Below are 82,128 nucleotides of genomic sequence, written 5' to 3' on the forward strand. Positions count from 1 at the left end.
TTTCAGTGCAAGTGGTCTGGGCGACTCAGAAAGTGGGGTCGCCGATGATGCCGGCGCGCTCCATCTTTCGGACCGCCGGCCAGTAGTCCTGGACTGCGTAGTGCTGGGTCGACCGGTTGTCCCAGATGGCGACGCTGTTAGGGGTCCATCGCCAGCGCACCTGGTACTCCGGGATCGAGGCCTGGCTGACCAGGTAGCGCAGCAGGTCGCCGGCGCCGGGGGCGTAGTCGATTCCGCAGCGCACGTTGTCGAGGGTGTGGAAGTTGGTGAGGTGGGTGGTGAAGACGTTGACGAACAGGATCTTCTCGCCCGTCTCCGGGTGGGTGCGGACCACCGGGTGCTCGGGGTCTGGGAACCGCTCCTTGAGCTCGAGACGCTTCTCGATCGGCATGCGGGCGCCGAACGTCGCCTCGATGCTGTGGCGCGCCCGCAGGTCCGCGATCTGCTCCTTGACGCGCTCGGGCAGCCGTTCGTAGGCCAGCGCCATGTTCACCCAGATGGTGTCGCCGCCGACCTTCGGTCCCTCGACGCACCGGAGCACGGATCCCATCGGCGGGTTCTCACGCCAGGTGGCGTCACAGTGGAATGAGTTCTCGAAACGCTCAGGGGGACTGTCGAGGTCCTTGTAGATCCGGACCAGACCTGCGTGCTCCGGGTCGCTGCCAACAACCGGGTGATCCTCGAGCGGGCCGAACCGCTCGGCCAATGCCACATGCTCGGCCCGACTCATGTCCTGATCGCGAAAGAAGAGCACCTTGTACTCGAGCAGCAGCGACTTCAGTTCGGCGAACAGATCGTCATCGCGAGAGACCTCGGCGAGATCGACCCCGCTCAGCTCCGCGCCGATGGAACAGGTGAGGGGCTCAACGGTGATAGACCGCGCCGAGGTGCGCTGATCGCCCTGTCGCACGAGATCACTGTCAATTGTGGTGTTCATGGCGTACTCCATTGCTGGCTGGGTCCGTTGGCAACCGGCCTGAAAGAACCTCGGCGAGCTACCACGTGTGAACGGACGAACTGGGAGAGACGATTAGAGGGTGAAGACCGAAGATCCGGTGGTGCGCCCGGACTCGAGGTCGGTGTGCGCACGCACCGCGTCGTCGAGCTCGTAGCGCTGGTTGATCTCGATCGAGATCCGGCCCGCCGCAACGTGTCCGAACAACTCGGCTGACAGCGCGGCCTTCTCTGCGGGGTCCGCGATGTAGTCCGCAAGCGCCGGCCGGGTCACGTAGATCGAACCGTTGAGGGCGAGCTGGTGCGCATCGATCGGCGGGATCGGGCCGGAGGCGGTGCCGAAGCACGCCAGCAGTCCACGCCGAGCAACCGACTTCAGAGAGCTTTCGAACGTGGCGGCCCCGATGCTGTCGAACACCACAGAGGCGCCCTTGCCATCCGTGAGATCGCGGACTCGACTGGCAACATCCTCGCGCGTGTAGATGATCACCTCGTCGCACCCGTGCGCTCGGGCAACCTCTGCCTTCTGGTCGCTCGACACCGACCCGATTACCCGCAGTCCGAGGATCTTGGCCCACTGCAGGAAGATCAGTCCGACCCCGCCCGCGGCCGCGTGCAACAGCACGGTCTGTCCGGCCTTCAGATCCCAGATTCGCGTCATGAGATACGACGTCGTCAGTCCGCGCATTGTCATCGCCGCGGCGGTCTCGAAAGGGATGGCGTCTGGCAGGGCGATCAGGTGCTTCGCCGGCATGACTCGCTCTGTGCTGTATGCGCCGAGGGGGCTGCCGGTGTATGTGACCCGGTCGCCCGGCTGGAAGCCGTCGACTCCCTCCCCGACCGCCTCGACGACTCCGGCCGCCTCGACACCCATTCCCGCCGGCAGCGCGGCCGGATAGAAGCCGGTGCGGTAGTAGATATCCGCGAAGTTCAGGCCCACCGCTCCGTGCCGCACGCGGACCTCGCCGGGGCCGGGATCGCCGACCTCGACGGATTCCAGCTTGAGGACCTCGGGTCCACCGATCTCGTAGTAGCGGATGGCCTTGGCCATGTGATTCTCCTTCGTGCTTCAGCCGTTGCCGACACAGGGCGCGGCGACGGTCGGTGTTGTTTCGCAATAGCCGGAATGTGCTCTGGTGCTGTGCGCCAGCCCCGTCAGGACTGAACGGTCGACTGCCCTGGACGCAGTGGCCGACCGATGTGAGAAGGCATGACCACATCGCGAGGAGTCACCCCACCGCGACCGCCTCGGCCGTCGGGCCAGATGAAGTTCGGAGGCAACGCGCGTCCGTCGCGGAGGGTCAGCCAGAGCCGGAACAAGTCCGTGGCCGTCCGGTCGTGTGGCCCGCGTCGGGTCTGCGCATGCAGTACCGCGTAGTTGTTGAACAGGTGGATGTCGCCGGGCCGGATCTCGACCTCGAACCGCAACCGTGCTGAGTCGAGTCGCTGGTCGATGAGGTCGAACAGCTCGAAGTCCTCGGGCTCGAGCTTCGGTATATCCGAAAACCGTTGTGCAGAAACAGTATCTTGTCGGGAGTAGCGGATACTTAGTTTGCCATCGAACCAGCATGCCAATGGTGCCGCGCGGTAAGGCAGCTCTTCGGGAAGGTGCTCTCCTCGGCGGTCCAGGTAGTAGGTTCCGAACATGCGCTCGGCGAGCTTTGGCCAGCCGGCGAGAATCTCATTGAAGACCTCGGTGGAACTGACCACGACGGACTGACCTCCTGACTGCAGGCCGAGCACCGCAGTGATATCGGATCCGTCGGACGTGAGTTGTGCCGTGCCCGCGGTAGTCGGCCGCACGCGGTCAACCATGTGGCCGTAGGCATCTTGTGATACCGCGATGCCGAGGTGCTGACCGATTCCCCACAGGATTGTCCGGAGGTCGGACTCGCTGTAACGCTCGGTCGGGAGACCCCGGATGACTCCGAACCCGTAGCCATCGTCGAGATCCGTCGCCAACTGGTGCAGTCGCGCGGCCAAGTGGGGGAGCGGAAAGTGCTCAGCCCGCAGTTTGAGGACGGGTAGACCGCACGACCTGGAATGATTCAGCGCGGAGTCAACTTCGGCGACATCCGATGACGTCAGCCGCAAACGCCAGCCAGTGGAGCCGGCGATGTCGCTGGCGCGCCAGGCAGGACGTTGCTGCAGAGCGCCGGGCGAGGAAGCACAGATCCCGAGTTGTCCATACATCGTTTTTCCTTCCTGGCGAGTGCAGTCTGTGATGTAAACGACACTAGGTAGGAGCTTCGGTTAGCGCTTACCCTGACGGGCGGATGACTTTACAATTTGGGCACCAGGGAGGGTGTTGACGTGAAACCCCTAGCTCGCTACGCAACGCTGAACGGCTACCTCGAGGTGTGTCGAACGGTGGGGATCGAGCCACGGCCGCTGATGACCAGCATGGGCATCGACGCCGCGGGCCTGGGGATGCAGGATCGATGGGTCTCCGCTGCGGCGATTGCAAGACTTCTCGAGCTGTCCGCTGTCAGGTCCGGGCACGATGACTTCGGGCTGTTACTGGCAGAACAACGCCAGTTCTCGAGTCTCGGTCCGCTCAGCCTGGTAGTCCGGGACGAACCAAATGTTCGAAGCGCGATGCGAATCCTTTCCCGCTACAACCACGTGTACAACGAGGCGCTGCGGGCGCAGGTCTTTGAGGCAAGTGACGTGACGACGGTGCGCATCGACGCGGATCTGGGGGAGCCCATCGAAGCCCGGCAATTCGTTGAACTCGCGGTGGCCGCGCTGTTCAGGTTGCTGCGTAGCTTCATCGGCGCACGCTGGCAGCCACTCGCAGTGTGCCTTCCCCACTCTGCTCCCGCGGACACGAGTACTCACCGGCGGATCTTCGGCGCGGTAGTCAACTTCGATCACGACTTTGCTGGAATCGTCATCGAGACACGCGATCTCGATTCGCCGAACCGGATGTCGAATCCGGCGCTTCGCCAGTACACGCATAGGGTCCTCGACTCGTTCGCAGATCCCCGAGACGTGAGCGTTGCTCATCGAGTCCGTGAATCAATCGAGATCCTGCTACCGACCGGGCGGTGCAGCGCTGAACTCGTCGCGCGCAGTCTGGGCACGGACCGGCGGTCGCTGCACCGGCGCCTGGCCGAAACCGGCCAGACCTACTCAACGATCCTGAACTCGGCACGTACCGAACTTGCTGAACGGATGGTCGGCCGGACCGGCGTCAGTCTCACCGAGATCGCCGATCTTCTTGCCTTTTCTGCACCGAGTAGCTTCTCGCGATGGTTCCACGAACAATTCGGGTGCAGTCCCACGCAATGGCGTATTCAAGCCGGGACTGCTTCAGGTTCGGTTGACACCTGACCTGCGGTCGGTACGATCGTCCACTGCGATCGCGGCAGCCAGTTCCGATTTAGGAGGTTCGTACTCGAACTGTCCCGCAACTGATTACAGGGTTCCATGGGGAGGTGCGGCGCGTGTATAGACATTGCTGCGGTGGAGTCCTTTTCGCGATCTCGCATAGGAACGTCCGGGATGGGCAAACCGGGCCACTCGGGAGCAACTGCGTCTGGCGATCGTGATCTGGATCGGGCAGACCTATCACCGCAGGCGCCGGCACCTCGGAATGCTCACGCCAGTCGAGCTTGAGACAATCAACCAAGCCGCACACGCGGTTTGAAGCACCCAACCTCACGAGTTGACCGAAGTGGGGGCACCACCTCGGTCGAGAACTAGGCGTCGTGAGCCAGGCCAACATCCGGTGAGGACTTCGGTTCGAGCGTGTTCGATTCGGCCCACCATTCCTCGGCCCGAGAACGGATCGCCGCCTTGATGTCGTCCTGTTCGAGCGGAACGAGGATTGTCGTCGTGGTGCGTCCGATGTTGCCCATCGAGCCGCCGATGAGGTGGACCTTGTCGGGCCCGATGACGTACCTATCGTGGATTGTCCGCTTTGGGGCCTGCCTCAGCTCAACATGCTGGTACCCAGGTGTCGATATCAGGACTCGCAACTCAATGACTTCTCGCGGCTTGAGATTTGGCCCGACCAGCACGCGGGCGGTCTGTGTGAACTCGACGATCTGCATAAGCTCGGGCGCGTGCAGGTATGGATCGATGATCAGGCACTCGCCCTGTTCCCCGATCGCACCGAGCAGCCTTCCCCATGCCAGCGCATCACCAGCATCAAGGACTAGCGGTTGGAGGTCATCGTTGCCGCTTACCTCCATCTCGTGAGCGCGGAGGAGCGCCAGGCCGAGCGGCGTGAGGGACATGCCTTTATCGGCCTTCTTGGTCAGCCAGCCGAGGCGGCGGAGTTGTTTCACCGTGTTTTCGGGTGGGCCATCAGGTGCATACAAGGCTGGCTTGCCTGGCGTAGACGGCGTGCTTACCACAGACGTGAAGACCGAATGAAAGCCCTCCAACGGCCTATTCATTCGAGCTATCGCCTCAGTCGCCGACATCATCTCAGGAAAGATGTTGCTGGCCATCGCGAATGCGCCGATGTTGTCCCGTGCCGAGCCGCCTAGGCCACCGAAGATGGCAGCTTCAGCTAACCCTGGAATTCCGGGATTCGCAGGGACTGCAGGGCGAATGAGCGCGCCCTTCTCGCCGGGAAGAGGACTCGGTCGATCGAGCCACTCAAGGACATTTCGAGCCGTTGGGTTGTGTCCTCCCAAGTTTGCGGCCCGAATAAACGTCAGCGCGCGGTGCTGCTTGTCGTCGATGATCACGAGGACAATGTCGCACAGACCTGGGCGGACTCCCTGGTACGGCTGTCAACGTCCATTGCGGAGCACGCTCAGGGGGCTGCCGCGCGACCCCGAAAACCGGCCTTCAATCACACCTGGAACGACAGGTTCGGACAGTCGTGCGTTCGCGAAGTCGATTATTGCCAGGGCTCTAAGAGATCATCCGTCGCCCCCGATATGTGCCGAGTCCCTGATCGGTTGACAGCGCAGCACTGTCGCAGTCGGTAAGCGGCGGGCTTTGTACGTAGACGTGCCTGGAGTTCGATGAGCCTCTGGCGTGGCGGGGCATCGAGTGTCGGGGGTCGCGATGGAAGGTCGACCATTGTCGGCCCGTGGTGCAACGTCGGCGGGTAGGGGGCACCGCCCCTGACTCGGCGCCCCGCTCTTCACCAAGCCCAACAACGTCGGTGGCCCTCCGCTGGCGTTGTGAACCGCGCCGTACCACCCCTGGCACCGCGCTTCGGGTAATCCGCAGCAGTAGTTCTTGCGGGCCCGCTCGATCAATTTTAGTCGCGAATCGATGTGGTGGGGAGCCCCGAAGATTGCCGTTGAACTGCCCTGGGTGGTCAGCTTGTGCACGCCGTTTGGCGGCTCGCCATCTGCCGCTCGTCGAGAAGGTCTACAACGCGAAATATCGACTACCGTAGGTGGTAACACCACCTGAATTCCACCCCCCTTGTTCTGCACCCACGCAGAACAAGGATCGTCGTGTGTTTACGCCAGGGTGGTGATCGATAGTCGCATCTGAAACCTCGAAGGACACCGAGGTCCATTCGGTGCCCTTGCGGAAATCGTCAGCCAGGATCCTGCGGGATCATCTGTGATTCATGAGGTTGTGACCACTCATGACAATACTCCTCTGCGCCCTGACCGGGCCAGAACGTTCACAGCGCACTATGCGTGGCGGTGATCGGTGATGGCTGCGTATCGGCGCCGCACCGACGATCCAGAGTCGATCGCGGCATGCATCCAAGATTTCGAACCACGCTCGGTCGACCCCGACTCGTGGTCGGCGGTCGAGCCGTGGGTGCGGGAGACGGTCGAACTGTCCAGCCCACGGCTGCACAGTGAGGCCGCCAGCTCGTTGCGGGCCCTGTCACGGTTCGCGGCGTGGGTAGTCGACGTGGGCCTCACCCTCGACCGCGAGGCCGTCCTGACACCGGAGGTGCTCGAGCGATATCGGCTGTCCGGGATACGCCAGTTGGCGCCGACGTCGAGGTCGACGGAGGTGTCGCGGTTACGGCGGATCGCCCGGGAGGTGACCCGTCGGGCGCCGTGGCCGGCGGACGACCAGCGTGCGCCGCGGCAGGGACTGTCGCCGCCGTACACAGACGAGCAGGTCGACGCCTACTGGGCGGCCGCGAGCGCACAGAACGGGCCGTTCCGGGTGCAGGCAATGAGAGCCACGCTGGCGCTGACCCTCGGGGTCGGGGCCCGGGCAAGGGAACTGTTCTCGATCACGAGAGCCGACATAGTCGAGGTCGGGGGAGTGCGGGCGGTGCGTCTCGGGGCCGGGCCGGAGGGAAGGGTCGTTCCGGTTCGGGCCCAGTGGGTGGAAGGACTTGACGAGGTGGCTGCCGGTGCGGGGTCGGGGCCGTTGGTGGCTTCGCGCCGCACGGGCCGTGATCAGGCGGCTGCGTTGCTCGCGTCGTTCGAGTATCCGGTGGGGGTTCCGAGGTTGATGGTGCCTCGCCTGCGGTCGACGTGGCTGACCGGGGTGTTGTCCGATTGTGGTGTCGCGGAGATCTTCTCGGCCGCAGGGATCGTGAGTGGGAAGGCCTTCTCGGACCTTCTTCCGTATCTGCCTGCGCCGCAGGTCGGTTCGCTGAGCTGGCGGCGGTTGGGAGGGCAGCAATGATGGCGCCTCGGACTCCGGAGGAGATAATCGAGCTGTACACCCCGCACATGCCGGAACACGAGTGGGAGGAGATCGGGCCGTTCGTGCGGGACGTCGTCCGGCGGGGATTCGCGCCGACGCAGGTGGCTCAGGTCGCGACGGGCCGAATCGGGATCGTGACGTCGCTGGTGCGGTGGGCGCTCGAACAAGGTCTGCCGCTCGACGTCGAGCAGATCTTTCATCCGGCGACGGTGAACAGGTATGCCGTCACCATCGGCGGGTTGTCGGACGCGACGCGCTGTACGCGGCGTTCCACTTTGACGACACTGTCGCGGCGCATCACTCGGACGGCTCCGTGGGAGCCACCCCGTGAAGTGTTGCGTTATCCCCGCTCGACGGTGCCGTACTCGGGAACACAAGTCTCGCAACTGTTGTGGTGGGCGCCGCGGCAGCGGAGCACGGTGCGCCAGCAGGGTCTTGCCGCGGCTGTGGCGCTCGGCGTCGGTGCGGGGTTGCGTGGCACCGAGATGTTGGGTGTCCGAGCCTCGGACGTCCGGCGGCGTGGTGAGCATGTGATCGTCGCCGTACGGGGACCGAGAGCGCGGCAGGTTCCGGTCCGGCCAGAGTATGCCGCCGCGGTGCTCGACGCGGCCGAGCAGGCGGGTGGCGGTCACCTGTTCCGGGACCCGGTGCCCCGCGTCGAGTTCGTGGGGCTCCTCCTGGGGAGGTGCGAGGTCCCTGCCGGGCTGGAACCGGTGACGGCGTCGCGGCTGCGGTTGACGTGGGAGGTTGCCATGGTGCAGGCCCTTCCGCTGCCGGTGTTCATGAGGATGTCGGGGCTGACGAATACCAACAGGCTCAGCGACATTCTTGATGGCATCACGCAGAGGAAGCGGCGGTGGTGGACGAGCGCAGAGCTCGATGCCCTCGCGGAGGCGGTGCCGTGGTGACGAAGCAGTCGCGCCCGTGCCACCGCCGGCCAGCAGCGGATGCCGGCCGCGTGCGGCGTCTGCACGAGGTGAGCACCGCGGTGTACCGCACCGAGCCGTGGCAGTTTAGGCGCGTCATGGCCATGATCGAACACTGCGCGGCACGCGATTTCGTGCGCGAGGTATTCGAGCACCACCGCGGTGCACACCGGGTGTTCTCGGCCGACGCATTCCTGGCCGCCTACGTCGTCACTCCGATGCTCGGTATCCCGATGCATCAGACGAACGTGACCGCGGTGGTCCGCGGGTGGACCAACGGGCAGCGCCGGGCCCTGGGGCTGCCTCCGCACGCCGACATCAAATACAAGTCGGTCAATGACGCGTTGCGCCGTCTGATGTGGGCGTGCCTGTCGCCTCGGTATCCGGAATGGGACGAGCGGTCCTTCGCCCAGGCACTGCTCGATGCGTCCCTGTGGTGCCATCCGCCGACCGGTGCCGTCGCTCTGGACTCGACCGACGTCTCGACCTGGGCGCGGGTCCGGTATCGCAAGCCGCTCGTCGACGCCGACCCCGACGGGTTGCCGCCGCCTGATCATCCGCTTGCCCCACTGGACCCGAAGCACCCCCACGCCCGCAGACGCGGGCACCACCTTCCCGACGCACCTGTCGGGGCGGACATCCGCTACATCTACACGGTCGATGTTACCGCTCGGATGGGCTGGCGCAGCGCAGAGTTCGAGGAGACCTGCTACTTCTGCGGCTTCGATCTGCACGTCATTACCGACGTCCCGCCAGCTCCCGGAAGAGGCCCCGTAGTGCACGTCGCACGGGCGATGAACCTGTCGCCGGCGGGGTCGAACAAGGGAGTCGGTGGCCTGCCGGCCGTGCGTGCACTGGGGGCCACAATTCCCAAGCCGCGCCAGCTCATCGCCGACCGTGCATACAACTACGTCACCAACGCCCGCTTTGCGCTGCCAGTCTGGCGACTCGGCTACACCACCATCTACGACCTGCACCCGAACCAGCACGGCACGCATCCTGGCCCCAAAGACACTCACACCCAGTGGATCGACGGCACCCTCTATCCGGAGAGCCTGCCGGAGGGGCTCGAGGACCTCGACCCGATCGACATCGAGATGAGCGCCGCCGTGCGGGCCCGGACCGAGTTGCGACACCAGGCACGCCAGGCCTACGCCTTCGTCCCGCACGGGGCCCGTCGAGCCGACGGGTCACGTCGCTACCGCGGGCCCGCCGTCGAGCCGGCCCGGGTCCGCTGCCCGAACAACCCCGTCTCGATGCGTGCGTCGCAGAGCCTGCCGACGACCGCCTGCACGCCGGGAAAGGCCTGCGGTTGTGGCCGAACCCTCACCTTGTACGACACGGACTTTCCCGACCTGCGGATGCCGTTCCAACACGGCACGCTCGCGTGGGAGGCGTCGTATCACCGCAGGGTCGGCATCGAGAGCATCTTCGCCGACCTGAAGCAGAACCGGCTGGCGGTGCACCGCGGCTTCTTCCGTGGCTTCGGGATCCGCCGCTACACATTGCTAGTCGGATTCACCCTCGCCGCGCTCAATCTTCTCAACCTGCACGACTGGTACTCCAAGCGTGAGTGCCTCGATCCGTGGGGCCGGTTCCTCGGTGAACCGGAACCAGAGCACACACCACACTGGCGGCGGCGTTACCTCGTCTCCGTGCGACACGAGGAGTCGTCGGCGGCTGCCCGCTCCGGCAGATAGCTACCCCGCCCCGGCAGCGAAATCCACTGGATTCCGTGGCTCGACCTCGACCGCATCGCGGAAGCGGCCGTCCGTAGCTGCTTCGGGATCGATATTCGGCCCAGCCTGGATGCGAATCGCGCCGTAATCGGGTCGGAGGTCCGCTGAATCGGGCCAGCTGGGTCCAGTTGAGGGGAATCTGTCTCGGAAACCAGGCAGCGGGTCCAATTGGTGAACGCAACGGGCGTTGATGGGTGAACACCCCGTGGAGGGGTGTTCACCTATCGCGGAGCGTGGTGGGCTGCATGCGGATTGGATAGGTCTACCGGGCGGTAATCACACTTAAGGATGGCTCCAGATCACACAGATCTGGAAGAGTTCTAGGTCTTGTCAGTCCGGGGACGTGCAGCCTGCCGGCCTCGGCTCGGCCCGCTGAGCTTATCGAGCCCGAGTCAACGTCGCGGGGTGTCGCTCCGGAGCGCGAGCGGTGCGTATGTGGAAGCCCCAACAATCGCGGCTGCAAAGAGGATCGACAGCGGGGCGACCGCATCAGCCACCGTCGAACTACCACCCATCAGGAAGGGAAGGGTAGCGACCGAGGTGACCGCGACGGCTGTGGTCAGGGCGAAGAGCAGGATCCTCTCAACGGTGCTGTCGCGCAGAAGTCCTCTCCGGATCACCGCGAGCGCGGCATTCCCGGCAGCGATGGCGATCCCGCCGAGAAACAACCCGGCCGGCAGCGCTAGAAGGAGGCCGATCGGAATCGCCGTTGCGCGACCGTTGGAGAAACCGGACGTCACAACTGCCCCGAAAAGCATGGCGCACACCACCGGCCAGATGACTGCGTAAGTTGTCCAGCTGTGCCTCGGCAACGGGTAGCTCCTCTGCTTGCACACTCGTATCAGTGAAACTGAATCCGTGCCGGATCCGTGCCGAGAGATGAACCCCACCACGGTCGTACCTCGACTGCACGGTCGTGGGATCGGCTGCTTGGCTGGATCTGGAACCTGGACTAGTAGGGAGTAGCGGTGGGATCAAGAGCACGAGTGATCGAGGCCGACCTCGAGGTGCAGCCTGGGTCTATGCTTCCGTTCCAGCAGGAAGATTCGCCGCTTCCGGGCCATTTTCCTGGCCGGGTTGGTGACATGCTTACGTGGGATGAGAGCCAGTTTTTACTGGTGGTTACCACCGGGACGCCATTGGGTGCGGTCGGCTTTCGAGCTGAAGAACACTCCGCACAGCCGCCGATGCAAGCGGCCGGGTGGGAGCAGTGTCAAGAGGTCTCGACACGGTTCGAGTCCGGAGAAGTCATATTTCGTGACCTCGACGCAAACGAGATGCTCCTCGCCGACAGTTTAATTTCGCGTCCCGGGTGGTACCGGATTCGGCTGTATGCAACAGGGCGGGATTCGGGTGTCGAATTGCAGGAGGTAGGGGACGATCTGGTCGAGCGATACCTGATGCAACTGTGGCCGGAGGGCCAGGAGAGATCAGCGATGCCACTGCACCAACTCGACTGACAGGTGTGGGGTCGAGAATCCGTCGAATCCGACCGTTCGGGCGGAGCTGCGTTGGAAACAGAGGTCCGATTTCGGCCGTGGTCCCAATCGGTGAACTCAACCGGCCTCAGTGGGTGAACACCTCGAGTACATGGAGGGGTGTTCACCAAAGGCGGTTCGTTCTGGGCTGCATGCGGATTGGATTGACCTACCGGTCGGTAGTCACACTTAAGGAGGGCTCCGGATCACGCAAGTCTGGAAGAGTTCCAAGTCTTGTCGGTCCGGTGCGCTCGAGTCTGGGATAAGCCAGCTCTCCCGGATAGGGATGCAGGACGGGGTTCCGGGACGCCTGCGCCGCCCTCTGGTCGAGGTTGGGTTTGCTACCAGATGTCAGATGGCCGTCCGCCGTGGCGTTCGTCAAACAGGACACCTTCCATCACTGGTTTGCGTGCACAACTGAAAGCGACATGCCCGCAGCGCCCCGCTGTCGCCACCGAGCGCCCAGCCTGCACTCGCATACCGTCCAGCAGCTTTCGTTACCTAAACGTGACCTTTGTTGCCTATGTCCAGTCCTCGCCGACCGTAGGTTTCGGCATCACCAACCCGCTCCAGACTCTAACTAGATAGGAGGTGAATCGAAATGAATGCTATTGGCGAGGCCATCACCAACTTCCTCATCGCGGCGGCATCAAGCATAGAAGGAATCTCTTCTATCTCAGCTGGAGCTGAGCCAACCCTCCCACCCGTCTGAGAACGAGTACCAGCGAGCGCTTGAATATCAGAAGATTCTCGGATCGCTCGGCTTGTACGAACATAAGCTCCCTTTCCTGGTAAGGAAAGGGAGCTTATGTTCGTACAAGCCTCATGAACCTGGGAGTAGATCGCTCACTATCGCCAGCACAGGAGGGCCTCACGTTTCTAACGGAGTGGCCTTCTGTGCATAGTTCGCTTTTCGACCGGATGCGTCCTGAACACAGGCGGCCGACATCGTTCGCCGCCACCTGAGGATGCGAGAACACCGCCATCCGTCAGCGCGAGTCACACCCTCGCCGCGCTCAATCTTCTCAACCTGCATGACTGGTACTGCAAGCGTGAGCGTCTCGATCCGTGGGGCCGGTTCCTCGGTGAACCGGAACCAGCGCACACGCCACGCCGGCGGCGTCACCTCGTCTCCATGCACCCTGACGAGTCGTCGGCGGCAGCCGAATTCGGCAGATAGCTACCCCGCCCCGGTAGCGAAATCCATGGATTCCGCGGCTCGACCTCGACCACATCACGGAAGCGGCCGTCCGTAGCTGCTTCGGGGGCGACATTCGGCCCAGTCTGGATGCGAATCGCGCCGCAATCGGGTCGGAGGTCCGATGAATCGGGCCCGCAAGGTCCAGTTGAGGGGAATCGGTCTCGGAAACCCGGCAGCGGGTCCAATTGGTGAACGCAACGGGCGTTGATGGGTGAACACCCTCCACATACACGCCAGGGGTGTTCACCAATGGCGGTTCGGTCTGGGCTGCAGCCGGACTGGATAGGTTGACTAGTCGGTAATCACACCTAAGGACGGGTCCTGATCACACAAATCTGGATGAGTTCCAATTTCTTGTGGCGGTGGGTGTGCGTTCAGGTGTCCATCGGATGGAACTAAGCGGAATCACGGCGTCGGAGGAACATGGCCAGTGCGGCTCCGACATTCTCGCGCACGAAGCCCTCTTGCTCCGCTGCGATCATGGAGCGCATCGTCTCGAGTTCACGCTCGGCGCCAGGCAGGTCGAACACCGCGCAACCAGCAGCGTTGCGGACATCCCAATCGTCGTCTGTCCGGGCCAGGTGGATCAGCGCTCCGCGGCATCTCTCGGCTAGGGAATCGTCATCGATCCGAAGGATCGCGAAGACCCTCACAGCTTCGATCCTCACCAAGTCGTCTTCTGTCGTATCGGCTGCAACCGCGAGCAGAAACGAGGCCAGCAGCGGTCCGTCGCCATCCTCGGGAATCAGCGATCGTAGTGCGGAGAAACGCCCATCCGCGCTCCACTGCGCGAAGTTTGCGATCACCTCGCATGCAGCTGATTCGGAACTCATGAGGCATCACGCTACGGAGTCCGAGAGTTCGACGCCACCTCTGAGACAAGCATCGCCGATGCGTGCGGACTTCCTGTGGTCGTTCAGTAGTTGGCGTCGGTTGCCCGTAGCGTGACGAGCTGGGAGGACATCGAAGGATGGATGGAGGAGGGGTGTTCACCAATGTAGTCGGATGAGGTGGCGAACGCTGAGCTGCCGCGATGGTGTGAACTGCCACCCTTGTTGGCAAGTTGCCAACGCGTTTGGTCGGCGTGGCGGGAGGGGCAGGCCGGAGGCACGTTCCTTCAGCTTCGTCGCCCCAGAGCCGACGACTCGCCGCCGGTTGAACGATTTGTCGGGCCTCGGATCTGTCCGACGACGGTCCGAACGACACCGGGATCGAGGCCGGTCAACGCTTTCGCGTGCCGTAGTCTTCTCGAGTGATGAGACGGCTTCGCAGAGCACTGATTCCGGCGACCCTAGCGGCATCGGCGCTGGTCCTATCGGCTCCCACTGCCTCCGCCCACCACCAGGAGTGGACACCCCTGCCGACGGCACACACCCTCGGCCGAGGCAACTCGGTCCCGTGCAGCGGTCAGATCACCGGCACTGTGCAGACGCCACACGATCGGCCGGGAATCGCGCTGGTCACGCTGTCCTGGACACCGTTGTTCACCAGTCCCTGCGAGATCACGGCCTACGTGAACTTCTGGAACTCTGCCACCCACCAGGGCGGCACGATGCTGGCGAACCTGACCAATGAATCCAGTGGCCTCGCCACACCCCGCGGGAACTGGACTCAGCAGATCAGCATCCCGATCGGCTCCGGCCCCGCCGGTCTGACCGTGACCACCGAGGCGTTCAGCACCGGCAGCTTCGACCCGAATCGGGTGATGACCCGGTTCGTGGTGGCCTGAGACGAGGTCAGCACCGCGGCAACTCCGGGTTGCGGCAGTAACGGCCGAGGAATGGGCGGATTGCCAGATCATGACGTACGGAAGCCGGCCGACGGAGGCTCACCCTACGCTGGTCCGACCTGCATATATGCACATTTTCTGTGCCGCTACTAAGGGTACCGGTAGTAATCGCCGAGAATCCAACGAAGTTCCGACCTTCTGCCTGATGAAGGACGTGATCGAGGAAGTCGGTCCTACGTCTTGGGGGCGGTGCCGCTGACGATGCGGTGGATGGTGGAGTGGCCGACGCTGTACTCGTCGGCCAGATCGGCCAGGCTGGAGTCGTCGTCGGGGTCGTGTATCGGCGGTGGATGGTTTTGCGCGGCCAGGGACAATTTCGGTTGTCGGCCCTTGAGTTGGCCCCTGGCGCGGGCCTTCGCCATCCCCTCCCGAGTGCGGAGGTGGTTCAGGTTGGCCTCGAATTCGGCGACCATGGCCAGGGTTTGCAGGAACAGCTTGCCGAACGGGTCGTTCCAGTCGTAGATCGAATTGCCGAGCCCGAACAGCACGTCGCGTTCACGCAAGCCGGTCAGGATCTCGCCGGCCTCGGCCATGTTGCGGGCAAACCGGTCGAACTTCGTAGTGGTCAGCACCACCTGCCGCCCGTCGACGGCCGCCGCGGCGGAGGTGACCGCGGCGAGGGCGTTGTCCAGTCCGGTCCGGTTCTTGCGCCTGAATCAAAAGCCGGACGGTTGGGATGTTTAGGCACTACCCTCCCTGAGATGTTGCAGGCATTGAGCTACCAAGCAACGGTGCCCCGGCAGTTCGTCCACCGCCAGTCCGTGTCCGAGGTATTCCTAACGGACAGCGTCCCGGCTGGGGGTATAGGTCGATTCCGTCTCGGCGCTCAGTGGCCACGCCTACATCCGTTCTACCGCACATGCACCCGGCGTCACGACACCATGATCCTTGCCGAAACCGCCCGGCAGAGCGCGATCTACCTCGCCCACCGCTACTACAAGGTTCCGCTGGATCGAAAGTTCACGATGCAGTCCATGACAGTGGACGCACACCTCGACCGGCTGACGATCGGCTCCGCCGTGGGGGAGGTCGTCCTCGACGCACAGGTGACCGAATTCGACCGCCGCCGTGGGCAGCTGACCGGCTTCGCCGTCGACCTGGTCTACCACCTCGGCAATGCCCTGGCCGGAACCGCACGCGCCACTGCCTCCGTCCTCACCAGGGACGAGTACGAGATCGCCCGATGGCCCGGTGACCGGGACAGGTCCATGGGCCCGATTCCGCAACCGGACGCGGTGGCAAGGTCCGAAGTCTGCGCCCCGGATGACGGCGCAGTCACCCTCGGCCGGCACGCGGCCGGGTCCGGCGACGGCCGATGGCGCCTGCGAGTGGACCTGAGCCACCCCGTGCTGTTCGACCACCCCTGCGACCATGTCCCCGGGGCCCTGGTTCTCGAGGCAGCCCGGCAGGCGTCCCGACTACGGCTGGGATGGCCGTGCGCCGAAGTCGAGTCCATCACGATGCGATTCCGCCAATTCCTCGAACTGGACGAGCCGACCACCGTCACCGCAGTACCCAGCCACGACCTCGGGTGCGTCGCCGTCTCCTTCGACCAATGGGGGGTTGAGAAGGCGTCGGGATCGGTCCGGCTGTCGATCACGCCGGCATCGACGGATCAGCCCTGTGTGGGGACCCAGCGGGCATGTCGATAGCTGTCGATTCTGCGTCGTCGCCGGGGAGCCATGATCGAGGGAAGAAAGATCTCGAGCATCTGCTCGATCCGCGACTCGAGGTCCTGGCGCTGTGTCAGGACGTTCGACACCAGTTGCACCCCGGTGAACGCCGACACGAAGTAGCGCGCGAGATGCGCCGCGTCCATGGTGTCCGCAAGGTCCCCCTCCGCGGCTGCGTCGCGGAAGAGTTGATCGAGCCCGGAGATCCAGTCCACGTAGGGCTTCGGCGGTCCCTCCGCCGCGCTGAGCTCGAGCGTGAGCCGGATGCCGGCCCGCACGACAGGGTCTTCGATGACTTGCCGGCCCATCTCGTACGCGAGCATTACCAACTGCTCGAGTGCGGGGGCGCCCGTGGCGTGGATCTCGGCTGCCGCAGCCATCGAAATCGCATGCTGTTCCTCGATGACGACGGCTCCGAGCTCGTCCTTCGACTTGAAATGGAAGTACAAAGCACCCTTCGTCACCCCGGACCCGTCGACGATGTCGGACAGAGTCGTGCGCTCGTACCCCGTCACGTCGAAGGACTCCGCGGCCGCGCGAATGATCTGCTGCCGGGTCACGAACGCTCGCTCCTGCTTGGCCACCGCCCCAAACTCCTCTCCGCACAATCCAACCGACATCTTGCACCACCATGCACCCGACTGAGCACCCCTCAAGCGGAGGACCTGTGATGTCCGTATTCCAGCTCGGCCGCCGCAGCTCGCAGGGCCAGCGGATCGCAGTAATCGGGGCAACCGGTTTCATTGGCTCCGCTACCCTACGTGCTCTCGCCGCGCGGGGTGCGGCGGTGACCGCGATCGCCCGGCAGCCACCTGCGCAACCTGACGCGGCGAAACGCTGGACGCAGGCCGACATCACCGACGTCGACACCCTGACGACCGCACTGGAGGGCGTAGATGTCGTCATCCACGCCGGCAGCTACACCGGATCCGATCCGAACCTGTGCGAAGTCATCAACCACCAGGGAACCCGGAATGTTCTCCTCGCAGCCGATCGATCCGGCATAGAGTCGGTCATCACCCTCAGCACGATCGGCGTCTACGGACCTGGCCCCTTCACCGGGATCGTCGAGGACAAGCGAGAACCGAACCCCATCACCGCCCTCAGCGCCAGCCGGGTAGCAGCTGACCACGACGTCCGCGCCCAGGGCGGCACCGTCGTCCGACCCGGATTCATCCACGGCCCCGGCGACCGGTGGTTCACCCCCGGGCTGTGGTACATCCTCAGCCAACTCGGCGGTTGGATCGACCACGGCGCCCCGACGCAGTCCACCATCGAGGTCGACCTCCTCGCCAGCCAGCTCGCAGACCTCGCACTGACCCCCACAGTTGGTGACCGAGGAGCGCTCTTCCATGCGTCAGCGCCCGAGCCTTCCTCGGTCCGCTCCATCGCTGCCGCGACCGTCGGCCAGGGTCGAGATCTCCCAGCAAACAACCTCACCTTCCCGAAGGCGCTACGCCGTGCGCCAGATCTCGGCCTGACGCCGCGGCATATCGACCTTGGCGGCCGTGACCATACGATCGACGGAACACGGTTACGTAAACGGTTGCGGGGCAACGCGCACGAGGGGTCTGACCCAAACTCAGGGTGACAATGTGCACCCCTCCGCATATCGGTGACCATGCAGCCCAGGACAGATGTCTCCGTAGGAGACATCTGGCGAGCCGACCCGATGACCGTTGAAGGTTCGACCAGAACGTTTCGCGACGAGACGAACCGAGACCCTACGCCGAACGAGCCCCCGCCTGACGAGTGGCCGCACCCGGCACCTGAACTGGTCGGAGCTCACCTTCTCCCGTTCCCCCCGGGGGCAACTAGAAACCGGTCAGACGACTCGATTTATAAGTACCGGGTGGTAGGTATTGAAACTGCACACATCGTTGGCGAACTCGGTATAGCGTGCACTTGGCTTCGAGAGCTAATTCAGCACAACGGACAGCTCCGGACGAACCGAACGAGTGGGGCGCAAACCGAGGTGACATGAAACTTCCACCCGCGCATGTTGATTCATCTGTTCGACGACCTCAGCTCGGGAACATTCCCGGCTGCAACTGGAGGTCGCCGCCCGGCTCAACTCAGCCCTCGACAGTGTTCAGGCGTGCGCGGCAGTTGCGACGCCACCGCCGCGGAGAACACGCGAGGAGTCCGAGAAGGGTTTCGCCGGCGACCGGGTCGCAGTCGCTGAGGTGACCTGTGGCAGTCCCGCACCGTGCGGGACACGGCGTAGGAATCGAAGGAGATCAAAGAATGACGACACTGACCAGAGCCGCTCTCGCCGGCACCGCAATGACCGCCGCACTCGTGATGGGAGCTGGCACCGCCTCCGCAGCAACGATCGGCACGGCCGGATCCGCGATGGTCTCGACCCCGACCGGGGCGGACCAGCTGTGCGGTACTGCCTACATCGGCGCCGATACCCATGTCGGTGCACCGCCGGCCGGTGCTCGTGCAGTCCAGGGTGTGACGGTCACGGGCAAGCTCTACGACTCGGGATCCGTGCTCCAGGCCACGGCGTCCGCTACCACCGACGCCAACGGCAGGTACTGCATTCAGGCACCTGCCGGACTGGCGAGCGTCATCACGAGTAATGGCTGGGTCGATATGTCCTTCACACCCGCCACGGTCACGGACACGAGCGTCACGCCCAACGTGACCTACGCCGGTCGCATGTCCGGCCCCGGGACCCCGTCCGCGGACGGAAAGCTCACGCTCGGCGAGTTCATCAAGCACCCCTGGCCGAACCTGATCACGGCAACGAGCGCGTGGAAGGTGAATGTCGTCTTCGCGTGATCTGATTCGGGTTTGGGGTGCGGGCCACACACCCGCACCCCAAACCCGGCGGCCACCAGGGGCTCCCCACCTTGACCACGATACGGGCGGGTGATACCTGCTCGATTCTCAATTACTCACTCACAGAAGGAGGATTCACCCATGCTCAAGGCATTCATTGCGTTACTCGGGGCATTCGTCACGGACTCCGCACCCGCCTGGGGCGGATCGATCGACGGACTGAACGCCATGTCCACCGACAGCTACTCGAGCGAAGGATAAATTCATGATTGGCTCCGTTCAGGAGAGCACGGGATCCCTCGGACAGACCGTGACCCAGATGCTCCCCATCATGTTCCTCTACCTCGTCGACTTTCCCATCAGCGCGTCCGTCGGCTGACGGATCACCCAACCGAAAGCAGTATCCAAATGCTCAATGCACTCAGCTCCGATCTAGCCCTCGGCTCTGTCATGACGTATATCGACCTCATGGATCCACTCAAGACCTTCCTGCTCGGCCTGTCCTAAAGGAGAATGCAATGTCATCGGACTACTGGGCCAAGATGGTGGACACCATGATGAACTTCGGGGCGATCGCAGGGATCGGATTGGCGACGGCCTCCGCCGCAGGCGCGGGCTGGTCAAGCCTCGACTCAGCCTCCAGCAACACCTGACCAACCCGACACACGTGACCGGTGCTCACACCCAGCAAGAGCCGGACGTGGGCACCGGTCACGAGCATCAGGGTCCAGCACGAGCTAGTACGACCAGCAGCTTTTGCCAGGATGAGTAAGCGGCGTCATCGGTTTGGCCGGACAACACACCGTGTGCTCGCGGCCGATCTCCGGGAAGTCCCGAAGACGCTCCAACTCCTCGTCCGCGAACACTCGCGTCGCCACAAACCCCACCAACTTCCAGCCGCGTCGATCGACCTCATCGGCAGCCAAGCCAAGCACCAACCACTCAACTGGGCAGCCGGAACCGTCAAATCGTCCTCTACCCGGGCGTATTCCGAACTTCGTTGGATTCTCGGCGATTACTACCGGAACCCCTACTATGGGGACCCCATGTCGGTCAACGTCTTCCGGTCAGGGGCAGTGACCACCCAAGTCGCACCCAAATGTGTTGTACAGCACTCATTGCCACAACTCGGGTATCGGCAAAGTTCACATCCAGCCGTGGGGAATCATTTGCAGCACCTCCCGGGTATTGGGGCAGCCGTTCCGAGTCAGAGCGCGGTGCCGAGCAACCAGAAGATGCCGAGACCCACTGCATTGACGATCGTGAACAGGGCCGCCTCGAGCGGTGGATGCTGCGCGAACGCCGCTTGTCCAACTTGGTACACGGTGTCGAAGTAGGCCGGCAATGTCGAAATCGATGAGCCCATGTTGGTTCCCCCAGTTGGTGTCCCGACACTAGGTACATCGCGCACGTGGTGGGGCCGTTACTTGGCGCCTTCTTCGAGCTAACCAGCTTTGGGGTGGCCCCGCCATGTCCCGTGGGGGCGGGCTGGCGGGGCCGGGCCGCCCCCTGGGGGCAAGAGACGGCCCACCAACAGTAATCCGGCAGCAACAAGGCGCAGTGCCGACATGCCAGGAACGATCAGGTCGTTCGGCGGTCAATGTCCACGCGGTACTGCTGGGTGACGCCGACCGCCGAGCACTGATCAGGCGCCCGTCGCGCCAGGATGTTCGCCCGGCCAAAACGTGGTCCGGGAGCGCGGTGGGTGAGGGTCTAGTGCGCGGCGGCGAAGGCCTCCTGGATCTCGGCGGAGATCCGCCCGCGCGCTGACACCTTCAAACCGTTTGCGGCAGCCCACTGTCGAATCGCCTTCATCTGCTCGCGGCTAGCGGCGGATCCTGCCGTTGCCTTGCGCTGGTTCTTCGCCCCACTGACCTTGGTGGCGTGTGCGATGTAGTAGTCGAGCTTCCGGTGAAATTCGGTCGCGTTCTTGGTGTTGAGGTCGATCGCGTAGCTGACCCCGTTCACCGAGAAGGTGATGCTTTCTCCGCCGCTGTCGATGGGGGTCTCGTCGATGTCGTCGATCAGTTGCACGATGGTTTTCCGGGCCGCAGGGTCCTCCGTCAGTGGGGTGCGATCTTCCGGCAGGTTACCGGTTCGAGTTGCCGATGAATCGCTCGTCGCTGGGTGCACGGCGAACAGCGCCGGCGTGCTACGAGATGTGAATGTGTTTTCAGTGAGTGGTACAGCGTCGATTTGTGGCGCCCATGGAAGGACGCAGCTGTGGTGTCGAGTCTTACCGCGAGAGGAACGCCGGCCTTCACTCTCAAAGATCCGGACACGGTGGTCGCCCATCATCCGGAGTGGGTGCCATCGATAGATGGAGTCGGGGCCCTCTCACATGAGCATCGGGATCACTGCCAACGCGGCGATCCCGATGCTCACGATCGCCAGCAGTGTTGTTCCCACGACGAAGCCCCGCTCGACGGTGCCGGGATGTCGGCGGCGGTTCCGGACGACAGCGACGAGTACCGCTACCGCACCAATTCCTCCCAGAATCAGGGGCGACAAGACCACGCAGAGGAGCGCGGCAGCAAGGAGCCCTGCGCCGGGCCGTGTCCACCATTCGCCGGCTGTGGAACGAAACCCCGCATACGGGCCCGGCCCAGAGGACACGTCCTCGTTGGCGGCGATCTTCTCGACCGGTCCGAGTTCTCGAAGTATCGCAGTCATGTCACCAGCACCGGCGGCAGCTTGTACGGCGTATCGAGTGGCGATGCGCTCGCGCACCGAGCTGACGATGCGCTCCGCCTCCTCAGCTTGAGTATCGCGCAGGGAGTCTCGGAGGTCTTGTAGGTACGCGGCCGCGAGCGGGGAATCGTCGATCGACGTGTGGGGGTCCATTTCAGTTCTCCTCCATGCAGTTCCGGATGTCTCCGCCATGCCGGACCGGGCGCCGCACAACGATCTCCCACGCCGGGACACCCAGTCCGTCGACCGACTGCTCACGGCACCGACTCCGCATGGTTGACGCCGTCGATGGTGGCGAGGATTGACCTCAACACTCTCGCTTCGGCCGCGAGAGCAGCCTCCCCGACGGGGGTCAGTTGGATCCACGATCGTTGGCGTCGGCCGTTGTAGGTCTTTCGCATCGAGATGTAGCCGCGCTGGGCCAGGAGTTCGAGATGTCGGCCGAGGTTTCCGTCCGTCAGCCCCAGAGTGGTTCGCAGGTAGGAGAATTCGACTTCCATCCCGTCGCACAGGGTGGTCATGATGGCGAGCCGCACCCGCTGGTGAACTGTGTCATCGAGACCGGTGATGGGATGCTGGATGTCAGCCAACTCGCAGTCCCTGGTTCTCGACGATTCTGGACTGGGCCGCACCGGCAAGGGCGATGACCGCGAAGACGAGTGTGGCGACGCCAGCTGAGACGTAGCTCATCACGGATCTCTCGGTCCAGAGAAGTTGACGGGCCGGCTCGCTCACTGTCACCAGCCCCACGACGATCGCGGCGAGCGCGGTCGCCCAGACCGGCCAGCACCGCTCACGCCATCCGATGACGAAGAACCCCACGCCCAGCAGGGACAACGCGCCGACGATGTAGACCAGGGGCAGCAGCCCGAAGAAGATGGACAGAACCGCAATCAGCGCAATCAGGTGGTAGCCGACGCCACGCCTCCGGACCCCCATGGCCTGGGCTCGGACGTAGACGATGCCCCACAGGATGAGGAACACGGCAGGGACGGCGAGAATCTGAATCCAGCCTACTGGCCATTGGTCCGCCAGAATCGAGACGCCGATCGCTGTGGCGCCCAGACCCAGCATCAGCAGATTCGTCGATGCAACTCGGCGTGCCAGCCGAACTCGACGAGACGCATCCGTCGCCTTGTCGTTGAAGGTGTCCGCGCAGTGGTCGTGGGCTGACATACCTTGACTCTGCATTGCAGAGTGAAGTTCGTCAACCCGGAAACCCGTTGTTGGTCAACGATCAAAGAGGGCTACCCCCGGTCTGATTGACGAGTCAGCTGAACTCGGGCAGTCCCGGGAGGCGACACCTTGTTGTCAATCGGGTCCGAGGGTGGCTAATGAATCGAGCCGAAGTCAGGTTGGTGGGACCCCGGGGACTTCGGATCGAACTGGATACGGGCGTCGAGGTCGAAGGCGTGGACTGTGCCGTCGTCGAAACCGAGTTCGACGCCGTCCCGTTCGAGGCGGACCCATTCGAGTGCTCGACCATCGGCGGTGCGGCCGATGTGAGACCTCCCGATGTTTCCGGCCCGCGTGGTCAGCGGAGCCTTGGGCGCCTTGTCCAGGACGCCGGGGCAGCATCGCCGGCAGCGCGTGTAGCGCCGGGCGGCGTTGATCTCCTGTTCCGTGGCGAACTCGGGCAGCCGAGGCCAGCCGAAGGCCTGCAGATGTTCACGCAGATCGTCGAGGGTCGCCTGCGGCCCGAAGGGGTGCATGGTGCGGAGGTCGAGCTTGTCCCGGACGGCGGGGCAGTTGAGGGTGTGGACCTTGGTGAGGTTGATGATGAACTGGGCGCCCGCGGCGAGCGCGGCGTCGATGTCGCGCTGGCCCTGGTCGAGCCAGTCGTTGACCCGGCCGATCAACTCGGCGTCGGATTCGCGGATCTGGACCAGCTCGTAGCGGCTGCCGTCATCGCTGGCCTCAACCAGTTCGTAGGTGCTGCCGTCTTCGCGGTAGTTGATCATCGGTGGGGCCACTCTCTCTCGTTCCTGTGCGAACAGCTCTCGCAGGCTAGGGCCTGTGCGGGTGGGCTGTCCGTGGTTGCAGAGGATCGGGCCGGTGCCGAGGACGAAGCCCTGGTAGTCGCAGCGATGGCACGCGTCGATGATTTCGCTTGGCGGGCGGCATCGACGTCGGCGCGGCGCTCGGTGGTGCGTTTCGCGGTGGCGGGGGCAGTGCCGCGACAGCAGTCTTGTCAGTCCGGGTGCGCCCGAGTCCGGTATAGGCCAGCTCTCCCGGATTGAGATGCAGGAGGGGATTCCGGGACGCCTGCGTCGGCCTCTGGTCGAGGTTGGATTTGCTACCAGAAGTGAGATGGCGGTCCGCCTTGGCGTTCGTCAACAGGACACCTGTTTGACGACGGTTAGTGGCGATGATGAGTGCGGTGGAGCGAACTTCAGAACGGGCGACCGCGATGTGTTCGGCGGCCGATTCGGAAGCCGATGGAGTGAACCGGCGCCAGCTGGCCGGCGCGCAAAGCATCGAGCACGAATTCTTCATGCGCGACCATCGGAGTCGGAAGTTCGTCCACATTCCAGCGGAATTCTCTGGCTCCACAAGTCGTGGCTCACCAGTTGCAAGCCCAGTGTGAACGCCAACGCGCCTCGGTTCGGGTGACCACCATCGGGTACGCCTCAGATTGCCTATCGTGGGTCTATGGGGCATGAATGGGGGCGGATCGCGGCAGCGGCATCTGCGGGAACGCTGATCCTGACGAGCTGCGCGACCAACACGGACGTGCCGGCAACCTTCGCCGCCGCGGTGACCGTCACCGGCCAAGCAAGCCGAGCATCGGCTGCTTCCGGCGAGTGCACCATCGAGAAGGTTCCGGTCGCCCCGAACGACAGAGTGGTCATCGATGGAGACAGCGGTGCTGCCTTCGCAATGACTGCACTGGAGGTCGACTCCATCGATGAGAATCCCGATGGCACGGGCGTATGCACCTACACCGCGCGCTTCGGAGCCATCCCCGCGAACCAGAGAAACTACGTCATCTGGATGAACTACTTCACAGGGCAGTCCTTCACGTCCGACGAACTCAAAAACGGTGCTACCTACCGCCTGTGCAGCTCCGCACCCACCGACAGCAGCCACGGTGCAGATGTACAGGACAGCGGCTGCACGCCCTGACGCGGAACGCCATCTCGGGGCCCTTCAAACGATCCCTGGCTTCCGGATCATGCACGCCTTCCGCAGAAACCGCCATCTGACGGTGCGAGAACACCGCCACTTATCGCCGCGAGTCACAACAGTGTGCTCACGGCGGTGAGTGTCCCAGAACTCACTGACAGGTCCCGGTTTTGGGACTCGAGCAATGGGACACGTTTTTGGGACACTCGAGGCGCTGGTCGCCGGACTGTGACTCGCGGCGATATGTGGCGGTGTTCTTGCGTGGCCAGCTGGCGGTTCTGTGATGGGAGTAGTCGACGGTGAATGCGTGACCGTCGTCGGATACCGGTACAACTAGCGCCGGTTCGGTTCGGGCCGACGCACATCTGGCTGCCCGACCACTGGGTCGTTCGGATGCAAACGTCGCTGCAAGAGTGAGAGACCCTCGGGATGGAGAGTTCCACGGAAGACGTGGCAGGCCCAGTCGAAGTCGGCAGTGGACCACGCGGCGGCCGCTTCCCCGTACCAGGCGAGGTTCCAAGGTTCGCTCGACCGTGGGCGTCGGGCCATGTATCCGTCGCCTTCGCCGCCGCCGAAACCTGCGCTGAACGCGCCGGTCGCCTCGTCATCGATCCTGATCCACTGGGGGGTCAAATCGTGGAGGACGGGGACGTGTAGGTCTGCGGCGGAAACGTTCTCGCGGAACCAGTCGTAGGTCTGTCGGCGCCTGGTCTCGGCCGCGGCCACCATCTTCCCCCGGGAGTCGTCGTCGGTCTCGATAGGCCCGTTCCAGGTGAAGACGGCGGGGTCGGCCGGAGCGCCGAATGTTGCCTGTTCGAACGCCGCTCCGTCGATTCCGTCACCGGTGTGCTCGGCGAGTACCGCGCCGGAGTCGGCGTCGACGATCAGTCGCACGGACGGTTTGTCAGGTCTGCGCGGAGCCAGCTCAACGGACCAGCATGGGCGGCCGAGGAACTCGACGTCCTCGACGGGGCGGGTTGGGCGGGCATAGTTCCCCCGTACCCAGTGCCCGGTCGGTGGTGTGATCAACAACTGTTTGCCCGGGCCCGCGATATGCACACGTTCGAGGGGGGTCCGTCGTGGCCGTGACGGGTCATCATGGAAGTGCCACGCCGTTTCCCCGTCAGTGAGGAATACCAGTTCGCCGGTTAGCGCCTCTACGCGCGTCTTCCGGCCGGCCCGGATCACCCGGACACCATCGGGGTCAAGTCCCACGACCACGGGTTTCTCGCCGTAGCTGATGGTGGGCACCTTGATGGGTTCGTCGGAGTTGTGATGGGTCCGCACGATTCCATCGACTGGGGTCGTGGGGCCGTCGACCATTGTGACGAGAACTTGTATCCAGGCAGTAGTCATATTGTCCTTACCCTTTGTGCTACCGAGTCATATTGTGCGCAAAGCCTCTTAGTTGAGCAGCAAACGGGAGTCGTTGACGCTTGGCGAGTCACACAGCCGATGGTCGCCGCCATCCGAGGTCGTCCTGAAATCGTTCGTTTCCCGGACATGAAAGGGTGCCGCGATCACCTTCTCCACACAACCGACGTCGTCGAAACCGCCGACAGCACCCCTCGTCGTTGGCACCACCTGACGCCGCCACATCGCCGCGAGTCACAGCGGAGGGCCTCATAAGGAAACGATTTTCGGTCGAGTTAGTCGACAAAAGATAACGATGGGTTTCCGACACGGATTGTGACTTACGGATCTAGACGCCGCCCGAGCCGGCACCGCCACCGCCCGAACTGAAAGATAATATCGGTCCACGAGTCCCGTCCGGATGCCGCGGCGAGAGGCAGGAGTAGTCGCTGGGCTTCCGGTCCCCCATGAGGTCGCAGAGATTCAACCGTCGAATCCAAGACCTGATTCGACCTCGCATCCCGGCAGGTCGTTCAACGAACCCGACTCCGGGGATCGGTTCCGATCGCACGTAGTGCTCCATACCTGATGGTAGCTCCCGCTCCCTGTTCGACGGGACCCGCGATCCGTGCACGGCCGGATTGGGAAGAGCCGTTGGTGCATCCCTCCTTTAGAACGCCAAGGAACGACGCGAGAACGCCGCCATCTATTGCCGCGAGTCACAGGCGACGTCGCGGGAAACTGGCAGTGCACAACTTCCAGGCATGTTGGTTGGTACCGTGCTTGCGCACGCAGGGAGGGGCTGCATAGGGGGGAAATGGCAGGTGTTATCGCGGTTATCGTCGGGTTCTTCATCATCCTGAGCCTGGCAGTTGCAGTGATGGAACGGCTGGACCGGCGAGATGGCGGGGATCCCAATGAGCTGGATCCAGGTCCGCCTGTTTCGATCGACGACTGAGGCTCGGTAGCTCAGTCGGCAGACGTCATGCTGCCGCGAGGGAAGCGACGGCTCGCACCGTCTTGTCTTTGTTGATCTGGGGAATGTTGTTGACATATCGGATGTCTAACCATGGTTCGACGCCGGCGCCGATAGCTTTGCGTAGTGACGGTTGAGGCGAACTGGGCCCGGATCATCCGCTGGTGCGAGCAACATGCCCCCGCGACCGCAGCGAACCTGTTGCCACCTGCCAAACCGGCAGATATTCGCGCCGCTGAGACTGCCACCGGCAGGGTCTGGTCTGAACAGTTGCGCCAGTGGTTCAGACTGCACGACGGCAGCCAGCCCGGCTTCCCGCTCTATATGCTCCCCAGATTCGCACCGATCTCCGCCGCGGCCGCCGCTGATGTTCACGGACGGATGACTCAGCTATGGCAGGACATGACCGACGATCTCGGCGGAAGTGAGATGTTGATGGCTGCGCCCGCAGGCGAGGAAGCCGGGACCTACCTACCTGCCTATATCCCGATCGGCGAGGACGGCGCCGGCGACTACCTCGTGATCGACACCCGCTCCGGGGACCGCCAGGACTGCGTGGTCGACTTCTTCGGGGAGGGCGTCGAAACCCTGACGTGGGACTCGATCGAGGCCATGCTCGACTCCACTGCGACGGCGCTCGAGCAGGGAACGGACTGCGAGGGGTGGGTGCCGGTCATCGAGGATGGTCTACTCCGTTGGGACTTTCGGCCGTAGCGCCCCGATCAGGCGAAGAACCCTCTTGGTGCCAATTCAACTATCAGCTCGGGTCATAACCGATACGTCCACCATTCGAGGCGTCCATCAATCGTTCGTTTCCCGGACACGAATTGGGCTGGCCGGCTGGAGGATGCCCGAACTGATAGCCAGGGGCACGTACATCCAAGGAGAATCAATTGATGGAAACCTTCTTTTTCGGTGCGATCGCAATCGCGGTGCTGGTCGGACTGGACCAGGCGGGACTGTGGGCCGAGCGAAGAGGGTGGGTGTACTGGCGCAAGGGCAAACGTGGGGATGCGGGAGGCGGCATGTTGGGTGTCATGGACGAACTCCTCTCGCCCGCGAAGAGTCACACTCTCGAGGAGATTGCCAACAAGCAGCACGGTCGAGTCGACGTAACCGTTGGAGACGGCGGATGGGTCGATCTCGATGGTGGTCGGGCGCACTTGCCGGCGGTTGGTCGGCAGTAGAAGGCTCCAGGTGCGTGGACGTTGCAAACCGCGGGTGTCTCCGTTCGTAACTTTCGACAGTTCATCAATCGGTCGGTTCTCGGACGTGGAGAGCGGCGCTGTCGCCGCCTCGTCAGTTGAGAGTTTGCTCGTCGGTTGTCAGGAGCACAGTGCCGAAGAGCTTTCCGTCGATCCATGTGATGGAGTGCGAGATGGAGACGACAACCTGGCCCTCGGCTTGCCAGGCGAGAGTGGCCGCAGTCGAGGCATGATTCGCCAGATCCACCGTCAGCTTCGCGAGGTCGTCGTAGGGACCGAGCTGGATGGTCGAGATTTCGTAGCTGTGGTCGGCGCTCACAGATTGTGACTCGCGGCGAGAGATGGCGGCGTTCTCGCGGCGTCAGGTGGCGCCAACGACGAGGGTGGTGCGGGCGGTTTCGACGACGTCGGTGGTGTGGAGAAGGTGATCGCGGCACACGCATCACCCGACTCGATCAGAATCCACTAGTCCACGCCGAACACGCTACGGGCGACCCCGACCAGATGATTCATGATCTGGCCGACCTGTCGCGGACGTAGGCTGACAGCATCCTTCGGCCGGCATCGGTGTTCGTGACCGGGCGCGGGCCACCAGGGCTGGGAGGTCCGTCGATGAGACAACGTCACCGTCTACGCCGAGCATCCATCGTCGCCGGTGCCGGCGCAGCACTGCTCTTCGCGGCACAACCAGCCGCCGCCGCGCCGACCGACACCGTCTTTCCTATCCCCGTGGTGTGGATCGGGCCGTCTGCCACCTACCTCTCCAATGGGGACATTGAATACGTGACGGCCAGCACCGACCCGGCGATGCCAGGCGTCACCCGATTCACCGGGACCCCCTATGCGGTTCATTGGCGAAATCTCTCGACCGGCGCAGCCGATACCGTGCTCGTCGAATGGCCGAGTGTCGAAGTCCACACCGGGTCCGGAACCGTGGTTGCCACCGTCACGCCGCCGGACTACCTGCTCGCCGAGTACTCGGGACTCACCCTCCTGACCGGCGCCGGCGCCTGGGCGGTCCCCTGACCGAGAAGCTAGTGATCACCAGTAGTCCCGCCCTCGGATGCGACTTCGGCGGGCACTGCCCGTAGCACCCGGAGTTGATGAAGATGGACTTCCCATTGATCTACTGGCTACTTCCACCGCCCTTGTTCTCGGAGTGGACCCGTCAATGGATCGTCGACAACTGGCCGTGCTGGGCTGGCGGATACTGCCACTGAAAACCGTTGGGAGGTACTACCGAAACTGACAGGTTCCTTGGAGAAACTGGTAATCGCCAGCAGTCCCCGCCCTCGGATTTGACTTCGGCGAACACTTCCGTAACCAACCCCGAGAGGTGATCCAAATGGACCGGACCTTCTGGCTCTTGTGGATACCAGCACCCATCCTGGAGAAGCTTCTGCCAGCTCTCCCTTGTTACTTCAACGGGAACTGCTAGAACTTGGAGCGGCTGAGCCATGACGGCTCATGCACCCGATCGACGTCGTCGACCAGGGCCACAATCCCAAACGGCTGGGCCCCCGATATCGACCCAACCCGCCACGTGACTGGTCGGGCTGGGGCAAAGCCCCGTTAGTTGTTGGTAACCACGAAGCCCTTGCCGGCAGGGAACTGGCTAGCGGGAGACTTGATCCTATTGGGCACCGGGATAGATTCGCGTCGGGTTGTCGCCCGTGATCCCGCAGGTCAAGCCTGTCGACTGTGACGGGCGGTAGTAGAGTGACCGAACCTGGCCCCGACTGTTCTTGGAGGTCGCCATGATCGATTTCATTCGCCGATCGGTCGCCTGCGCGGCCATCGTGGCCGGTTCGGTTCTGGCGACGGCGGCCGCCGCCTCCGCCGCGGTCACCGTTCCGTTCCAGGTCAACCCCGCGCCGTTCGGAAACCCGAACGGCAGCTTCGACGCTCCCGCGGTCCGCTGCGTGGCCGTGGTCGGCGAGCAGCCTGGGACGGTGACGATCACCGGCTCGGAGGAAGGCAGACGGCAAGGCAGATGGGCGTGCCAAGTCCGGGGCGACGTGCACTGGCTGAACCTGTCGAGCGGAGCCGCCGGCTCCGCCCGGATGTCGCTCGCCCAGTACGGCTACCCGGCGGCAATCCTGCCGACCGGGACCGGGCAGGTCGTCCTCACTGTCATACCCGAACCCGGCACGACCACACCGGGCTTCGTAACCGCCTACGTTCCGTAGACGACGGCCCCGCGGCCCGGGGAGGGCGCGCGGGTCTCCCGCCACCAAGTGGTCGCCGGCTTCGTCGATTTCTGACGCCACGCAGGTGCCTTCGTCGTTTGGAGGTGTCCTGTTTGACGACCGTCAACCAGCACACCCGAAACCGGTTCGGGACTCGATCTCATGCAGGGGAGACGCACGCAAGCGTAGGCCTGTTTAACCGTCCTGCATGTGGGTCCTGGATAGGCAGTCTATGCCGCACTAAGGTCCTCTCGTGTCCGGAATCTTGGTGGGGTATGCCCGATGCTCAACTCAGGGGCAGGATCTGCGAGCGCAGCGCACAGCCCTCAAACGTCTCGGCGTCGAGCCGGAGCGGATCTACACCGACAAGGGATTCACCGGACGCAACCGCGACCGGCCCGGTCTACGGGAAGCGTTGGCTGCGTGCCGGGCCGGCGACACCCTGATCGTGGCGAAGCTGGATCGGCTCGGGCGCTCCGCCGTTGACCTACGGTCGATCGCCGACGAGCTCGAAGGGAAGGGCCCCCGGCTGAGCATCGGCGGCTCGATCCACGACCCGGCCGACCCGACGGGGAAGCTGTTCTTCGGGATGCTGTCGTTGATGGCCGAGTTCGAGTCGGACCTCATCCGGGCCCGGACCCGTGAGGGCATGGCCGAGGCCAAGAAGGCCGGCCGCCTCAAGCGCAAGCAACCCAAGCTGTCCGCCCTGCAACGCAAACGCCTGCTCGCGGACTACGACTCGGGCGACTACTCCGCCGGCCAACTCTGCGAGATCAGCGGCCTGTCCCGCTCGGCGATGTACGCGACACTGCAACGGGCCCGCGACGAGTCCTGATCGCGGCGGCGACATCGCAGGACGCGCCAGGGCGCAAGCGAGGGGCCGGCCCAGCCGGATCCACCAGATGTGACCAACGCGGTCGCAGCCGGCGAGCATGGAAGCGAGGTGACTCGTGACCGACAGCGGGTTGACCGAACGCGAACGGCAGCAAGCGATGAGCCGGTTCGCCGTACTGCGACCTCACCTGGAAGACGGTGTGCCGCTGACCCGCGCCGCGGCCGCGGCAGGCACTCCACTGCGGACCGCGCAACGGCCACGTGATGCGGAAGCTCGATGCGGACAACGGCTAACGTGAGGACACGTTCTCGCGCCTTCCCCGACCAAGGAGTCCGACATGGCCCTGCCGATTCCCTCCGGACGGCGTACCGGTGCCTTTCTCGCTCTGGCCGCTGCAACGGTTCTGATCGGCTCGGCCCCCGCCGGTGCCGAGCCCGCCACCCCGTCGATTCCTCGCGGCTCCCTCGTGATCGTCAACGACGTGCTCGGTCCGGAGGACCCCGGCTTCTGGAACCCCGATGTCCCGGGAACCCGCGTTCTGACTCCGGTCGAGCCCGGGGTGGAGGTGTTGTGCGCAAGCGGATTCGAGCCGACGCCCGGGTGCTCGACACTCGACATGCGCGACTGGTCCTCGCCGCAGCGGGACCTCGTGTTCGTCGACGTCCCCGTGATTGGACGGCCACCACTGCGCGTGTGGATGGACATCATCCCCCGCTTGGATGAAGGCCCCCTGGGTCATCTGATGGAACGCCTTTTCGCTCGTTGACACCGGGCCACCATGCCGCAGTATTTAGCCAGTCGGCTGCGCGGATGTCCGAAGTTGTCCGCATCGGGTTCAGGTCCGTCGGGCCCGGAGGACCACCCCGCGCAGTCGTGGTCAACGTAGGTGGCAACTGTGCAGTCACCGGCGACCGGCTTCAGCCCGCCCGCGTCGGACCCGGGGCTGGTCGCTGACCGCAAAGGCCCCAGACTGACCACCTCGCCCTGTATGCGTGTTTGGTGAGATCACCCGGTTCGACCGATGACGTTCCCGTTGGCGTCGTACCCGACGAGGGTCGCCATCGGCATTCCGTCCGGCATCGGGAACCATCCGAAGAAGCGACCTTCTACCAGCATCGTAGGGAACACTTCGCCGCTGCTGGTGTGGAGTTCGGCTCGGACGGCCTCGCCTGCGGCGGCGTCGTAGGTGAAATAGGTAAGACTGCCTGACGTTCCCACCTCACCTCCGGCGCCCTGGCCAAACGGGCCAGTGTCGACGGCCGGGCGGCAGTAGTTCATGAGTTTGGTGAAGTTCGCCGGCCCCGCCTGCTCGGTATCTGCGGCCGATTCGAATACAGGAGCGACACATCTCGTGCCGTCAGTACCTTGTGCGACGAACACGCTCATGACGGTTCCATCCGGGCCTGGGATGGCGGCGATCCGCTCGGCGGCGGCGGGGTTGACCCCGCTGCTGTCTGGGTAGGTCAACCAGCCCGAGTATGCATCGGTGAAGGCCTTCGGCATCAACCCTGTGGCAGCGGCGACTCCGACGCCTCCCGCTGCGGTGATCGCCGCGACGACAGCGATCGCGCCGGCTCTCCGGCGACGCGCTACAGGAACCACGGGATCGGTGGAGGTTGCCATGATGCGATCGCGCGCGGTTACTTGCAGATGGTTCGGCCACAGCTCGTCGATGTGGGCATCTGGCCGAATCTGTTCAAGGGTGGTCAGCAGGTTTCTGGTCATCGGACACTCCTGGGTTCGGCGGTGACGCGCAGCGCGATCGGGGTGACGGGTTCGGCGGGTAGGCCGGTGTGCAGACGGCGTCGGGCGCGGAAGAGTCGGACGTGCATGGCGGGGACGGAGCATCCTGCGACACGGGCCGCCTCGGTGGCGTTCAATCCGTCCCATGCGGTAAGCAGCAGCGCCTCGCGCTCTACGAGGGTGAGTGTTGCCAGGACTTCGAGTACTTCAGCGCGGTTGGTGACTGTGACGTCCGTGGCTGGCGCGGATGCCGTCATTTGCTCGATACGTGCCATTTCCGCGGCTAACGCATCATGGCGGCGGACGGTCCGACGGTTGTTGCTCATGGTGTTTCGGGCGACTACCAGCAGCCAGGGCAATGCCGGGTCGGGTACCTCAGCAAGGCGCCGCCATGCAACGAGAAACGTCTCGGACACCACTTCCTGGGCGGTGTGGTGATCGACATGCCTGCAGGTGTACGCGAACACCCGCCCGGCGTAGGTATCCCACAGCGCGGTGAAGCGTTCCTTGTCTCCCGACGGCGGTGACCGGTGCGGTTTCTCTCTCATATGAAGAAGTGTCCGGCCGGGTGCTGATTCTTACAGAGGTCTTCGAATCCGGTACTCCGAGGGCCGATAGGCCGGCACCCGTGGTGCGGAAGGTGCCAATAACTTAACGGGTTTCCAACTTCGGTCCCGATTCATCACCCAGGCCCGGACCCGTGAGGGCATGGCCGAGGCGAAGAAGGCCGGCCGACTCAAGGGCAGCAGCCGAAGCTGTCCGCTCTGCAACGCAAACGTCTGCGTGCGGACTAAGCCCGCCACCCAGAGCGTCAAATCACCGCCACATATCGCCGCGAGTCACACTGGAGCCCGCCGGCGGGTCACCGTCCGACAACCAAGGAATTGGAACACTGCGTCACCGTCGTCAACGACCGAGTGAGAAACCGGTGAGTCGGCTGTCTGACCCGCAGTCCTTTTGAATTGTCGGGGCCTGTCGGTGGTCAGCCCTAGGATCTCCAAGGAAGGTCAGGAGCGTCCCCAAGAGCAACCGTGCATGATCGGAGAACCCAGAGTTGGAACACCTAATCTTCGACCTCAAACAGCAGAAGAAGGGCGCTGTCGCTGTCGTTACCCTCGACAAGCAGGCCAATGTCCGGCTCATGACCATGTCGCACTACCGGTCGTTCAAGGCGGGTCGCCGCGCCCAGATGATCGGCGGCCTGGCCAAGAAGTCACCCGCTCGCCTCGGGATACCGAGCGACGGTCACTGGGTCGTTGTGGTGGATATGGGAGGCCTGCGCGGGCAGGTCCGCGCGGGAGTGAATGTCCAGCCGCCACCGCCTGGACTGTTGCCTCCGCTGCGTGAACACAACCCTGCACGCGAGGTTGCCGTCCGCGAGCCCGTGGAGCCTCAAGGTGATGTACTTGGCGGTCAGACCTGGGACGTCTTCATCTCGCACGCGAGTGAGGACAAGGCCGCAGTCGCGGTACCGCTCCGAGATGCCTTGGCGGCTCGCGGAGTGACCGTCTGGCTCGACAAGACCGAGATGCGAATCGGCCACAGCCTGCGACGTAAGATCGACGAGGGGATTCGGTCGAGTCGATACGGGGTCGTGGTGCTATCGCAGTCCTTCTTCAGCAAGGGCTGGACAAATCACGAGCTCGACGGGCTGGTGACCAAGACGGTCGCGGGGGAGCAGACGCTGCTGCCCATCTGGCATGAGATCACCGGCGACCAGGTCCGCGGCTACAGTCCATCGCTAGCAGACAAGGTGGCGCTGAGTACCGAGTCCCACAGCATCGAAGAGATGGCGGACCAGATCGCCGAGGTGGTCCGGGAGACTGCCGCCGAGGAAGCCCGGGCGTAGACACCGAAACACTCAATAGAGATTTCACTGCATCTCGACACCGTCGGTCTGCCGGTCCCGGAGCATGTACGCGACATTGCGACGCGCCAGGGTCGAAGCCGCGGACGACCCTCCCGATCTCCTGCCGGACAACATGACTAGGGGCAAGGGCGCGCGGAGCGGTCCTGCGGCAGCGGTTCTAGGAGCCTCCGAAGTCGAATCCGAGCTGCCCTCGGGCGGTGTCGGTCGTGGTCGCGATGCTGTAGTCGGGCTTACGTTGCTTGTCGGCGTTGGAGGTTGGCCAGGTGACACCGGTCGCGGCGAGGGTATCCATCGCGGCGACAGGACCGGTGACGATCTGGTCGAGCAGCTCCGCCTGCTGGGGGTGCAGAGCGACGAGACGCGTGAGAACGGTCAGCAGGTCGATGAACTCGCCATTCCAGTCGGACGGCCACTCCTCCGCATTGATGTCGTCAAGTGGGCTTGACCAGCGGCCGGTGGGGTTGGTCTTGCGGTAGATGAACCACGACCGGATGACATTCCGGCCGCCGACGGTGTATTCCCACACCTCGGGGCCGACGGGGCCGAACGAGCCGCCCCCGAACTGGATGGTCAGGGTTTCGGGGTCGTAGCAGATGGTGTCCGGGATCGCCTCGACCGCGGTGAGGTTGGTGATGCGCGCGGGGTCCGAGACCGGCAGTCTGACGTTGCGCTCAGGGCGGCCTGCTGCTTCATCGATGCAGACATCTCCGTAGGTGTGTAGCCACAGCACGGTGCGGCCCAGCTTAACGGCGGCCTCGAACAATGCGGGAGTGGTGGTGATTGGGACGCGGATACCGGGGGGTCAGTTCGTCGGTGAATCGTTCGGTGAACCCCGGGTGCGCGACGACGCCGGCGATGTATGCGAGCACGTCGTGCGGCGAGACGGTTCGCCCTGCGATAGTCGAGAGTGCCGCCGGTAGTCCCTCGGCGAGGTTGGGCTTCCGATTTGTATTACGGAGCGGCGTCGTGTTCGAACCGACGGGTCGTAGCGTGCCGTAGGAGACCGTGGGGATAGCTCGATGGCTTCCTGCCACCCGACCGGCCGGGGGGTTGGCTCTAAGAGGGTTCTGCCTCCCCACGGTCTCCGTTCGCTGCCTGGCTCAACACAGGAACGCCACCCTTCTCGGGCGGCCGGAAGTCGGAATGCCGACAGCGGATACCCCCGTCCACCAGCACGGAAGGCCCACGCCACGGTGATCGTGATCGGTATCGACCCGCACAAGTCCACCCACACCGCCACAGCCGTCGACCCGGCCACCAACCGGGACCTCGGATCCGTGCGTATCAGGTCATCGTTCGACGACTACGCCCACCTCATCACCTGTTCAAAGGCGTGGCCGGACCGGATCTGGGCCGTGGAGAACGCCTCCGGGCTCGGCCATCACCTCACCCAGTGGCTGATCAGCCGCGGTGAAGCCGTCGTCGACGTCCCGTCGACGGCGACCGCTCGGGTGCGGGAACTCTCGCGTGGTGGGCGGCGGAAGAACGATCGGATCGATGCCGCCGCGGCGGCGTGTGTGGCGTTTGGTCAGGGCGATTTCCGGCCGGTCGCCCCGGAAGGTCACACCGACGTGCTGCGAATCCTGGACGAACGCCGGGTCGACCTGGTCAGACAGAACGGCCGGCTCGTCAACCACCTCCACGCCTTGCTGCGTGAGCTGTTCCCCGGTGGGATGGAACGTGACTTCGATACCGAGGACGCCGCCAGCCAGCTCAAGGCGTTCCTGCCCGAGACCACGGCGGACGGGATGCGGAAGAACGTTGCCCTCGACATCGTTGGCGACCTGCGGAGGGTCCGGTTTCACATCGAGGACATCACCACCCGAATCAAGACCGAGCTTGCCGCCAGCGGCACCAAGCTCCTGAAGATTCCCGGCGTCGGCATCGTCACCGCCGCCCGGATCCTCGCCCGCACCGGCGATCCCACCCGGTTCGTGAACGAGGCGGCGTTCGCGAACTACAGCGGCACCGCACCGATCGAGGTCGCCAGCGCCGACAAGCAACGCCACCGACTGTCCCGGTCCGGCGACCGCACCCTGAACTCGGCCATCCACATCGTCGCCGTCACCCAGGCCAGAACGCCCAGCAGCGACGGATACGCCTACCACCAACGGAAGATGGCCGAAGGCAAGACATCACGCGAAGCAATGCGATGTCTGAAACGACAAGTTGCCAAACGACTCTGGCGCACCATGCGCGACGACTCCTTCACAACCTCGAGGCGCCACTTACTGCGTAGGGCCTGGTCGGGGGCGGACGAATGTCCCAAAAATGCCTTCCAACGCCATATCCTGAATGAATGGGCACGAACCCCGCTGCAGACCAGATCGCTCGCCTGCTGATCGAGCGGGAGGATCTCCTACTCGACGGCCGCGAACTCGAGGCTCGCCTGGACCGATTGAGGCGACGGCTCGACGATGTGAATGCTGAGATTGCCTCGCTTCGCCGGGTTGAGGGCGAACTACTCCGTCGCCACCCCAACGAGTTCGAACAGGACTGATCCTGATGGCTGTTCGAATGTCCCATGCACTTGACAGACACCGGAACCCTCCGCGGCGGCCCGTCGTCCGCCGTGAGCTCCGGCGACTCAATCGTCGATCGAAACCGGCGGATCGGGATCCAGCTCATTGGGATCCCAGTCATCTCGCCGGTCCAGTCGCTCCATCAGTGCTACTGCCAAGCTCAGGATGGCGAAGAACCCGATAATGACTGCAATGACGCCTGCCATTTCCCCCCTATGCCGCCCTCCCCGCGTGCACGAAACGGTACCAATCAGTCTGCAAGCCCGTACGGGTTCATCGCGAATCGGCGTCCTCAAGTAGTTCGATGGGTGGGGGGCGACGCTTCCCTCGTCGACCCCTCACCGACTACGGGACCGGTGTTCGAATCCTCGGGGGCTTGACAGCACACACAGACATCTCAGTTTGCTAAGGCGCAAGTGGGAGCTCCAACGACATGCTGATGCGGTCGTCACGTTCGCCATACCGCGGTGAACTTGTACCACGGTCCGCCAATGTGAGTTGACGAGAAGTCGTCGAAGCCGGCGGGCTTTCCGTTCGGTGAGTACGCCCACCCAATGCTGGTGCTGCTCGCAAAGTAGGGAGCATCGACGAAGTAGACGGTCCCGTTGTCGCCCTTCGATGCATAAAGGATGTCGAACGGACCGATCTCCAAATTCGCGCGACTGAGCTCGGGGCTAGCAAGCAAGTCGTGCGCCGTCTGCTCAAATTGCGGACGCATCTCGTCGAACGTCGGCGGAGGCAGCAGAAAGTCGATAGCCAGGACCCCAACCACGGCGAGTGGGACAGGCAGGATCCACCATGACCATCGACGGTCCTGCCCCACGACATAAAGCGTTCGGATCGACCAGACCAGCCCCGCGACTGCGAGTACCAGCACCGCTACTCCACCGAAAAGGAGTGGGTCTACCCACTGCATATCGCCGAACCGAGACGGCCACCAGTCGTAGTTGATGCAGACCAACACGAGCAGTGCAATGACAGTGATTACCAAGAGGCGGGGACCAGGGAGCTTATTTCGCGCCACTTCACCTGCAGGTTTCGGCCCCGACTCGCGCATACAGACAATCTAGCGGGGCTCTGTACCGGCAGTCGTCAAGCCGCCAACGCTGGAGCGCCAGGGAACGCGCGAAGCTCGTCGTATACCTGCCGTGCTCGTAGGCAGGTATGGAGCTGGCCGAGGAGCTTTCCGAACAGGTGACGTTGAGCTTGCTGGCTCCAGTCGCCGGCAGCCCGTCTGCGGTCGAAATGTCCTCGTGCGCCGGGTGAGTTCTGGATCGCGACGAGAGTCCAGAACGAACCAACCGAGGCCAGGCGGTAGTTTTTGATCTGTCGGTGCGACACCACGGTTCGTTTTCCGCTGGCTCGAGTCACTGGCGACGCACCCGCGTACGCCTTCAGTCCCCGCGCGTCGACGAACCGTTTGCGGTCGTCACCGATTTCGGCCAGCAGCCTGGCGCCACTGACAGCGGCAAGGCCGGGGAAGCTCGTGATGATTGCTGCATCGGGGTGACGCTCGAAATGCTCGACCGTCGCCGCAGTCAGCGATTCGACGTCAGCGCAGGCCGCGTCAAGACGCTGCACCAATGTCCGCAACTGGATGCCCATCGCCTGCTCGACCATCGCACGCTGACGGAGTTGCTCGGCACGGAAGACCTCCCGCAGGCGCGCTGCATCGGCATCGACATTGCGCTGCCGACCCGCTTTCCTCAGCAGGGCACGCAACTTGGCGACGGTCAGCTTCGCCGCGGCCTCGGGGGTTGGCGCGGCGGCGAGAACTGTCCGGGCATCGGCCCGGGTAATCCCGCCACCACTCAACGCATCGAACGCGGCCAGGGCGGTCGATAGTAGTCCTTGAGGACCGACCGGATCTGGTCACCGAGTGCCGTCCGCGCCCACACCGCGTCCTGTTGGGCGCGGGCGAGGACCTTGATCGCCCGCGCAAGATCGGTGTCCTCGGGGATCGGTCGGTGTGAGTCTGCGTCGAGACGCAGGATGTTCGCCAACATCACGGCATCCGCAGCATCCGATTTCGCGCCCGAAAACGGTAGCGTCTGGGTCTGCTGCACAATCAGGTGACAGGTCAGGTCGGGCCTAACTGCTGGTACCGCCAACCGAACTCGGGTCCGGACACTCGGCCACCGGCCGTGCAGTCGGATTAGTCGTCAGCATAGGGGCCGGCGAGAAACCCGTGACGGATCACAGTGAGGGTTGCCGCTGTCTTTCGACGGGGCCGTCGGAGCTGGTTCAGTCGCGGTGCCCGCCAGCGTCTTCGAGTCGGCGGGACTCGTCGATCACCTTGGGGATCTGGGTCTGAACGGCGCGGTTGACTGCAAACCAGCCCGCACCGAGGGCGATGAATCCGGCGATCAAGATGAGGATGATAAGCCAGGTGGAAGTGGTCTGGTTGGTCTTCTGGCCGTACAGCGCGAGCGAAGCAGCACCTCCGGCGTTAGCCGCATAGGCGCCGTAGAGGATTGCGCGCCACCGCAGGGCAGCCATCTGGCGGACGGCCGTGCCCGCCGGGATGCCGACTGGACTGTAGTGGTTGAGCTTCCGGAGATTGCGGTATGCCGGGACGAGCAGAGCCACGGCCACGACGGCCAGGAACTCTGCGAGGCAGGCCAGCAGGGGGTTGTTCATGGGAGGATCCTGTCATCGGCGGCGGACATGTCGCGGCTGGGCATAGTGGTGTCGGATTGACTAGTGGGCCCCGGGCCAGCCACTGCCAACACTCATAGACGGTTCAATTTCGAAGAGTCATCATTTCGGCCAGGGTTCGCTTGGTGGCCATGGATCGGGCAGATCAAAGAACTTAGGTCGTGAGATCGGTGGCTGTATCGCGTTCAGCGCACTGTCCTCGACTCATCACCGAATCTGGAAACCAGCCTATGGGGCAGGTCACGGGTTCGCAGTTCGACCTTCTTCGGGAAGCTCCATGCTCGAATTCTGCGACTACTGTGGGTGATAGCCACCTTCGCAGGTGACTCCCTACTACCACCTTAGGTCCGTCAACACGTCCTGGGGCCAAACAGGACGTGTCCCAGGTGATCGCGCCCTTGCCGGTCCATCCGCCTGTGTCTCGTGATGAGGTGGTGGTCGAAATTCGTCTCTGAATCCGAGAAGGACACCGACTGGCATTCGGTGTCCTTCGTAGATTTCCATCATGATCCTGCGCGGATCAACATGACTCATGAGGTGGTGACTACTCATGACAGTACTCCTCTGCGCCCTGGCGGGACCAGGGCAATCAAGAACCTTGTCGTTCACCGTTGACCGTGGTGATCGATGATGTCGGCGTACCGTCGCCGCACCGATGCCCCTGAGGCGATTGCGGTGTGTATCAGGTGCTTTGAACCACGATCGGTTGCCGCAGACGCGTGGGCGGTGGCAGGACCGTGGGTGCGCGAAACGGTGGCATTGTCGGGCCCGACGCTGCACAGTCAGGCTGCGAACGCGATGAAGGTGCTCTCACGCCTGGCGGTGTGGGCCCTCGACGACGGGTTGGTCCTCGATCGCGAGATGGTCCTGACCCCGGAGGTGCTCGAGCGGTATCGGCTCGTCGGTATGAGGGAGTTGGCGCCGACGTCGCGGGCGGCGGAACTGTCACGGCTGCGGCGAATCGCTCGTTCCGTGACGGTGCGGGCGCCGTGGCCTCCGCCCGGTGAGCATGCGTCGCGGCAGGAGTTGTCGCCGCCCTACACGGATGCCGAGGTCGCCGCGTTCTGGAGGTGGTCGACCCGTCAGAACGGTCCGTTCCGGGTGCAGGCGATGACCGCGGTCCTCGCTCTGACCTTGGGGGTCGGTGCACGGTCCGGTGAGCTGTTCGCGGTGACCGCCGCGGACGTGGTCAAGGTGAGCGGGGTGACCGCGGTGCGCCTCGGGTCGCCGCAGCGGCGGGTGGTCCCGGTTCGCCGTCGTGTGCTGCCGCGGTTGCGAGTCGCGTGCCGGGGCGCCGGCAGGGGACCACTGGTGGCGTCGACGCGCACCGGCCGGGACCAGGCCGCCGCGCTCGTTGCCTCGTTCGAGTGCGCGCGTTCGTCGCCGAAATTGACAGTGGCGCGTCTGCGGTCAACCTGGTTGACCCATGTGCTGGCCGATTGTGCTGTGGCGGAGATATTCTCGGTCGCCGGTATCCGGAGCGGCAAGGCCTTGTCGGATCTGATTCCGTATCTGCCTGCGCCGGAAACCGGTTCGCCCGCGTGGCGTCGGATGCGAGGCGGGCCGCGACAATGACTCGAACTGCGCAGGAAGCCATCGACCTCTTCACCCCCCGCGTGTCGGCGGAGTTGTGGGACGAGATCGGTCCGTTCGTCCGCGACGCGGTGCGCCGCGGATTCGAACCCACGTCGATACCGAAGGTCGCCGGCGACCGCATGGCGATAGTCGCGTCCATGGTCATCTGGGCTGTCGCGCAGGGAATGGAACTCGACGTCGAAGAGATCTTCCATCCGGCGACGGTCAACCGCTACTCGGTGACCTTCCCCGGCCTGTCCGAGGCCACCCGATCATCGCGCCGAGCGACACTGACGACCCTGTCACGGCGCATCACCCGAATCGCGCCCTGGGAACCGCCGCGCAAGGTCCTGCACTCCTCGACGGAATACCGGCCGTACACCGACGGCCAGACACGTCGTCTACTCCGATGTGTGGACATGCAGGCGACCCCCTTCCGTAGCCACGGCCTGTCGTGCGTACTGGCGCTCGGGCTCGGTGCGGGACTGAGGACTTCCGAGATCCGAGGGGCCACCGGCGACGACGTCGTCAGCCGTCGATCGCACCTGGCCGTCCGTGTGCGCGGTCCCCACGCCCGGACGGTCCCTGTCCTCGACCGGTACGCGCCGGTCGTCGCCGAATGTGCTGCCCGCACCGGTCGAGCGCACCTGTTCCGGGAACCACCACCGCGCAGTGAGTACCTCTCGACGTTCCTCGGCAAGTGCGAGATTCCGACACGGTTGCGGCCCTTGCATGTGAGTCGGCTCCGCGCGACTTGGGCGGTGACGATGATCCAGACGGTTCCTCTCCCCGTCTTCCGGAACCTGTTCGGATGCACCTCCCAGAACACCCTGAGCAGGTTGCTCGCCTGGGTACCGCCCACACCCCCGGAGAGCTTGAACCCCGAACTGCTCGACCTCGTCACCAAGGCAGCCCCGCCATGACACGGCGTCGCGCACGACCGTTCCGCGACATCGACATCCGAGTGAACCACTGCGAGACTTGGCAGTTCAAACGAGCCTTGGCGGTCCTCGGGCACTGCAGCGCACGCGCCTTCGTCAACAAGGTATTCGCCCAGAAGGCCGGCGCGAAACGGAAATTGACCGGGGACGCGCTCATCGTGGCGTTCCTGCTCACCCCGATGCTGAGCATGGATATGCACCTGGTCATGGTGACTGCCACCATCCGAGGATGGAGTCCGTCTCAACGCAGAGCCGTCGGACTCGACAAGGGCGTTGACGTCACCTACAAGATGGTGTGTGACGGATTCGCCAAACTGTGCCGGGTCTGCGATCGCGTCGACGACGACGACGCTGCCGACGAGGTCGCCGACTACGGCGTCGCCTCATTGGCGCAGGCATTCCTCAACGCCTCGCTGTCCATCTATCCGCCCACCGGTGCGGTGGCACTCGACAGCACTGACCTCGAAACATGGGCACGAATCCGCTACAGCAAAGTGCTTGTCGACGAAGACCCCGACACTCCTCCACAGGATCGTCAGGACCATCCAGCGGACGCCACCCGCCAACAACGAAGGTCGGTCAAACGTGCACACCACCGGCCCCTCGCTCCGAGAGAGCCACCGGACTACCGCCGCCGCTACACGGTCGACCCGGACGCGCGCGCCGCGCACCGCAGTGCAGGTGCGACCGAAACCAGCATCTACGTCGGCTACGAGGCGCATGTGGTCACCGATGTTCCCGCCAAGCCGGGCACCGGCCCAGTCCCGCATGTGGCCCGCTCGATGCACCTCGTGTGTGCCGGCTACCACCGCGGTGTCGCCGGGCTGATCGCCGTCCTCTTCGCGGGCGATCTACCTCGACCGCACGAGGTCATTTGCGATCGCGCATACAACTGGACTCGCGCGGTGCTCTTCTCGCTACCGCTGCTCCGCTGTGGATACACCCCGATCGTCGACCTGCACAGCAGGCAGTACGGAGTCCATCCCGGACCTATCGAGGGAACCCTCTGGATCGACGGCACGCTCTACACCGAATGCCTGCCGCAGCGGCTGCGTCACATCCCACGCCTCACTCGCGACATGGACGAGGGTGACAAGATTCGTGCCCAGCAAGAGCGGGCGCTTCGAGCTCCGTACGAGTTCGTGCCGCTCGGCGCGAAGCGGCGGGACGGAACGCAGCGCTTCCGGGGGCCGGCGGTGTGGCCGGCACGGATCCGCAGTCCCTTGTCTCCGCGATCGATGAGACTTGGTTACGAGCATCCGACCGTGCAATGCGACCGCCGCCGTCCGGATGACCCCTGCGCCTGCTGCAAGACGGTGACGCTCAGCAACGAGGACCAGCCGCAGATCCGAATGCCGTTCCCGCACGGGAGCCGTCAGTGGTTCGCGTCCTACTACCGCCGGGTGGGTATCGAATCGGCGTTCGGCGGGCTGAAAAGCAATGTGCTGCACCTGCGCCGTGGGTACTTCCGGATCTTTGGCCTCACCGCGCACCGACTACTGCTCGGCTTCACCCTCGCCGCGATGAATGTGGTGACCTTGCGGTACTGGCACCTCGAACGCGACCTGCCCGACCCCTGGGGACAGGTACTCGGGGAACCCGATCCTCCGCCCGCCGCTTCACGGCGGCGAAGTTCCCGCCGAGGGGCCTCACATCGGGCGAGGGCAGACGGGAACGGCCTCTAGCGACCACGCCCCGCACTGGGACCAAAGGGCCCCAGGGGAGTGTCGTGAGTCACATGCCGAAAGCTCGCCGTTGAGGCGTGAATTCGGGGGTGCGCGTACTGGGAAGCGCCCACCCAAGTCCTGCAGACGGCGGGTCGTCGACGCAGATCTGAAAATTCGGCGGGAAATGCCGGGATTCTGTCACTGGCGGGTTGATAGGTGAACCCGATCGGTGCTGATGGGTGAACACCCTGTGGAGAGGTGTTCACCCATGACGGAGCGTGGTGGGCCGCATGCGGATTGGGTAGGCTTACCGGTCAGTAATCACACTTAAGGATGGCTCCAGATCACACAGATCTGGATGAACTCCAGGTTGGGGCAGGCAGGTACGCAATCACCGGATCGACGACTTGCCGCGCCGTCTGACCGGCGATGGGAGGGATTGCCCCTGAGCGGGGTGACGAGTCGGCTGAACTAGGCGCGGCCCCGGTAGCCCGGCTCTGTTCTCTGGGTATGGGTCAGGTCCCCGGCACGTTGAACTGCTCACGCAGTGTGGCGTTGAAGTCGAGATGCCCGTCCATGCCGAAGGTGGCCAGCGTGTGCCACCATGCCTCGAGGGGGAATCCACTGGGACTGCTGTCGACTAGTGTCACGACGTGAAACCTGATCAAGTACGGAAACCGCGATGGTGGTGTGCAGTTATCGCCGTCGTCCTGGGAACGCTGACGATTGTCCTATCGACAATCTCTCTTGAACGCACTGGTTGGACTGCAGCAGAGTTCAAGCAGAATTGCGCCTCAGCGGCGATCGCCCTGATCAATCTCGTGTTGGGTGGCATCGGTGCCGTGGCAGGCTTCGCGGCTACACGGCCGGGTGTACGCGGGCGATATGCTGTGGGAACCTTCGCGGCCGCAGTCCTCCTGGTCGTCTTGCTCGTCGCTGTGGGGACGCACAAGCAGGCGGAACTCGGCACCTTGCCCACGTGGCTGTCAGCCTTCGGTGCGGTGTTTACGGCTGGTGGCGTTCTCCTCGCATTGACGTCGTACCGGACACAGCAGCGCGCAAACCTGGAAGATCAAGCAAACCAAGCACGCATGATCCGAATCAGCTACTTTCCCGGTCCAATTAAGGACGGCAAAAAGACATGGTGGATGACAGTCCACAACGCCAGCACTGATCCAGTTTTCGACATCAACATCCGGGCATTTCGATCTACGGCGGACGACGGCAAACCTATTGCGATGCGTGCGATCGAAGAAACGCCGCTCGGCGAAATCTTCATCACCACGGCTGGGAGAACGAATCAGCGAAAGCTCGACGCTGAAGCAGAATTCAAGGTGCTGTGGACTGCCGCTGGCGACGATGAGAAGGTGCCCACTGCGGTTTGCCAATTCACTCTGATGGATGCAAAAGGGCGGTTCTGGCTCGTGACGGACCACTATGAGCCGGAGAAGATCTCGAAGCCTGTCAGGCCCGAAGCGGAACAAAGGAAGTCCGCAGGGTGGGCAAAGTCCTAGCGCGAGAAGGGCGTTCACCTATGCCCTTCAACCGTGCCGGGTTTGATGCCACTCCCTTCTTGTGAAGGATGCAGACCATGCCCAAGCGTTGCCCCGCCGAGCAGCGTGAGCGTGCGGTGAAGATGGTCCTCGACTCCTCGGCGAGTACCGATCTCTCCACACCGCCTGCCGGGCGATCGGTCCGAGGCTCGGTATAGGCCCAGAATCGCTGCGGACCTGGACCAAGCAGGCCCAAATCGATACTGCCCAGCTACCGGAGCCACCTCAGTGGAGCAGCAGCGGATCAAGGAACTCGAACGCGAGAATCGAGATCTCAAGGAAGCCAACGAGATCCTGAAAGCAACCTCGATCTTCTTCGCGAGGGAACTGGACCCTCGCCGCCGCTGATCTGCCAGTTCATCGACCGGATGCGTGCACAGAACTAAAGGGTCGAGTCGATCTGCACCGTCGACCGGCTCATGAGCGACGAGGGCCCGTCCGGCGTTGTCCGAGGACGGCGGCACCGGACCACGATCCCCGGTGGAAAGAACAGCCGGCGAGACCCGGACCTGCTCGACCGGGACTTCGCCGCCGAGGCACCGAACCGGAAAGGGGTCACCGATTTCACCTACTGCCGGACGAGGGCCGGGTTCGTCTACGTGGCGTTTGTGATCGACTGCTTCTCCCGGGCGATCGTCGGCTGGCACGCGGAGACCGTGAAGGACACAGCTATGGTCACGACTGCGTTGAAGATGGCGTTGTGGCGCCGGGACCACGGTGGCCATGCAGTGGCCGACGGTCTGATCCATCGCAGCGATGCCGGCAGTCAATACACGTAAGTTGCCATCGCGGAAACCCTTGCGCTGGAATGGATGATGGCATCCATCGGCAGTGTCGGAGATGCGTACGACAATGCGTTGGCGGAGTCGATAAGCGGCTTGTTCAAGGCCGAAGCAGTCTCCAAGCGCAGCCCGTTCTTGACAGGGCCGATCAGGACGATCGACGACATCGAATTCGCCACGATTGGGTGGGTCGACTGGTTCAACGCCCGCCGGCGTCACAGCACCCTCGACTACATCACGCCCCGGTGAATTCGAGGCGATCTACTACGCTCAACCATCGACGCTCCAGTCGGAGTTGTCGCCAGCATAGGGGCGGCAAGAAACCCGGCACGGTTCAGTCGGGCATAATTCCGCGACATGGTGAATCCAGCACTTCTTGGGCAGCTCGACCTCGCCGCGGCGGTCACAGCGGAGCTCGGCTCCACGTCCCGGCTTCTCCCGGCCCACAGCTGTGATGTCGCGCTCGTAGCGCACGCACAGGACGCTGAGCGCCATATCCATGCGTCGCTCAAGCGGAACGCCACCGCCAAGCCTGCGAGTGTCGTTTTCGCTGCCAAGCAGAAGGGGTCTCGTCCGCTCAATCTGTGGCGTCTTCAAGATCGAGTCCTCTACCGAGCGTTGACTGACCGTATTCGCCTGCAACTCCCCGGGCACCTGCAGACCCGCATGCAGCACATCGACTTTGTAAAGCAACCATTCGATAAATCCGCCAACGTCTACATCAATGTGACCGATATCAGCTCGTTCTACGCCTACATCGATCACGATGTCCTAGCGAACGAACTGATCGCCCAGACCGCTGACTACCATGCTGTCACCGCGCTGACTGCCCTGTTGGAGCAGGTAATGGGTGGGCGAGTCGGTATTCCCCAGGTCCACTACGGCAGTGACATTCTCGGCGACACCTACATCGACCCGATCCGCCGGAGACTGATCAGGGCCGGGTTCGACACGTACACTTTCTCCGACGACTTTCGAATCGGCGCCAAGTCGCTCGGCCAGGCGCGAGCCGCACTCGAACTGTGTGCGGCGACCGCGCGTGAGTATGGCCTCGTCCTCAACGAGTCGAAAACGTATACGTACCATCGCACGACCTACAAATGGACCCTGAATCCACGAAGCGTTGCCGAGCAGACGATTCTGGACACCATGGAACTGAATGACGCAGCGGAGTTCCTGTTTTTCGGACCGTATGCCAACGGAGAAGATCCCGACAAGCCGGTGCCGGACCTGAGCGGCCTCGAAGGCGCCGGACCAGCGACAGCTGACGGCGACGACACAACTCACGATGAACCCGGGCAAGTCGATCCCAAGCACGACCATCTCCTTGACGAGGTCTGGCGTATCTGGATTCGCTCCCAGAGTGAAAGTCATCCGCCACAGGTGCTGCGGCAGTTGCTGATTCGGGCACTTCCACGCCTTGGTTCCGCAGGAAATTCAGCACCCCTGGGCAAACTCGACGAACTCATACGTGAGGCTCCGGATCTCACCCCAGCGGTCGCGAAGTACATTGTGAACCTCGTCGGTGTCGACCCCGATCAACGCCCGTCGGCCGAGGAGGCTATCGACCGTATCGCGGGTAGCGACATATTGAGCGAATGGCAGAAGATTTGGCTCGCCCACACCGCCGGCGTGATCGGCAAGTCTGACGAATCCCCGGCCGGGATCTTCACGTGGCTGCGGGACAGCGTGCGATTCGGGGACGGCGCACTCACTGCGTACGCAGCCGAGGCGCTGGCCCGCTACGTGGTCGGCGCCAACGCTCGACGTAAAAACATGATTGCTGCGGATCTCGCCGGGGCGCTGAACCGAGTGACTGAGGAACACCGTCTGCCAATTGTCTGGGCATTGGGACAGCTCACCCCAGCTACGGCACGTCAGGCCGCGGACAACGGCCTCGACAGGCTCCTAGTCCCCGCGGGCAAATGAGCGCACCGCTGCTCTCGCTGGACGCCGAGAACTCCCAGCGACTGATCAATCAGACTCTTGCGGCGCACCGCGAAATGATCGACGCCCTCTCGTTGTCCGACTCCAGAGCCCGACGTCTCGCCGCGGTGAACGTGGCGGACCGCGAGCAGTTGCAGCGACAGGCGACGCTCGTCCGGTTTCTATCGATCACAGAGTCGTTCTGCACCGAACGGTTGCTGATCGAGATGGAGAAGGCCATGGCGGCAACTAGCCACCCCGGAGCTCAGGTTATGTGGGAGGACTCGCATGACCGCGCGATCGGCACCTGGGACAGCTTGAAACAGACGTACAAAAGCTGGCTGGGCGTGGACCCAAAGCTGTGGGAAACCCTCCTAATCCTCGCGAAAGCGCGCAACGCTGTCGCGCACGGCTACGGTCAGCTCACATGGAAGCAGCAGCGCGACCCGAACAAGCGCCGCACGATGGAGGGCAATTTCCGTAAGTTTGGCATCACGATGGACGGAACCCGCGTCGTCCTCGCGGAGAAGTCGATCGACGACTCAGCGGATGTCTGCCACACCTTCATCCGATCGCTCGATGAAGCACTGCGCATCCGATCATGAGAGTACAGCGCCGAGGCTCGTCGACTCGGTTCCTGTTGCTCGCTATTGCCGGGACAGCTCGAACTGCGGCTAGCCAGTCGAACGCCACATCGTCGGTGCGCAACGGGCGGGTTGCCTAACGGTGCGACGCGTGGCAGTTTCTGGAGTGAGGTCAGTCTCGTTAACTGGGCGGTCGCGGTGCAGCCACTCGTACACGCGCGAGCGGGGTGTACGGGTCGTACGTGTGTACGGTAGGACTGGATGCCGACGCCGCAGTGCGCAGCTCGCTGGCGAATGATGCAAATTGGCGGTGTTCGACAGCTCGTCGTCGGACTGCCGGCTGCACGCAGCGTGCAGTCATCTCGTCCCCATCTACGCAGGCGCCGGGGTTATGCCGGAGGCCGCTACCAGGCGGTGACGGCCTCCGTGAGCAGATGTGTAGGTTATTGCGGGTCTGACAAGGCTAGAGAGTTCAGCTACTGGTAGAGATCCTTCTGCTTGTTTCGGGTTTCGACCCACTCATCGAATGCTTCGGCGTCCAGTACCTGCAGGATCTGGAGCGCTGCGTCCACGCGACCGTCGACCCATCGAAGTGTGAACTCGTTGTCGGCATCCTTGGATTTCTCGTCGTCCCACTGGGCAACTGCCTTTGGCAGGATGTCGCTCGCGATGAAGTCGCGGATCTGCTCGGTCGTGACGTTTTTGTTCAGGGCCATGAGTTAAAGGTACTTGAGACTGACAAGACTGGCCCGTGCGAAATCTTGCCCCCACGGGCTCTATTTACGAGAGGGTGAGCTGTGTCGACTATTGGTCGAGCTGGACCGCGTCTACATTGACATCCCTAGCTTGTTGCCCCAGAACGTACGCCGAATGCCATGGTGCGCAGCCCCTCTGCTCAGTCCAGATCGAAGAACTGTATGGAGGTGTCGAGGCTGGCCCCACTTCGGTTGACTCGCCCCGCAATAACACCCCGGAGCGCCCGCGGCCGGTTGGGCGCTGACACTGGCTAGCTCTAGGTCGAGTTCAGCTCAGTCCTGTTGACGCCGCGGAGCGGTCTGTTACCGCTTTCGATCCTGGCGCCCCGCACGAACTGGTCAAGGTTGCTTGACGACGAGGATGTCCTCGCGCAGCTTCTTGTTGGTCCTGCACCGGTTCGTGTCCTTCATGATCTTGAACACCGCCTTGTGTGCGTCGTCGTTCGGGACCTCGAACTCGCTTCGCTCCCAGGTTGTGAGGTAGCTGTACTTGCCGCCCAGATCGTTCAGAATTGCCACGATCTCGGGCGCGGTGGGAGCTGCGATGTGGAGCAGCCGAACAGTGAGATCCGCGTCCTTGCTGGTCGTGGCGACCCGGCGAATTTGCTCCACAGGAAGGCGAGTGTTGCCCTGGATGGCAAACCGGGCCGCGGCAGCCAGGGCCTTGCCGTCGTCGGTCGGGACGAAGTTCGCCAGGCCCTGGAGTATCTGCTGGCCAATCTTGCTGCTGGTCGCGGGATCCTCGAAGAGGTCGGTGACCATCCCGTCGACCAGGTCGGGGGAAAGGAACTTGTCGACCTCGTTCGAGGCGACAATGGCGGGGCCGAGGGCAGCCCATCCGCCCTGGCGAAGGTGTGTGAAGGTGGCGACATCGTCCGGAACCAGTTCGCCCTTGACGAGGAGCGCGAGTAGGTTGCTCTTCTCCGGGGTGATCTGTGTGGCCGGGAGCCACTCTTCGAGCCCGAGGCTCTGTACGAGCTGGACTCGGTCCTCGGGGCGTGGGATGCCATGCGCGGCGTTGAGCACGGCGACGGCAGCCGTGGCGGCGGCCTCTTCATCGCGGGGGGCATCCGACCCATCGTCGGTGTAGATCACGCCGCCGGCGAGCAGGAGTTGGCCGAGGCTCTCGTCGATGACTCCGACCTCGGCGCGGTAGGCGTCGAGATTGGCCAGCGATGCACGAAACAGCTTGGCGGACGCCAGCGCTGGCCAGGTCGACGTGGGCGCGTCGGCCAGTTGCCGCAGCGAGCTGTCGGGAGACGCAGTCGCGGTGAGCCGCTCGAGTGTCTCGTCGTCCTCTACCGAGGCCTCAAGTGCATCAATGAGTGTCGCAGAGGTCAGCGTCGAGTAGTCGCTGTCGTCGTCTGATTCGACGGCGTCGAGGTAGGTTCCGAGGTTCGACAAGCAGTATTGGTAGATGGTGTCGTTGTCGCGAACGCCGTCCAGCGTCACCCGGCCGTTGATGTTGAGCGCCGTACGCAGGTTGTCGACAGTCAGCTCGTACAAGTTGTTGTCCACGATGAGTGTCCGCAGCACTTCGTGCACGCCGTCGAGGCTGGGCAGAAGGATCTGAGCGCGTCGCAGTATGGTCACGACCGTGTTCAGATCAGACTCGGTTCGGGTCTCGGCAAATGCTGGCATCTTCTTGTACTGCGAGACCAGGAAATCGCCGACGGCGGGCCCGAGGTCGTAGGCGCCCGCAGAGTCGGCGGCTACGAGTGCGGCATCTACGAGTTCAGTGCGTGCGTCAGCGGGTACGCCCTCGTCGGAGACGAGGTAGGTGAACACGTCGTGCCACTGTTGCCGGCTTAGCCGCGCTGCCAGTCGGGTCCGCTCGACGTTCGAGGTGAAGAATGCCGCCAGGAACTGCTTCGCTTCACTCCCGAAGTTCGAGGTCAGGTGCTTCACGACCTCGTCCGCCCGCTCGATGTTCTCGGCGAGGAGGTAGTCGACCAGTTGAACGTTGTAGGCGCTGATGGTGCGAGTGAAGTCCTCGTCAGCTTCGACCAGCAGGTTCGCGAACGCGCCGGGGCTGGTGAACTGGTAGTTGATGTCCATGCTGTTGGTCTGAACGGTCTGCACAATGAACGTCGCCACGTCGACTCCGGTGAAGTCGCCATAGAACTGCGCAGCGTAGAGAGTGAAATTCCGGTCGATGTAGCCCTGCCTGACGAGCTCGCGTGCGAGGCCCGAATTCAAGTTCCTGTCCACGAGTGCGCCGAAGGTCAGCTCCGCGGTCTCCTCGTCCTCATCCTCGCTCGGGACGGTGATTGTGAACGTGTCGGCGTTGACAAGGTCCTGGAAGTCGGTACCGCGGAGATTCTCGATCTCGCGGTCGAGTCGCTGTATTTCCTCTTGGAGCGCCTCGGTGTTCCTGTCCTCCCACCGACCGTGCAGGAATTCAGGAAACAGGTCCTCGAGATGTTCCTGGGTCAACGTGATGAGCGTCGCGGGACCGCTGTACTGCGGGCGCGCCGCTTGTATGGTGATGACGGATGTGGCGACGACGGTTTCCCAGAACGCGTGCGCGATCACTTCGTCACCGCTGTACGTGTTCGTCCCGACGGCGAAGCTCAATTCCCAATCCACAAACCCAGGGTTCTGGTCACGTAGAGACTTCCCGATTCCTATCAGCCGTTTGCCAAGCTGCTTCGCGAACGGGTCGACGGCAGGCGGAGGCATTCTTCTTGCCAGCAGGTCTCGCTTGGTCTGCTCGCGGTCCGCGACTGAGGTTGCGACGAGCGCGCGGTGATAGTCGTACAGGCGGTCGAGGTTGCTGGAGCGACGCGAGATGTTCTCGAAATCCTCCAGATGGAAGTTCTTGTAGGCGACCAGTGCGAAGAGGTGACTGGGAGAGAGCTCGGGCGCGACCTTGTCCGACTGCAGCAGACGCTCGGCGAATACGAGGTACTCGTTGCACATGTTCAGCAGGAGGCGCTTGTCAGTGGCGTGCTTGGCGACTAGTTCGACCAGCGGACGCTCGATGCCGGCGACGCCCGCCTCCTGCAGGAGCTGATGTAGGTGCTCGCGGGCAGTGCGGTGCGAGATGAATGGCACGATCGGGATGACGATTTCGAAGAACTTGGTCCGGTTCGCGCGGACGGTCTCGGCCCGAGCGGCGTCGTCACCATCCTCGGCCGTGTCCTCGCCGATCTTCTCGAACAGGCTGTCGCGCATTGCGTAGATGAATCGGAGGGGCTTCTTGCCCTTCTTGATCTTCTTGAGCCGCTTCGGGGTGTTGTTGAGGAGGGTGTTGAGCTCACGAAGCGCCTCGAAGATCTGGGGGTTGTTGTAGCGGTCCAGATCCTCGAAGATGACGATGTCCGTGGGTTCCTGGTCGAAGAAGCGGACGATCTCGTCGAGGTGTTCGTCGAAGTAGGTGTGGCTCGGCTCCGACAGTGTCAGAGCCGCGCCTGCTGCGGACACGTTGGAGACCATGAACCGGTTGTAGGTGACTGTCCGCAGAACCGAGAGCACCACGACGAGTAGGACGGCCACCCCTGCCCACACCAGCGCCTGCTCGACACCGGAGTGATCTGGTCCGGTTGCCATCTGCGAGGGCAGGTGCCCGAGCAGCGTCAACAACCCCCCGAGCACGCCGACGAACAGGACGGACTCAAGAACTGGCCGCCACCACGGCAGGGGGCCACGCAGGCTGAACCGCGAGTGGCGGAGTGTGCGTGTTCGGGCGCTGTAGATCAGTTGCTTGAGTACCTCCTTCTGGATGCGGTTGGTTAGCGACACGTCCTCCGAGTCGGGCGCCAGGGTGGATACAGCTAGCCGAAGCGATGAATCTGCATGCTTTTCCTGGAACTCGTCGAGCACGCTTGACTTGCCGGTTCCGTACCGTCCACTGAGGGCAATGTTGCGGTTCTTGGGATCCTGGACCGCCTTCTCCAGATGGCCCAAGTAGGTCTTGTGCTGGGCTGCATCATATTGTGGCGCCAAGGATTTCAGTGTCACCTGGGCAGTGACCTTGCTTGGCATCTTCTGCTGCAACGCCGTGGCCGCATCGGGCGCACCTGCAATGGCACCTGACGATCTTCCGGGGGCATTTGCGCGGCGATTGATGTCGCTCACTGACTTCCTTTCGAATGGGGTCGACATGCGATGACTGTCTGCTCATTCCAATGGGCAAAGCGATCACCGCGCCGCGCTGATCGAGCTGCGCTCAGGGTAAACGAGACCAAACGACTGAGGACCCCGAGTGTGTCGGTCGCGAGCCTCCGGATGTCATCGTCTGCATCCGAGTTGGATGGATTCGGGGTTGGGTACTCGGTCCGTGACAACCAAAGAGGTGGTGCTGGCAGGGGCTAACCGCGCTGATCTCGTGCGGTAGGCGAGTGTGATTGTAGGAATGTGGGGATAGCGTGGGAGTGCATCCGAATCGCGATTGAAAGGGTCGGGTGGTCGTGATGGTCGAGATGGCGAACGGGACGGCGGAAGCCCGTTACCTGCGCGGCGAGGTCGGCTTCGAGGATGCGTTGCGGGAGGTGACAGGTATCGACATCGGTCGCGACGACTTCGCTGAGATCCTGCGCGGCCTCGCCGGCCGCAGTCCCGGTAGTCCGGAGCTCTCCGACCACGACGCCGGCGTCCTCGCCAGCGCCGGGTTCGTCGAGGACCCGATGGCTACTACTGGGGCTCGACTGGATCGCGCCACCCGTATGCAGGACCTGGTCCGCCGTAGTCTGTCGGTCGCTGAGGCCGCGGACCGTCTCGGGGTCACCCCGCCCCGAATCCGTCAGCGACTGTCCGATGGCACGTTGTGGGCGTTCGGGGAGGGACGCAGTCGACTTCTTCCGCCGGCTCAGTTCGCGGCCTCCGGTGCGGTTCCCCACATCGAGCGAATCGCGCCGCTGCTCGCGAAGACCCTGCATCCCCTGACCGTGCAAGCGCTGCTCACTGAGCCGCAGCCATCCCTGCATATCGAGGGTCGGCCGGTATCGATCGTGGCGTGGCTGACCGGCTGCGCGGGCACCGCGGCAGAAATTGAGCAGGCTGCCGATGTCGTCATCGCGGCTGAGTGGGAATCTGCGTAGCGCATCTTAGCCAGGTAGACAACAAGTTTCGATCCGAGTACGGCTTGAAATGCGGTGATCATCCCGCGTGCAGCGGCGTCATATGAGGGTGTGCGTCTGCCATCACGCTTCGTTTCCGTCTGCCCGTTGCGCAGCCGATGGCGGCGCACCGGGCGCCGTCCCCAGGTAGGCGCCCGATGTTGCCGTAGCTGTAACGTCGGGGCCCTCCGCTGGCGCTACAACCCGCGTCGCCCCGTTGCGGCGGCGCTCCGGGTGATCCGCTCGCAATATCTGCTGCGGCTCGCAGTTCCAAATTTAGGCGCGTATCACGCAGTTGACGAGAAGAGATTGGACGCGTCATGCCCTGAGCAGTAGTGCGTTCGCTCCCGATTTGTTCTGCGGACGCGTTTCGCGATCCGGAATCGGGGACTAGCGTGGGTGTTGGCACCACCTCAGGTCATCCGACAACTCGGTGCGCGTCCGCGCACACCGAGTACCGAAGTCGGTCCTCGTCAGGGTGGTGATCAGTATTCGCCTCTAATACCTCGAAGGACACCGAGTAGCAGTCGGTGTCCTTGTGTATTCGTCAGCCAGGATCCTGCGGGATCGCATGTGACTCATGAGGTTGTGATCACTCATGACAGTACTCCTCTGCGCCCGAACGGCGCCAGGACCTTCACGGTGCACTGCCCATGCTGATGGTCGAGGTTGTCGGTGATGGCCGCGTATCGGCGCCGCACCGACGACCCGGCCTCGATTGCGGCGTGTATCAGGTGTTTTGAACCACGATCGGTCGACCCGGAATCGTGGTCGGTGGTGGGGCCGTGGGTGCGCGAGACAGTGACACTGTCGGAGCCGACGCTGCACAGTCAGGCCGCGAACGCACTCAAGGTACTGACCCGATTGGCGGTGTGGGCTGTCGACGTGGGGTTGGTTCTTGACCGTGAGGTGGTGCTGACTCCGGAGGTGCTCGAGCGGTACCGGGTCACCGGGATGCGGGAGCTGGCTCCGACGTCGCGGTCGGCGGAGATCTCGCGGCTGCGGACGTTGGCGAGGTCGGTGACGAAGCGGGCGCCATGGCCCGGGCCGGACGAGCGAGGGGCGCGGCAGGGCTTGTCACCGCCGTACACGTGCGAGCAGGTCGAGGCGTACTGGAAGGCTGCGGCATCGCAGAACGGCCCGTTCCGCGTCCAGGCGATGAAAGCGATTCTGACGCTGACCGTGGCTACAGGTGCTCGCTCGGGTGAACTGTTCACCGTCGTGACCTCGGACGTGGTTGATGTCGGCGGCGTGGTGGCGGTCAGGCTCGGCGCGGGCGCGGGCGCGGGCGCGGGCGCGGTGGGGAGGGTGGTGCCGGTGCGGGCCGGCTGGGTCGACCGGTTGGAGAAGGTCGCTGCGGGAGCGGGGTCGGGGCCGTTGGTCGCGTCACGTCGCACGGGCCGTGATCAGGCGGCTGCACTGCTCGCGTCGTTCGAGTACCCCGCTGGGATGCCCCGCCTGATGGTGCCGCGTCTGCGGTCGACATGGTTGGCTGGGGTGTTGTCCGATTATGGTGTCGCGGAGATCTTCTCGGCTGCGGGGATCGTCAGCGGCAAGGCGTTCTCGGACCTTCTCCCGTATCTCCCGGCGCCGCAGGTCGGTTCGCTGAGCTGGTGCCGGCTGGGAGGGCAGCAGTGATGACGCCTCGGACACCGGTGGAGAGCATCGAGTTGTATACCCCGCACATGCCGGCACAGGAGTGGGAGGCGATCGGGCCGTTCGTGCGGGACGTCGTCCGGCGAGGGTTCGCGGCGACGCAGGTAGCGCAGGTGGCGATGGGCCAAATAGGGATGGTGACATCACTGGTGCGGTGGGCACTCGAACAGGGTTTGCCACTCGACGTCGAGCAGATCTTCCAGCCGGCGACGGTCAACCGATATGCCGTCACGATCCCGGGGTTGTCCGAGTCGACGCGGTGCACGCGCCGGGCCACGCTGACGTCACTGTCGCGCCGGATCACTCGTGCCGCTCCGTGGGAGCCGCAACGTGCGGTGCTGCACTATCCCCGTACAGCGAATCCGTACACGCCTGCGGAGGTGTCTCGTCTGCTGTGGTGGGCCCCGCGGCAGGTGAACGCGGTGCGCCGACGAGGGCTTGCTGCTGCGGTGGCGCTCGGGGTGGGTGCGGGCCTTCGAGGCACCGAGATGCTGTCAGTCAGTTCGTCGGACGTCCGGGAACGCGGCGACTACGTGATCGTGGCGGTACGGGGTCAGAATGCGAGACAAGTCCCGGTACGTCCGGCGTATGCCGGCGCGGTGCTCGAAGCGGCAGAGAATGCGCACGGTGGTCAGTTGTTCCACGATCCACTCCCACCGGTCAATGCCGTTGGGAAGGTGCTGGATCGCTGTGAGGTCCCCGAGACACTGAGGCCGCTGACGTCATCCCGGCTGCGGTTGACGTGGGAGTGCGCGATGATCCAGGCTGTTCCGTTGCCCGTATTCATGAGGATGTCCGGGCACACCGGGACCTGGAGACTCGCCGACATTCTGGGCGGAGTGCGACCGCGCACCCGACCGTGGTGGACTGCAGCGGAATTGGAGGCACTTGCGCAGGCGGTGCCATGGTGACTAGGAAGAGGCACCCGCCGCGCCGCCGCCACCGTGGTGGAGGAGTGGACGCCGGCCGGGTCCGGCGCCTGCACGAGGTGAGCACCGCCGTGTACCGCACCGAACCTTGGCGGTTCAAACGGGTTATGGCCATGTTCGGACACTGCTCCGCAAGCGATTTCGTACGCGAAGTGTTCGAGCATCGTCGTGGTGCGCACCGGGTGTTCACCGCCGCCGCCTTCCTCGCCGCCTACGTCCTCACTCCGATGCTCGGCATCCCGATGCATCAGACGAACGTGACCGCGGTCGTGCGCGGGTGGACCGCTTCGCAGCGGCGAGCGGTGGGAATCCCACCCCACGCGGATATCAAGTACAAGTCGGTCAACGACGCGTTGCGCCGTCTGATGTGGGCGTGCCTGTCTCCCCGGTATCCGGAGTGGGACGAACGCACCTTCGCGCAGGCGTTGCTCGACGCGTCCCTGTGGTGCCATCCACCGACCGGTGCCGTCGCCCTGGACTCGACCGACGTCTCGACCTGGGGCAGGGTTCGATACCGCAAACCAGTGGTGGATGCCGATCCTGACGGGTTGCCACCGCCAGATCACCCCCTCGCGCCACCGGACCCCAATCATCCACATGCCCGCCGACGAGGGCATCACCTCCCGAACGCGCCCGTCGGCCCAGACAGGCGCTGCATCTACACGGTAGATCTGACTGCTCGGATGGGTTGGCGCAGCTCCGAATTCGAGGAGACCTGCTACTTCTGTGGCTACGACCTGCACGCGATCACCGATGTCCCATCCGCCCCAGGCCTCGGCCCGGTGGTGCACGTCGTGCGGGCGATGAACCTCGCGCCGGCGGGATCGCACAAAGGCATCGAAGGACTCGCCGCCGTACGGGCGTTGGGAGAAACGATCCCGAAGCCGCGCCAGTTGATCGCGGACCGTGCCTACAACCACGTCACCAACGAGACGTTCGCGATACCGGTCTGGCAACTCGGCTACACCACGATCTACGACCTGCACCTGAATCAGCGCGGGATGCATCCCGGACCCGAAGGCACGCACACCCTCTGGATCGACGGCGTCCTCTACCCGGACAGCCTCCCGGAAGGTCTGTACGACCTCGACCCGATCGAGACAGACATGTCCGACGACGAACGGGAGCGCCTCGAGCGGCGTCATCAGGCGCGTCAGGCGTATGCCTTCGTTCCGCACGGGGCCCGCCATCCCGATGGGTCACGTCGCTACCGCGGGCCCGCGGTCGAACCGGCCCGGGTCCGCTGCCCAAACAACCCTGTCTCGATGCGTGCGCCGCAGAGCATGCCGACGACCTCCTGCACGCGCGGTGAGGAATGTGGGTGCGGTCGCACGATCACCCTGCACGACACCGACTACCCCGATCTGCGGATGCCGTTCCAACACGGGACCCTTGCGTGGGAGGAGTCGTATCACCGCAGGGTCGGCATCGAGAGTGTGTTCGCCGACCTGAAGCAGAACCGGCTGCACGTGCACCGCGGGTTCTTCCGCGGCTTGGGGATCCGGCGGTACACACTGCTTGTCGGGTTCACCCTCGCCGCGCTCAATCTTCTCAACCTGCATGACTGGTACTGCAAGCATGAGCGTCTCGATCCGTGGGGCCGGTTCCTCGGTGAACCGGAACCAGCGCACACGCCACGCCGGCGGCGTCACCTCGTCTCCATGCACCCTGACGAGTCTTCGGCGGCAGCCGAATTCGGCAGATAGCTACCCCGCCCCGGCAGCGAAATCCATGGATTCCGCGGCTCGACGTCGACCACATCACGGAAGCGGCCGTCCGTAGCTGCTTCGGGATCGATATTCGGCCCAGTCTGGATGCGAATCGCGCCGTAATCGGGTCGGAGGTCCGCCGAATCGGGCCAGCAAGGTCCAGTTGAGGGGAATCGGTCTCGGAAACCCGGCAGAGGGTCCAATTGGTGAACGCAACGGGCGTTGATGGGTGAACACCCTGTGGAGCCGATGACGGGAATCGAACCCGCGTATTCAGCTTGGGAAGCTGATGTTCTACCATTGAACTACATCGGCATGCAGGGCTTTTGGCACAGCGAACCACGCCAACCCCTGCGAGGCGCAACTGTAGCAGACAGGCATAATGTCTACCCGTGCTCCTCTCAGATCGTGACATCCGCGCAGAAATCGCCTCCAACCGACTGGGCCTTGATCCGTTCGACGACGCGATGGTCCAGCCCTCCAGCGTTGACGTCCGACTCGACCGCCTGTTCCGCGTGTTCAACAACACCCGGTACACGCACATCGACCCGGCCCAGCGGCAGGACGAGCTGACCACCCTGGTCGAACCCGCCGAGGGCGAGCCGTTCGTGCTGCACCCCGGGGAGTTCGTGCTCGGCTCCACCCTCGAGACGTGCTCCCTGCCCGACGACCTGGCAGGCCGACTCGAGGGCAAGTCGAGCCTGGGCCGCCTGGGCCTGCTCACCCACTCCACTGCGGGCTTCATCGACCCGGGCTTCTCCGGGCACATCACGCTCGAACTCTCCAACGTGGCGAACCTGCCCATCACGCTGTGGCCGGGCATGAAGATCGGGCAGTTGTGCCTGATCCGGCTCTCCAGCCCCGCGGAGCACCCGTACGGCAGCGCCGCGGTCGGCTCCAAGTACCAGGGACAGCGCGGCCCCACGCCGTCGAAGGCGTACCTGAACTTCAACCGCACCGACACCCGCTAGCGGCGCCGGCTCCGCACACCCCTTCTGGGCTGCGCACACGGGCGTTGTGCGTGTAGGTGCGCTGTGACGGGTGCAACGGGTGTGTGCGGACGCCGGCGCGACAGTTGCGGGCACCGGATGTACATCTCCTGTTGCCCGCCGCCTCGCCCGCGGTACCCGCCGCGCTCACCGCGGCGGACTACCAAGAAGGTATGCGCTGCACCGTATTCGGAACCGGCTACCTCGGAGCGACTCACGCCGCGTGCATGGCCGAACTCGGGCACGAGGTGCTCGGCGTCGACATCGACCCGGGCAAGGTTGCCAAGCTCTCGTCCGGCGAGGTGCCGTTCTACGAACCCGGCCTGGCCGACGTGCTCCGGCGCAACCTCGACGCCGGTCGCCTGCAGTTCACCACCTCGTACGCCGACGCGGCCGCCTTCGCGGACCTGCACTTCCTCGGCGTGGGCACCCCGCAGAAGAAGGGCGAGTACGGCGCCGACCTGCGGCACGTGCACTCGGTGGTCGACACCCTGGCCCCGCTGCTGGACCGCCCGGCGGTGATCGTCGGCAAGTCGACCGTCCCCGTCGGCACGGCCGCCGAACTCGGTTCCCGCGCAAGGCTACTCGCGCCCGCGTCGGACGCCGTCGAGGTCGCGTGGAACCCCGAGTTCCTGCGCGAGGGATTCGCCGTCGAGGACACGCTGCGCCCGGACCGCCTGGTGCTCGGCGTCGACCACGCCCGCCCCGGCCGCGCCGAGGCGCTGATCCGTGAGCTGTACGTCAGCCTCATCGACGACGGGGCCGTCCCGTTCCTGCTCACCGACCTGCCGACCGCGGAACTGGTCAAGGTGTCCGCGAATGCCTTTCTGGCAACAAAGATCTCGTTCATCAATGCCATCTCGGAGGTGTGTGAGGCCACCGGCGCCGACGTCACCGCGCTGGCTGATGCGCTCGGCTACGACGCCCGCATCGGACGCCGCTTCCTCAACGCCGGACTGGGCTTCGGCGGCGGCTGCCTGCCCAAGGACATCCGCGCCTTCATGGCCCGCGCCGGCGAACTGGGCGCCAACCAGGCGCTGACCTTCCTGCGTGAGGTGGACAGCATCAACATGCGCCGCCGCACCAAGATGGTGGAGCTGGCCACCCGCGCCGTCGGCGGATCGCTGCTCGGGTCCAACATCGCCGTCCTCGGCGCGGCCTTCAAGCCCGAGTCCGACGACGTCCGTGACTCGCCGGCCCTCAACGTCGCGGGGATGCTGCAACTGCACGGCGCGGTGGTGAGCGTGTACGACCCCAAGGCCCTGGACAACTCGCGTCGGCTGTTCCCGACCCTGAACTACGCGACCTCCGTGGCCGAGGCCTGCGAGAACGCCGACGCGGTGCTGCTCGCCACCGAATGGGAGGAGTTCGTCTCCCTGCGGCCGTCGGACCTGGACCCGGTGGTGCGGGGCCGGTCGATCGTGGACGGCCGCAACTGCCTCGACGCGGACGAGTGGTCGGCGGCGGGCTGGGTCTACCGCGGGCTGGGCCGGGGCTGAACCTCCGAAACTGGACATGTGACCGATCCCCGCGGAGTGGGAGCGGCCCCCGGCCGTGACGGACCCCTTGGTTAGACTCGGCGGGTCCTGCGGGGGTCGTTCGAGCGCGACGCCCCGCACCGGTCGATATAAGGCGGCTCGATGAGCGTGGTTCTGGGCGTATCGGTGGGGGCCAGTGCTGTGCGCATGGCGCAGCCGACCGGCCTCGACGCGACCACGCCCGCCGCCCGCCCCGGCTTCGAGCGGCAGGCACTGGCGGTCCGAGCCGTCGGCGCCGAGGATCTCGCCGCGCAGTCCGTCGGGGTGATGCTCGAGCGCGACAACCACTCGGCCACCGCGGTCACCTACGGCAGCACCGAGCAGGCCGCCGCGGTGCACGAGGCGATGGCCCGGCAGCGGCTGTACAACTACCGCCTCGTCCCCGAGACCTCCGCCGCCCTGGCGCTGCTCGAGCACACCGGCGTCCTGGGCGGGTTCCGCACCGTCGTGTTCTACGACCTCGGCAGCTCCGGGGTGACGGTGAGCGTGGTGGACCGCGACACCGGTACGGTGCTCGCCGTCGACCGCAGCACTGCCATCGGCGGCGACCACTTCGACCGGCTGATCCTCGACCAGCAGGTGCGCGCCGGCAAAGTCGCCGCGCCCGCCGACGCGCGGGCCGTCGCCGAGCTGACCGGCCGTTGCCGCGCCGCCAAGGAACAGCTCTCGACGAGCGACGCCGCGTGCCTGCCCGGCGACGGCGGCCTGCTGCTGCTCTCCCGCGAGACCTTCGAGTCCCTCATCGTCGTCCCCGTCGAGGGGTCGGCCCGGTTGGCCCGGCAGGTCATCACGGAGTCCGGTCGCCGGCCCGACTCGGTGGTGCTGCTCGGCGGCGGCGCCCACATCCCACTGGTCCGTCACGTGCTCGGCGCCTGGCTGGGCCTGCCGACCCTGGTGCCCGCAGAACCGGAGATGGTGGCGGCCCAGGGCGCGGCCCTGATGGCGACGCCGGTGGCCAGGCCGGCCCCCGCCGCGGTCTCCGGGGACCCCTCCCCAGCAGACGACACGGGGTGGCTGCCGACCGAGCCGGTGGCGCGGCCGACCAGCCACCGCGAGCGCGGGGTCCCGCGGCGTCAGCTCGTCATCGCCGGTACGGCTGCCGGGGCGTTGGCGTTGATCGCCGTCGCCGGCCTGGCGCTCGGCACCTCGGGCGGCGCCGCCGAACAGCCCGCCGGGGCCGGGGCCTCCGACGCGTTGCCGTCGACCACCGTCGTCACCCCGTCGCCGACACCCTCCCCGACGCCCTCGCCGACGCCGGCACCGACGACGGCGCCGCCGGAGACCGTCGCCCCCACGACCGAGACGCCCACGCCCACGCCTCCTCCTCCGCCGCCGCCCGGACCGCCGCCCGGACCGCCGCCGCTGGTGATCCCGATGCCGGGAGGCCTGCCGCCGATCGAGATCCATCCGCCGCCGCCGTTGCAGTTGCCCCGGCTGGGCTGACCGCTCAGCCCATGGGCGTGAGAACCACCTTTCCGGTGGCGGCTCGCCGCTCGATCTTGTCGTGGGCGAGCCCGGCCTGCTCGAGCGGCAGCACCGAGTCGATCAGGGGCGTGACTGTCCTCGCCGCGGCCCGCGCGAGGATGTCCGCCCTGGCGTCGGCCACCCGTCGGAGCCAGGCGGGCCCACCGCACCCGGTGAGGGTGAGGCCGCGCGACATCAGGTCCTGTGCGGCGACGGCCGCGGGCCGTCCGCTGAGCATTCCGTACGACAGCATCCGGCCGGCCGAGGGCGTGAGCGCGTCGAGCAGGTCCCTCGCGGACTCGCCGCCGATCGACTCGAATACGACGTCGATCGTGGTCCCGCCGAGGGACTCGCGCAGCCCGCTCTGCCACCCGGCCGCCGAGTGGTCGAACACGTCGTCGGCGCCGAAAGTCCTTGCCCGCGCACGCTTCACGTCGGATCCTGCCGTGGCGAGCACGCGTCCGGCGCCGAACTCGCCGGCCAGTTGGGTGAGGTAGGCGCCCACCCCGGTTCCGGCCGCCTCGACCAGGACCACCTCGGTGCCGCGCAGTGCGGCGGTCTCGAGCAGTGTCAGCGCGACCGCGCCGGGCGCCGCAACGGCGACCGCGTCGAGCGTCGACAACCCGTCCGGTATCGCGATCGCGGACCTCGTGTCGACCGCCACCTGTTCGGCGTATGCGCCGGTGCCGTTGGTCGTCGCGACGACGCGGGAGCCGATCAGGTTCCGGTCCACGTCGGCTCCGGCGGCGATGACGGTGCCCGCGGCCTCGAAACCGAAGACGGCGGGAGTCGCGGTCGGCATCGGGAAGGTGCCCGCACGAAGTTGTGTCTCGGCGTACTGCACCCCGATCGCCTCCGCCCGGATCAGCAGTTCCCCGGCGGCGGGAATCGGGGTGGGGACCTCGCGCAGTACGAGGACGTCGGGGCCGCCCGCCGACGTCATTACTATTGCCCTCATTGACCCTCCATAAGTTGACCGTCGGTCTACTTGGTGTCCGTTCGTGACGATATGGACCGGCGGTCAACTTGTCAATGGGAGGTGCAGCGGTGGGTGACGAACCGAAGCGGGAGCGCAGCGACGCGGCCCGCAACCGGCGCGCGATTCTCGGGGCCGCCGACGCCCTGCTCGCCGAGTTCGGCGCCGACAACGTCTCGATCGAGCAGATCGCCGCGGCGGCGGGCGTCGGCAAGGGCACGATCTTCCACCGGTTCGGGAACCGCGCGGGGCTGATGCGGGCCCTGCTTCTCGAGCGCGCGCACACCCTGCGTGACGACGTCGTCGGCGGTGCCCCACCGCTCGGCCCAGGGGCGCCGGCCGGTGAGCGACTGCTCGCGTACTTCGACGCGATGTTTCGCCTGGTGGTGGACAACGTCGAGTTGATGATCGCCTACGACAACGCCACCACCGATCCGCACGCCGAGGCGATTCACGCCTTCTGGTACGGCCACATCGCCGGTCTGCTCGCCGAGGTCCGTCCCGACGTCGACGCCGAGGTGCTCGCACGCATCCTGCTCAGCACGCTGAACGGCGACCTCGTCCTCCACCACATCCGAACCGGTCAGACCGAGCGCCTCGCGGCGTCCGTGCACGACCTCGTCGAATCGGTGGTCCGGCCGGTGTGAGCGGGCCGGGTCAGCGGGCGTGCCGGCCGCCGCGCGGCCGGGCGTCCGCCGCCGCGCCGGGCGCGACCGCCGTCCCCGATCCCATCGGTCGGGCCAGCATCACCGCGATGCCGGTGGTCAACGGCACGGACAGGGCCAGCGCGATGCCGCCGACCGCGGACCGCACGATCTCGATGGCCACGGCATCGCCGGTGAGCACGTCGCCGATCGACCGTCCGGCGACGCTGAAGAGCAGCAGCAGCGGCAGCGCACCGCCCGCGTACGCCAGCACCAGCGTGTAGACGGTGCTGGCGATGTGGTCGCGTCCCACCCGCATCGCCGCGCCGAAGATCTCCCGCCGGTTCGCGTCCTGGTCCAGGTGCGCCAACTCGAACGCCGACGACGCCTGCGTGATGGTGACGTCGTTGAGCACGCCGAGCGAGCCGATGATGAACCCGGCCAGCAGCAGCCCGGTGATGCTCACGTGCTGGATGTAGGTCTGCACGTTGGTGTTCTGTTCCTCCGACAGCCCGGTCAGGTGCGTCATCTCGATCGCCACCCAGGACAGCACGGCGGCCAACGCCATCGACGCCAGCGTGCCGAGCAGGGCGGAACTGGTCCGCAGGCTGACGCCGTGCGCCAGGTACAGCACCGCGTAGAGGATGACGGAGCCGCCGACCAGCGCCACCGGGATCGCGGGTTTGCCGTCGAGCAGCGCCGGCAGCATGAACCCGACCAGCACCCCGAACGCGACGAACAGTCCCAGCAGCGCGCGCAGCCCCCGCCAGCGGGCCACCACGACGATCACCAGCACGAAGGCGGCGACGATCAGCAGCAGCGGCAGGCCGCGGGCGTAGTCCTCGAACGAGTAGATGGTGGTGCCGGACGGGTCGCTCTGCAGGACCAGTCGGATGTTGTCGCCGACCCGAAGGTCCGGCTGACCGGCACCCGGCGCGATCTCGAGCAGGGTGTGGGTGCCCCTGTCCGGGCCGGACCGGATGTCGACCATGCTGCGCTGGCACTGGTACGAGCTCTCCGGCGCGGCCAGCGGGGGACCGGTGAACGCGCGACCGGCGGACGGGCTGCCGCAGGGGCCGAGGTCCTGCGAGGCTACGAGCCCGGCCTCGGTCACGACGGCGCCGCCGCCGGCGGTCTGGAACGGCAGCGGGATCTCGACACTGTGCTTGCTCGGCCACAGCCAGGCGGCGCCGATGAGCACCGCGATGCCGATCACGGTCAGCAGTCCGACCACCACGCGGGCGGCGACGGGGCCGACGGGGACGGGGCCGGTGTGTCCGTGTCCGTGACCGTGACCGTGGCTCATCGGGCCTGATTCCGCATGCGGGTCAGGGTACCGAGGCCGACTGCGGGTGCCGTGTCGGGCGTGGTGCGGTGCCGCGGCTTCAGGCGGCGGGCAGGCCCATCCGCTCTCGCGCCCAGGACGGGACCAGCGTCAGGTAGTCGGGGTTCTTCTGGACGAACCGGTGCACGAACGGGCAGAAGGGGAGCACCCCGAGCTGGTGGTCGCGGGTGTCGTCGAGGGCGCCCCGGATCAACACCTTCGCCAGCCCCTGGCCCTCGTAGCGGGGGAAGATCTCGGTGTGCACGAAGGCGCGGTTGGCGTCGGCAGGCTTGTAGTCCGTGTGCCCGGCGAGCTCGTCGTCGACGTAGACCTCGTACCGGGTGTGGTCCGCGTTGTGTTCGACCCGGGTCGCTGGCTCACTCATGGAGAACTCCGTCGGCTGGACGCTGCGGGGAAGATGTGGGGGACTGGCGTCAAACCCCGGCAGCGGTGGCGGGGCACAGGGGGGTGTTCCCCGCCACCGACCCGAATACCCACAGGGGGGGGAGGGGTATTCGGGCTTGCTGGACACCGGAGTGTCGAGAGGAATGTACCTCGCCGGGCGCCGGTTGTCGCGGTTGGGGCGAAAATAGTCATGAATTCAGAAATCGCACCCCACGGAGGGGGCGAGACGGGCCCGCCGGGTCACGAGCGATCGTGCAGCTACCCGGCTGTACGGCGTCAGAAACTCTCGCGGTGGACGGCCTCGTCGAGCGGGCGGCCCTCACGCCACCCGAACCGCACCAGGTCCGGGGTCTGCTGGAACTCCGAGACCGGCCCGACGCACAGCCACGCGATCGGCCGGACCGGGGAGGGCACGTTCATCAACTCGGTGAGGTACTCCTCCTCGTAGAAGGACACCCAGCCGACGCCGATGCCCTCCGCGACCGCGGCCAGCCAGATGTTCTGGATCGCCAGCACCGCGGAGAACACGCCGGTGTCGTCGACGGTCCGGCGGCCCAGCACGTGGGTGCCGCCGCGGCTCGGGTCGTAGGTGACCACGATGCCGGTGCCGCTCTCGGTGATGCCCTCGACCTTGATCGGGTCGAAGGTCGCGCGCCGGTCCTCGGGCAGCGAGTCCGCGAAGTCGCGTCGGCACCCGGCGACGTGCTCGGCGAAGGTGGACAGCGTCTCGGGCTTCTGCACCACCACGAAGTCCCACGGCTGGGTGTTGCCGACACTCGGCGCGGCGTGCCCGGCCTCGAGGATCCGGGTGAGCTGCTCCTCGGAGATCCGCTCACCGGTGAACTCGGCGCGGACGTCGCGCCGCAGCCGGATCGCGTCGTAGACGGACATCGGTTCGCTGGTCATCGTCGGATCCCTACTGGCTGTAGCTGGAGAGGAAGTTGCCGAACCGCTCGATCGCGACCGCCAGGTCCCGGGCCCACGGCAGCGTCACGATCCGCAGGTGGTCGTGGTCCGGCCAGTTGAAGCCGGTGCCCTGGACCACCAGGATCTTCTCCTGCAGCAGCAGGTCCTGGACCAGCTTCTCGTCGTCGTGGATCTCGTAGACGTTCGGGTCGAGCCGGGGGAAGGCGTACAGCGCGCCCCGCGGCTTCACGCAGGAGACACCCGGGATCATGTTCAGCCGCTCCCAGGCGACGTCGCGCTGTTCGAGCAGGCGTCCGCCGGGCAGGATCAGGTCCTCGATGCTCTGGTACCCGCCGAGCGCCACCTGGATGGCGTGCTGCGCGGGCACGTTCGGGCACAACCGCATCGAGGCGAGCAGGTCGATGCCCTCGAGGAAGCTGGCCGCGTGGTCCTTGGGGCCGGTGATGGCCAGCCAGCCGGAGCGGTAGCCGGCGACGCGGTAGGCCTTGGACAGGCCGTTGAACGTCAGGCACAGCAGGTCCGGGGCGAGGGTGGCCAGCGAGATGTGCTTGGCGTCGTCGTAGAGGATCTTGTCGTAGATCTCGTCGGCGAGCAGCAGCAACTGGTGCTTGCGGGCCAGTGCGACGATCTGGCTGAGCACCTCCGCGGTGTACACGGCGCCGGTCGGGTTGTTCGGGTTGATCACCACGATCGCCTTGGTGCGCGGGGTGATCTTCGACTCGATGTCCGCGACGTCGGGGTTCCAGCCGTCGTTCTCGTCGCACAGGTAGTGCACCGGGGTGCCGCCGGCCAGGCTCGTGGTGGCGGTCCACAGCGGGTAGTCGGGCGCCGGGATCAGCACCTCGTCGCCGTTGTCGAGCAGCGCCTGCATGGTCATGGTGATCAGCTCGGAGACCCCGTTGCCGAGGTACACGTCGTCGACGTCGAGATCCGGGAAACCGGGCACCAGCTCGTAGCGGGTGACGATGGCGCGGCGCGCGGACAGGATGCCCTTCGACTCGGAGTAGCCCTGTGCGGTGGGCAGCGCGGCGATCATGTCGCGCATGATCACGTCCGGCGCCTCGAACCCGAACGGCGCCGGGTTGCCGATGTTCAGCTTGAGGATGCGGTGGCCCTCGGCCTCGAGCCGGGCGGCGTGCTTATGTACCGGTCCACGGATCTCGTACAGCACGTTCTGCAGCTTTGCGGACTGCGTCAATTCGCGCGGGACGATGTGCTGGTGGTGGGTGGGCTCCGATTCGGTCACCCGTCCATGGTGCCACCTCGCCGCAATCGCATTTCTGGAGGTCGGAAGTTGCCGCGGCACACGCGGCCGGTTCGCGGCGTGCTGGCTATGTTGGTGCCCATGCCACAGCGCGCGCCGTACGGTTCCTGGACCTCCCCGATCGCCGCGGCGGAGTTGGCCGCCAGCGGCCACCCGGTCGACGTCGGCCGATTCGTCGGGGACGAGATCTGGTGGTCCGAGCTGCGACCCGCGGAGGGCGGCCGGACCGCGATCCGCAGGGCCGGCCCGGGCGGGCAGCCGGTGGACGTGCTCGCCGCGCCGTGGAACGCGCGGACCCGGGTGCACGAGTACGGCGGCGGCGCCTGGGCGGTCACCGACGATCAGCGGCTGGTGTTCGCCGAGTTCCACGACCAGCGGGTGTACGTGAAGTCCGCCGGCCGGCACCCGGTGCCGCTCACCCCGGAACCGCCGATCCCCGCGGGCGTCCGGTACGGCGAACTGAGCGTCGTCGGCGAAGAGGTCTGGTGCGTGCGTGAGACACACACTCAGGCGGGCGAGGTGCGCCGGGACGTCTGCGCGATCCCGCTGGACGGCGCCGCCGCCGACGATGCGTCCGCGATCCGTTCGATCGTCGCCGGCTCGGACTTCCTGGCGTACCCGACGCTGTCGCCGGACGGTCGCCGGCTCGCCTGGATCGCCTGGGACCACCCGCAGATGCCGTGGGACGGAACCGAACTGCGCATCGCCGAGCTCGATGGCGACGGCGTGTGCGGGCCGTGGCGGGTGCTGCTCGGCGGCGTCGAGGAGTCGGTGCTGCAGCCGCAGTGGCACGGCGACGACTCGCTGTACGCGATCAGTGACCGCAGCGGCTGGTGGAACATCCACCGGGTGGGCCTGGACGGCGCCGCGCCGCAGCCGGTGTGCGCCGCGGCGGGGGACTTCGGTGCTCCGCTGTGGCAGCTCGGCGCCCGCTGGTACACCGAGCTGGCGGACGGCCGGTTGCTCGCCGTCCGCACGGTCGGCACCGACGCACTGACGGTGATCGACCCGGCCGACGGCACCGCACACGACCTGGACATGGGCGACCTGACCACGGTCGCAGTGTCCGACGTTGACGGGGAGCGGCTGCTGCTGCGCTGCGGCGGCGCCGGGACGCCGGCCGGGCTGCGCCTGCTCGACCTCGCGTCGGGCACGCTCGCCGACGTGCGCCTCGGGGTGGAGTCGCTGCCTCCCGCCGGGTATCTGCCGACCGCGCAACCGATCACGGTGACCGGGCCGCAGGGCCGTGAGGTGCACGCGTTCGCCTACCCGCCGCGGAACCCGGACTTCGTCGGACTCGACGGCGAGCTGCCGCCCTACGTGGCGTTTGTGCACGGCGGGCCGACGGCGCACGTGGCGCCCGCCCTGAGCCTGGTGTTCGCCTACTTCACCAGCCGCGGCATCGGCGTGGTCGACGTGAACTACGGCGGGTCCAGCGGGTACGGCCGTGAATACCGGAACCGGTTGCGCGGGCAGTGGGGGATCGTCGACGTGGAGGACACCGTCGCCGCGGTGCGCGGGCTGGCCGAGGCCGGGCTCGCGGACCCGGAGCGGCTGGCCATCGAGGGCGGCTCGGCGGGCGGCTGGACGGTGCTGGCGGCGCTGACCACCTCGGACGTGTTCGCCTGCGGCGCTTCGTACTACGGGGTCGCGGAGCTGGAGGGGTTCGTGCAGGAGACGCACGATTTCGAGTCCCGGTACATCGACGGGCTGATCGGCCCGCTGCCGGAGTCCGCGGAGCTCTACGCGCAGCGCGCGCCGCTCAACAACGTCGACGGCCTCAACTGCCCGGTGCTGCTGCTGCAGGGCCTCGACGACCCGATCGTCCCGCCGTCGCAGGCGGAGAGATTCCGTGATGCGTTGGTGTCCAAGGGGATACCGCACGCGTACCTGGCCTATGAGGGGGAGGCGCACGGGTTCCGCCGGCTGCAGACGCAGGTGAGCGCCCGCGAGGCCGAGCTGTCCTTCTACGGGCAGCTGCTCGGCTTCGAGACGCCGGGCATTCCGCGGCTCGAGCTCTGGCGCCCGCAGTAGCGTCGCCGCCTGCTCGCGAGCACACCGCGTCTGTCTCCGGCGCAGGGGTTTTGGACGTGCAACGGGGGTGTGACGGAGCCAGAAGGTGTGTGACGGCGGGTGTGGGGTCACGGCTTCGGGGTGTGCTCGATGCGGCCGGTCGGCGGCGGGGACTTCCGGGCGCGCGCAATCGCCCGGTGCACTCGCTCGATGATCACCTGCGGTGTCGCCAGCTCGTCCCAGATCCATCGGACCACCTGCCAGCCCGCGTCTCGCAGCCGGTCTTCGCGGAGCTTCTCGGCCCACAGGACGTCGGCGGGTACCTGACCCACGGGCACCAGCCGGCCGTACTTGACACGGCCGTCGAACTCGCAGATCACGTGGTGCTCCTCGAGCAGTAGGTCCACCCGGCCCAGGCGTTCGCCCTCGTCGGAGTAGAGGTTCGGCTGGAGTTCGGGCAGCGGCAGGTGTTTGCGGATGAACATCGCCCGGCTTCGGGATTCGCCGACGCTCTCGGCGCGCCCGTCGAGGTGGTCCACCACGCGCCGGGCCCGCCTGCTGCCCGGTCGGCCGGCGATCGACCTGAGTGTGTCCTCGAGCAGGTCGGGGGTGAGGGCGGTGCCGTGCAGGGCGTGGTCCCCGGCGACCAGCGCCTGTTCGAACGGCAGCGTCCGGGCCAGGTCGACGACGGTGCGCGCGAGCGACGTGACGCGCCGGCCGGCCACCTCCACCACCTCGGACCGGTCGAGTCCGGCCGAGTGGACGTGCCGGAGTGCGGACCTGCTGCCGCCGGTGCGGCGGTCGCGGGTGAGGTGTACGGCCCGCAGCGGCGTGTGCCACAGGTCGAGTCCGTGGAGGACGGCCGCCGACTGATGGCTCAGCACGGCGTCGGCCGAGGCCGCTCGCAACGCCGACTCCGCGCGCATGCGGTGCTGCGCCACCGCGTCGAGGGCGTCGTACTCCGTGCTGTCGGTGAACGAACCGGGGCGCAACCGGCGCCAGCGTCCGGTGGTGCACATCCGCTGGAGTTCGCGGTCGGTGGCGCCGCGCTGCAACGCGTCGGGTCTACGGAAGACGATGCTCATGCGTCTCATCGTGCGGGGGCCGCTGCCCGGGCACGACGGCGCGAACTGGGCCTTCGACGACCCTGTGGATGGTTCCCCGGCCTGTGGATGGCTTGCGGTCGAGGCGCGATCACACAGGTTTTGGCTCCGGCACAAGGGCCCTGGGCGTGCAGTGGGGGTGTGACGGAGACAGAAGGGGTGTGCGGGCGGGACGGCGCGCGGGTGCGCGGACGAGGAAGGCGCCCCGACCCTTGCGGGTGGGGCGCCTTCTCGGTGTTGCGCTTACTGCCGGCGGAACCTACTTCTTACGACCGGGTGCCTTCGCACCGGCCTTGAAGCCCAGTCCGCCGGGCTTGGCCTGCGGCGGCGCCGGGGTCTCGGCCTTGGGCGCCTCGGCAACCGGCTCGGCAGCAACCGGCTCGGCAGCAACCGGCTCGGCCTGCGGGGCCTCGGCGGCGGGTGCCGGGGCGGCGGCGGGTGCGGCCTTGCGGGCACCCGGAGCCTTGGCGCCGGACTTGAAGCCGAGTCCGCCTGCCTTCGGTTGCGGCGGGGCGGCGGGTGCCGCGACCTCTGCAGCCGGAGCCGCCTCGACCGGGGCAACCGGAGCGGCCTCGACCGGAGCAGCGGGCGCGGCGGTCTTGGCGCCGGGGGCCTTGGCCCCGCCCTTCATCTGCAGACCCTTGCCACCCGGAGCCTTGGCGCCCGAGGCGAGCCCCAGACCCTTCGGCTTGGCGGCGGTCTCGGCGGCGGGAGCCTCGGTGGCCGGTGCCGCCTCGGCGGCGGGAGCAGCAGCGGCGGGCTTGGCGCCCGGAGCCTTGGCCCCGCCCTTCATGCCGAGACCGGGTGCCTTCGCCCCGCCCTTGAGCCCGAGACCCTTGGGAGCCGGGGCTGCCCCGGCCGGAGCCTCGGCGGCAGGCGCCGCGGCGGCCGGCTTGGCGCCGGGTGCCTTCGCGCCGGGAGCCTTGGCCAGACCCTTCATGCCCAGACCCTTGACGGCAGGCTTGGCCTCGCCGTCGGCGGCCGGAGCGGCGGCGGGCTTCGCGCCCGGAGCCTTGGCGCCGGGGGCCTTGGCCAGACCCTTCATGCCCAGACCCTTGGCGGCGGGCTTCGCCGCTGCCGGGGCAGCGGCAGCAGCGGCCGCGGCGGGCGCGGCAGCAGGCGCTGCCGGGGCCTCGGCGACCGGAGCGGGCTCCGCGACGGCAGCCTTCTCGCGCTGGACCACCTTGAGGTTCGCCGACAGCACGTCCGGCTCGAGGCGGGTGACGGAGTTCAGCATCAGCTGCGCGACGTCCACGACCTCGACGCCTTCGCCCTCGCCCTTCTCCTGACGCGCGGTGACGCCGTCGGTGAGCATGACGCGGCAGAACGGGCAGCCGGTGGCGATCTTCTTCGGGTTCGTCGAGAGCGCCTCGTCGACGCGGTCGACGTTGATGCGCTTGCCGATGTTCTCTTCCATCCACATGCGCGCGCCGCCGGCGCCACAGCACATGGACCGCTCGCCGTGACGCGGCATCTCGACGAGCTTGGCGCCGGACGCCTCCATCAGCTCACGGGGTGCGTCGTAGACCTTGTTGTGGCGGCCGAGGAAGCACGGGTCGTGGTAGGTGACGTCCTCGGAGACCGAGGCGACCGGGATCAGCTTCTTCTGGCGGACCAGGCGGTTGAGCAGCTGGGTGTGGTGGACGACCTCGTAGTCGCCGCCCACCTCCGGGTACTCGTTGCCGAGCGCGTTGAAGCAGTGCGCACAGGTGACGACGATCTTGCGCTTGCGCTGCTCGACGCCCTCGAACACCGAGTTCAGCATCTCGATGTTCTGCATCGCGAGCTGCTGGAAGAGGAACTCGTTGCCCGCGCGGCGAGCGGAGTCGCCGGTGCAGGTCTCGTCGGCGCCCAGGACCATGAACTTCACGCCCGCGGTGGCGAGCAGCTCGGCGACGGCCTTGGTGGTCTTCTTGGCGCGGTCCTCGTAGGCGCCGGCGCAGCCGACCCAGAAGAGGTACTCGTAGTCCTCGAAGGTGTCCGCATCCTGGCCGTAGACCGGGATGTCGAAGTCCATCTCCTTGATCCAGTTGAGGCGGTCCTTGGAGTTCTGGCCCCAGGGGTTGCCCTTGTTCTCGAGGTTCTTGAACAGGCCGGCCAGCTCGGACGGGAACTCCGACTCGATGAGCACCTGGTAGCGGCGCATGTCGATGATGTGGTCGACGTGCTCGATGTCGACGGGGCACTGCTCGACGCAGGCGCCACAGTTGGTGCACGACCACAGGGTCTCGAGGTCGATGACCGGAGCCAGCTCGCCCTCGACGGTCTCGCCGACCAGCTTGCGCTCGGCCTCGGTGCGCGCGGCCTCGGGGATCTTGGCCAGCGCGGCCTCGTTGACGTTGCCCTCGGCGTCGACCAGGCCGATCTCGTCGCCGCCCATGTCCTTGCGGCCACCGGCCAGCAGGTACGGCGCCTTGGCGTAGCCGTGGTCGCGCAGCGACATGATCAGCAGCTTCGGCGACAGCGGCTTGCCGGTGTTCCAGGCGGGGCACTGGCTCTGGCAGCGGCCGCACTCGGTGCACGTGGTGAAGTCGAGCCAGCCCTTCCAGGAGAAGTCCTCGATCTGGCCGGCGCCCAGGGTGTCGGTGTCCGGGTCGACGTTGTCCATCGTCAGGGCCTTGCCCTTGGACATCATCGGCTTCGCGGCACCGAGGGCGACGTCGCCGTCGTCCTCACGCTTGAAGTAGATGTTCGGGAACGCCGAGAAGCGGTGCCAGGCGACGCCCCAGGTGATGTTGCGGCCGACGACGAAGAGCCAGATCATGCCGGACATCAGCTTGACGAACGCGAACACCGAGACCATCACGGCGCTGGCGGGCAGCAGCTTGGCCACGTTCATGGTGAAGAAGTCGGTCCACGGGTTGGCGTGGCCGTAGGTGGCGATCTTGCCGGCCTTCACCATGATCATGCCGAGGCCCTCGACGAGGACGACGATCTCGACGAAGTACGCGGGGCCGAACTTGGAGCCGCCGAAGCGGGAGAGCCGCTCGGGGATGCGCGGGTGGTTCAGCTGGCGGATCACGATCAGCGTCAGGATGCCGACGACGGTGCCGATGCCGAGGATCTCGTCCCACAGGTGCCACATCCACGTGTCGCCGAAGATCGGCCAGTGGAACTCGGGGTTGAACGTCTGGCCGTACGCCTCGAACCACAGCAGCATGCCGCCGAGGAAGCCGATCATCACCAGCCAGTGCGCCCAGCCGACGGTGCGGAACTTCTGCATCCGGGTGTGCGCGATGAACTCGACGATCATCTGCTTGAAGCGGGGGAAGAACGGGCGCCACCGGTCCGGGGCTGGCTGACCGATCTGCACTGTCTTCGCCATGGTCCAGGCCCCGCTCAAGAACGAGGCCCAGCACACGAGGCTGAGCAGTACGCCGATCGTGCCCAACGTGATCGTCAGGGCGTTCATGTCACGGCCTTTCATTTGACTTACAGCAGTCGCTACGGGCTAAGTTACCCGCCGGTAGCAAGCGGATCCAGGGTCGAGTGCAAGATACGCTGCCGGGGGTCCGGATGCGACGGCACAGGTCTTGTGACGTCCACCGTAATTTGTGCCCCTATCAGGGCCGATTGGCAGGTAATCCTAACTTCCCCGGATGACCTGCGCGGGAGCGGGCCGGGAGGGGCCTCGTTACGTCGCCTCACAGTCATTGTTCTCAGGGCTTCCTCAGACTAAGATCTGCCTGTCGCACAGACTTTGCGTGCCTATAACAAGTTCTTTCCGGAGGGGATTCATCAGTATGAGAATGAAGAAGCTTGCCGCCACCGCGGTTCTGTCCATCGCGGCGCTGGGCGTCGGGGCGGGTACCGCGTACGCGGCGCCGGCCGCCCCCGCCGCGGACGGCAACATCAACTGGGCCTCCAACATCGAGGGCAAGTCGGTGGTCACCACCATCGACGCGGGCGCGTTCAAGGTCTCGGGCGACGGCAAGAGTGTCGAGATCCGGGACGGCAAGGGCAACGCGGTCGTGAGCCTGCCGCTCGCGTTCCAGCTCAACACCCTGCAGTTCCCGATGGAGCAGAAGGTCAGCGAAGACGGCAAGAAGCTGACGATGACCCCTGTCTTCGATCTGGGCAAGGCTAAGTCGATCGCCGCCGACGCGCGCGGAGACCGCACGGTCAGCGGAATTGCGATCAAGGACATTGCCTCGCCGGAGGAGAACATGGCTGCGCAGGATATGTTCAACTCGCGCTTGGCCGTCGCGATGGCGGCGGGCGGCCTGGCTGGCACCATCGTCGGCGGCGGGATTGGGCTGGTTGGCCTCATCGCGGGTCCGGTTGCTCTGGCGACTGTGCCTGTGATGGCCACCGTTGGTGGGATCGCCGGGACCATCATCGCAGGTGGACCGACGCTGGTCGCCGCGGGCATCGATCTGGGGAAGACCCTCCAGGCCGCGCCCGGCACCACTGAGTACGTCAAGTAATAATCCGAACCAACGACTGCGGCCCGCCACCCTCTAGGGGGTGGCGGGCCGCAGTCGTTGGTTGGTGGCTGTTGTGCCCAACCGGCATTGCGTTGGCGAGAGCGTGGTCTGGCGCGCTGGCTCGCCACGTCTCGCTAGGAGAGTCCGGCGCCGCCAGCGTTCGTCGCGATAGTGACCGCGTAGCCGAACATGTCGAACACGACCTCGAGCAGATCCTCCATGGGATTTCCTTCTCTATTTGTGCCGACCTACGCGCCGGCGGCGACTCCGACTGGTCCCCCCAGTCAGCTTCGTTGCCGGCGCGAAATTCTTTTCGTGCCAGCAACATCGGGCATTCTACCGGCTGGGTTGTGGCAGTGGGGACGCTCCCCGATTTTGCGTCACGGCACGGAAGTTCAGGCAGAACAGTTCGCAATCAATGCACACAATTGGGTTCACCGTGTGTTTCATGTTTTCACCACAACGAAAAGGTCGGGGTGAACAATCCGAAGCGACTCTCGAAGAGCCGGACCGGACCGCCCACCCCGACCCGTGTCGATGGGTGACGCGAGAGCGTCAGTGGGTGTTGACCGACAGTCCGGGGTTGTCGCGGAGGATCGTGTTGATCGGTGTCGCGCCTACCCACGGGGCATCGCTACTCAGGGAGGCGACCACCCTGGAAATCGAGCACGGCGCGGAGAAATTGGACACGCTGGTGATACCCAGCGCCTGGGTGCCGGTGACGATGGGGCCGCCGCTGTCGCCCCCGATGGTGCAGATGTTCGCGGCGAAGGTGTGCGAGATCCGGTAACCGAGGTTCATGACGAAGTCGGTGCTGGTGACGGTGCCGCACCTGTACCCGGTCCGCCGGCCGGATTTGCATACCGGCGCGCCGACGACGGGGTCGGCGGTGCCGTCGATCGCGAGGGAACTCGCGCCCGGTACCCGGATCAGGTTGTTGCGGAACCGGTCGGTCGCGTGGTCGTCGATCCGGATCACCGAGTAGTCGGCGACGTCGTCGGTAACAGAGCGGGCAAATGTGCCGAACCGGTCTCCGAATACGCCCTCTCCACTCATGTCGAAGGCGACGGAAGCGGCCGGGGTGCCCGCTGTGGCGGCGTTCGGGTCGCAGTGTCCTGCGGTAAGGGTGACCACCTCGCCGGCAGCGTCGGTGCCGTTGAAGCCGAGCGAGCAGTGCGCCTTGCCTGCCATGTCCGCCATGTCCGTACCGGCGAAGGAGTCGCCACCCTGTGAGGCGAGGCCGCCGGGTGGGTCGATCGGTGGCGGGGCCAACGAACCGAGGTCCGGAAGCGGAATGACGAAGGCGTCGCCGGCTGCGAGGAAGTCCGGCAGCTGCAGGCCAAGGTTCTGCGCGGTGTCCGAGACCTGTATTGCCATGCGGTTGTTGACCACGTCGATGCCGGCGGCGCCGATCAGCTTGGCCAGCGGGGCGGGCAGGGTTGCGACCCAGTCGTGGGCGCGGTTCAACTCCTCGTCGAGGGCGCGTTCGCTGTTCGGCACGTCCTTGACCAGGTATCCCTGGTCCTCGACGGCCTTGCGGGCGTCGTCCTTGCCTGCGCCGTCGGCGAGACCGACCAACGGGTTTCCAGACGGGTCCAACCAGGCGCCGGCGAAGGCGTCGGGGTACTTCTCTCGGAGGGTGTTCGCGAATGCGACGAGTTGTTGGCCGGTGTCGGCCTGCGTCAGGTACTGCTCGGCGGTCAGTCCGAGGTCGCGTTGGATCGCGGTGACCAGTTCGGGTGGCAGTGCTGTGGTGGCCGACGCGGCCGTCGCGGGTTCGGCGTGCGCCAGGGTGGGGGCGAGCAGGAGCAGGGCGGCTGAGCCGATGAGGGCGGCGCGGCGTGCGCGGGCGTGTCGCATGGGGGATCTTCCTGTTCGAGGCATGCGGACTTGCCGCGGCGAATGCCTTCGACATTAAGCGGTGAGGATCCCTGGTGGATGCGGAAATCGGTAGGCAGAAATTGGCGAATAATCAGTCACCAGTTGGTGATTCGTGATCAACGACAGAAAGGTCGGGGTGGACAGCCCCGTCCAGGCTCCCGAGGAGCCGGACCGGACCGCCCACCCCGACCTGTGTCGTGGGGTGACGGGTGGATCAGAAGGTGCGGACCGACAGTCCCGGGTTGTCCGCGAGGATCGCGTTGATCGGCGTCGCGTACAGCGTCGGCGCGTCGCCGAGCACCGTGGTGATGACCTGGGCGATCTCGCAGAGCCGCATGTCGCCGACGTTGGACGCGCTGGAGATGCCCAGCGCGCGGGTGCCGGTGACCATGGCGCCGCCGCTGTCGCCCTGCAGGGCGCAGATGTTGGACGAGAAGCCGTGGTTGAGGGTCCTGGCGCCCACGCCGACGGTCAGGTTGACGCCGTTGATGGTGCCGCAGGTGAACCCGGTGGTCAGGCCGGACTTGCACACCGGTGCGCCCACGACGGGGTCCGCGGTGCCGGTGATGGCGACGGGGGCGGCGCCGGGCACTCGCACCAGGTTGTTGCGGAAGCGGTCGGCGGCGTTGTCGTCGATCCGGATCACGGAGAAGTCGTGGCCCTCGAGGTTGGACCGGGCGAAGGTGCCGAACCGGTTGCCGAAGACGCCCTGCCCGCGCATGTCGAACGCGACGGAGGCGTTGGCGGTGCCGGCCGTGCCGCGGTTCGGGTCGCAGTGTCCGGCGGAGATGTTCACGACGCGGCCGCCGCCGTCGGTGCCGTTGAATCCGAGCGAGCAGCGGAAGGCGCCCGCGGCGTTCTCCGCCGCGTACGAGTCGCCGCCCTGCGAGGCTGCGCCACCGGGAGCGTCGATCGGCTGCGGACCGACCGAACCGAGGTCCGGCACGAAGACGACGTCGACGGCCTTGAGGAAGTCCGGCAGCTGCCAGCCCAGGCCCTGAGCGGTGTTCTTGACCTGCATCACCAGGTGGTTGTTGACGATGTCCACGCCGGTGCCGCCCACCAGTCCGGCGAGCGGGGCGGGCAGCGTGGCGATCCAGTCGTGCGCCTTGTTCAGCTGGTCGCTGAGCGTGCGCTCGCTGCGCGGCAGGTCCTTGACCCGGTAGCCCTCGTCCTCGGCGGCCTTGCGGGCGTCGTCCTTGCCCTTGCCGTCGGCCAGGCCGATCAGCGGGTTGCCCGACGGGTCCAGCCAGGCGCCTGCGAAGGAGTCCGGGAACTTCGTGCGCATGGCCTCCGCGAACTCGACGAGGCGCTGGCCGGCGTCGGCCTTCGCCAGGTACTGCTCCGGCGTCAGCCCCAGGTCGCGCTGGATCGCCGCCACCAGTTCAGGCGGCAGCGTCGCGGCGGGAGCGACAGTCGCGGCGGGCTCGGCCGGCGCCGCCTGCGCGAGCGCAGCGGTGGGGGCGAGCAGGAGCAAGGCAGCCGAGCCGATCATCGCGGCACGGCGCGCGCGAACGCTTCGCATGGGGACCTTTCGATTCGAGGGCATGCGGGTATGCCGCGGCCGTGGTGCGGCCGAGGCAAATGCCAACGACTATATGGGGTGAGCGGTCGGTTGCATACCGAGAATCGGGAGCTTTCCAGGTGGTGGACGGTATTGCAGTTCCGCGCGCGGAAAACGACCGGCGCCGGTCGCGTCGAGGGTCTCGAGCGATCGGCGCCGGCCGGCGTAGTCGATTGACCGTCAGGGCGCGGTGCGCACCGACACGTTCTGCCCCAGCGCCGCATTTGCGTCGGCGATGATCTTCTCGATCGGGATGCCGATGCTCGCGGTGCCGCCGTCCAGCGCGAGGACGAGGTTGGCCTCGGTGCAGCTGGGTGCGCCGCCCGAGTTCGAACCGCTGGTGATGCCGAGGGCGCGGGTGCCGCTGAGGATCGCGCCGCCGCTGTCGCCGCTCAGGGTGCAGGTGGAACCGGCGAAGCCGCGGACCAGGCGGCTGGTGCCGTCCGCCATGAACAGGGGCGCGTCGACGCTCTCGGCGACGACGATGCCGCAGGTGAACGTGGACGTCTGACCGGACTTGCAGATCGGAGCACCGACCACCGGCCGCGCGGTCCCGGTGATGGTGACCGTGGTGCCGTTCGCGCCACGGACCGCCGGGCGGTCGAGGCCCGCGCGCACGCCCTCGTCGTTCAGCTTGATCAGCGAGTAGTCGAGGCCGCGGGCCTGCTCACCCATGGCGGAGTGCGCGAAGGTGCCGATCTGGCGGCTGCGGGCGACGTCGCCGTAGTCGGGCAGGTACACCGGCGACGCGGCGCCCGCGTTCGGGTTCTCCTGCTGCGGGTCGCAGTGGCCGGCGCTGATGTTGTAGGCCTGGCCGCCGGAGGCGACCGCGTTGAACCCGAGCGAGCAGACGCCGATCGAGGCCGGGTCGTCGATCTTGTCGAGCGGCACCGCCGAGGTGACGTAGGTGTCGCCGCCCTCCGCGCGGGCGTCGACGGGTCCGCCGCCGCCGGGGCTCAGCACCACCTTCAGCTGCGCGAGCAGGGTCGGCAGGTTCAGGGCGCGGCCGATCGGGCTGTTCACCACGTCGATCACGATCTGGTTGTCCATCACGTCGATCGACGTCGAGTTGATCTGCGAGGACACGTCCCGGGGCAGGCCGAGGATCCACTGGTTCAGCTGCGCGAGCGAGTCCTCGAGGTGGTTCGCGGACACGGCCGCCATCTTGGTGGCGTAGCCGTCGTTCGCGACATGCTGCGCGGTCTCGGTGGTGGTGACCGCGACGACGGGGACGCCGTCGTGGCCGATCCAGGAGCCGGCGTAGGTGTCGGGGCGAGCCTGGCGCAGTCCGTCCGCGTAGCTGCCGAGCCGCTGGGCGAGCTCCGCGCGGTCGAGGTACTGCTCCGGCGTCAGCCCGAGGTCCCGGGAGATGGCGTCGACGAGCTCCGCGGGCAGTTGCTGGCCCTGTGTCGAGGGGGGTTCGTCCGGCGCTGCCTGGGCGATCGCGGTGACCGGGAGGAGCGTGGCAGAGGCCAGGATTGCGGCACGTAGTGCCAGCCGGAGACGCATGAAAACCCTTCGTTGCGAGCGGACGGTAGGTCAGCGCTCCACAGTACGGCACGAGGCCGAAGTGGATGCCGAAACCGCAGCTCAACGCGATATCGGCAATTTCTCGGCTATTCGGGGGTGGTGGCCGTGCAGGGTTCGTCGGCGGGCTTGCAGGTCGGTTCCGGCGGTTCGGCGGTGGTCGTGGTGGTGGTCGTCGTCTTGGTGGTGGGTTTGGTGGTGGTGGTCGTCGGCGGCGCGGTCGTGGTGGTGGTCGTTCTCGTGGTGGTCGTCGGCAGCGTGGTGACGACGGTGGTGGTGATTTCGACCGGCGGAAGCGGAGCCGTCGTGGTGGTGGTGGTCGGCGCGACGGTGGTCGTGGTGGCGTCCACGGTGGGGAACGGCAGCGCCGAGGTGGGCGTGGGGCTCGGCCGCGGCGGGGTGGTGGTCGTGACGGCCGCGACGGTGGTCGACACGGGGGCGATGCGCGGGAGGGGTGTCTCGGTGGCGCCGCTGGGTATCAGGGCGAACCCGAGGGCGGCCGCGGCGGCGACCACGGCGATCGCGACCCCGACCCCGATCAGGACGGCGCGGTCGGGCAGGCCGCGGCGGGTGTCGCCGGCAGCCTCGCCGGCGGCCGCGGGTGCGGGCGCGGGTGCGGCGGCGACC

Annotated in this window: 72 protein-coding genes, 1 tRNA gene and 5 pseudogenes; 39 read left to right on the forward strand and 39 right to left on the reverse strand. The window is 65.6% G+C overall.

The features are described 5' to 3' along the window. Positions 1 to 25: 25 nt before the first annotated feature. The 3 genes from RT2_RS19925 to RT2_RS19935 all read right to left on the reverse strand — a co-directional run bounded on the left by RT2_RS19925 (position 26) and on the right by RT2_RS19935 (position 3,147). Positions 26 to 937: a TauD/TfdA dioxygenase family protein gene (locus tag RT2_RS19925; protein ID WP_072846606.1), complete on the reverse strand. Its 912-nt coding sequence runs from the start codon at positions 935 to 937 to the stop codon at positions 26 to 28. Positions 938 to 1,030: 93 nt separating this feature from the next. After that, a complete protein-coding gene (locus RT2_RS19930; protein WP_072846548.1) occupies positions 1,031 to 2,005 on the reverse strand; it encodes a quinone oxidoreductase family protein in 975 nt (324 codons plus the stop codon). A 104-nt stretch (positions 2,006 to 2,109) separates the two neighbouring features. After that, positions 2,110 to 3,147, reverse strand: a complete 1,038-nt coding sequence (locus RT2_RS19935; protein WP_083577508.1) for a TauD/TfdA family dioxygenase — start codon at positions 3,145 to 3,147, stop codon at positions 2,110 to 2,112. A gap of 120 nt (positions 3,148 to 3,267) precedes the next feature. Between RT2_RS19935 and RT2_RS19940 the strand changes: the two genes are divergently transcribed. Continuing rightward, positions 3,268 to 4,290: an AraC family transcriptional regulator gene (locus RT2_RS19940; protein WP_072846550.1), complete on the forward strand. Its 1,023-nt coding sequence runs from the start codon at positions 3,268 to 3,270 to the stop codon at positions 4,288 to 4,290. A 6-nt stretch (positions 4,291 to 4,296) separates the two neighbouring features. After that, positions 4,297 to 4,606, forward strand: a pseudogene (locus RT2_RS26580) (IS3 family transposase); the annotation flags it as partial. 52 nt (positions 4,607 to 4,658) lie between these two features. Here RT2_RS26580 and RT2_RS25560 read toward each other — a convergent pair. Further along, the gene (locus tag RT2_RS25560) at positions 4,659 to 5,657 is read right to left on the reverse strand and encodes a hypothetical protein (protein WP_139191165.1); all 999 of its coding nucleotides are present in this window, start codon (positions 5,655 to 5,657) and stop codon (positions 4,659 to 4,661) included. 934 nt (positions 5,658 to 6,591) lie between these two features. Here RT2_RS25560 and RT2_RS19955 point away from each other — a divergent pair. The 3 genes from RT2_RS19955 to RT2_RS19965 all read left to right on the forward strand — a co-directional run bounded on the left by RT2_RS19955 (position 6,592) and on the right by RT2_RS19965 (position 10,180). Further along, positions 6,592 to 7,533 (forward strand): site-specific integrase, encoded by a 942-nt coding sequence (locus RT2_RS19955; RefSeq protein ID WP_072846552.1) that lies wholly within the window; start codon positions 6,592 to 6,594, stop codon positions 7,531 to 7,533. A gap of 155 nt (positions 7,534 to 7,688) precedes the next feature. Beyond that, positions 7,689 to 8,462 (forward strand): hypothetical protein, encoded by a 774-nt coding sequence (locus tag RT2_RS19960; RefSeq protein WP_245709232.1) that lies wholly within the window; start codon positions 7,689 to 7,691, stop codon positions 8,460 to 8,462. Positions 8,463 to 8,578: 116 nt separating this feature from the next. After that, a complete protein-coding gene (locus RT2_RS19965; protein ID WP_174556734.1) occupies positions 8,579 to 10,180 on the forward strand; it encodes a hypothetical protein in 1,602 nt (533 codons plus the stop codon). Between the two features lie 431 nt (positions 10,181 to 10,611). Here the strand turns inward: RT2_RS19965 and RT2_RS19970 are convergent, their stop codons facing one another. Next, positions 10,612 to 10,977 (reverse strand): hypothetical protein, encoded by a 366-nt coding sequence (locus RT2_RS19970; protein WP_139191166.1) that lies wholly within the window; start codon positions 10,975 to 10,977, stop codon positions 10,612 to 10,614. A gap of 228 nt (positions 10,978 to 11,205) precedes the next feature. Here RT2_RS19970 and RT2_RS25565 point away from each other — a divergent pair, with 228 nt between their 5' ends. After that, entirely contained in the window at positions 11,206 to 11,679 is a 474-nt protein-coding gene (locus tag RT2_RS25565; RefSeq protein WP_092775969.1) for a hypothetical protein, read from the forward strand. Between the two features lie 1,614 nt (positions 11,680 to 13,293). Here RT2_RS25565 and RT2_RS19980 read toward each other — a convergent pair. After that, on the reverse strand, positions 13,294 to 13,731 hold the full coding sequence (locus tag RT2_RS19980) for a HEAT repeat domain-containing protein (protein ID WP_139191167.1): 438 nt from the start codon (positions 13,729 to 13,731) through the stop codon (positions 13,294 to 13,296). A 590-nt stretch (positions 13,732 to 14,321) separates the two neighbouring features. On the opposite strand from RT2_RS19980, the gene RT2_RS25170 reads away from it, so the two are divergent. Next, the gene (locus tag RT2_RS25170) at positions 14,322 to 14,627 is read left to right on the forward strand and encodes a hypothetical protein (protein ID WP_083577509.1); all 306 of its coding nucleotides are present in this window, start codon (positions 14,322 to 14,324) and stop codon (positions 14,625 to 14,627) included. Positions 14,628 to 14,860: 233 nt separating this feature from the next. Here RT2_RS25170 and RT2_RS19990 read toward each other — a convergent pair. Next, positions 14,861 to 15,322 (reverse strand): annotated as a pseudogene (locus RT2_RS19990) (recombinase family protein); the annotation flags it as partial. 66 nt (positions 15,323 to 15,388) lie between these two features. Between RT2_RS19990 and RT2_RS19995 the strand changes: the two are divergent. Next, on the forward strand, positions 15,389 to 16,339 hold the full coding sequence (locus tag RT2_RS19995) for a ScbA/BarX family gamma-butyrolactone biosynthesis protein (RefSeq protein ID WP_072846558.1): 951 nt from the start codon (positions 15,389 to 15,391) through the stop codon (positions 16,337 to 16,339). Here RT2_RS19995 and RT2_RS20000 read toward each other — a convergent pair. Further along, positions 16,303 to 16,944: a ScbR family autoregulator-binding transcription factor gene (locus tag RT2_RS20000; protein WP_072846608.1), complete on the reverse strand. Its 642-nt coding sequence runs from the start codon at positions 16,942 to 16,944 to the stop codon at positions 16,303 to 16,305. The two genes, RT2_RS19995 and RT2_RS20000, sit on opposite strands and share 37 nt — an antisense overlap. Positions 16,945 to 17,030: 86 nt before the next feature. Between RT2_RS20000 and RT2_RS20005 the strand changes: the two genes are divergently transcribed. The 3 genes from RT2_RS20005 (at position 17,031) to RT2_RS26585 (ending at position 19,803) form a co-directional block, all read left to right on the forward strand. Then, entirely contained in the window at positions 17,031 to 17,951 is a 921-nt protein-coding gene (locus tag RT2_RS20005; RefSeq protein ID WP_072846609.1) for an NAD-dependent epimerase/dehydratase family protein, read from the forward strand. 656 nt (positions 17,952 to 18,607) lie between these two features. Beyond that, the gene (locus RT2_RS20010; RefSeq protein ID WP_072846559.1) at positions 18,608 to 19,150 is read left to right on the forward strand and encodes a hypothetical protein; all 543 of its coding nucleotides are present in this window, start codon (positions 18,608 to 18,610) and stop codon (positions 19,148 to 19,150) included. A 518-nt stretch (positions 19,151 to 19,668) separates the two neighbouring features. After that, complete coding sequence (locus RT2_RS26585; RefSeq protein WP_255312558.1) at positions 19,669 to 19,803, forward strand: hypothetical protein; 135 nt, start codon at positions 19,669 to 19,671, stop codon at positions 19,801 to 19,803. A 554-nt stretch (positions 19,804 to 20,357) separates the two neighbouring features. Here the strand turns inward: RT2_RS26585 and RT2_RS26010 are convergent. The 6 genes from RT2_RS26010 to RT2_RS20040 all read right to left on the reverse strand — a co-directional run bounded on the left by RT2_RS26010 (position 20,358) and on the right by RT2_RS20040 (position 23,814). Continuing rightward, a complete protein-coding gene (locus RT2_RS26010) occupies positions 20,358 to 20,516 on the reverse strand; it encodes a hypothetical protein (RefSeq protein WP_169888457.1) in 159 nt (52 codons plus the stop codon). Between the two features lie 347 nt (positions 20,517 to 20,863). Beyond that, positions 20,864 to 21,217 carry a histone-like nucleoid-structuring protein Lsr2 gene (locus tag RT2_RS20020; protein WP_072846610.1) on the reverse strand — a complete coding sequence of 118 codons (354 nt, stop codon included), beginning with the start codon at positions 21,215 to 21,217 and terminating at the stop codon, positions 20,864 to 20,866. Between the two features lie 270 nt (positions 21,218 to 21,487). Continuing rightward, the gene (locus tag RT2_RS20025; RefSeq protein WP_072846561.1) at positions 21,488 to 21,994 is read right to left on the reverse strand and encodes an HAAS signaling domain-containing protein; all 507 of its coding nucleotides are present in this window, start codon (positions 21,992 to 21,994) and stop codon (positions 21,488 to 21,490) included. 101 nt (positions 21,995 to 22,095) lie between these two features. Next, a complete protein-coding gene (locus tag RT2_RS20030; RefSeq protein WP_072846562.1) occupies positions 22,096 to 22,431 on the reverse strand; it encodes a transcriptional regulator in 336 nt (111 codons plus the stop codon). Beyond that, on the reverse strand, positions 22,424 to 23,017 hold the full coding sequence (locus RT2_RS20035) for a hypothetical protein (protein ID WP_139191168.1): 594 nt from the start codon (positions 23,015 to 23,017) through the stop codon (positions 22,424 to 22,426). The genes RT2_RS20030 and RT2_RS20035 overlap by 8 nt, the downstream gene beginning before the upstream one ends. Positions 23,018 to 23,172: 155 nt before the next feature. Beyond that, entirely contained in the window at positions 23,173 to 23,814 is a 642-nt protein-coding gene (locus RT2_RS20040) for a hypothetical protein (RefSeq protein ID WP_139191169.1), read from the reverse strand. A gap of 679 nt (positions 23,815 to 24,493) precedes the next feature. Here RT2_RS20040 and RT2_RS20045 point away from each other — a divergent pair. After that, entirely contained in the window at positions 24,494 to 24,967 is a 474-nt protein-coding gene (locus RT2_RS20045) for a hypothetical protein (protein WP_245709234.1), read from the forward strand. Between the two features lie 333 nt (positions 24,968 to 25,300). Here RT2_RS20045 and RT2_RS20050 read toward each other — a convergent pair whose 3' ends face one another. Further along, complete coding sequence (locus tag RT2_RS20050) at positions 25,301 to 26,254, reverse strand: hypothetical protein (RefSeq protein ID WP_245709235.1); 954 nt, start codon at positions 26,252 to 26,254, stop codon at positions 25,301 to 25,303. An 883-nt stretch (positions 26,255 to 27,137) separates the two neighbouring features. Here RT2_RS20050 and RT2_RS26015 point away from each other — a divergent pair. From RT2_RS26015 to RT2_RS26150, 3 genes are all read left to right on the forward strand, one after another. After that, the gene (locus RT2_RS26015; RefSeq protein ID WP_169888459.1) at positions 27,138 to 27,278 is read left to right on the forward strand and encodes a hypothetical protein; all 141 of its coding nucleotides are present in this window, start codon (positions 27,138 to 27,140) and stop codon (positions 27,276 to 27,278) included. A 144-nt stretch (positions 27,279 to 27,422) separates the two neighbouring features. Further along, on the forward strand, positions 27,423 to 28,010 hold the full coding sequence (locus RT2_RS20055) for an SMI1/KNR4 family protein (protein ID WP_072846566.1): 588 nt from the start codon (positions 27,423 to 27,425) through the stop codon (positions 28,008 to 28,010). A gap of 182 nt (positions 28,011 to 28,192) precedes the next feature. Continuing rightward, positions 28,193 to 28,483 carry a hypothetical protein gene (locus tag RT2_RS26150; protein WP_174556735.1) on the forward strand — a complete coding sequence of 97 codons (291 nt, stop codon included), beginning with the start codon at positions 28,193 to 28,195 and terminating at the stop codon, positions 28,481 to 28,483. A 112-nt stretch (positions 28,484 to 28,595) separates the two neighbouring features. On the opposite strand, the gene RT2_RS20065 is transcribed toward RT2_RS26150, so the two are convergent. After that, the gene (locus tag RT2_RS20065; RefSeq protein WP_072846568.1) at positions 28,596 to 28,820 is read right to left on the reverse strand and encodes a hypothetical protein; all 225 of its coding nucleotides are present in this window, start codon (positions 28,818 to 28,820) and stop codon (positions 28,596 to 28,598) included. A 293-nt stretch (positions 28,821 to 29,113) separates the two neighbouring features. Here RT2_RS20065 and RT2_RS20070 point away from each other — a divergent pair, with 293 nt between their 5' ends. The 4 genes from RT2_RS20070 (at position 29,114) to RT2_RS20090 (ending at position 32,291) form a co-directional block, all read left to right on the forward strand. Continuing rightward, positions 29,114 to 29,527 carry a hypothetical protein gene (locus RT2_RS20070; protein WP_072846569.1) on the forward strand — a complete coding sequence of 138 codons (414 nt, stop codon included), beginning with the start codon at positions 29,114 to 29,116 and terminating at the stop codon, positions 29,525 to 29,527. A 731-nt stretch (positions 29,528 to 30,258) separates the two neighbouring features. After that, the gene (locus tag RT2_RS20075) at positions 30,259 to 30,690 is read left to right on the forward strand and encodes a hypothetical protein (protein ID WP_072846612.1); all 432 of its coding nucleotides are present in this window, start codon (positions 30,259 to 30,261) and stop codon (positions 30,688 to 30,690) included. A gap of 253 nt (positions 30,691 to 30,943) precedes the next feature. After that, on the forward strand, positions 30,944 to 31,525 hold the full coding sequence (locus RT2_RS20080) for a recombinase family protein (protein WP_072846570.1): 582 nt from the start codon (positions 30,944 to 30,946) through the stop codon (positions 31,523 to 31,525). Between the two features lie 337 nt (positions 31,526 to 31,862). Further along, entirely contained in the window at positions 31,863 to 32,291 is a 429-nt protein-coding gene (locus RT2_RS20090; protein WP_072846572.1) for a hypothetical protein, read from the forward strand. A 239-nt stretch (positions 32,292 to 32,530) separates the two neighbouring features. Here the strand turns inward: RT2_RS20090 and RT2_RS20095 are convergent, their stop codons facing one another. Beyond that, positions 32,531 to 33,250, reverse strand: a complete 720-nt coding sequence (locus tag RT2_RS20095; RefSeq protein ID WP_072846573.1) for a hypothetical protein — start codon at positions 33,248 to 33,250, stop codon at positions 32,531 to 32,533. Then, complete coding sequence (locus RT2_RS20100) at positions 33,247 to 33,816, reverse strand: RNA polymerase sigma factor (protein ID WP_072846574.1); 570 nt, start codon at positions 33,814 to 33,816, stop codon at positions 33,247 to 33,249. The genes RT2_RS20095 and RT2_RS20100 overlap by 4 nt, the downstream gene beginning before the upstream one ends. Before the next feature lie 506 nt (positions 33,817 to 34,322). Here RT2_RS20100 and RT2_RS20105 point away from each other — a divergent pair. After that, positions 34,323 to 35,117: a DUF1883 domain-containing protein gene (locus tag RT2_RS20105; RefSeq protein WP_072846575.1), complete on the forward strand. Its 795-nt coding sequence runs from the start codon at positions 34,323 to 34,325 to the stop codon at positions 35,115 to 35,117. 178 nt (positions 35,118 to 35,295) lie between these two features. Here the strand turns inward: RT2_RS20105 and RT2_RS20110 are convergent. Further along, positions 35,296 to 36,217, reverse strand: a pseudogene (locus RT2_RS20110) (type ISP restriction/modification enzyme). 114 nt (positions 36,218 to 36,331) lie between these two features. On the opposite strand from RT2_RS20110, the gene RT2_RS20115 reads away from it, so the two are divergent. Together RT2_RS20115 and RT2_RS25575 are read left to right on the forward strand one after the other, a co-directional pair. Next, a complete protein-coding gene (locus RT2_RS20115) occupies positions 36,332 to 37,480 on the forward strand; it encodes an IS110 family RNA-guided transposase (RefSeq protein WP_425439064.1) in 1,149 nt (382 codons plus the stop codon). After that, positions 37,438 to 37,638 (forward strand): hypothetical protein, encoded by a 201-nt coding sequence (locus tag RT2_RS25575; RefSeq protein WP_139191171.1) that lies wholly within the window; start codon positions 37,438 to 37,440, stop codon positions 37,636 to 37,638. The genes RT2_RS20115 and RT2_RS25575 overlap by 43 nt, the downstream gene beginning before the upstream one ends. An 87-nt stretch (positions 37,639 to 37,725) precedes the next feature. Here RT2_RS25575 and RT2_RS26025 read toward each other — a convergent pair whose 3' ends face one another. From RT2_RS26025 to RT2_RS20135, 5 genes are all read right to left on the reverse strand, one after another. Then, positions 37,726 to 37,866 (reverse strand): hypothetical protein, encoded by a 141-nt coding sequence (locus RT2_RS26025; RefSeq protein WP_169888464.1) that lies wholly within the window; start codon positions 37,864 to 37,866, stop codon positions 37,726 to 37,728. Positions 37,867 to 38,108: 242 nt separating this feature from the next. After that, entirely contained in the window at positions 38,109 to 38,717 is a 609-nt protein-coding gene (locus tag RT2_RS20120) for a DUF1109 family protein (RefSeq protein ID WP_072846577.1), read from the reverse strand. Between the two features lie 35 nt (positions 38,718 to 38,752). Next, positions 38,753 to 39,475 (reverse strand): transposase, encoded by a 723-nt coding sequence (locus RT2_RS20125; protein WP_072846578.1) that lies wholly within the window; start codon positions 39,473 to 39,475, stop codon positions 38,753 to 38,755. Further along, the gene (locus tag RT2_RS25580) at positions 39,472 to 39,666 is read right to left on the reverse strand and encodes an IS110 family transposase (RefSeq protein WP_483880099.1); all 195 of its coding nucleotides are present in this window, start codon (positions 39,664 to 39,666) and stop codon (positions 39,472 to 39,474) included. Before RT2_RS25580 ends, RT2_RS20125 begins: the two co-directional genes overlap by 4 nt. Before the next feature lie 238 nt (positions 39,667 to 39,904). Next, positions 39,905 to 40,300, reverse strand: a complete 396-nt coding sequence (locus RT2_RS20135; RefSeq protein WP_072846580.1) for a hypothetical protein — start codon at positions 40,298 to 40,300, stop codon at positions 39,905 to 39,907. 759 nt (positions 40,301 to 41,059) lie between these two features. Between RT2_RS20135 and RT2_RS20140 the strand changes: the two genes are divergently transcribed. The 3 genes from RT2_RS20140 to RT2_RS20150 are packed head-to-tail and all read left to right on the forward strand — an operon-like array spanning position 41,060 to position 44,519. After that, the gene (locus RT2_RS20140; RefSeq protein ID WP_245709239.1) at positions 41,060 to 41,893 is read left to right on the forward strand and encodes a hypothetical protein; all 834 of its coding nucleotides are present in this window, start codon (positions 41,060 to 41,062) and stop codon (positions 41,891 to 41,893) included. Next, positions 41,890 to 42,816: a site-specific integrase gene (locus tag RT2_RS20145; RefSeq protein ID WP_139191172.1), complete on the forward strand. Its 927-nt coding sequence runs from the start codon at positions 41,890 to 41,892 to the stop codon at positions 42,814 to 42,816. Before RT2_RS20140 ends, RT2_RS20145 begins: the two co-directional genes overlap by 4 nt. Further along, positions 42,813 to 44,519: a hypothetical protein gene (locus RT2_RS20150; RefSeq protein WP_072846583.1), complete on the forward strand. Its 1,707-nt coding sequence runs from the start codon at positions 42,813 to 42,815 to the stop codon at positions 44,517 to 44,519. Before RT2_RS20145 ends, RT2_RS20150 begins: the two co-directional genes overlap by 4 nt. Before the next feature lie 497 nt (positions 44,520 to 45,016). Here the strand turns inward: RT2_RS20150 and RT2_RS26590 are convergent, their stop codons facing one another. Further along, the gene (locus RT2_RS26590) at positions 45,017 to 45,151 is read right to left on the reverse strand and encodes a hypothetical protein (protein WP_255312559.1); all 135 of its coding nucleotides are present in this window, start codon (positions 45,149 to 45,151) and stop codon (positions 45,017 to 45,019) included. Positions 45,152 to 45,154: 3 nt separating this feature from the next. Here RT2_RS26590 and RT2_RS25585 point away from each other — a divergent pair, with 3 nt between their 5' ends. From RT2_RS25585 to RT2_RS20175, 4 genes and pseudogenes are all read left to right on the forward strand, one after another. Then, positions 45,155 to 46,015 carry a hypothetical protein gene (locus RT2_RS25585; protein WP_139191173.1) on the forward strand — a complete coding sequence of 287 codons (861 nt, stop codon included), beginning with the start codon at positions 45,155 to 45,157 and terminating at the stop codon, positions 46,013 to 46,015. Positions 46,016 to 46,092: 77 nt separating this feature from the next. Further along, positions 46,093 to 47,146 (forward strand): annotated as a pseudogene (locus RT2_RS26880) (IS3 family transposase). A 47-nt stretch (positions 47,147 to 47,193) separates the two neighbouring features. Further along, positions 47,194 to 48,765 carry an RNA-directed DNA polymerase gene (locus RT2_RS20170; protein ID WP_072846586.1) on the forward strand — a complete coding sequence of 524 codons (1,572 nt, stop codon included), beginning with the start codon at positions 47,194 to 47,196 and terminating at the stop codon, positions 48,763 to 48,765. Next, a complete protein-coding gene (locus RT2_RS20175) occupies positions 48,762 to 49,367 on the forward strand; it encodes a hypothetical protein (protein ID WP_072846587.1) in 606 nt (201 codons plus the stop codon). The genes RT2_RS20170 and RT2_RS20175 overlap by 4 nt, the downstream gene beginning before the upstream one ends. Positions 49,368 to 49,822: 455 nt before the next feature. On the opposite strand, the gene RT2_RS20180 is transcribed toward RT2_RS20175, so the two are convergent. Both RT2_RS20180 and RT2_RS20185 read right to left on the reverse strand, forming a co-directional pair. After that, positions 49,823 to 50,062: a hypothetical protein gene (locus RT2_RS20180; RefSeq protein WP_072846588.1), complete on the reverse strand. Its 240-nt coding sequence runs from the start codon at positions 50,060 to 50,062 to the stop codon at positions 49,823 to 49,825. A gap of 378 nt (positions 50,063 to 50,440) precedes the next feature. Next, positions 50,441 to 54,181, reverse strand: a complete 3,741-nt coding sequence (locus RT2_RS20185) for a YobI family P-loop NTPase (RefSeq protein WP_139191174.1) — start codon at positions 54,179 to 54,181, stop codon at positions 50,441 to 50,443. 335 nt (positions 54,182 to 54,516) lie between these two features. On the opposite strand from RT2_RS20185, the gene RT2_RS20190 reads away from it, so the two are divergent. From RT2_RS20190 to RT2_RS20205, 4 genes are all read left to right on the forward strand, one after another. Further along, a complete protein-coding gene (locus RT2_RS20190) occupies positions 54,517 to 55,143 on the forward strand; it encodes a helix-turn-helix domain-containing protein (protein ID WP_245709240.1) in 627 nt (208 codons plus the stop codon). A gap of 807 nt (positions 55,144 to 55,950) precedes the next feature. After that, complete coding sequence (locus tag RT2_RS20195) at positions 55,951 to 56,799, forward strand: hypothetical protein (protein WP_245709241.1); 849 nt, start codon at positions 55,951 to 55,953, stop codon at positions 56,797 to 56,799. Positions 56,800 to 56,846: 47 nt separating this feature from the next. Next, positions 56,847 to 57,728, forward strand: a complete 882-nt coding sequence (locus tag RT2_RS20200; protein ID WP_245709242.1) for a hypothetical protein — start codon at positions 56,847 to 56,849, stop codon at positions 57,726 to 57,728. 77 nt (positions 57,729 to 57,805) lie between these two features. Beyond that, positions 57,806 to 59,452 carry a hypothetical protein gene (locus RT2_RS20205; protein ID WP_072846615.1) on the forward strand — a complete coding sequence of 549 codons (1,647 nt, stop codon included), beginning with the start codon at positions 57,806 to 57,808 and terminating at the stop codon, positions 59,450 to 59,452. Between the two features lie 244 nt (positions 59,453 to 59,696). On the opposite strand, the gene RT2_RS20210 is transcribed toward RT2_RS20205, so the two are convergent. After that, a tRNA-Gly gene (locus RT2_RS20210) sits at positions 59,697 to 59,770 on the reverse strand. Positions 59,771 to 59,847: 77 nt separating this feature from the next. On the opposite strand from RT2_RS20210, the gene dcd reads away from it, so the two are divergent. The 3 genes from dcd to RT2_RS20225 all read left to right on the forward strand — a co-directional run bounded on the left by dcd (position 59,848) and on the right by RT2_RS20225 (position 63,425). Continuing rightward, complete coding sequence (dcd, locus tag RT2_RS20215; protein WP_072846591.1) at positions 59,848 to 60,426, forward strand: dCTP deaminase; 579 nt, start codon at positions 59,848 to 59,850, stop codon at positions 60,424 to 60,426. A 191-nt stretch (positions 60,427 to 60,617) separates the two neighbouring features. Then, the gene (locus tag RT2_RS20220; RefSeq protein ID WP_072846592.1) at positions 60,618 to 61,943 is read left to right on the forward strand and encodes a UDP-glucose dehydrogenase family protein; all 1,326 of its coding nucleotides are present in this window, start codon (positions 60,618 to 60,620) and stop codon (positions 61,941 to 61,943) included. 141 nt (positions 61,944 to 62,084) lie between these two features. After that, entirely contained in the window at positions 62,085 to 63,425 is a 1,341-nt protein-coding gene (locus RT2_RS20225; RefSeq protein WP_072846593.1) for a DUF7159 family protein, read from the forward strand. Positions 63,426 to 63,429: 4 nt separating this feature from the next. On the opposite strand, the gene RT2_RS20230 is transcribed toward RT2_RS20225, so the two are convergent. Beyond that, positions 63,430 to 64,404 (reverse strand): quinone oxidoreductase family protein, encoded by a 975-nt coding sequence (locus RT2_RS20230; protein ID WP_072846594.1) that lies wholly within the window; start codon positions 64,402 to 64,404, stop codon positions 63,430 to 63,432. A gap of 89 nt (positions 64,405 to 64,493) precedes the next feature. Here RT2_RS20230 and RT2_RS20235 point away from each other — a divergent pair, with 89 nt between their 5' ends. Next, a complete protein-coding gene (locus RT2_RS20235) occupies positions 64,494 to 65,069 on the forward strand; it encodes a TetR/AcrR family transcriptional regulator (RefSeq protein ID WP_245709243.1) in 576 nt (191 codons plus the stop codon). Between the two features lie 10 nt (positions 65,070 to 65,079). Here RT2_RS20235 and RT2_RS20240 read toward each other — a convergent pair whose 3' ends face one another. From RT2_RS20240 to RT2_RS20255, 4 genes are all read right to left on the reverse strand, one after another. Next, positions 65,080 to 66,372 carry a YibE/F family protein gene (locus tag RT2_RS20240; RefSeq protein WP_072846596.1) on the reverse strand — a complete coding sequence of 431 codons (1,293 nt, stop codon included), beginning with the start codon at positions 66,370 to 66,372 and terminating at the stop codon, positions 65,080 to 65,082. 79 nt (positions 66,373 to 66,451) lie between these two features. After that, positions 66,452 to 66,775, reverse strand: coding sequence for a GNAT family N-acetyltransferase (locus RT2_RS20245; RefSeq protein WP_072846597.1), 324 nt, complete (start codon positions 66,773 to 66,775; stop codon positions 66,452 to 66,454). A 296-nt stretch (positions 66,776 to 67,071) separates the two neighbouring features. Further along, positions 67,072 to 67,701, reverse strand: a complete 630-nt coding sequence (gene bluB, locus RT2_RS20250) for a 5,6-dimethylbenzimidazole synthase (RefSeq protein WP_072846598.1) — start codon at positions 67,699 to 67,701, stop codon at positions 67,072 to 67,074. A 10-nt stretch (positions 67,702 to 67,711) separates the two neighbouring features. Beyond that, positions 67,712 to 68,968 (reverse strand): pyridoxal phosphate-dependent aminotransferase, encoded by a 1,257-nt coding sequence (locus RT2_RS20255; protein ID WP_072846599.1) that lies wholly within the window; start codon positions 68,966 to 68,968, stop codon positions 67,712 to 67,714. Positions 68,969 to 69,067: 99 nt separating this feature from the next. Between RT2_RS20255 and RT2_RS20260 the strand changes: the two genes are divergently transcribed. Then, positions 69,068 to 71,020: a S9 family peptidase gene (locus tag RT2_RS20260; RefSeq protein WP_072846616.1), complete on the forward strand. Its 1,953-nt coding sequence runs from the start codon at positions 69,068 to 69,070 to the stop codon at positions 71,018 to 71,020. A gap of 107 nt (positions 71,021 to 71,127) precedes the next feature. Here the strand turns inward: RT2_RS20260 and RT2_RS20265 are convergent, their stop codons facing one another. Then, entirely contained in the window at positions 71,128 to 72,084 is a 957-nt protein-coding gene (locus RT2_RS20265) for a hypothetical protein (protein WP_245709244.1), read from the reverse strand. 277 nt (positions 72,085 to 72,361) lie between these two features. Beyond that, a complete protein-coding gene (locus RT2_RS20270) occupies positions 72,362 to 75,514 on the reverse strand; it encodes a (Fe-S)-binding protein (RefSeq protein ID WP_072846601.1) in 3,153 nt (1,050 codons plus the stop codon). A gap of 331 nt (positions 75,515 to 75,845) precedes the next feature. Here RT2_RS20270 and RT2_RS20275 point away from each other — a divergent pair, with 331 nt between their 5' ends. Next, positions 75,846 to 76,529, forward strand: a complete 684-nt coding sequence (locus tag RT2_RS20275; RefSeq protein ID WP_072846602.1) for a DUF8020 domain-containing protein — start codon at positions 75,846 to 75,848, stop codon at positions 76,527 to 76,529. 555 nt (positions 76,530 to 77,084) lie between these two features. On the opposite strand, the gene RT2_RS20280 is transcribed toward RT2_RS20275, so the two are convergent. The 4 genes and pseudogenes from RT2_RS20280 to RT2_RS26155 form a co-directional block, all read right to left on the reverse strand. Continuing rightward, positions 77,085 to 78,389: a S1 family peptidase gene (locus tag RT2_RS20280; RefSeq protein WP_072846603.1), complete on the reverse strand. Its 1,305-nt coding sequence runs from the start codon at positions 78,387 to 78,389 to the stop codon at positions 77,085 to 77,087. A gap of 235 nt (positions 78,390 to 78,624) precedes the next feature. Continuing rightward, positions 78,625 to 79,935: a S1 family peptidase gene (locus RT2_RS20285; RefSeq protein WP_072846604.1), complete on the reverse strand. Its 1,311-nt coding sequence runs from the start codon at positions 79,933 to 79,935 to the stop codon at positions 78,625 to 78,627. 219 nt (positions 79,936 to 80,154) lie between these two features. Further along, a complete protein-coding gene (locus RT2_RS20290; protein WP_072846605.1) occupies positions 80,155 to 81,483 on the reverse strand; it encodes a S1 family peptidase in 1,329 nt (442 codons plus the stop codon). A 107-nt stretch (positions 81,484 to 81,590) separates the two neighbouring features. After that, positions 81,591 to 82,128: pseudogene (locus RT2_RS26155) on the reverse strand (hypothetical protein); the annotation flags it as partial.

The sequence above is a fragment of the Rhodococcus tukisamuensis NBRC 100609 genome (assembly GCF_001894985.1).
Taxonomy (GTDB): Bacteria; Actinomycetota; Actinomycetes; order Mycobacteriales; family Mycobacteriaceae; genus Rhodococcus_G; species Rhodococcus_G tukisamuensis.

Coding starts and splice junctions, on each gene's coding strand:
- RT2_RS20120 (WP_072846577.1), bottom strand. CDS start 38,717: ATGCGCGAGTCGGGGCCGAAACCTGCAGGTGAAGTGGCGCGAAATAAG.
- RT2_RS25580 (WP_483880099.1), bottom strand. CDS start 39,666: ATGTTGGCGAACATCCTGCGTCTCGACGCAGACTCACACCGACCGATC.
- RT2_RS20225 (WP_072846593.1), top strand. CDS start 62,085: ATGAGCGTGGTTCTGGGCGTATCGGTGGGGGCCAGTGCTGTGCGCATG.
- RT2_RS26015 (WP_169888459.1), top strand. CDS start 27,138: ATGGCAGGTGTTATCGCGGTTATCGTCGGGTTCTTCATCATCCTGAGC.
- RT2_RS20095 (WP_072846573.1), bottom strand. CDS start 33,250: ATGACCAGAAACCTGCTGACCACCCTTGAACAGATTCGGCCAGATGCC.
- RT2_RS20145 (WP_139191172.1), top strand. CDS start 41,890: ATGACTCGAACTGCGCAGGAAGCCATCGACCTCTTCACCCCCCGCGTG.
- RT2_RS20010 (WP_072846559.1), top strand. CDS start 18,608: ATGACGACACTGACCAGAGCCGCTCTCGCCGGCACCGCAATGACCGCC.
- RT2_RS19935 (WP_083577508.1), bottom strand. CDS start 3,147: ATGTATGGACAACTCGGGATCTGTGCTTCCTCGCCCGGCGCTCTGCAG.
- RT2_RS20270 (WP_072846601.1), bottom strand. CDS start 75,514: ATGAACGCCCTGACGATCACGTTGGGCACGATCGGCGTACTGCTCAGC.
- RT2_RS20245 (WP_072846597.1), bottom strand. CDS start 66,775: ATGAGTGAGCCAGCGACCCGGGTCGAACACAACGCGGACCACACCCGG.
- RT2_RS20070 (WP_072846569.1), top strand. CDS start 29,114: ATGAGACAACGTCACCGTCTACGCCGAGCATCCATCGTCGCCGGTGCC.
- RT2_RS20100 (WP_072846574.1), bottom strand. CDS start 33,816: ATGAGAGAGAAACCGCACCGGTCACCGCCGTCGGGAGACAAGGAACGC.
- RT2_RS20180 (WP_072846588.1), bottom strand. CDS start 50,062: ATGGCCCTGAACAAAAACGTCACGACCGAGCAGATCCGCGACTTCATC.
- RT2_RS19980 (WP_139191167.1), bottom strand. CDS start 13,731: ATGAGTTCCGAATCAGCTGCATGCGAGGTGATCGCAAACTTCGCGCAG.
- RT2_RS19955 (WP_072846552.1), top strand. CDS start 6,592: ATGGCTGCGTATCGGCGCCGCACCGACGATCCAGAGTCGATCGCGGCA.
- RT2_RS26150 (WP_174556735.1), top strand. CDS start 28,193: ATGGAAACCTTCTTTTTCGGTGCGATCGCAATCGCGGTGCTGGTCGGA.
- RT2_RS19930 (WP_072846548.1), bottom strand. CDS start 2,005: ATGGCCAAGGCCATCCGCTACTACGAGATCGGTGGACCCGAGGTCCTC.
- RT2_RS20260 (WP_072846616.1), top strand. CDS start 69,068: ATGCCACAGCGCGCGCCGTACGGTTCCTGGACCTCCCCGATCGCCGCG.
- RT2_RS20285 (WP_072846604.1), bottom strand. CDS start 79,935: ATGCGAAGCGTTCGCGCGCGCCGTGCCGCGATGATCGGCTCGGCTGCC.
- RT2_RS20175 (WP_072846587.1), top strand. CDS start 48,762: ATGAGCGCACCGCTGCTCTCGCTGGACGCCGAGAACTCCCAGCGACTG.
- RT2_RS19970 (WP_139191166.1), bottom strand. CDS start 10,977: ATGCTTTTCGGGGCAGTTGTGACGTCCGGTTTCTCCAACGGTCGCGCA.
- RT2_RS19995 (WP_072846558.1), top strand. CDS start 15,389: ATGTTGCAGGCATTGAGCTACCAAGCAACGGTGCCCCGGCAGTTCGTC.
- RT2_RS20240 (WP_072846596.1), bottom strand. CDS start 66,372: ATGAGCCACGGTCACGGTCACGGACACGGACACACCGGCCCCGTCCCC.
- RT2_RS20290 (WP_072846605.1), bottom strand. CDS start 81,483: ATGCGTCTCCGGCTGGCACTACGTGCCGCAATCCTGGCCTCTGCCACG.
- RT2_RS20280 (WP_072846603.1), bottom strand. CDS start 78,389: ATGCGACACGCCCGCGCACGCCGCGCCGCCCTCATCGGCTCAGCCGCC.
- RT2_RS20025 (WP_072846561.1), bottom strand. CDS start 21,994: ATGGACCCCCACACGTCGATCGACGATTCCCCGCTCGCGGCCGCGTAC.
- RT2_RS20220 (WP_072846592.1), top strand. CDS start 60,618: ATGCGCTGCACCGTATTCGGAACCGGCTACCTCGGAGCGACTCACGCC.
- RT2_RS26010 (WP_169888457.1), bottom strand. CDS start 20,516: ATGGGCTCATCGATTTCGACATTGCCGGCCTACTTCGACACCGTGTAC.
- RT2_RS25575 (WP_139191171.1), top strand. CDS start 37,438: ATGGGCACGAACCCCGCTGCAGACCAGATCGCTCGCCTGCTGATCGAG.
- RT2_RS20075 (WP_072846612.1), top strand. CDS start 30,259: ATGATCGATTTCATTCGCCGATCGGTCGCCTGCGCGGCCATCGTGGCC.
- RT2_RS26585 (WP_255312558.1), top strand. CDS start 19,669: ATGTCATCGGACTACTGGGCCAAGATGGTGGACACCATGATGAACTTC.
- bluB (WP_072846598.1), bottom strand. CDS start 67,701: ATGACCAGCGAACCGATGTCCGTCTACGACGCGATCCGGCTGCGGCGC.
- RT2_RS20135 (WP_072846580.1), bottom strand. CDS start 40,300: ATGAACAACCCCCTGCTGGCCTGCCTCGCAGAGTTCCTGGCCGTCGTG.
- RT2_RS20265 (WP_245709244.1), bottom strand. CDS start 72,084: ATGAGCATCGTCTTCCGTAGACCCGACGCGTTGCAGCGCGGCGCCACC.
- RT2_RS20045 (WP_245709234.1), top strand. CDS start 24,494: ATGGGGCATGAATGGGGGCGGATCGCGGCAGCGGCATCTGCGGGAACG.
- RT2_RS20150 (WP_072846583.1), top strand. CDS start 42,813: ATGACACGGCGTCGCGCACGACCGTTCCGCGACATCGACATCCGAGTG.
- RT2_RS20035 (WP_139191168.1), bottom strand. CDS start 23,017: ATGTCAGCCCACGACCACTGCGCGGACACCTTCAACGACAAGGCGACG.
- RT2_RS19925 (WP_072846606.1), bottom strand. CDS start 937: ATGAACACCACAATTGACAGTGATCTCGTGCGACAGGGCGATCAGCGC.
- RT2_RS20230 (WP_072846594.1), bottom strand. CDS start 64,404: ATGAGGGCAATAGTAATGACGTCGGCGGGCGGCCCCGACGTCCTCGTA.
- RT2_RS20275 (WP_072846602.1), top strand. CDS start 75,846: ATGAGAATGAAGAAGCTTGCCGCCACCGCGGTTCTGTCCATCGCGGCG.
- RT2_RS20090 (WP_072846572.1), top strand. CDS start 31,863: ATGGCCCTGCCGATTCCCTCCGGACGGCGTACCGGTGCCTTTCTCGCT.
- RT2_RS20200 (WP_245709242.1), top strand. CDS start 56,847: ATGCCGGCACAGGAGTGGGAGGCGATCGGGCCGTTCGTGCGGGACGTC.
- RT2_RS20190 (WP_245709240.1), top strand. CDS start 54,517: ATGGTCGAGATGGCGAACGGGACGGCGGAAGCCCGTTACCTGCGCGGC.
- RT2_RS26025 (WP_169888464.1), bottom strand. CDS start 37,866: ATGGCAGGCGTCATTGCAGTCATTATCGGGTTCTTCGCCATCCTGAGC.
- RT2_RS19965 (WP_174556734.1), top strand. CDS start 8,579: ATGGCCATGATCGAACACTGCGCGGCACGCGATTTCGTGCGCGAGGTA.
- RT2_RS20005 (WP_072846609.1), top strand. CDS start 17,031: ATGTCCGTATTCCAGCTCGGCCGCCGCAGCTCGCAGGGCCAGCGGATC.
- RT2_RS20170 (WP_072846586.1), top strand. CDS start 47,194: ATGGTGAATCCAGCACTTCTTGGGCAGCTCGACCTCGCCGCGGCGGTC.